This is a genomic window from Pseudarthrobacter defluvii (genome assembly GCF_030816725.1).
Lineage (GTDB): Bacteria > Actinomycetota > Actinomycetes > Actinomycetales > Micrococcaceae > Arthrobacter > Arthrobacter defluvii_A.
This window is the reverse complement of sequence record NZ_JAUSYG010000001.1, coordinates 3255329-3368261: the sequence shown is the minus strand read 5'-3', so window position 1 is coordinate 3368261 and position 112933 is coordinate 3255329. Positions and strand designations below refer to the sequence as shown.

General features: G+C 65.5%; 106 protein-coding genes, 3 rRNA genes and 1 pseudogene (2 of these 110 cut by a window edge). 59 read left to right on the top strand and 51 right to left on the bottom strand.

Going from position 1 to position 112933, the window contains the following annotated elements; all coding sequences use genetic code 11:
• The 6 genes in view from QF031_RS15725 to QF031_RS15700 are tightly spaced (at most 38 nt apart) and all read right to left on the bottom strand, a layout consistent with a single transcriptional unit that may run on beyond the window.
• On the bottom strand, window positions 1–215 hold the 5' portion of the coding sequence (locus QF031_RS15725) for an SDR family NAD(P)-dependent oxidoreductase (RefSeq protein WP_307430139.1). Its footprint begins 544 nt before the window's first position; 215 of the gene's 759 nt are visible here — the first part of the coding sequence; its start codon is at window positions 213–215; the stop codon falls past the left edge of the window.
• Window positions 216–232: 17 nt separating this feature from the next.
• Window positions 233–1078, bottom strand: a complete 846-nt coding sequence (locus QF031_RS15720; RefSeq protein ID WP_307430136.1) for a fumarylacetoacetate hydrolase family protein — start codon at window positions 1076–1078, stop codon at window positions 233–235.
• A 38-nt stretch (window positions 1079–1116) separates the two neighbouring features.
• Entirely contained in the window at window positions 1117–2088 is a 972-nt protein-coding gene (locus QF031_RS15715) for an aldo/keto reductase (protein ID WP_307430132.1), read from the bottom strand.
• A 1-nt stretch (window position 2089) separates the two neighbouring features.
• Window positions 2090–2983: an amidohydrolase family protein gene (locus QF031_RS15710; RefSeq protein ID WP_307430129.1), complete on the bottom strand. Its 894-nt coding sequence runs from the start codon at window positions 2981–2983 to the stop codon at window positions 2090–2092.
• Window positions 2983–3411 (bottom strand): RbsD/FucU family protein, encoded by a 429-nt coding sequence (locus QF031_RS15705; protein ID WP_307430126.1) that lies wholly within the window; start codon window positions 3409–3411, stop codon window positions 2983–2985. Before QF031_RS15705 ends, QF031_RS15710 begins: the two co-directional genes overlap by 1 nt.
• The gene (locus QF031_RS15700; protein ID WP_307430123.1) at window positions 3408–4793 is read right to left on the bottom strand and encodes an L-fuconate dehydratase; all 1386 of its coding nucleotides are present in this window, start codon (window positions 4791–4793) and stop codon (window positions 3408–3410) included. The genes QF031_RS15705 and QF031_RS15700 overlap by 4 nt, the downstream gene beginning before the upstream one ends.
• A 184-nt stretch (window positions 4794–4977) precedes the next feature.
• Here QF031_RS15700 and QF031_RS15695 point away from each other — a divergent pair, with 184 nt between their 5' ends.
• The 5 genes from QF031_RS15695 to QF031_RS15675 all read left to right on the top strand — a co-directional run bounded on the left by QF031_RS15695 (window position 4978) and on the right by QF031_RS15675 (window position 10496).
• Window positions 4978–5757 (top strand): FadR/GntR family transcriptional regulator, encoded by a 780-nt coding sequence (locus QF031_RS15695; RefSeq protein ID WP_307430120.1) that lies wholly within the window; start codon window positions 4978–4980, stop codon window positions 5755–5757.
• Window positions 5758–6100: 343 nt separating this feature from the next.
• Entirely contained in the window at window positions 6101–7225 is a 1125-nt protein-coding gene (locus QF031_RS15690) for an ABC transporter substrate-binding protein (RefSeq protein WP_307430117.1), read from the top strand.
• Window positions 7226–7282: 57 nt separating this feature from the next.
• Window positions 7283–8203 (top strand): carbohydrate ABC transporter permease, encoded by a 921-nt coding sequence (locus tag QF031_RS15685; protein ID WP_307430110.1) that lies wholly within the window; start codon window positions 7283–7285, stop codon window positions 8201–8203.
• Entirely contained in the window at window positions 8193–9092 is a 900-nt protein-coding gene (locus QF031_RS15680; protein ID WP_307430106.1) for a carbohydrate ABC transporter permease, read from the top strand. Before QF031_RS15685 ends, QF031_RS15680 begins: the two co-directional genes overlap by 11 nt.
• Before the next feature lie 57 nt (window positions 9093–9149).
• A complete protein-coding gene (locus QF031_RS15675) occupies window positions 9150–10496 on the top strand; it encodes an alpha-L-fucosidase (protein ID WP_307430103.1) in 1347 nt (448 codons plus the stop codon).
• 77 nt (window positions 10497–10573) lie between these two features.
• Here the strand turns inward: QF031_RS15675 and QF031_RS15670 are convergent, their stop codons facing one another.
• From QF031_RS15670 to QF031_RS15660, 3 genes are all read right to left on the bottom strand, one after another.
• Window positions 10574–11326: an ArsR/SmtB family transcription factor gene (locus QF031_RS15670; RefSeq protein ID WP_307430100.1), complete on the bottom strand. Its 753-nt coding sequence runs from the start codon at window positions 11324–11326 to the stop codon at window positions 10574–10576.
• Between the two features lie 51 nt (window positions 11327–11377).
• Window positions 11378–12589, bottom strand: coding sequence for a mechanosensitive ion channel family protein (locus QF031_RS15665; RefSeq protein ID WP_370874570.1), 1212 nt, complete (start codon window positions 12587–12589; stop codon window positions 11378–11380).
• A 93-nt stretch (window positions 12590–12682) separates the two neighbouring features.
• Window positions 12683–13090, bottom strand: a complete 408-nt coding sequence (locus QF031_RS15660; protein WP_307430093.1) for a DUF1304 family protein — start codon at window positions 13088–13090, stop codon at window positions 12683–12685.
• A gap of 112 nt (window positions 13091–13202) precedes the next feature.
• Between QF031_RS15660 and QF031_RS15655 the strand changes: the two genes are divergently transcribed.
• Entirely contained in the window at window positions 13203–13538 is a 336-nt protein-coding gene (locus tag QF031_RS15655; protein WP_307430089.1) for a cupin domain-containing protein, read from the top strand.
• A gap of 94 nt (window positions 13539–13632) precedes the next feature.
• On the opposite strand, the gene QF031_RS15650 is transcribed toward QF031_RS15655, so the two are convergent.
• The 12 genes from QF031_RS15650 to QF031_RS15595 all read right to left on the bottom strand — a co-directional run bounded on the left by QF031_RS15650 (window position 13633) and on the right by QF031_RS15595 (window position 25302).
• Window positions 13633–14112 carry a hypothetical protein gene (locus QF031_RS15650; protein ID WP_307430086.1) on the bottom strand — a complete coding sequence of 160 codons (480 nt, stop codon included), beginning with the start codon at window positions 14110–14112 and terminating at the stop codon, window positions 13633–13635.
• Complete coding sequence (locus QF031_RS15645; RefSeq protein WP_307430084.1) at window positions 14109–14258, bottom strand: hypothetical protein; 150 nt, start codon at window positions 14256–14258, stop codon at window positions 14109–14111. Before QF031_RS15645 ends, QF031_RS15650 begins: the two co-directional genes overlap by 4 nt.
• Window positions 14259–14429: 171 nt before the next feature.
• Window positions 14430–15056, bottom strand: coding sequence for a hypothetical protein (locus QF031_RS15640; protein ID WP_307430081.1), 627 nt, complete (start codon window positions 15054–15056; stop codon window positions 14430–14432).
• 233 nt (window positions 15057–15289) lie between these two features.
• Entirely contained in the window at window positions 15290–16531 is a 1242-nt protein-coding gene (locus QF031_RS15635) for an MFS transporter (protein WP_307430078.1), read from the bottom strand.
• A 234-nt stretch (window positions 16532–16765) separates the two neighbouring features.
• Window positions 16766–18040, bottom strand: a complete 1275-nt coding sequence (locus QF031_RS15630; RefSeq protein ID WP_307430075.1) for an AGE family epimerase/isomerase — start codon at window positions 18038–18040, stop codon at window positions 16766–16768.
• Between the two features lie 42 nt (window positions 18041–18082).
• A complete protein-coding gene (locus tag QF031_RS15625; protein WP_307430072.1) occupies window positions 18083–18826 on the bottom strand; it encodes a sulfite exporter TauE/SafE family protein in 744 nt (247 codons plus the stop codon).
• Window positions 18827–20266, bottom strand: a complete 1440-nt coding sequence (locus tag QF031_RS15620) for an NAD-dependent succinate-semialdehyde dehydrogenase (protein WP_307430069.1) — start codon at window positions 20264–20266, stop codon at window positions 18827–18829. It lies immediately after the preceding gene.
• Window positions 20267–20328: 62 nt separating this feature from the next.
• Window positions 20329–21144, bottom strand: a complete 816-nt coding sequence (locus QF031_RS15615) for a carbohydrate ABC transporter permease (protein WP_307430066.1) — start codon at window positions 21142–21144, stop codon at window positions 20329–20331.
• A 4-nt stretch (window positions 21145–21148) separates the two neighbouring features.
• On the bottom strand, window positions 21149–22105 hold the full coding sequence (locus tag QF031_RS15610) for a carbohydrate ABC transporter permease (RefSeq protein ID WP_142120217.1): 957 nt from the start codon (window positions 22103–22105) through the stop codon (window positions 21149–21151).
• Window positions 22102–23391: an ABC transporter substrate-binding protein gene (locus QF031_RS15605; RefSeq protein WP_307430062.1), complete on the bottom strand. Its 1290-nt coding sequence runs from the start codon at window positions 23389–23391 to the stop codon at window positions 22102–22104. The genes QF031_RS15610 and QF031_RS15605 overlap by 4 nt, the downstream gene beginning before the upstream one ends.
• A gap of 102 nt (window positions 23392–23493) precedes the next feature.
• A complete protein-coding gene (locus QF031_RS15600) occupies window positions 23494–24378 on the bottom strand; it encodes an aldolase (RefSeq protein ID WP_307430059.1) in 885 nt (294 codons plus the stop codon).
• Between the two features lie 21 nt (window positions 24379–24399).
• Complete coding sequence (locus tag QF031_RS15595; protein WP_307430056.1) at window positions 24400–25302, bottom strand: PfkB family carbohydrate kinase; 903 nt, start codon at window positions 25300–25302, stop codon at window positions 24400–24402.
• A gap of 140 nt (window positions 25303–25442) precedes the next feature.
• Between QF031_RS15595 and QF031_RS15590 the strand changes: the two genes are divergently transcribed.
• The 8 genes from QF031_RS15590 (at window position 25443) to QF031_RS15555 (ending at window position 30726) form a co-directional block, all read left to right on the top strand.
• Window positions 25443–26585: a Gfo/Idh/MocA family protein gene (locus QF031_RS15590; RefSeq protein WP_307430053.1), complete on the top strand. Its 1143-nt coding sequence runs from the start codon at window positions 25443–25445 to the stop codon at window positions 26583–26585.
• Window positions 26586–26655: 70 nt separating this feature from the next.
• Entirely contained in the window at window positions 26656–27438 is a 783-nt protein-coding gene (locus QF031_RS15585) for a DeoR/GlpR family DNA-binding transcription regulator (RefSeq protein WP_307430050.1), read from the top strand.
• Window positions 27435–28352 (top strand): 2-hydroxyacid dehydrogenase, encoded by a 918-nt coding sequence (locus QF031_RS15580; RefSeq protein ID WP_307430046.1) that lies wholly within the window; start codon window positions 27435–27437, stop codon window positions 28350–28352. Before QF031_RS15585 ends, QF031_RS15580 begins: the two co-directional genes overlap by 4 nt.
• 46 nt (window positions 28353–28398) lie before the next feature.
• On the top strand, window positions 28399–28866 hold the full coding sequence (locus QF031_RS15575) for an SRPBCC family protein (protein WP_307430043.1): 468 nt from the start codon (window positions 28399–28401) through the stop codon (window positions 28864–28866).
• 8 nt (window positions 28867–28874) lie between these two features.
• The gene (locus QF031_RS15570) at window positions 28875–29219 is read left to right on the top strand and encodes an iron chaperone (RefSeq protein ID WP_307430040.1); all 345 of its coding nucleotides are present in this window, start codon (window positions 28875–28877) and stop codon (window positions 29217–29219) included.
• A gap of 68 nt (window positions 29220–29287) precedes the next feature.
• On the top strand, window positions 29288–29611 hold the full coding sequence (locus QF031_RS15565; protein WP_307430038.1) for a hypothetical protein: 324 nt from the start codon (window positions 29288–29290) through the stop codon (window positions 29609–29611).
• Window positions 29612–29848: 237 nt separating this feature from the next.
• Window positions 29849–30235, top strand: coding sequence for a VOC family protein (locus QF031_RS15560; RefSeq protein WP_307430035.1), 387 nt, complete (start codon window positions 29849–29851; stop codon window positions 30233–30235).
• Window positions 30236–30372: 137 nt separating this feature from the next.
• On the top strand, window positions 30373–30726 hold the full coding sequence (locus QF031_RS15555) for a cupin domain-containing protein (RefSeq protein ID WP_307430030.1): 354 nt from the start codon (window positions 30373–30375) through the stop codon (window positions 30724–30726).
• Between the two features lie 52 nt (window positions 30727–30778).
• On the opposite strand, the gene QF031_RS15550 is transcribed toward QF031_RS15555, so the two are convergent.
• The gene (locus QF031_RS15550; RefSeq protein ID WP_307430027.1) at window positions 30779–32035 is read right to left on the bottom strand and encodes an MFS transporter; all 1257 of its coding nucleotides are present in this window, start codon (window positions 32033–32035) and stop codon (window positions 30779–30781) included.
• The gene (locus QF031_RS15545) at window positions 32032–32481 is read right to left on the bottom strand and encodes a MarR family winged helix-turn-helix transcriptional regulator (protein WP_307430022.1); all 450 of its coding nucleotides are present in this window, start codon (window positions 32479–32481) and stop codon (window positions 32032–32034) included. The genes QF031_RS15550 and QF031_RS15545 overlap by 4 nt, the downstream gene beginning before the upstream one ends.
• A 241-nt stretch (window positions 32482–32722) precedes the next feature.
• Here QF031_RS15545 and QF031_RS15540 point away from each other — a divergent pair, with 241 nt between their 5' ends.
• The 6 genes from QF031_RS15540 (at window position 32723) to QF031_RS15515 (ending at window position 40103) form a co-directional block, all read left to right on the top strand.
• Entirely contained in the window at window positions 32723–33325 is a 603-nt protein-coding gene (locus tag QF031_RS15540; RefSeq protein WP_307430019.1) for an SOUL family heme-binding protein, read from the top strand.
• A gap of 370 nt (window positions 33326–33695) precedes the next feature.
• A complete protein-coding gene (locus QF031_RS15535; RefSeq protein ID WP_307430016.1) occupies window positions 33696–35753 on the top strand; it encodes a beta-galactosidase in 2058 nt (685 codons plus the stop codon).
• A gap of 9 nt (window positions 35754–35762) precedes the next feature.
• Window positions 35763–36743, top strand: coding sequence for an ABC transporter permease (locus tag QF031_RS15530; RefSeq protein ID WP_307430012.1), 981 nt, complete (start codon window positions 35763–35765; stop codon window positions 36741–36743).
• Window positions 36744–36856: 113 nt separating this feature from the next.
• Window positions 36857–37726, top strand: a complete 870-nt coding sequence (locus QF031_RS15525; RefSeq protein WP_307433403.1) for a carbohydrate ABC transporter permease — start codon at window positions 36857–36859, stop codon at window positions 37724–37726.
• Window positions 37727–37729: 3 nt separating this feature from the next.
• The gene (locus QF031_RS15520) at window positions 37730–39364 is read left to right on the top strand and encodes an ABC transporter substrate-binding protein (protein WP_307430009.1); all 1635 of its coding nucleotides are present in this window, start codon (window positions 37730–37732) and stop codon (window positions 39362–39364) included.
• Between the two features lie 31 nt (window positions 39365–39395).
• A complete protein-coding gene (locus QF031_RS15515; protein ID WP_307430006.1) occupies window positions 39396–40103 on the top strand; it encodes a DUF624 domain-containing protein in 708 nt (235 codons plus the stop codon).
• Between the two features lie 18 nt (window positions 40104–40121).
• On the opposite strand, the pseudogene QF031_RS15505 reads toward QF031_RS15515, so the two are convergent.
• Window positions 40122–42498: pseudogene (locus QF031_RS15505) on the bottom strand (glycoside hydrolase family 3 N-terminal domain-containing protein).
• Window positions 42499–42778: 280 nt separating this feature from the next.
• On the opposite strand from QF031_RS15505, the gene QF031_RS15500 reads away from it, so the two are divergent.
• Genes QF031_RS15500 through QF031_RS15485 form a run of 4 tightly spaced genes read left to right on the top strand, consistent with a single transcriptional unit; the run spans window position 42779 to window position 46702 of the window.
• Entirely contained in the window at window positions 42779–43909 is a 1131-nt protein-coding gene (locus QF031_RS15500) for a Gfo/Idh/MocA family protein (RefSeq protein WP_307430003.1), read from the top strand.
• Between the two features lie 21 nt (window positions 43910–43930).
• On the top strand, window positions 43931–44908 hold the full coding sequence (locus tag QF031_RS15495) for a PmoA family protein (RefSeq protein WP_370874569.1): 978 nt from the start codon (window positions 43931–43933) through the stop codon (window positions 44906–44908).
• Between the two features lie 2 nt (window positions 44909–44910).
• Complete coding sequence (locus QF031_RS15490) at window positions 44911–45642, top strand: cupin domain-containing protein (protein ID WP_307429997.1); 732 nt, start codon at window positions 44911–44913, stop codon at window positions 45640–45642.
• A 34-nt stretch (window positions 45643–45676) separates the two neighbouring features.
• Entirely contained in the window at window positions 45677–46702 is a 1026-nt protein-coding gene (locus QF031_RS15485) for a LacI family DNA-binding transcriptional regulator (protein ID WP_307429994.1), read from the top strand.
• A gap of 71 nt (window positions 46703–46773) precedes the next feature.
• Here QF031_RS15485 and QF031_RS15480 read toward each other — a convergent pair whose 3' ends face one another.
• Window positions 46774–47166, bottom strand: a complete 393-nt coding sequence (locus QF031_RS15480; RefSeq protein ID WP_307429992.1) for a VOC family protein — start codon at window positions 47164–47166, stop codon at window positions 46774–46776.
• A 353-nt stretch (window positions 47167–47519) separates the two neighbouring features.
• Here QF031_RS15480 and QF031_RS15475 point away from each other — a divergent pair, with 353 nt between their 5' ends.
• Both QF031_RS15475 and QF031_RS15470 read left to right on the top strand, forming a co-directional pair.
• Complete coding sequence (locus tag QF031_RS15475) at window positions 47520–48788, top strand: GmrSD restriction endonuclease domain-containing protein (protein ID WP_307433399.1); 1269 nt, start codon at window positions 47520–47522, stop codon at window positions 48786–48788.
• A 66-nt stretch (window positions 48789–48854) separates the two neighbouring features.
• Entirely contained in the window at window positions 48855–49565 is a 711-nt protein-coding gene (locus tag QF031_RS15470; RefSeq protein ID WP_307429989.1) for a PASTA domain-containing protein, read from the top strand.
• A 240-nt stretch (window positions 49566–49805) separates the two neighbouring features.
• Here the strand turns inward: QF031_RS15470 and QF031_RS15465 are convergent, their stop codons facing one another.
• Entirely contained in the window at window positions 49806–50279 is a 474-nt protein-coding gene (locus QF031_RS15465) for a hypothetical protein (RefSeq protein ID WP_307429986.1), read from the bottom strand.
• Between the two features lie 1292 nt (window positions 50280–51571).
• Here QF031_RS15465 and QF031_RS15460 point away from each other — a divergent pair.
• The 11 genes from QF031_RS15460 (at window position 51572) to QF031_RS15410 (ending at window position 65734) form a co-directional block, all read left to right on the top strand.
• Window positions 51572–53095 (top strand): 16S ribosomal RNA (locus tag QF031_RS15460).
• A 511-nt stretch (window positions 53096–53606) separates the two neighbouring features.
• Window positions 53607–56736, top strand: a 23S ribosomal RNA gene (locus QF031_RS15455).
• Window positions 56737–56905: 169 nt separating this feature from the next.
• A 5S ribosomal RNA gene (rrf, locus tag QF031_RS15450) occupies window positions 56906–57022 on the top strand.
• The 16S, 23S and 5S rRNA genes sit together here, the layout of an rRNA operon.
• A gap of 323 nt (window positions 57023–57345) precedes the next feature.
• Complete coding sequence (locus QF031_RS15445) at window positions 57346–58104, top strand: LamB/YcsF family protein (protein WP_307429982.1); 759 nt, start codon at window positions 57346–57348, stop codon at window positions 58102–58104.
• Window positions 58105–58106: 2 nt separating this feature from the next.
• The gene (locus tag QF031_RS15440) at window positions 58107–59816 is read left to right on the top strand and encodes a 5-oxoprolinase/urea amidolyase family protein (protein WP_307429977.1); all 1710 of its coding nucleotides are present in this window, start codon (window positions 58107–58109) and stop codon (window positions 59814–59816) included.
• Window positions 59809–61572, top strand: coding sequence for an acetyl/propionyl/methylcrotonyl-CoA carboxylase subunit alpha (locus QF031_RS15435; protein WP_307429974.1), 1764 nt, complete (start codon window positions 59809–59811; stop codon window positions 61570–61572). The genes QF031_RS15440 and QF031_RS15435 overlap by 8 nt, the downstream gene beginning before the upstream one ends.
• An 84-nt stretch (window positions 61573–61656) precedes the next feature.
• The gene (locus QF031_RS15430) at window positions 61657–62334 is read left to right on the top strand and encodes a GntR family transcriptional regulator (protein ID WP_307429972.1); all 678 of its coding nucleotides are present in this window, start codon (window positions 61657–61659) and stop codon (window positions 62332–62334) included.
• Between the two features lie 212 nt (window positions 62335–62546).
• Window positions 62547–63260, top strand: a complete 714-nt coding sequence (locus QF031_RS15425) for a DUF969 domain-containing protein (RefSeq protein ID WP_307429970.1) — start codon at window positions 62547–62549, stop codon at window positions 63258–63260.
• Window positions 63257–64228, top strand: a complete 972-nt coding sequence (locus QF031_RS15420) for a DUF979 domain-containing protein (RefSeq protein WP_307429967.1) — start codon at window positions 63257–63259, stop codon at window positions 64226–64228. The genes QF031_RS15425 and QF031_RS15420 overlap by 4 nt, the downstream gene beginning before the upstream one ends.
• 22 nt (window positions 64229–64250) lie before the next feature.
• Window positions 64251–65348: a DUF2891 family protein gene (locus QF031_RS15415; protein WP_307429964.1), complete on the top strand. Its 1098-nt coding sequence runs from the start codon at window positions 64251–64253 to the stop codon at window positions 65346–65348.
• A 122-nt stretch (window positions 65349–65470) separates the two neighbouring features.
• Window positions 65471–65734: a hypothetical protein gene (locus QF031_RS15410; protein ID WP_255174645.1), complete on the top strand. Its 264-nt coding sequence runs from the start codon at window positions 65471–65473 to the stop codon at window positions 65732–65734.
• Here QF031_RS15410 and QF031_RS15405 read toward each other — a convergent pair.
• The 5 genes from QF031_RS15405 to QF031_RS15385 all read right to left on the bottom strand — a co-directional run bounded on the left by QF031_RS15405 (window position 65731) and on the right by QF031_RS15385 (window position 72020).
• Window positions 65731–65877, bottom strand: coding sequence for a hypothetical protein (locus tag QF031_RS15405; RefSeq protein ID WP_307429961.1), 147 nt, complete (start codon window positions 65875–65877; stop codon window positions 65731–65733). The two genes, QF031_RS15410 and QF031_RS15405, sit on opposite strands and share 4 nt — an antisense overlap.
• Window positions 65870–66511 carry a hypothetical protein gene (locus QF031_RS15400; protein ID WP_307429959.1) on the bottom strand — a complete coding sequence of 214 codons (642 nt, stop codon included), beginning with the start codon at window positions 66509–66511 and terminating at the stop codon, window positions 65870–65872. Before QF031_RS15400 ends, QF031_RS15405 begins: the two co-directional genes overlap by 8 nt.
• Window positions 66512–66616: 105 nt before the next feature.
• Complete coding sequence (locus QF031_RS15395) at window positions 66617–69442, bottom strand: FAD-binding and (Fe-S)-binding domain-containing protein (RefSeq protein ID WP_307429956.1); 2826 nt, start codon at window positions 69440–69442, stop codon at window positions 66617–66619.
• 16 nt (window positions 69443–69458) lie between these two features.
• Window positions 69459–70205 carry a FadR/GntR family transcriptional regulator gene (locus QF031_RS15390; protein ID WP_307429953.1) on the bottom strand — a complete coding sequence of 249 codons (747 nt, stop codon included), beginning with the start codon at window positions 70203–70205 and terminating at the stop codon, window positions 69459–69461.
• Window positions 70206–70274: 69 nt separating this feature from the next.
• On the bottom strand, window positions 70275–72020 hold the full coding sequence (locus tag QF031_RS15385; protein ID WP_141157911.1) for an L-lactate permease: 1746 nt from the start codon (window positions 72018–72020) through the stop codon (window positions 70275–70277).
• Window positions 72021–72206: 186 nt separating this feature from the next.
• Between QF031_RS15385 and QF031_RS15380 the strand changes: the two genes are divergently transcribed.
• The 5 genes from QF031_RS15380 to ppsA all read left to right on the top strand — a co-directional run bounded on the left by QF031_RS15380 (window position 72207) and on the right by ppsA (window position 78602).
• A complete protein-coding gene (locus tag QF031_RS15380; protein ID WP_307429950.1) occupies window positions 72207–73010 on the top strand; it encodes a (Fe-S)-binding protein in 804 nt (267 codons plus the stop codon).
• Complete coding sequence (locus tag QF031_RS15375) at window positions 73007–74566, top strand: LutB/LldF family L-lactate oxidation iron-sulfur protein (protein ID WP_307429947.1); 1560 nt, start codon at window positions 73007–73009, stop codon at window positions 74564–74566. Before QF031_RS15380 ends, QF031_RS15375 begins: the two co-directional genes overlap by 4 nt.
• Window positions 74563–75195 (top strand): LutC/YkgG family protein, encoded by a 633-nt coding sequence (locus QF031_RS15370; RefSeq protein ID WP_307429944.1) that lies wholly within the window; start codon window positions 74563–74565, stop codon window positions 75193–75195. The genes QF031_RS15375 and QF031_RS15370 overlap by 4 nt, the downstream gene beginning before the upstream one ends.
• A 9-nt stretch (window positions 75196–75204) precedes the next feature.
• Window positions 75205–76023 carry a pyruvate, water dikinase regulatory protein gene (locus QF031_RS15365; protein WP_255174654.1) on the top strand — a complete coding sequence of 273 codons (819 nt, stop codon included), beginning with the start codon at window positions 75205–75207 and terminating at the stop codon, window positions 76021–76023.
• Between the two features lie 146 nt (window positions 76024–76169).
• Window positions 76170–78602, top strand: coding sequence for a phosphoenolpyruvate synthase (gene ppsA / locus QF031_RS15360; protein ID WP_307429937.1), 2433 nt, complete (start codon window positions 76170–76172; stop codon window positions 78600–78602).
• Window positions 78603–78666: 64 nt separating this feature from the next.
• Here the strand turns inward: ppsA and QF031_RS15355 are convergent, their stop codons facing one another.
• A complete protein-coding gene (locus QF031_RS15355) occupies window positions 78667–79101 on the bottom strand; it encodes a nuclear transport factor 2 family protein (RefSeq protein ID WP_307429934.1) in 435 nt (144 codons plus the stop codon).
• Window positions 79102–79459: 358 nt separating this feature from the next.
• Here QF031_RS15355 and QF031_RS15350 point away from each other — a divergent pair, with 358 nt between their 5' ends.
• On the top strand, window positions 79460–80314 hold the full coding sequence (locus QF031_RS15350; RefSeq protein WP_307429931.1) for a helix-turn-helix transcriptional regulator: 855 nt from the start codon (window positions 79460–79462) through the stop codon (window positions 80312–80314).
• Here the strand turns inward: QF031_RS15350 and QF031_RS15345 are convergent.
• From QF031_RS15345 to QF031_RS15325, 5 genes are all read right to left on the bottom strand, one after another.
• Entirely contained in the window at window positions 80303–80827 is a 525-nt protein-coding gene (locus QF031_RS15345; RefSeq protein WP_307429928.1) for a DinB family protein, read from the bottom strand. The two genes, QF031_RS15350 and QF031_RS15345, sit on opposite strands and share 12 nt — an antisense overlap.
• Window positions 80828–80896: 69 nt before the next feature.
• Window positions 80897–81634, bottom strand: coding sequence for a hypothetical protein (locus QF031_RS15340; protein WP_307429925.1), 738 nt, complete (start codon window positions 81632–81634; stop codon window positions 80897–80899).
• Window positions 81635–81747: 113 nt separating this feature from the next.
• Window positions 81748–82608 (bottom strand): carbohydrate ABC transporter permease, encoded by an 861-nt coding sequence (locus QF031_RS15335; protein WP_307429922.1) that lies wholly within the window; start codon window positions 82606–82608, stop codon window positions 81748–81750.
• A gap of 26 nt (window positions 82609–82634) precedes the next feature.
• On the bottom strand, window positions 82635–83594 hold the full coding sequence (locus QF031_RS15330) for a carbohydrate ABC transporter permease (RefSeq protein ID WP_307429919.1): 960 nt from the start codon (window positions 83592–83594) through the stop codon (window positions 82635–82637).
• A gap of 61 nt (window positions 83595–83655) precedes the next feature.
• Window positions 83656–84945 carry an ABC transporter substrate-binding protein gene (locus QF031_RS15325; RefSeq protein WP_307429916.1) on the bottom strand — a complete coding sequence of 430 codons (1290 nt, stop codon included), beginning with the start codon at window positions 84943–84945 and terminating at the stop codon, window positions 83656–83658.
• Between the two features lie 88 nt (window positions 84946–85033).
• On the opposite strand from QF031_RS15325, the gene QF031_RS15320 reads away from it, so the two are divergent.
• Window positions 85034–85931, top strand: a protein-coding gene (locus QF031_RS15320) for an IS5 family transposase (RefSeq protein WP_307429913.1) whose coding sequence is annotated in 2 segments (ribosomal slippage) — window positions 85034–85384 and window positions 85386–85931 — 897 coding nt in all. Because the reading frame shifts where the segments join, the coding sequence is not laid out codon by codon here.
• On the opposite strand, the gene QF031_RS15315 is transcribed toward QF031_RS15320, so the two are convergent.
• Window positions 85928–87898, bottom strand: a complete 1971-nt coding sequence (locus QF031_RS15315) for a glycoside hydrolase family 127 protein (RefSeq protein ID WP_307429909.1) — start codon at window positions 87896–87898, stop codon at window positions 85928–85930. The genes QF031_RS15320 and QF031_RS15315 overlap by 4 nt on opposite strands.
• A 206-nt stretch (window positions 87899–88104) precedes the next feature.
• Between QF031_RS15315 and QF031_RS15310 the strand changes: the two genes are divergently transcribed.
• Window positions 88105–89121, top strand: coding sequence for a LacI family DNA-binding transcriptional regulator (locus QF031_RS15310; protein WP_307429906.1), 1017 nt, complete (start codon window positions 88105–88107; stop codon window positions 89119–89121).
• A gap of 2 nt (window positions 89122–89123) precedes the next feature.
• Here the strand turns inward: QF031_RS15310 and QF031_RS15305 are convergent, their stop codons facing one another.
• Window positions 89124–90014 (bottom strand): potassium channel family protein, encoded by an 891-nt coding sequence (locus QF031_RS15305; protein WP_307429902.1) that lies wholly within the window; start codon window positions 90012–90014, stop codon window positions 89124–89126.
• Between the two features lie 59 nt (window positions 90015–90073).
• Between QF031_RS15305 and QF031_RS15300 the strand changes: the two genes are divergently transcribed.
• On the top strand, window positions 90074–90574 hold the full coding sequence (locus tag QF031_RS15300; RefSeq protein WP_307429899.1) for a GNAT family N-acetyltransferase: 501 nt from the start codon (window positions 90074–90076) through the stop codon (window positions 90572–90574).
• A 74-nt stretch (window positions 90575–90648) separates the two neighbouring features.
• Here the strand turns inward: QF031_RS15300 and QF031_RS15295 are convergent, their stop codons facing one another.
• A complete protein-coding gene (locus QF031_RS15295) occupies window positions 90649–92325 on the bottom strand; it encodes an FAD-binding dehydrogenase (RefSeq protein ID WP_307429896.1) in 1677 nt (558 codons plus the stop codon).
• Window positions 92326–92434: 109 nt separating this feature from the next.
• Here QF031_RS15295 and QF031_RS15290 point away from each other — a divergent pair, with 109 nt between their 5' ends.
• From QF031_RS15290 to QF031_RS15280, 3 genes are all read left to right on the top strand, one after another.
• A complete protein-coding gene (locus QF031_RS15290) occupies window positions 92435–93646 on the top strand; it encodes a glycosyltransferase (protein ID WP_307429893.1) in 1212 nt (403 codons plus the stop codon).
• A gap of 168 nt (window positions 93647–93814) precedes the next feature.
• Window positions 93815–95206 carry an OFA family MFS transporter gene (locus tag QF031_RS15285; protein WP_307429890.1) on the top strand — a complete coding sequence of 464 codons (1392 nt, stop codon included), beginning with the start codon at window positions 93815–93817 and terminating at the stop codon, window positions 95204–95206.
• 3 nt (window positions 95207–95209) lie between these two features.
• Window positions 95210–95356 carry an MFS transporter small subunit gene (locus tag QF031_RS15280; protein ID WP_307429887.1) on the top strand — a complete coding sequence of 49 codons (147 nt, stop codon included), beginning with the start codon at window positions 95210–95212 and terminating at the stop codon, window positions 95354–95356.
• 226 nt (window positions 95357–95582) lie between these two features.
• Here the strand turns inward: QF031_RS15280 and QF031_RS15275 are convergent, their stop codons facing one another.
• Entirely contained in the window at window positions 95583–96014 is a 432-nt protein-coding gene (locus QF031_RS15275; protein WP_307429884.1) for a DUF2177 family protein, read from the bottom strand.
• Window positions 96015–96276: 262 nt separating this feature from the next.
• Between QF031_RS15275 and QF031_RS15270 the strand changes: the two genes are divergently transcribed.
• Window positions 96277–97146, top strand: a complete 870-nt coding sequence (locus tag QF031_RS15270; protein WP_307429882.1) for a DUF1295 domain-containing protein — start codon at window positions 96277–96279, stop codon at window positions 97144–97146.
• Window positions 97147–97365: 219 nt separating this feature from the next.
• Complete coding sequence (locus QF031_RS15265; RefSeq protein ID WP_307429879.1) at window positions 97366–98430, top strand: TerC family protein; 1065 nt, start codon at window positions 97366–97368, stop codon at window positions 98428–98430.
• 60 nt (window positions 98431–98490) lie between these two features.
• Here QF031_RS15265 and QF031_RS15260 read toward each other — a convergent pair whose 3' ends face one another.
• A complete protein-coding gene (locus QF031_RS15260; protein ID WP_307429876.1) occupies window positions 98491–98865 on the bottom strand; it encodes a hypothetical protein in 375 nt (124 codons plus the stop codon).
• Between the two features lie 252 nt (window positions 98866–99117).
• Here QF031_RS15260 and QF031_RS15255 point away from each other — a divergent pair, with 252 nt between their 5' ends.
• The 3 genes from QF031_RS15255 to QF031_RS15245 all read left to right on the top strand — a co-directional run bounded on the left by QF031_RS15255 (window position 99118) and on the right by QF031_RS15245 (window position 101672).
• Window positions 99118–99984: a GmrSD restriction endonuclease domain-containing protein gene (locus tag QF031_RS15255; RefSeq protein ID WP_307429874.1), complete on the top strand. Its 867-nt coding sequence runs from the start codon at window positions 99118–99120 to the stop codon at window positions 99982–99984.
• A 102-nt stretch (window positions 99985–100086) separates the two neighbouring features.
• On the top strand, window positions 100087–101076 hold the full coding sequence (locus QF031_RS15250) for a prenyltransferase/squalene oxidase repeat-containing protein (protein WP_307429872.1): 990 nt from the start codon (window positions 100087–100089) through the stop codon (window positions 101074–101076).
• Window positions 101077–101405: 329 nt separating this feature from the next.
• Window positions 101406–101672: a hypothetical protein gene (locus tag QF031_RS15245; protein WP_307429869.1), complete on the top strand. Its 267-nt coding sequence runs from the start codon at window positions 101406–101408 to the stop codon at window positions 101670–101672.
• 35 nt (window positions 101673–101707) lie between these two features.
• On the opposite strand, the gene QF031_RS15240 is transcribed toward QF031_RS15245, so the two are convergent.
• Window positions 101708–102106, bottom strand: a complete 399-nt coding sequence (locus QF031_RS15240; protein WP_307429866.1) for a nuclear transport factor 2 family protein — start codon at window positions 102104–102106, stop codon at window positions 101708–101710.
• A 211-nt stretch (window positions 102107–102317) separates the two neighbouring features.
• Between QF031_RS15240 and QF031_RS15235 the strand changes: the two genes are divergently transcribed.
• Window positions 102318–102710 carry a nuclear transport factor 2 family protein gene (locus QF031_RS15235; RefSeq protein ID WP_307429864.1) on the top strand — a complete coding sequence of 131 codons (393 nt, stop codon included), beginning with the start codon at window positions 102318–102320 and terminating at the stop codon, window positions 102708–102710.
• A gap of 120 nt (window positions 102711–102830) precedes the next feature.
• A complete protein-coding gene (locus QF031_RS15230) occupies window positions 102831–103127 on the top strand; it encodes a hypothetical protein (RefSeq protein WP_307429862.1) in 297 nt (98 codons plus the stop codon).
• Window positions 103128–103204: 77 nt separating this feature from the next.
• Here QF031_RS15230 and QF031_RS15225 read toward each other — a convergent pair whose 3' ends face one another.
• The 5 genes from QF031_RS15225 to QF031_RS15205 form a co-directional block, all read right to left on the bottom strand.
• The gene (locus QF031_RS15225) at window positions 103205–103801 is read right to left on the bottom strand and encodes a TMEM175 family protein (protein WP_307429859.1); all 597 of its coding nucleotides are present in this window, start codon (window positions 103799–103801) and stop codon (window positions 103205–103207) included.
• Window positions 103802–104228: 427 nt separating this feature from the next.
• A complete protein-coding gene (locus tag QF031_RS15220; RefSeq protein WP_307429856.1) occupies window positions 104229–106889 on the bottom strand; it encodes a PEP/pyruvate-binding domain-containing protein in 2661 nt (886 codons plus the stop codon).
• Window positions 106886–107590 (bottom strand): DUF998 domain-containing protein, encoded by a 705-nt coding sequence (locus tag QF031_RS15215; RefSeq protein ID WP_307429853.1) that lies wholly within the window; start codon window positions 107588–107590, stop codon window positions 106886–106888. Before QF031_RS15215 ends, QF031_RS15220 begins: the two co-directional genes overlap by 4 nt.
• A gap of 201 nt (window positions 107591–107791) precedes the next feature.
• Window positions 107792–107923, bottom strand: coding sequence for a hypothetical protein (locus QF031_RS15210; RefSeq protein ID WP_307429851.1), 132 nt, complete (start codon window positions 107921–107923; stop codon window positions 107792–107794).
• A gap of 25 nt (window positions 107924–107948) precedes the next feature.
• Window positions 107949–108266, bottom strand: a complete 318-nt coding sequence (locus QF031_RS15205) for a hypothetical protein (protein WP_307429849.1) — start codon at window positions 108264–108266, stop codon at window positions 107949–107951.
• A gap of 299 nt (window positions 108267–108565) precedes the next feature.
• Between QF031_RS15205 and QF031_RS15200 the strand changes: the two genes are divergently transcribed.
• A complete protein-coding gene (locus QF031_RS15200; protein ID WP_307429847.1) occupies window positions 108566–108886 on the top strand; it encodes a GYD domain-containing protein in 321 nt (106 codons plus the stop codon).
• 74 nt (window positions 108887–108960) lie between these two features.
• Window positions 108961–109641, top strand: coding sequence for a DNA alkylation repair protein (locus tag QF031_RS15195; RefSeq protein WP_307429844.1), 681 nt, complete (start codon window positions 108961–108963; stop codon window positions 109639–109641).
• Here QF031_RS15195 and QF031_RS15190 read toward each other — a convergent pair.
• A complete protein-coding gene (locus tag QF031_RS15190; RefSeq protein ID WP_307429841.1) occupies window positions 109610–109912 on the bottom strand; it encodes a DUF2306 domain-containing protein in 303 nt (100 codons plus the stop codon). The two genes, QF031_RS15195 and QF031_RS15190, sit on opposite strands and share 32 nt — an antisense overlap.
• A gap of 429 nt (window positions 109913–110341) precedes the next feature.
• Here QF031_RS15190 and QF031_RS15185 point away from each other — a divergent pair, with 429 nt between their 5' ends.
• Window positions 110342–111976, top strand: a complete 1635-nt coding sequence (locus QF031_RS15185) for a serine hydrolase (RefSeq protein WP_307429839.1) — start codon at window positions 110342–110344, stop codon at window positions 111974–111976.
• Here QF031_RS15185 and QF031_RS15180 read toward each other — a convergent pair.
• Both QF031_RS15180 and QF031_RS15175 read right to left on the bottom strand, forming a co-directional pair.
• On the bottom strand, window positions 111957–112754 hold the full coding sequence (locus QF031_RS15180; protein WP_307429836.1) for an SDR family oxidoreductase: 798 nt from the start codon (window positions 112752–112754) through the stop codon (window positions 111957–111959). The genes QF031_RS15185 and QF031_RS15180 overlap by 20 nt on opposite strands.
• Before the next feature lie 118 nt (window positions 112755–112872).
• A protein-coding gene (locus QF031_RS15175) for an HPr family phosphocarrier protein (RefSeq protein WP_307429833.1) crosses the window boundary here: on the bottom strand, window positions 112873–112933 show its 3' portion. Its footprint extends 227 nt past the window's final position; the window shows 61 of its 288 coding nt (coding positions 228–288); the start codon falls outside the window, past its right edge — the gene reads right to left on this strand; its stop codon occupies window positions 112873–112875.

Below are 112933 nucleotides of genomic sequence, written 5' to 3'. Positions count from 1 at the left end.
CCGCCGAGCTGCTCCGCAGCCTCTTCGATGGCCCGGCGGACGGAGGCATCGTCGGAGACGTCGCATTGGATGGCTTTCACTCCCGCCGGCGCCTGGTCAGGGTTGAGGTCAAGGATGGCGACGTCAGCTCCGCGCTCCTGGAGCAGTTTCGCAGTGGCTGCCCCAATCCCGGAGGCTCCGCCGGTAACGATGGCCTTGATTCCTGCAAACTCCATTGTTGGTCCTTTCGTGGTTAGCCCTGGAAGAATTCCTGGCGCTGGCGGCCGAGTCCCGCTACTTCAAGTTCGACGACGTCCCCGGCCTGAAGGTAGGGAAAACGCCCGGACAGGGCTACTCCCTCCGGGGTGCCGGTGCAGATCAGGTCTCCGGGCTCAAGGACCAGGAACTGGCTGAGGTCATAGATAACCTGCTCCACGCCGAAGATCAGGTCACGGGTGGAGGAGTCCTGGCGGATTTCGCCGTTCACCCAACTGCGCAGCCGCAAGCCGCCGGCATCCACCTCGTCCGGGGTCGCGAGGTAAGGGCCCGTGGGGCAAAAGCCCGCACAGCTCTTTCCCTTGGACCACTGGCCGCCGGATACCTCCAGCTGGAATGTCCGCTCCGACAGGTCGTTGACGGTGACGAAGCCTGCGATGCAGTCACGGGCCTGCGCCGGGGAGTCCAGGTAGGAGGTGCGCCGGCTGATGACCACGCCCAGTTCCACTTCCCAGTCGGTCTTGGTGGAACCACGCGGGATGGCCACGGGATCGAACGGCCCGGCGACAGTGTTCGGGGCTTTGTGGAAAATGATGGGCACGGAAGGGGGAGCCGAGCCTGATTCGGCGGCGTGGGCTGCGTAGTTCATACCGACGCAGATGACGGAGGACGGCCTGGCGATCGGAGCCCCGATCCGTGCTCCGTCGACGGGGAGCTCCGCCAGTTCTCCGGCGGCGAGTGCTGCTGCCGCCCGTCCTGGCCCGTCGGATTCCCAGAAGTCGGCGTCGATGTCTTTCGCCACCTGTTCCAGGGAGTAGTACTTCTTTTCGTGCAGCAGGGCGGGGACTTCCTTGCCCGGGGCACCTATGCGAGCAAACTGCATTCGTGTCTTCTTTTCGTGGTTGGAGGTGGTTGTTGCTGTCAGCTGATCAGTCCGCGGTCCCGGAGGTCGGCCCACAGCTGGTCAGGGACGGACTGCGAGGCCAGGTCCAGGTTTTGCTTCACCTGCGCCGGCGTCCGCATGCCCAGGACAACGCTGGTCACGGCCTGGTGCTGGTATGGGTAGTGGAGGGCTGCGGCGGGAAGCGTGGTGCCGTGCGATTCGCAGATGTCCGCCAGCAGGTTGGCCCTGTCCAGAAGTTCCTGGGGCGCGGATGCGTAGTTGTAGGTGGCATTTGCGGCGGGCCGTTCCTTGGACAGCAGGCCTGAATTGAAGACGCCCACATTGACAACGCCGACTCCGCGTTCCAGGCAGGCGGGGAGCAGGGCCTGGGCCGCACCTTGCTCCAGCAGCGTGTACCGGCCTGCGAGCATGACCACGTCGATGTCCGTCTCGGTAACGAACCGGTGGAGCATCTCCGCCTGGTTCATGCCGGCACCCCAGGCTCCGATCACGCCTTCGTCGCGCAACGCGGACAGTGTGGGGGCAGCGCCTTCCACCGCCTCGGTCCAGTAGTCGTCAGGGTCGTGGATGTAGACGACGTCGATCCGGTCAGTGCCCAGCCGCTGCAGGCTTTCCTCGATGGAGCGCAGCACGCCGTCGCGTGAGTAGTCCCGGACGCGGTGGAGGTCGTCAGGGACGTCGAAGCCCTCCGTGTCCTCGCCCTGCGGTGAAGGGTTGGGGCGGAGGAGCCGCCCGATCTTGGTGCTGAGGACGTAACTGCCCCGGTCCTGGCCGGCCAGCGCGGCGCCCAGCCGGCGTTCGGACAGACCCAGCCCGTAGTGCGGCGCGGTGTCGAAGTACCGGACGCCGCCCTCCCAGGCCGCGGTGACGGCGTCGAGCGCTTCCTGCTCCGGCACCTGCCGGTAAAGGTTCCCGATGGGGGCGCCGCCGAAGCCGAGCACCGGCAGTTGAACGGTGGTGCCGGGGATGGTGCGGGTTTCTGCTTGCATGTCAGTCCTTTTCCTGGTTGGTGGCTGTCTGCCCTGCGTCGTCCCTGAGCTGGTAAACCCGCGCGGCCGTTCGGTGACTGACGCTGCCGCGCTCGCTGTCGGAAGCGCCCGCCATCGCCTTGTCCACGATGGTGATCCAGTCCTGGTACGCGGCCGGGCTTGTCAGTGAGACGGGACAGTCGCTGCCGATCATGCAACGCTCCGCACCGAAAAGGTGCAGCGTCTCCTGGATGAACGGCAGCGCCTGGGGCGCCAGGGCACGGTGCGGGTCCGCTTCGGCGCCGACCCCCGAAATTTTGACGACGACGTTTTCCTGCCGGGCCAGCTCCTGCATGCCGCTGCGCCACGCCGTGAGCTCGCCGCTGGCGACAGGTGGCTTGCCCATGTGGTCCAGCACAATCAGCAGGTCAGGGACGCAGCGGGCAAACTCCGCCAAGGCAGCGAGCTGCCTTGCGCGGATACACGCGTCAAAAACCAGTCCCGATGCTGCCACCTGCCGTGCGCCGGCCAGCGTGGCCGGGTGCAGCATGAACGATTCGTCCCGGTCCTGGAACAGCTGGCGCACCCCGCGGACCAGCGGCCGTTCCAGCAGTTGGTCCAGGTCCTGCCCAACGGCGTCACCACGGCTGATGGGGGCGAAAGCCACAATCCCCGCCAGCTGCGGCCAGCCTGCGCGGAGGCCGCTCACCCAGTCCACTTCCTTCAGGGCCTGGTCATCACGGCAGTCGGCCTGGACAAAAATGGCCGCCCGGATGTTGGCCGCCATGTGCGGGAGGTGTTCGGGCAGGAACGGCCTGTTCAGGTGGGGTGCTTCCGAAAGCCAGGCGTAGTTGAGCACGGCCGGATCCCACACGTGGACATGCGAATCAATGACCGGGGCTGAAGTCGCCTCCATCACGCCGTGCCGTCGGGCCGGACACCGATGGTCAGTAAGAGGTTCGCATAGTGCCGCGTGTCACCGCTGGCAATGACGACGGCGACATCAGGTGAGCGGGCCGCGTCATAGAACTCGAAGCGCTGATGGGACTCGATGGGGACGTTTCCGCCAAGGGTGCTTTCATAGCCCTTGACGGCTTCCGTCCAGTTGCCGTCCGGTGGCGTCATCACTGCTGCTGCTTCCAGGGGCACCGCATCGACCAACACTTCAAGGATCTGGTCGATGGACAGCAGGCCGGGCCGAAGGTTCAGCGCGATCCGCCGTGCGGAGGCTGGCGCCCCGGTGTTGTGCGGGTAGTTGGCATCAGCGATGAGGATCTTCGAGCCGTGCCCGGACTCGGCGAGCGCAGCCAGCAGTCCCGGATGGATGAGGGTGTAGTTGATCATGCCTGCGCCTCCCAGCGTGCGCTGGCGAAGGCAACCCGGCCGGGTGGGTTGGCGGCCCGCCAGGACTGTTCTGCCTGGCCAGTGTCAGTTCCTGCCCAGTAGCTGCCATAGGGGAAGGCGAATTCCTGCAACGTCTGTTCCTTCAGTTCGGCCGAGTATCCCGCGTTTGCCGGCATGACATACGCGCCATCGCTGATGATGCACGGATCCACGAAATGCTCGTGAAGGTGGTCCACGAACTCCGTCACCCTCCCTGTGAGATCGCCTGACACGGCAATGAAATCGAAGATGGACAAATGCTGGACCAGCTCGCACAGGCCCACGCCGCCCGCATGCGGGCACACCGGGATGCCGAACTTTGCCGCCATCAACTGCACCGCGAGGACCTCGTTCACACTGGCGAGACGGCAGGCATCCAGCTGGCAGTAATCGATGGCGCCGGCCTGGAAAAGTTGCTTGAAGAGCACACGGTTCATGCCGTGTTCCCCGGTGGCCACCCCGATCGGCTGGACCGCGCGCCGGATTTCGGCGTGCCCTAGGACATCGTCCGGACTGGTGGGCTCCTCGATCCACATTGGGCTGAATTCGGCGAGCTGCTTGACCCAGTCGATGGCCTGCGGAACATCCCACACCTGGTTTGCGTCGATCATCAGGTTTCCCTCAGGTCCGATGACCTCGCGGGCGATGCCGAGGCGGCGGATATCGTCCTCCAGGGACGCGCCTACCTTGAGCTTGATGTGACGGTACCCCTGGTCCACCGCCTCCTGGCACAGCCGCCGGAGCTTCTCGTCCGAGTAGCCCAGCCAGCCCGCAGACGTGGTGTAGCACGGGTAGCCGTTTTCAGTCAGCTGCCGGATGCGCTCGTCCCTGGTCGGGGCAAGGCGGGCCAAGAGGCCGAGCGCTTCCTCGCGGGTCAGGGCGTCGGAAAGATAGCTCAGGTCGGCGGCATCAACGATCTGCTCAGGGGTCATGTCCGAGAGCAACCGCCACAACGGCTTCCCTGCCCGCCGCGCCGCGAGGTCCCAGACCGCGTTCATGACAGCTCCAAGGGCGAGGTGTTCCACGCCCTTGTCCGGCCCCAGCCAGCGGAGTTGGGAATCGCGCTTCAGGCCACGGTACGTTTCCCCGGGGTTGCCGCAGATACCGTCTAGATCCTGTCCCAAAAGAGGCCGGGCGCGCAGTTCCATGGCGGCGGCGCAGATTTCGTTGCCGCGGCCGATGGTGAAGGTGAACCCGCAGCCGTACAGCGCAGGGTCGTCTGTTTTCAGCACAATGTAGGCGGCGGAATAGTCGGCGTCGTGGTTCATGGCGTCCGAGCCGTCCGCCGACAGCGACGTGGGAAACCGCACGTCGAACACGTCATATCCGGTGATGTGTGGCAAGGTGAGCCCTCCAGGTCGAGGCGATGGAGACGACGCTCCAGCAACGTTGCGAGCGTCATCTGATGTATTTGGAAGTATTTGATGAGAATATAGGAGCAACCTGCTTTTTCCAAGCAATACATCTGATGAAAGTGATTTTTTGAGTGAGAGTTCAGCTAAGGAAGTGCCAAGAAAGGCGGTTACCATGACCAGCAGCCCCGCCAACGGCTCAATGTCCCAGACCGACGTCGTGATCTCGGGCGTCAAGCGGATGCTGTCCTCTCGCCGGCTCCGGCCCGGGGACCGCTTGCCCATCGAGAAGGACCTTGCCGCGGAACTGCAGGTCTCCAGGGGCTCGCTGCGCGAAGGCGTCCGCGCCCTGTCGACTATGGGGATCCTGGAAACCCGGCAGGGAGCAGGAACTTTCGTCACCAGGCTGGAGCCCTCGGCCCTCCTGTCCGCCATGGAGTTCTGGGTGGGCCTGCAGGACGGCGAACGGGCGAACCAAGTCCATACCGTTCGCCGCGCGTTGGAGACCGAGGCGGCAGCCGCTGCGGCGATCTGCATCGGCAAGGAGCGGCTTGACGAAGCTGGGCGCATCCTTGAGCGGGCCCACGCGGCCATCCATTCGGACCCCGTTCAGCATGAAGCTGCCATGCAGTGCGACGTGGAGTTTCACCGGCTGATCGCAGAGGCGTCCGCCAATCACGTACTGTCCGCGCTGATCGAGACGGTTTCCACCAACACGATCAGGGGGCGGATGTGGCGGTCCATTCACGACAACGAGGGGCTGCTGGCCACGCATCGCGAACACCTCGGCATCCTGGAAGCGCTCCGCAGGCATGACGTAGACCGCGCCAGGACCCGGATGGCCAACCATCTTTACGCAGTAGAGGACTACGTGACGGCCATTCCCGAGCCGGATCTTGGGGATCAGCCAGCGGATGCCGCGGCGGTTCTTGGTGAGGGGAAAAGTGGCAGTTAGCGCTTATTCGTCTGATGTTGTTGGCGGAAAATTGCGAAAACAGGCGGACCTTGCCACCGTCGGGGCTTATTTTCGAACAAAGATCAGATGATTCCTTGACTTCCTGAGGGACCGGGGGTCATTCTGTTGGAACAGGGGTTGCGGAAATCCATCAGGCAGGCCACGAGGACGTCGCCTGGCAACCTTTGTCCCCAGCTATGAAAGGACATTCATCGTGTCGAACAACCGCGTTACCAGTCGTCTGCTGACAGCGGCAGCGGTGGCAGCCCTCGCGGCGGGATCATTGAGCGCTTGCGGTTCAAGCGCAGGTTCGTCATCAGATGGGGGCAAGGAAGCCTCCTCGATGTACACCTGGATCACCAACGAAAGCGACCGGGCGCAGTGGCAGGCTTTTGTGGATGCCGCCAAGAAGAAGGACCCGGAGTTCAACCTGACGCTCGAGGGCCCAAGCTTCAACGACTACTGGACAAAAGTTAAGACGCGGTTGTCCAGTTCCGGTGCACCCTGCATCATTACTACACAGGCCGCCCGTGCCCAGGAACTCAAGGACCTGACAGTGCCGCTCGACGACATGGTGAAGAGCAACAACGTTGACGTCTCCATGTACAACAAGGCGATGATCGATGGCTTGACGGTTGACGGAAGCCTCCGTGGTATTCCCTACGACGCCGAACCCGTGGTCCTGTACTACAACAAGGACCTTCTGGCAGCTGCCGGCGTCAAAGAACCTGGCTTGGACTACACCACCACCCAGTTCACCCAAGACCTCAAAGCGCTGACCAAGGACGGCGTGTCCGGCCTGGCGGTTCCGCCGGGCTTTGGCTCCGGACCCGGCCTGCCTCTCGCTTTCGCCAACGGCAACGGGCCGGTGAAGGACGGAAAGCTTGACCTCACGAACGAGGGTCTGGTGAAGGACCAGCAGTTTGCGTTCGACCTGGTCGCGAAGGACAAGGTGGGCAACCCGCCGCAGGCCTCCGACGGTACGGACGTTCCCGAGCAGCAGTTCATGAGCGGTAAAGCGGCCATGATCATCGACGGCCCGTGGATGTACGAGACGCTGACGACGAAGACCCAGGGCAAGGTGGGAATCGCCGTGGTTCCGTCCACCTCGGGAAAGAGTGTCGGCATGATCCAAGGATCCGCCTTCGCCATTGCCGCGTCCTGCAAGGACAAGGAGGCGGCCTTCAAGAACATCATGAAGATCACGACGCCTGAAGTGGTTGGAGCTGTGGGAGCCGCCCGCGGGACGGTGCCGTCCGTGGAGTCCGCCGTCAAGGACTGGGCCGGCAACAAGCCGGCGGCCGACGTCTCCGTGGTCGAATCGCTGCTCAAGTCTGGCCGCCCCTTGGTGACTACGCCCAACTGGAACCAGGTGGAAACGAACTTCAGCCAGTACTCGGGTGAAGGCTTCCGGGGCAGCAAGTCCGCCCGGGAAATCTTCTCCACCATCGCGAACTCCGCCAAGTAATCCTCCCGGGGCAGGTTCCCCGCCCGGAGCCTGCCCCGCTCATGGAATAGGTCAACGATGACTGCTCTACCGACGCTCGCCGTAAAGAATGCAAAGAAGCCTGCCAGGGTGACTGGCCACGGAAAGCTCGCCGCGGTGTACCTCGCTCCCGGCATGCTCGGGTTCCTGATCTTCATCGTGGTGCCGCTCGTCGCCTCCCTAGTTATCAGCCTGTTCGACTGGCCGCTGTTCGGCGCGCCAAAATTCGTGGGGCTGGACAATTACGTCCGGATGCTCAGCGGGGACCCCGTGTTTTGGACCGTGCTGGGCAACACGCTGTTCTTTGCTGTCTGCTACACCGTGTTGAACCTGGTTCTGGCGCTGGCGTTGTCCACTTGGCTGCATAGCCTCGGCGGCTGGGGGCCGTTCTTTCGGGTGCTGTTCTTCATTCCGGTAGTCACGCCAATGGTCGCCAACGCGCTGGTGTGGCGGCTGATGCTCACCGATGACGGTGTTGTGAACAGCTTCCTCGCCAACTTCGGCATCCATGGCCCGTCCTGGCTCAGTGACAGCCAGCTGGCCATGGGTTCGCTGATTGTCATGTCGGTATGGCAGGGAATCGGTTACAACATCATTGTCCTGGGTGCCGGCCTGAACGGCATCTCGCCCAACCTGCTGGAAGCAGCCCGCATTGACGGCGCAGGGGCATTGCAGCGGTTCTTTCGTGTGGTGCTGCCGATGCTGTCGCCGTCGCTCTTCTTTTGCACGGTCATGACCATCATTGGTTCCTTCAAGGTCTTTACCCAGCCCTACCTGCTCACATTGGGTGGTCCCGGTGAATCCACGAACACCATCGTTCTCTACCTGTACCGCAACGGTTTTTCCTTCGACAAGCTCGGCTATGCATCAGCGCTGGCCTGGGCGCTGTTTGTGATCGTCATGCTTATCACCGCACTGCAGTTCTCCCAGCAGAAGAGGTTGGTCAACTATGACAACTGAAACCATGGCCAAGAGCGCCGCCGCGAACTCCAGCGACCCGAACCGCAAAGCGCCCGCGAACCGGAAGAAGAAGCGGCCTGGCACCTATGTCAGCAGGGTGGCCATCATTCTTGCCGGTCTCATCTTCTTCTTTCCTTTCATCTGGATGGTGGCCACTTCCCTGAAGCCAACGTCCGAGGTTTTCTCCACGGGTTCAAGCTTCCTGGCTTCCCGCGTGGAGTGGTCAAACTATGTCACCGCCTGGACCGCCATTCCGTTCGCGCAGGTCGTCGCCAACAGCTTCCTGGTGTCCATTGCCGGAGCGGCCCTGACCACCTTGGTATCGCTGCTGTCCGCATATGCCTTCGCACGGCTGCAGTTCAAGCACCGCGACAAGCTGTTCCTTGTCTTCCTCGGCACCCTGGTGCTGCCGCAGGAGGTCTTGGTAATCCCGCTCTACATCATGATGAACAAGCTGGATCTGGTGAATTCCCTACCCGCGCTCATCGTGCCATTCGCTTTCGGGGCATTTGGGGCGTTCCTCATCCGGCAGTTCCTGCTCTCCCTCCCGGTCGAATTCGAAGAAGCCGCCCGGATAGACGGCGCCGGGTCCGTCCGGATCCTGTGGAGCGTCATACTGCCCCTGGTCCGCGCACCGCTCGCGGTGGTGGCCGTGTTCAGCTTCATCGATTACTGGAGCAGCTTCCTTTGGCCTCTGATCGTCATCAACGACGTCTCGCGGGCCACCATTCCACTCGGCCTCTCAATGTTCTCCGGCGAGCGCGGTACGGACTGGGGGCCGTTGATGGCGGCGGCCACCACAGCGGTGATCCCGAGCCTGCTCATAGTGATCCTCCTGCAGCGCCAGTTGGTCAAAGGCGTCAGCATGGGTGGTTTCGGCGGCCGCTAAGCAACACCCATCCAACGATTTTCCCAAGAAACAAATCCCAACGAACTGGAGTTCAGCATGACTGAGAGTACGGCCACGCCTGAAGAATGGAACACGTTGTCCCGGCCGGTCCCCGAGTGGTTCCAGAACGCCCCGTTCGGCATCTTCATCCACTGGGGCGCCTACTCCGTTCCCGCCTGGGCTGAACCAATCGGCGCCCTCGGCACCATCGAGGACCGCGAGTGGTTTACCCACAACCCCTATGCGGAGTGGTACTACAACACCATCCGCATTGCCGGCAGCCCTGCTCAGCGGCACCACCGCGACGTATTCGGCGGTGAGGACTACGACGCGTTCCTGGACCAATGGAAAGCTGAACAGTTCGATTCGGCGGATTGGGTGGAACTGTTCAAATCCGCGGGCGCCGATTACGTGGTTCCCACGACGAAACACCATGACGGCATCGCCCTTTGGGATGCCCCGGGGACGGGGGAGCGGAACACGGTCCACCGCGGACCGCGGAGGGACCTGATCGGCGAAATCGCCCGGGCCGTGGAGGACAAGGGGCTGAAGCTGGGCCTGTACTATTCCGGCGGACTGGACTGGCACGTGCGCCCCTTCCCGCCGCACACCACCAGCGAAAGCGTCCACGACACGTCCCGCCCCAAGGACACAGGCTACGCCGAATACGCCTACAACCACGTGGTGGACCTGGTGGACAAGTACCGCCCCCACATCCTGTGGAATGACATCAATTGGCCCGACGCCGGCAAGCACTTTGGCGAGGATGGGCTGGGAACGCTGTTCCAGCACTTCTACTCCGCAGTCCCGGACGGTGTGGTCAACGACCGCTGGGGCGCCACCCACCAGGACTATGGCACCAGCGAGTACGAAGCCGCCAGGGAGAACGAGTCTGAATCCGAGTGGGAGAACTGCCGGGGCATCGGCTTCTCCTTCGGCTACAACCAGGTGGAGGGCCCGGAGCAGTCGCTGACCGGACAACAGCTGGCCCGCCACCTGACCGACGTGGTATCCCGCGGCGGCCACTTCCTGCTCAACGTGGGGCCCCGGGCCGACGGGACCATCCCCGAGATCCAGCGCCAGGCCCTGACCGACCTCGGCCACTGGATGGCTGCCGCCAAGCAGTACCTCGTGGGTGCCCGCCCGCTGGAAGACGCTCCCGTCGCAGACCAGGGGGACGCATGGGTCCGGTGGGTGGACCACGGCACGGAAGTCGTAGCCTTCGTTGACTCCCAAGGCGAAGCGGGCCACGTGTTGCTTTCGCTGGGCGGACGCCAGTTCGATCCTGCGAACGCAACAATGGAGGGGACCGGCGGCACCATTGAAGTCAAGGACGAAAACGTCGAAGTGACGCTGTCACCTGGCCGCTTTGGCCCCGTGATCGTCCGCATTCCCCGCGCCTAGCCTGCCTGACGAAGCACCTCCGCGGCGGCGGCCATCCCACCAACGGGACGGCCGCCGCCGTCGTGCTTTACAAGGTCTTACGTGTACATCAGTGATCCGGGCGTGGTGAGCTTTTCGCCGGTTTCCAGCCAGGTCTTCAGGCCGGAGAGGATCATTGGCCAGCCGCCGTAGAGCTGTTCGTTGGCGCCCTCGCGCAGGTCGCTGTGGGTGACGGTGAGGTGGCAGGAGTCGCCCACGGGCTCGATCTCCCAGGTGATCCTGGACGTGCCCTCGGCCTTGACGTCCTCGCCCCACAACGCGCGCATGGTCTGGACCAGTCGGCGGGGCGGGTCCACCTCCAGGTTCTCGCCTTCACCTAGGGCGGCGCCCGCCTTGGGATTGCCCATCACGAACCGGCCGCCCCGCGACCAGTCCGCCTCGAGGGTGTTCCCGAACTGGTACTTGCTGCGGATGTCGCTGTCCGTGATGGCTTCCCAGAGCCGTTCGGGCGTGGTCTTGATGTAAATCTCGAAGATCTTTTCCATGGGACTTTCCAATCTGGATTTGAGGTCGCTGAGGGCAGCGGCCCATGGTTCTGCGTATTTGCTGACCCACCGGTCGTGGACCAGGCGGATGGGGACCGGATTCAGGAAGTGCAGCTTTTCCCGTCCGCGACGACGGGTCACCACCAGGCCGGCGTCCTCCAAAATGCGGAGGTGCTTGGCGATCCCGAACCGGGTCATGTCGAACCGTGCCTCAAGTGCGCTCAGGGTCTGGCCGTCCTCGCGGAACAGCTCATCGAGCAGGTCCCGCCGGGTGGGGTCGGAGAGTGCCTTGAACACGTCGTCCATGACAGCAATAATAGGTGACCAAATGGTCACCTTTCAAGGGCTTTGCACCCATCAGTTCCGGGAGGCCAGATTCCTGTCGCGTTCCTCGAACACCTCATCACCCGGTCCCGAGAAGGCGCGAGACCGCTCAACCGCCTCGGTGGAGCCGGTGAACAGCTGCGATTCGTGCGGATCGGCCGGGGCGCGCGGGCCGGCGGCAGCGGGCGAACCCGGCCCGCGCAGCGGTGCCCTGTGCCGGGTGGCGGTGCCGGCGTCGTCCGCTGCCTGCTCCCAGCGCTGGTGCGGCAGTGCCTCCGGGTGGCTCTGCTGGAGGAACGTGACCATGGTTTCGCGGACCAGGCACCGTAGGTCGAAAAGCGCGGCGCTGTCCGCGGCGCTGACCAGGATCCGCGCGCGGACAAAGCCGCCGGTCGCGTCGGTAATCTGCAGCACCCCCACGCGTTCGTCCCACAGCTCGGTACCGGCCAGGACACGGCGCAGTTCGGTGCGCATGTCCTCCACGGGGGCGCGCCAGTCGAGGTCCAACTCCACGGTGCCCATCACCTCGGACTGGCGGCGCGTCCAGTTCTCGAAGGGCGTGGTGGTGAAATAGGTGGACGGCAGGATCAGACGGCGGTCATCCCACAGATGGACCACCACGTAGGTGAGGGTGATTTCCTCGATCCGGCCCCACTCCTTCTGCACCACCACCACGTCGTCCACGCGGATGGCATCTGTGAACGCCAGCTGCATGCCGGCAAAAACGTTCACCAGGGACGTCTGCGCGGCCAAGCCGGCCACGATGGAGATCACGCCCGCGGACGCCAGCAGCCCGGCACCGAACGCCTGGATGGCCGGGAAGGTCAGCATCGCGGTACCGGCGGCGAGCACCACCACCAGCGCCACGGCTATCCGGCGTGCCAGGATCAGCTGGGTCCGCAGCCGCCGCGCCCGCCGGTTGTCCGCCACGTTCACGCTGTGCCGGTTCAGCACCACCGCCTCCACGATCAGGAGGACCGCGATGACGAGCCACGCCACCGCAGCGATGAGGGCAATCAGGAGGAGGTGGTCGACGCCGGCGTGCCAGCTTTCGCTTCCCGCCGTCAGTCCCAGCGCGGTGCGGACGCTTACCAGGCACAGTGCCAGGCGCAGCGGTTGACGGGCCACCCGGGAGGTGGCCTGCAGTTCGGGGCGTTTCCGGTTGAGTTTCAGGACGATCTTGCGGAGGAGCCAGCTCAGCGTGAGTCCGGCAACCACCGCCAGGGCCATGGCGATAAAGGGCAGGGCGGGATTCAGGACGTCAAGCACCTTTTAAGGTCTATCAAGTCTTTGCCGGGCGTTCGAAATCGGGGGATTGCCAATGGCACGTCCGGGCGGCTATGGCCCGAGGGGCAGCAGGAGCAGGGCAATCAAGGCAGGGACCGTGGCCGCGAGAGTCCCCGGCAGGCTCTCCCACTTCCTGGGGTAGTGCCCCTGCAGGTCTGCCAACAGCATGGTAGGGGCGGTGAGGACCATGTTGGCGCAGCAGTAGACCACCAGCGTGTAGCCCACCACGAGCTGTTCGGAGTTGGCTGCGACCACCCCGGCGATGACGCCAAGCGCAATCACCAGGTTCTTGTACCCGGTGGGGATGGCCCACATCATCACTGCGCGGACATTCTCGGGCGGCGTGCTCAGGAATTTCTGCGCCCACCGGCTGCGGCGAAGGAGGAAACTCTCCACCGGAAACACGAAGATGTAGATGGCTGCGGCCAGTACCGCGAAGATCTGCGCCATGGCGTTCATGCTTCGAAGATTAGGACCCACCACAGCGTTGCTCCATCCCCGCCGCAGGGGATTCCTGCATCAATGAAATAACGGGGCCCGTGGCGGGAAGAACGCGGGTAGCCTTGGGCGCATGCAGAAGATATCGATCGACGCGCTGGCCCGGCAGCAGCTCGAGGCTGCCGTCACCTCCACCAATGGCCGGGCTGCTGACACCGTCTACGGCGGACACGAGAAGATCCTCCGGCAGACCGTCATGGCCATGAAGGCCGGAACGCAGCTGAGTGAGCACCAGAACCCCGGCGACGCCACGGTCTTCGTGGTCCAGGGCTGCGTGAGCCTCAAGGCCGGCGGGGAGTCGTGGCAGGGCAAGACCGGCGACCTGCTGATCGTCCCGCCCGGCCTGCACAGCCTGCACGCTGAAGAGGACTCCACGTTCCTGTTCACGGTGGCCAAGTACCGCGACTGACCTCGGCTGCTCGCGACTGACCTCGGTTGCTCGTCCGCTGGACTGTCAGCGCGCGGGAGCCCCTTTGTCTCCCGGGCCAGCTGGCAGATCCGGCTTATCCCTTGTTGTTGCCTGCAAGCCATTCACCATGCACCGGTACGACGGCGGGAGCCGGGTTGGGTGCCTCCGCCTCGGGTGGCGGGGCGGGCAAAGGAGCGGCGGGAGCCTGGGGAGCGAACCACTCCATCACGGCGCTGATGCTTCCCTCCGCGGCCCGGCGTATACCCTCGTTCCCAGCTGAGCCGCCGGCGACACGGAACAAGGCGGCCACCGCCAGCACGGTGAACACCGCGCGCGTCTTCTTCAGAGGTTTGCCCGCCTCGAGACGAATGCCCCGTGCCGTGTCCGGGTCAGCCAACAAGGCGGCCAGCTTGGACGACGGCACCGGGACAGCGGAAACCCTGAGCTCCCGGACCTGCAGCAGCACATGCCGGAGGACTGGATCCCCGGCAAGGCCTGCCTCCTCCAGCAGTTCCCCGACGGCGCGTTCGTCATCCAGCCTGCGTTCCTGCCGGGGGTTGTCGTCACCTGTCATGACCGGTCCTCCCGTAATGCGGTGCGGAGCTTGCGCAGCCGGCACAGCGCCAGGCGCTGCAGTTGTTTGATGGCCCCCGGGGTCTTGCCCATGATCTCCGCGGTCGTCCCCACCGAAAGGTCAGCGACGATCCACAGCGCAATCACGTGTTGCCGGTCCTGCTGCAAACTGCTGTCGTCCGTGTGGCCGGACCGCCCTGCCTCGTGCTCTGTCCTTCGCGTCCGCCCCCTGCGGCAGGGTTGCTTCGCAGTGGTCTCCCGATGGCCGGTTGCGCCGGAACCGTGGGCGTTCCGGCGCAACCGTACGCCGGCATCAGGCTAACGCTGTCCGCCGCCCTGCTTGGCACCGTTGCCGGCTGCTGCATGGTGCCCACCGCTGTTGGCTGCGGATGCGCCCTGGCGCTGCTCCTGTACCTGCTGCCGTTGCACCTGGGCCTGCCCGGAGGCGGCCGGGGCATCGCTGCCGTCCTCATCGCGGCCTTGGGGAGCAGCAACAGTGGAGCAGTACGCGCCAACAGCGTCCTCCCCGCCGGCTGCCTGGACCAGCGCTTTGTAGGCCGTGGACGTGGTGCCCAGGCCGCCGTTGGTGAACGCGTTGCACAGGCCAAAGGCGGCAGGGCCGAATGCGTCAGGTCCCACAGGAGCGGCTGTTTGCGTTGGTTCAGGTTCCGCCGTTTCTGCGGGAACGGGTTCCGGAGCCTCCGTTTCCGTCTCCGTTGGTGCCGGCTCCGGTGCCTCCGTCTCGGTTTCGGTGGGGCTGGCCTCGGGGGATTCGGTTTCGGGTGCCGTGGGGCTGGGCTCCGGGGACTCGGTCCCGGCGAGGACCGATGGCGTGTCCGGCGACGACTCTGCCATCGCGGCTACGCCTGTGCCGCCGACCGCCAGGGCGCCTGCTGCGAGCACGGCCATGGCGAGCTTGTTACCTGAGAACGTGAAGAAAGACATGAGACCCTCCGTTGACGAATTTCCTGGATTACGTTCAACTCCGCGGGTTGCCCCGCACTTAGTGAATCGAAATCCGCGTCATGGAGGTTACGGGTTTCCAAGAATCTTGTGACTAATTTGTCATAGGACGGCGGTCCGCAGGCCCGCAGCGCACGGAGAACCACCCATCGATTGCTCCGTAAGTGCCGTTTTGAGAGCTGTAAACGACCGGTACGGAGCAATCGATGCGGGGCCTAGGCGGGATCCTGGACTTTGTCGGCGACGGGGAGGGGCTCCAACCACGTCCGCTCGCGGGGGCCGGGCGGGTAGGCGTACCTCTTTCCGGCAAGGGTGATGATGAACGCGGCCACCACAGGGATCGCCGCGGCGGCCGGAACCAGCATCGGGCCGCCAACCACCAGCGCGGCGGAACCGTACAGCGCGCCAATGGTGATGCCCACCTGAATGGTGAGGACCGTAAGCCCGTTGGCGGCCTCGCTGTCCTCACCGCCTGCACGGAGGATCGCTGACTGGTTGTAAATGCCGATGGCGCCCAGGCCTGCTCCCCAAACGGTCATCAGGACCAGGGCTACGGGAAGGTTTCCCACCGCGAGGGGCAGGAGGAACATCGAGGCAGCGATGGCAACCGTCGTAATCAGCAGCGAACGCCGGGGACGCGAATCCACGGTGAGCCCTGCGATCCAAATGCCCAGCAGGCCGGAGCCGCCGAGCACGGTGAGGGAGACGCTGGTGGCATAGTCCGGCAGGTTCGCCTCGCGGATGAACGGCGCGATGTACGTGAACAGGGCGAAGTGGGCCAGCACCAGCAGCGGCCAGGCGGTGGCCACCGATTTCACGCCCGGCTGGCCGATTGCCTTGCGGAGGGACGGGCGGGCTGTGTCGGTGCTGCGCTGTACACGGGGGAGCAGCCAGAACGCGAGGACGGTCAGGAGCACCCCGAATCCGGCGAGCACCATGAACGCGGCGCGCCAGCCCAGGAACCCGCCCAGGGCGGTTCCCACCGGGGCGCCGATGGCCAGGCCCAGACTGTTGCCGCTGAACACGATGGCCAGGGCCTTGCCCACCTTGTCCGCCGGAACCACCCGGGACACGAACGGCGCCATGGTGGTCCAGAGCAGCCCGTGCGCCAGGCCACCCACCAGCCTGGCGATCATCGCAGCGGTGAAATCAGGTGCCAGTCCCACCATCGCGTTGCTGAGCGCGAAGGTCAGGACCAGCCCCACCAGCAGGGCATGCCGCGGGATCTTGCCGAGTAGCCGCGCTGCCGGAACCACCGTGACCACAATGACGGCGGCATAGGCCGCCGCCAGGTAGCCGGCCACCGGTTCAGACACGTCCAGGCCGCTGCTGATCTGCGGCAGCAGCCCGGACGGGAGGAGCTCGGTGGTAATGGCGGTAAATGCGATGGTGGCCAGGACCAACATCGCGGCATAGGGAAATCGGGCAGGTTCCGGCGCAGGGATCGCGGAAGACATGGGGGTGGTCCATTCAAGGGGAGGGGGTGGAACGCGGCTCTGCTCGCCTGCAATTCCTCCATTAAATTTACCAAAACAAAGCGGCTGTCACAGACGTGACACGATCACCCGTTCCTGCCCACCGCGCCCTTTCCTCCGGCTCCACCACCGGCCGGAACTGGGCTACCTGGCAGACATGGTGCGTCCTTTCGAAAGAGGTAGTTCAGGGGAAAGATGCCAGGAGCGGAACACGCGTCAGCGGTGGCCGGGTTCGTTGGCCTGGAGGGATCCGGTGATGCGTGAGTCCAGCAGGCCTGCAGCGAGTGCCGGCGCCAGCCCGGGTGCCAGCGGAAGGCGTGGAACTACCAGGCAGTGCCACAGGTGGTAAATGTCAGCTTTCCCGGACCAGACGGTGGAGGTGACGTTGCCGTTCTCGTCGAGTTCCTGCTTCCAGGATCCGTGCTCGTAGTCGATGAACCAGTCGCGGGCGTGGTCCCAGATCCGCTCATACCAGTCGGCGTACTTCTGCTCGCCGGTGGCGATGTAGAGGGCTGCGGCGCCCCCGATTGCCTCTGCGGGTACCCACCGGATGCGGGTGGTGACCACGGGCTTGCCGTCCCAGTCCACGGTGTAGACAAAGCCGGGATGGCCGTCCGGTTCCCAGGCATCGCGGATTGCGGCATCGAACAGGCCCCGTGCGTCCTCGAGCAGCCAGCCCGGGACGTCCATGCCCCGGGATTCGAGCCCGGCGCGGAGGTGGAGGAGCAGGCGCGCCCACTCAACCCAGTGGCCGGGGGTTCCACCGTAGGCACGGAACTGGCTGGCCCGGTCATCGCTGTTGTACTCCGGCATAGGGTTCCACTCCGGGTCGAAGTGCTCAAACACCCGGTAATTGTTGTTCCGGGCAAAGTCGTGGATGAGCACCTCGGCGATGTGCAGTGCCCTTTCCAGCCAGCGTTTCTCGCCCGTGACGTCGGCGACGATGAGGTAGGCCTCCACCGAGTGCATGCTGGCGTTGCCGCCGCGGTAGGCCTCGGTTTCGGTGAAGTCCCGGTTCCACGAGTCGAAGCACATGTTGGCCTGGTGGTCCCAGAATTTCGTGTCCGCGATCCGCAGCGCCTCATCGAGCAGCTCCCGGGCCCCGGGACGTCCCGCGGCAACCGCGCTGGCAGCGGCGAGCAGCACGAACGAGTGCTGGTAGCCGGACTTCGTGTCGTTCACGGGGCCGTTCTCATCGACCTCCGAGTACCAGCCTCCGAATTCGTCGTCGTGGAGGGGCCCGTTGAGTGCCGTGATGCCATGGTCCACGAGGGTCGCCGCACCCGGCCGCCCCATGAGCGCGGCAACGGCGAAGCTGTGGGTCATCCGCGCGGTGATCCACAGGTGGGTAGGCTTGTCGGCAAATACCTTGCCGTAGTTGTCCAGCCAGCCGAAGCCTGTGGCTACCTTGGATGCCTCGGCGAAACGGATGAGCCGGTCGGTCTCCGCCTCCAGCCATCGTGCGTGGGCGGCGCTGTTCAGCCACGTCATGTCAGTTCCTCTCTTTGTACAGGTCCAAGTGAAATTGTTGGGTCAGCCGGCGGCGTCAAGCATGCCGCGGATGATGGTGGCGGCCGCTCCCGCATAGGCCAGGACGATCAGCAGGATCTGCGCGGCACGGGCTGGGACGAATTTGGAGGCGAGGTCTCCGATCACCAGGCCGGCCAGGCAGGCCACGGCCACAGCCACCCACATGGCCAACGGCATCACAGGGAAGGTCTCGGGAGCCGTGATGGCCTTCGAGATCAGCGAGAACGAGCCGATGGTGAAGAAGTACGGCTGCATGGTGGCCGCGAAGGACTTGTGCTGCCACCGGGTGGCAATGGAGTACATGCTGACAGCCGGGCCGCCCACGCCCGCTGCCGTGTTCATGAACCCGCTGATGCCGCCCGCAGTGAAGAGGTAGCGGCGGCGCTCCGGGAGGGTGGCGGACTTCAGGACGAGCAGGACCGTTAGCCCGGCCGCGAGGAGCACCCCGATGGAGATCTCCAGGACCGCCGGTGGGATGAGGCGGATCAGGAATGCGGCCGGGATGATGCCCAGCAGGGCGGAGGCTGCGAGCAGCAGATACCGTTTCCAGTCGATGTCCCTGACCACGCGGAGGATGATGGCGCCTGCCGTTACGGCGCCGCAGACGTTCACCAGCACCACGCCTTCCACCGGCCCCAGGAGCAGGACCAGGAAGGGGGCCGCCACAAGGGCGAAGCCCATCCCGGTGATCCTCTGCATGCCGGCACCCATGACGACGGCGCCCAGCACCAGCCCGGTGGTCAGCACCTAGGGCCTCCAGGCCACGTACTGGACCTCCTCGAACTCCTCGAGGCCCAGGCTTGATCCTTCCCGGCCCAGGCCGGACTGCTTGGCCCCGCCCATGGGGGCGAAGGCGACAGAGGGCAGGGGGTCATTCACGCCCACAATGCCGGCTTCGAGCTGCTCCGGGATGTCCCAGCCGCGCTTCGGGCTGCCGCTCCAGACGTAGGCGGCGAGGCCCATCTCCGTGGCATTCGCCTTCCGGATTGCCTCGTCCTCCGAAGAGAAGGTGACGACGCCGGCTGCCGGACCAAAGACTTCCTCCGTCACCAGGAGTGCGTCGTCCGGGACGTCGGTGAGCAGCGTGGGTGCCAGATAGGAACCTTCTGCGGGGGCAGACGTGCGTTCGGTGACGCGGCGGGCACCGCGCTCCAAGGCGTCATCCACCAGCGCCTGCACCGCGGACACCCTTTCGGCGTCGATCACGGGACCGAGGTCCGGAACCGGTGCGCCGTCGTCGGGAACTCCATGCCCAACGGTCATCGCATCAAAGCGGGCGCCCAGCTTCCGGGCAAACTCCTCGGCGATGCTGTCCTGGACCAGGAACCGGTTGGCGGCCACACAGGACTGGCCGGTGTTGCGGAGCCGCCCCAGCACGGCACCCTCGACCGCGGCGTCCAGGTCGGCGTCCTCGAACACGATGAAAGGTGCGTTGCCACCCAGTTCCAGCAGCGGCCGGACCACGCGCTCGGAAGCCGAAACCATGATCTGCCGCCCCACCCCGGTGGAACCGGTGAAACTGACCGCCCTGACCGCCGGGTGGGACATCAGGGCCCCGGTGATTTCGCGGGAGGGCCCATGGACCAGGTTGACCACCCCGGCGGGGAAGCCGGCGTCATGCAGGACCTCGAAGAGTCCGGTGGCAGCCAACGGGGCCTTTTCGGAGACCCTGCCCACCACCGTGCAGCCGGCCGCGAGCATCGCAGCCAGCTTCCGGGCCTGGATGGACACCGGGAAGTTCCAGGGCGTGAGGCTCAGGGCCACGCCGATGGGCCTGCGGCTGCTGAGATGGCGGCGGCCCTGGAGCTCGGGCGGGCTGACGGTGCCGGTGGCACGGCGCGCTTCCTCGGCAAACCAGCGGAAGTACTCCACCGAGAAGTCCACCTCGCCCTGTGCTTCGGGCAGCCGCTTGCCCGCCTCGAGCGCCAGGGTGTGTGCGAGTTCGTCTCGGCGTTCGGCCAGGAGGTCGGCGGCGTTGCGCAGCAGGTCTGCCCGGTGCCGGACCGTGGTGCGGGACCAGGAACCAAAAGCCTCGGCGGCGGCGTCCGCGGCTATGGTGGCGTCTTCGGCCCCGCCCCAGGCCACCTCGCCTACGGTGCTGCCGTTGCCCGGGTCAATCACGTCCTTGGTGGTTCCGGCGGCGTGCCATGTGCCGTTCACGAGGTGCCGGGCTGATTTGAGGTTCACTGGGTGCCTTTCGTTGGCTGGAAGTTGTTCGCCGGCTGCAAAGCCACGCGCCGCCGTCGTGCTCATCCCTTGCTTGCCCCTGCCGTGATGCCGGCCACGAAGTAGCGCTGCAGGAAGACGTAGGCCACCACCACGGGCAAGGACGCCAGGGTCACGCCCGCAAACAGCAGCGGGTAGTTGGTCTGGAACTCGCCCTGGAAGCTCAGCAGAGCCAGCGGCAAGGTCCGGTTCCCCGGGGACTGGATGAACAGCAGCGGGTACAGCAGCTCGTTCCAGTGGATGACGAACAGGAAGATGGCGGCCGCTGCGATGGAAGGCGCGGACAGCGGCAGTGCGATGGAGGAGTAGGTTTTCCACGGGCCGCTGCCGTCAATGGAGGAGGCTTCGTAGAGTTCCTTGGGCAGGGTCCGCATGAAACCGCCCAGGATGAACACTGCGATGGGCAGGGTGGACACCACGTTGGCCAGGATGAGGCCGGCGAGGCTGTCCAGCAGGCCAAGCCTGCCGAAGAGAACGTAGAGCGGCACCATGTTCGCCTGCGCCGGGATGGCCATGCCCAGCACCAAAAAGCCGAAGATGGCCCAGGACATGAAGCCCTTCAGCCGTGAGACGGCGTAGCCGGCCAGGCTGGCAAGGAACAGGGTGAGAGGTACGGAGATGCCCGTGACAATCGCGCTGTTGATGAAGGAATTACCCAGGTTTTGGCCGCCCACCACCTCGGCGAAGTTGTCAGGGGATAGGGAGTGCGGGAGGCTGAACGGCCCGGCGAAAAGTTCCTGCGTGGACTTGAAACTGCCGAAGGCCACTACTGTCAGGGGAATGATGATGATGACCGCATAGATGGCCAGGATGGCGCGGCGGCTTAGCGAGGCGAGCATGCTGCTATTCCCCCTTCGGGGTCAGCCGGAGCAGGCGGCGCTGCAGCCACGTGACCAGGGCGATCATCGCCATGAAGATGATCGACTGGGCGGCGGCGTAGCCGAACTCCGAGTTGGCAAAGGTGCTGTAAATACGGGTGGACAGGATGTCCAGGGAGCTCTTGGGCGGGTTGCCCGCGATGCCCAGGATCAGGTCGAACGCCTTGAACGACTGCACGGTGGTGTAGGCCACCACAATGGAGGTGGCGGGGGCCACGAACGGCCAAGTAATGGACTTGAACTGCTGCCACTTGTTGGCCCCGTCCATTTCCGCTGCTTCATAGAGTTCCCGCGGGATGGCCTGCAGGCCGGCGATGTAAACCACCATCATCTGGCCCGAGTGGAACCACACCTGGGTGACAGCCACCCAATAGAGGGCCTGCGCGTCGTTGCCGAGGTAGGCGCCGCCGTCCACCCCAACGGTTCGAAGGACAGAATTGGCCAGCCCGAAGTTGGGGTCGTAGATGAACTTCCAGATGAAGGCCACCGATACGGAGGACAGGATGGTGGGGAAGAAGAACAGGGCGCGGAGCAGGATGCTGCCGCGCGAATTCTTCGTCAGGAGCAGGGCGAGGATCAGCGAGAAGAACGTCTGCGCGATCACCACCAGCAGCACGAACTTCAGGTTGTTGGTCAGGGCGTTGGTGAACAGCGAGTCGTTGGTGAACGCGCGGATGAAGTTGTCCAGGCCCACGTAGTTGAATGCCGCGGAGAAGCCGTTCCAGTCGGTGATGGCGTATTGGAAGGCCTGCAGTGTGGGCATCACCAGGAAGAACGCAATGACGGCGACGGCGGGGAGCGGGAACAGGTACAGTGCCGGATTCACCCGGGTGGGGGAGCGGCGGCGCACTTTGGGAGCGTTCGCGGCGGCCTGACTGTCCGGTGCCTTGTGCTTGGCGGCGGTTCCGGGATGGATGCTCATAGCCGTTCGTCAACAATCTTCTGGGCGGCAGCGGCTGCCTGCTCAGGGCTGGTGCCCGAGATGACAGCGGTGGCGCTGGCTTCCACCGCGTTGCGGACATCGAGGTTGTTGAACTGGAAGCGGGCTGCGAGCGCCGTCTTCTTCTGCAGCCAGGGGCTCAGCCGCTTCAGGTCCGGGTTGGTGTACTCCACCTTGTCCACGGACACGTGCTGGGCTGTCTGGTTGGCGTAGTAGCCGGCGTTCTCCGGCTCGGAGAGGAAATCGATCCAGGCTGCCGCGGCGGCCTGGTTCTTGCTGGCCGAGTTGACGCCCAGAATGAAGGTGGCGTTGTAGGCGCCCTCATACTTGCCGTTGCCGTCCGAGGTGGTGTTGGGAAACACCAGGTCGATGGGGAACTTGGCGCCGAGTCCGCGGACCGCGGCGAGGTGGTACGAGCCCGTGGCCAGCATGGCTGCTTTGCCTTGGGAGAACAGGTTTTGTGCCGGTTCCACCGCGGTGCCGGTGGCGTTGGGCTGCACGAACGGCCGCAGGTCCTTGTACTGGTTGAGCATCTTGATGAACCAGTCGTCGGTGCACTTGAGCTTGCCCTGTTCGATCTGGGCGCACATGTCGTCCACGGGGGCGTTGTTGGCGATCATGCAGTTGAATAGCTGGCCGCCGTTTCCAACGTCGCCACCCGGCCAGGAGATGGGGATGACACCGGCGGAGGCGAGCTTTTCGCACATGCCCAGGAACGCGTCCCAGTTCTTGGGGGCGATCTCCGCGCCTGCCTTATCGAACAGGTCGAGGTTGGCCATCGGCATGGGGAACACCACCTGGTAGGGCAGGCCGAGCTGGCTGTCACCGTTCTGGCCCGCGGACAGCAGCCCCTTCTGGTAGTTCTTCACCGCCTGGCTGTCCTTGAGTTCGGTATAGATTCCAGCTTCGGTGAAGTTCTTGAACTGTGCGCCGCGGAAGGTGGCAAACGCGTCGCCGATGGAGCCGCCGCGGAGCTTCTGCAGGGCCTGGGCGTTGTAGTCGTTGGACGTGGAGATGTCCTGGGCCACCTCCACCCCGTCGTGCTTGGCCGCGAAACGCTTGATGAGTTCGTCGAACACGGCCTTGTCCTCACCGCGCCAGTGGGCGAACGACACCTTGCCGGTGACGGCACCGGTGGAGGGGGCCGCCGGTCCGGAGGCACCTGCCGGTTTGGGGGAACCCCCGGGGCCGGCGCACGCTGCCGCAGCAGCGCCGAAGCCAAGGGCGCCCAGAAGGGCGACTGCCTGCCTGCGTGAAATCTGACTCACAATAATCTCCTCGTTGAGTGTTTGCTGTGCCTGGGTTGCTTACTGCGTTTGCTTGCTGCGGAAGGGGTGGCCCCGTTGGCACGCCGCGGCGTGCCAGGGGTGCTAGGCGTGGCTCCTTTGGGCGGAGACGATCTCGTCCACCACGGCGCAGAGGCGCTGCAGCCTGCGGACGGCATCGGTTGACAGGGATTCGACGACGTCGGGGGCGCCGATGCAGGACGCCCATACGGCGCGTCCGGAGAGGAAGCCGCTGGCGCCTTCCAGGCAGGCCCAGCGGACGGCGTCCGGGAAGACGTCTTCGGGAACACCGGACGACAGGACCACCCAGGGGCCGTCGATGGTTTTGGTCAGTTCGGCGCAGGCCGCACGGACCTGCTCCTCGGACGCCTGTCCCTTGAAGGGGACCTCGGCCTTGTAGAGGTCGGCGCCAAGGCTGCCGAGTTCCTTGGCTGCGGCCAGGATTCCGGCGTTCCAGTCGAAGTCACCGCCGGCAAGGGGCTTGCGGGAGACGGGTTCGATGATGCTGATCAGCCCGCCGGACCGGCAGCTTTCAACGAACTCCTTGACCATCGCCACCCGGCCTTCCGCGGGCTCATCGGGCCGGTAGAGCACCAGCAGCTTGAGGGCCTTGACGCCCAGGGCCTTGTACTTGTGCGGGTCCACCAGCTTGTCGATGGTCACCTCGCCCACCAGTTCGCCGTGCGCGGACTCGAAGTGGTCGGCGGAGGCAATCAGACCGCAGCCGGGATCCACCACGCCCGCTTCGATGGCCTGGTCCAGGGCGAACTGGCGGTCGATCAGGATGCCTGAGGCGTAAGGGGTAAGGATCCGGGCGGCTTCGAGCTTGAAGTCGCGCAGGTCCTCGTCGGTGACGGGCTGGTCTGTGTGCTCGGCGAACATGTTCCGCATGGCTTCACGCTGGTCCACGGCGAGCATCGCGAAGGCGCCTGACGGGCGCTGGAGGGGGGAGAGGTCTGTGGGGCTCATGGGCTGCTTCTTTCAGCTGGTTCAGATGGATGCTGGGACGGGATTGATGGTCTGGTGAGGGATGGCGGAGCGGCCGTCCAGCCCGCCGCAGGAGGCGGAGGCTGTGCGGCCGGCGAAGACTGCCGCATCCACGAGCGGAAGTCCGGCGGCGACGGCCGCCAGAAGGGCGCCGTGGTAGACGTCACCGGCACCGAGGGTGGAGACGATGGTCGCGGGGGTGGCGGGGACGTGCACGGGTTCGCCGCCGCGTTCCACAACCCACGCGCCGTCGGAGCCGGCGGTGGCGACGACGGCGGAGGCGCCGTCGTCGAGCGCTTTGCCCAGGAGGGCCTCGGGGGAGAGGTCCGCGCCGTATCCTGCGCGGAGCCTTTCGATGGTGGGTACATACAGTGCGATCCCGCGGGGGCTGAACTCCGGGATCGGGTTGCCGGCGTCGACGCTGATCATGAGCCCGGCGGGACGGCCGGCGGCGTTGGCTACGGCGTTCCAGCCCAGGTGGTCGGTGTGCACCCAGGCGGCGGACTGCAGCAGCTCCGAGAAGCGGCCGCCGGCGGGGAAGCTGACCGGCGGGACAGGGCGGGTGACGATGGCCCGGCTTTCGGTGGCTTTGCTGACCACGATCACGCTGGCGCCGGTCCTGACGTCCTCATCCCGGACGACGGCGGAGGTATCCACCCCCTCGGCCTGCAGGCCGTGGATGATGCGGTCGCCTTCCTCATCGGTGCCGAGGACTCCGGCAAAGGCAGCATTTGCGCCGGCCCGGGCCGCCGCAACGGCTGCTGTGGCAGCGGGGCCGCCGCCCGCCGTCGCAAAGTCCGCAGCCACCGTGCGGCTGTCTGCCGCCGGGTAATCCTGGACCAAAGCGATGGAGTCAAGGGTGGCGCAACCTACGAAGAGCAGGGTTCCAGTTGACGGTTGGGGCACGTTCCACCTCGTTGTAGTTCCGGCTGGTACTGAAGAAATATACACACGCTATGTTGGAAAAACAACACTTTCTGTATAGTTATGTTTGGGATGCAACGCCACCGTCCCGCCCACTCAACGTAGAGAAAACGGAGCAGCTCATGTCATTGCCTAGTGCGGAATCAGTCCGGACCATCCGGTATGGCCTCATTGGAGCCGGCCACATGGCCAGGGAACACGTCCGGAACCTTGCCCTGATCCCGGGAAGCCGCATCACCGCAGTCTCGGACCCCACGCCGTCGTCCCTGGAAGAGACGGCCAGGGAGATTGGCTATGAGGTGCAGACCTTCCCCACCCACCAGGAACTCCTGGCCTCCGGCCTGGTGGACGCGCTGGTCATCGCCAGCCCCAACGACACGCACCTGGGCATCCTGAAGGACATCTTCGCCAGCGGCACCAACCTGCCCGTGCTCGTGGAGAAGCCGGTCTGCACCAGCGCGGAGCAGGCAGACGAACTCGAGGTACTCGCCAGGAACTACCCCGCGCCCGTGTGGGTGGCCATGGAGTACCGGTACATGCCGCCGGTGCAGGAGATCATCCAGGCGGCCCATAGCGGCAAGCTCGGCAACATCCACATGCTCTCCATCGTGGAGCACCGCTTCCCGTTCCTGCACAAGGTGGACGCGTGGAACCGCTTCGCCGAGCGGACTGGCGGCACGCTGGTGGAAAAGTGCTGCCACTTCTTTGACCTGATGCGGCTGATCCTGCAGGACGAACCTGTCCGGGTTTATGCCAGTGGCGGGCACGACGTGAACCACATGGATGAGGTCTACGGCGGCCGGGTATCGGACATGGTGGACAACGCTTACGTGATTGTCGACTTCAAGGGCGGCCGCCGCGCCATGCTGGAACTGTCCATGTTCGCCGAAGGGTCCAAGTTCCAGGAACGGATCTCGATCGTGGGTGACGCCGCAAAGATCGAAACCCTGATCCCGGTGGCCGCCAACCACTGGATCCCCGGCGATGAAGCCGAAGCGACCGTAGAGTTCAGCCCCAGGTCACCGCTGGGCCCGGAAAAGCACGAGGTTGCTGTGGACGAGGCCGTCCTCGCGGCCGGCGCGCATCACGGTTCCACGTACTACGAGCACCTGGGCTACCGGAAGGCCATCCTTGGCGAAGGCCCTGTTGAAGTAACTGTCGCTGACGGACTGCAGTCGGTGAGGATGGGGCTTGCAGCGGAACGGTCTATTACGGAAGGACGCCCCGTGGAGCTTGCAAAGGCAGTTTCCGGGGTACGTTCATAGAAGAGTTTTGTTGGAAGTCCAACATCCCGCCAGGCTCCTGCCCGGCACATTGGGGAGGGAAGAGCGCCATATGAGCACCGCACACGAAGAGGCACCGCTGACGCCCCGTCAGCGCACCATCCTGGACGAGCTTGGCCGGAGGGGGTTCATTTCCACCAACGACCTGGCGGAGACCTTTGCGGTCTCCGACATGACCGTGCGACGGGACACCCGGGTGCTGTCCAAACGCGGGCTGGCCCGGGTGGTCCACGGCGGTGTCAGCGCAGTGGACGGGCATGGCCAAAACGCCGACTTCGCCGCCAGGGTCAGGGAGGATGCGGACGCCAAGCTGCGGGTGGCCAGGGCCTGCCTGTCGCTGATCGGGGAGCGGGACGCCGTCATTCTCGACGCCGGCACCACCACGTACCAGATAGCGCAGCAGCTCCCCACTTCCTTCACGGGCACCGTCATCACGCCCTCCGCGCCAACCATCCAGCGCTGCCTCCAGCTGACGGCTGCCCGCACCATCTGCCTGGGCGGGGAGTTGCTGCTGGACAGCCAGGCCTTCAGCGGGCCCATGACCATCAGCGCCGCAGCCGGGCTGCGTGCCAAGACAGCATTCATCGGGGTGAGCGGCATCCACGATGAGGCGTTTTACATTGAACGCGACGTGGAGCGTGCCACTAAGATCGCCCTTATGAATGCGGCGGAACAGGTGGTGGTGGTGGCAACCCACCAGAAGATGCTGCGTTATGCGTTGGCGCGGCTGGCGGCTTTTGATGCGGTGGACATCCTGGTGACGGATGCACCGCCGCCCCAGGAAATCGAGAGTGCGCTGAGTGCCGCGAACGTGAAGCTGATGGTCGCCGCATGAGCGCCCGGCTGCGCGTATGCCTGCCCGACGAGCGGCTCATTGACGCGCTCGCGCCGATGGAGGGCGTCGAGTTCGTCCGCTGGGACCTCACCGGGCCCGCCCCGGAAGGCCGGCTGGACCTGCTGGTTCCCGGCTACATGGGCAAATCGGCCGGTCTCGCCGCCTTGGAAGGCGTCGATGTCGGCCTGGTCCAGAGCCAGTCCATCGGGTACGACGGCGTGGCCGAGGTTTTGCCCGCGGGCGTCACCTTCGCCAACGCGGCCGGAGTCCATGAAACGTCGACGGCGGAGCTCGCCGTGGGCATGATGGTGGCGTCCCAGCGCGGGATTCCGGACTTTGTGCAGAACCAGGGCACAGGAACCTGGGACAACAGCCCACGGCCCAGCCTCGCCGACCGCCGCGTGCTGCTGGTGGGCTACGGGGGAGTGGGCAAAGCCATCGAGGCCAGGCTTTTGCCGTTCGAAACCGAGGTCACCCGGATGGCCAGCCGGGCCCGGGAGGACGAACGCGGCACCATCTACGGGATCGATGCGCTCTACGAGCAGCTGCCGCTGCACGAGATCGTGGTGGTCAGTGTTCCGCTGAGTGAGCAGACCCAGCAGCTGGTGGACGCAAAGTTCCTGGCGGCCATGCCGGACGGTGCCCTGCTGCTAAATGTGGCCCGCGGTCCCGTGGCGGATACCGATGCGCTGCTCGCCGAGACCTCCAGCGGCCGGCTGCGGGCTGCCCTGGACGTGACCGATCCGGAACCGCTGCCGGCGGACCATCCGCTGTGGACCGCCCCCGGTGTGCTCATCACCCCGCACGTTGGTGGTGCCAGCTCGGCCATGTTCCCCCGGATGGTCCGGCTCCTCAGGAAGCAGATCGGGCTGCTGCTCGAGGGCAAGGACCCGGTAAACGTGGTCCTTCCTTAACTGCAGGCCCTTAACCTCGGCCTGCAGCGGCCCCTATGCTGGGGCCATGTCCACTTTTGAGGTCCGGCGCAGTGCTGTCATCCCTGCCCAGCCGGAGGAGATCTTCCCGCTGGTCAACAACTTCCACGAGTGGGCCGACTGGTCGCCGTGGGAAACGATCGATCCGGGCATGAACCGCCGCCACTTCGGCAGCGAATCCGGTGCCGGGGCCGGTTATGCGTGGAGCGGCAACCGAAAGGCCGGCAGCGGCACCATGGAGATTGTGGAATCGGTACCGGCGAACCTGATCCGGATCCGGCTCGAATTCACCAAGCCGTTTAAGGCGCTGAACCCCACCACGTTCAGCTTCACGCCGGTGGACACCGGCACAGAGGTGACCTGGCGGATGACGGGTGAGAACAAGGGGCTGGGCAGGGTGTTCGCACTGTTCATGAACATGGACAAGATGGTGGGCGCCGACTTTGAACGGGGACTGTCGGCGCTTGCGTCCACTGTAGCTGCCAGGAAGAGCTGAGGCTCCCGGTGGGCGCCGTGGACGAAGCCCTGGCCGCGCTGGACGAACCTGACCGCCGCTGCCTGCAGCGCGTGGTGGAGATCGCCCGGTCCCTGGCTCCGGAGGCGACGGACGGCATGAGCTACGGCATGCCCGCCCTGAAGCTGGACGGCAAACCGCTGGTCGCCGCCGTGGCCGCGGCCCGGCACCTCTCGGTCTTCCCGTTCTCCTCTGCGGTAGTGGAAGCGGTAGCCGGCCGCCTGGAGGGGTACTCGTTGTCAAAGGGAACCATCCGCTTCACCGCCGACCACCCTGTTCCCGAGGACGTGCTGAAGGACATAGTCCGGCTGCGGATGGCGGAAATCCGGAAGTAGGCGGACCGCCGCGGGAGCGGGACTTATGGTCCTTTCGGGTCCGGAGCCCGCCAGCCTAGCCTTTTTCCATGGCTGACACTCTCGCATCGCTTGCAGATTCGTTTAAGAACATGGGCGTCGCCCGTGCCTACGGCACCGCCGTGAACCTGGGCGGGGAGGAGATCGTGCCCGTGGCGCTGGTGTCCTTCGGCTTCGGCGGCGGCACGGAGTCTGAGGACGGGGCCTCCGGCGGAGGCGGCGGCGGCTTCGTGGTGCCACTGGGCATCTACCGGACTGTTAATGGCCGCCCGGCCTTCCGCCCCAACACCATCGTCGCGCTGGTATGCCTGGTACCCCTCGTGTCCGTAGCGGGCGCTGCCCTGCGAAAAGCAATCTGGGTGGCACGTAAGTAGCAGGGGGAGGCCGCTTCAGGGCCGTTTAAATCCCCTATTCCGCCGTGGGATTTTCGGTCCCATAATGGCCTCGTAGACTTCGGGAACCTCCCGCTGCTGTTTTGCGCCGCGTCGGGCCCAGGGGTTCCAGGCGGCCGCCCCGGCAATCGGCGGGAAGGACGGCCACGACGCCCGGCAGGGGACGGCCGGACCATTTCAGGGGGAGAGCAACGCCATCAGAGCACAAGGAGATTCGTCATGCTCAAAGATATGGAAGTCATGGCTGTGCTGCCGGCCAAAGACATCGACCGGGCGCGCGATTTTTATCGGGACAAGTTGGGGTTTGAGCCAGAGCGGACAATGGCGGACGGCGGCCTTGTCTATCGGTGCGGAAAGGGGACCTCGTTCCTGATCTACCAGACGGACAACGCCGGTTCGGCCAAAAACACGCAAATTGGCTGGGGAAGCGATGATGTTCAGCGGGACGTGGACGAACTCCGGGCCCGCGGCGTCGTTTTCGAGGATTACGACATGCCAGGGCTGAAGACCGAGAACGGCATCGCAACGATGGAGGGGTACGGCCAGGGAGCGTGGTTCCTGGACAGCGAGGGCAACATCCTCAACATCTCCTCCCTGCCGGTCTGACCGGACGCCGCCTGCCCGGCAGGCCAGTCATTCAAAGTACGACGCCGGCACCTGCCGCTGCCACGCACCCGCATCCGGGTGCGTGGCAGCGGCAGGCCGGCGCCGCCGTCGTAAGTGGTCATGAGGAAGGAAGGGCGATGGGCGGGGAAGAAGCGGTGCCGGAGTCGAAGGGCGTCTCGGTGGAGTTGCTGGCAACGGTTGATCTTGCCGGCGAAATCGAGGGAATGGAAGGCCGGCAGCTGCGGATGAGGATGGTCACCATCGAACCCGGCGGAGTTTTCGGGCCACTGCATGACCACAAAGGACGGCCGGGCACCGTTTACGTCCTGCAGGGGACCATCACCGACCACCGCGACGGGGTGGCCACGGAGTACGGGCCCGGGGCCGGGTGGCCGGAGGACCGGAATACCACCCACTGGCTGGAGAACCGCGGGCCGGTCCCGGCAGTGGAAGTCTCCGTGGACATTGTGAGCCAGGTGCCGCAGCCGTGAAGCCTGCGGCACCTGCTTTGGCGCCGCCGTCGGCTGTTTCCTGTCAGCCGTCTTAGACGGCAGGTTCCCGCCTGCCCAAGGCAATCCGGAGCGCGCCGCGGAGGGTGAGCCGGTTCCGCCTGGTCACCGCGACCACGGCGGCCACACCCGCGATCAGCACCACGATCCCGCCCACCGCCACGGACCAGCGGGCGCCGAACTGGCTGCCGATCCAGCCGACCAGCGGCGAACCGATGGCCGTGCCGCCCTGGAGGATGGCCAGGTACAGGGCCAGTACACGGCCGCGGAACTGCGGCTCCACCGAGAGCTGGATGCTGGTGTTGCAGCTGTTCAGGAAGGTGATGGACGCCAGGCCCACGGGAACCAGGACGGCGGCGTAGACCCAGAATGTGGGTGCGATGCTGCCCAGGATGGTGGAGATTCCCAGCCCCACGGCCCCGCCCAGGAGGAACCGCAGCCGGGGTCCGGAGCGGCGCGCTGCCAGGAGAGCCCCGGCGAGTGTCCCCACGGCCATGATCGAGCCGAGGAGCCCGAATTCGCTTGGCCCCATGCTGAATTCGGTGGTGGCCATCAGCGAGTTGATCACGGGAAAGTTCATGCCGAACGCGCCCAGGACGCCCACCAGGACCATGATCAGCATCAGGTCCGGCCTGCGGCGCACGTACCTTATGCCTTCGGCCACCTGGTGTTTGTTCCTTTCCCCCTTTGCGGCGGGGGCGGTCTGGGTGGCGCGGATCCTGAACAGTGAGACCAGGACTGCGGCGAAGCTGGCGGCATTGAGCAGGAACACCGGGCCGGTGCCCACCCACGCGATGAGCACGCCGGCGATGGCCGGGCCGGTGAGCCGGGCGGTGTTGAAGGATGCCGAATTCAGCGCCACCGCATTGGAGATGTTCTCCTGGCCCACCAGTTCGGAAACAAAGGCCTGGCGGGCGGGCGCATCCACGGCGCTCGCCAGGCCCAGGCAGAACGCTGCCACGTATGCGTGCCATAGCTGGGCGGTTCCGGTGACTACCAGGAGTCCGATGGCAAGGCCGGTGAACCCCATGGCCAGCTGTGTCCACATGAGGATGATGCGCTTGCGGTATCGGTCCGCCAGCACCCCGCCGTAGGGGCCGAACAGCAGCATGGGCAGGAACTGCAGGCCCGTGGTGAGTCCCACGGCGGCACCTGAGTGGCCCGTGAGGACGGTCAACACCAGCCAGTCCTGTGCCACCCGCTGCATCCAAGTGCCGATGTTGGAAACGATCGCTCCGCTGGCCCAGATGCGGTAGTTGGGGTTTTCGAGGGCCCGGAACATCGCGCTCATTTGCCGCTCATTTCCTGCATGAGGCGGGCTGCGCGGCTGAGCGTGAGTCGGTCTTCTTCGCTGAGCCTTGCCACGCGTTGGGCCAGCCAGGCGGTCCGTTGGCCCCTCGCCTCTGCCAGGACTGTCCTGCCGGCGTCGGTGATGTCCACGCGGACCTGCCTGCCGTCGTCGGGATCTGCGCTCCTGGTGACAAAGCCCTGGCCGGCCAGTGCGTTCACGATCCTGGTCATGGACGGCGCCTGGACATGCTCGCTCCTGGCCAGGTCCCGCAGTGTGCTGGGGCCGCTGCCGTTCAGGAGGGCCAGGACCGTGTATTGGCCGGGGGTGATGACGTCGCCGGTTGCCTCGACGCGGAGCCGGCGCGAGGTGCGCATCACGGCGGTGCGGAGCTCGATGGCGAGGGTGTCGGGGGCGGTTGCCTTGTTCTTGGTTTGGGTGGGTGACATGTAAGTGGATGCGCCTCCTGCTGACGTTCCTTAGCAGCGCTAATTAGTTCTGCTAACTATTATGCTTCGCTTGCTTATCGTGGGGCAATATCAGGCGGCGTGGTCTTGGCAACATCTACGGGCGGACTGGAGTGCATGCCTGGGGCAGAACGGGCGCCGGGCTGCTCCCGGGTGGGCCGGTGCCGGCAGTGCACGCAGGTCTGGTCTCGCCGGTGCCGATGAGCGTAGGCTCTGGTTCACCATGACCGAGCAGCAGCCCTATGAATTGGTCCGGCGCTATCCGCATTTCGAACTGCGGAGGTATCCGGACTTCGCCGTGGCCGAAGTGACCGTGACAGCGGACTTCGACCGCGCAGGAAACGCCGCCTTCCGCCATCTCTTCAACTACATCAGCGGCAACAACGCTGCCCGGGAGAAGCTGGCCATGACAGCCCCCGTGCTCCAGGAGCAGGCGCCGCAGAAGCTGGCCATGACCGCCCCGGTGCTCCAAAGCGGTCCGCTGCCCGGCACCGGAGGACCTGCCGAATTCACGGTGGCCTTCGTGCTTCCGGCAGGCGTCACCGCTGAAACCGCACCGGTGCCCACAGATCCCAAGGTCAGGGTGCGCGCCGTGCCGGGCTCCCTTGCCGCAGTGCTGGGTTTTTCCGGCCGCGGCTCCGCCCACGCATTTGAAAAGCGCAACAACGGACTGCAGGCTGCACTCACGCTGGCTGGCCTGACACCGGTGGGCCCGCCCCGGTTCGCCCGCTTCGATCCTCCGTTCAAACCGTGGTTCCTCCGGCACAACGAACTCGTCCAGGACGTGCGGGAACCTGCGCCGGGGGACGCTGCTCGGGGCGCCTGAGTCCAGCCAACTACCAAACACCGCCTCACCCTTAGCGGGTTCCCTGCGGACGCCCGCTCACCTTTGGCGGGTTTCCTGCGGACGCCGGCTCACCCTTGGTGGTTCTTTCCCTGACGCGCTCCCGGTCCGATACTTTCCTTGGCCCGCCGAAAAGTCGCAGCCCAGCAGCGTCCACCACGGCAGCCCGTCTACCCGAATGAAGCGCGGGGACGCCTGGTGGCTCCCCTCATGGCCAGAACAGCACGAAAAATAGTCTCCTCCCACTTCCCTTACCCCTGTTGTTATTGCTGAAACTTTACGATAGTTTCTCTGTGTGATGCAGGTCGCATTAACGGGGAGCCCGCGGCCATATGCCTAGCAAAGGACAATGATGACCAGCGAGCACAGCTCCAGCACTTCCGAGCACCGATTAAGGCGCTTGCATGATCGGCTCGGCGGAATCGCATACGGCGGTGACTACAACCCCGAGCAGTGGCCCCGCGAGGTGTGGGACGAGGACGTGCGTCTCATGCAGGAAGCCGGGGTCAACCTGGTCACGCTGGCCGTCTTCTCCTGGAGCAGGCTTGAGACAGCTGACGGGGACTATGACTTTGGCTGGCTGGACGAGATCATGGACCTGCTGCACGCGAACGGCATCGGCGTGGACCTGGCCACTCCGGACGCCGTCCCGCCGGCCTGGCTGATCGCCCAGCACCCGGACATCCTTCCGGTTCTGGCCGACGGCAGTACTTTCGGATTCGGATCCCGCCAGCACTTCGACGTTTCGCATCCCGCCTACCCGGAAAAGTCCCTGGCCATGGCTGAAAAGATGGGGGAGCGCTACGCGGCGCATCCGGCCCTGTGCATGTGGCACGTTAACAACGAATACGGCCCGGTCTCCTATGGCCCGCACGCCGACCGGGCCTTCCGGGCCTGGCTGCAGGAGAAATACGGCGACCTGGAAAACCTGAACCAGGCCTGGAGCACCGACGTCTGGGGCCAGCGCTACTCCGACTGGTCCCAGGTGAACGCCCCCGCCCAGCCCCGCACCTGGTCAAACCCCTCCCGCCGCCTGGACTACCACCGCTTCACCTCCGACAGCATGCTTGCCCACTTCAAGGCTGAGCGGGACATCCTGCGCCGGCACACCCCGGACCTGCCCATCGTCACCAATTTCATGCGCTTCTACAAGAACAATGACTACTGGGCATGGGCAGCGGAAGAGGATGCGGCGGCCCTGGACATCTATCCGGATCCCCGGGAAGAAGACGCGCATGTGGCCGCGGCCCTGAACTTCGACCTGATGCGCTCGCTGCGCCGGGGCCGGCCGTGGCTCGTAATGGAACAGGCCACGGGCGCCGTGAGCCAGTGGTCCGTCAACGTCTCCAAGCTCCCCGGCAAGATGCGGCTGGGTTCCTACCAGGCCATCGCCCAGGGCGCGGACTCCATCCTGTTCTTCCAATGGCGCCAGGCCAAGGGCGGCACCGAACGCTTCCATTCCGGCATGGTCAACCACGCTGGACCCAACACCCGCGTATTCAGGGAGGTCTCCGAGCTGGGCCGGGAGCTGAAGGGCCTGGCCGGCATCACCGGCACCCGTGCCAGCGCCAGGGTGGCCATGGTCTTCGACTGGGACTGCTGGTGGTCCCTGGAACTGGGAAACTCGCCGCGGTCTGACCTGAACTACCCGCAGGAGGTCCTTCGCCTGTACAGGCCCTTCTTCGACGCAAACATCCCCCTGGACTTCGTGGACACCAAGGCCGATCTCAGCAAGTACAGCCTGGTGGTCCTGCCCGCCACCTATCTCCTGACCGACCAGGCAGCGCAGAACATCGAAGACTATGTAGCTGGCGGCGGCCGCCTGGTGGCCAGCTACCTGTCGGGCATCGTGGACCAGGACAACACCATCCGGCTGGGCGGCTACCCCGGCGCCCTGCGCAACGTGTTGGGCGCGTGGAGTGAGGAAATGCACCCAATCGCCGGAGAGGACGAAGCGGTGAAGCTGACAACGGCCGACGGCGGCACAGCTTCCGCGGATTACTGGACCGAGCACCTGCACACCACCACGGCAGAAGTGCTGGCGAGCTACTCGTCCGGACGGCTGGCGGGCGGCCCGGCCGTAACCCGCAACACCTTCGGCAGCGGGACCGCCACTTACTTGTCCGCCCGGGTGGACGGCACCTACCTGGCGGAACTGCTTGCCGCTGAACGGACTGCTGCGGGGATCCACCCGGAACTGGACGCCCCGCTGGGGGTGCAGGTCCGCCGTCGTACGGGCAACGGACGCAGCTACCTGCTGGTCCTGAACCACAACGATGCCCCCGCCAGGGTGGACGTAGGAGCGGGCGGAAGGGACAGCATCACGGGGCTGGCCGTCGCTGGCGACGCAGAGCTGACCGCCAACGGCGTCCTGGTCATCGAAGAATCACCCGCAGAGACCGGCCGGTAGGAGGCAGTCATGGCCATGAGATTGGAAGTACCCCCGGAGTCGGTCCCCAGGGACACGGAGGCGGGAGCCCAAAAACCCCGGAACAAACCAGGCGGCTGGAAGCTGGCCATCAAACGGGACTGGCGGCTGTACACGCTGGTGCTGCTTCCGCTGGCCTACTTCGGGGTGTTCCGGTACCTCCCAATGGCCGGCAACGTGATCGCGTTCCGGCAGTTCCAGCCCGGCGGCAACATATTCGGCGAGAAATGGGTGGGCCTGAAGTACGTCACCCTGTTCATCAACGATCCCAGCTTCTGGCAGGCCTTCCAGAACACCGTCATCCTGGGCGTCCTGACATTGCTGTTCTGCTTCCCGATGCCCATCATCTTTGCTTTGCTGCTGAACGAACTGCGTTCGGAGAAGTTCAAGAAGCTCATTCAGACGGTGACGTACCTGCCGCACTTCATGTCCGTGGTGATCATCGCGGGCATGATCCTGCAGAACTTCTCCATGACGGGCACCGTGAACCAGATCGCCAACACGGTGTTCGGCACCACGGTGAACTTCACCCAGGACGCTGCCTGGTTCAGGCCCATGTACATCAGCTCCGAGGTGTGGCAGACCATGGGCTGGGGCGCCATCCTCTACCTGGCGGCACTAACCCGCGTGGACGAGTCGCTGTATGAGGCGGCCCGGATCGACGGGGCCAACCGCTGGCAACAGACCTGGCACGTCACGCTGCCGGCCATCCGACCCACCATCATTACGCTGCTGATCCTGAATATCGGCACCTTCATGGCGGTGGGGTTCGAGAAGATCCTCCTTATCTACAACCCGCTCAACTACGCCACCTCCGACGTCATCTCCACCTACCTCTACCGGGTGGGTCTGGAATCCAGCAACTTCAGCTACGCGGCCGCAATCGGGATGTTCGAATCCGTCATCGGGCTCACGCTGATCCTCTCCGCGAACGGCATATCCAAGCGCCTCGCAGGAACGAGCCTGTGGTGAAAGGGACGATCGTGAAAGGGACAGCGGTGAAAGAAGCAGCCATGAAGGACCGGGTCCTCAGCCGGCCGGGCAGGAAGAACGGCGTGAAGGAGACGGGGGTCCTGCTCAAGGACATGAGGGTCTCACGCGGGATGCGGGTGTTCCGGGTGGCCAACCTGGTGTTCCTGCTGGTTGTGGTGTTCCTGACCCTGTACCCGTTCCTGAACATCCTGGCCCAAAGCTTTTCGAGCGAAGGCTTCATCAACGCGGGGCAGGTCAACCTGTTCCCGATGGGTTTCAATATCGAAACCTACAAGTTGATCCTCGCGGATTCGACGTTCTGGCGTAACTACGGCAATACGGTCCTCTATACCGTAGTGGCCACGGCCATCTCCATGGTGCTCACTACGTCATTCGCCTACGCCATCGCCAAGAAGGACCTGAAGGGCCGCAGCGTCTTCATCGGCATCGCCGTGTTCACCATGTTCTTCAACGGCGGCCTGATCCCCAACTACGTGCTCATCAGCTCGCTGGGCCTCCGGAACACCCTCTGGGCCGTGGTACTGCCGAACGCCATCAGCGTGTTCAACCTGCTGATCATGAAGTCATTCTTCGAGAACATGCCGCGGGAACTTGAGGAGGCGGCCGCCATCGACGGCCTCAGCCAATACGGGGTGCTGTTCAAGGTGGTCCTGCCGCTAAGCAAGGCCATTGTGGCCACCATGGTGCTCTTCTACGCGGTGGCCAACTGGAACTCCTGGTTCCAGGCGTTCCTCTACCTGGACAAGCCGGAACTGTTCCCGGTGACCATCTACCTGCGCAACATGATCGCCGGCGTCACCACCGCGGGCTCGGCCGGCGGCACAGCCGAAAACATGGGCCAGATCGCCGCGAACATCCAATCCGTGACCATCGTCCTCACCGTCATTCCCATCCTGTGCGTCTACCCGTTCGTCCAGAAGTACTTCTTTTCGGGCGTCATGCTCGGCTCCGTCAAGGAATAACCCATGAAAGGAACACCCATGATCCGCAGACGAGACTTCCTCGGCCTGTCAGCGCTCGCAGCCTTCGGCCTGGTGATGGCCGGATGTGACTCCGATTCCGAAAGCAAGGTGGACACCGCCAAGGCCCGCAACGGCGCCATGGACAGCTTTGGGGTGGGGGACACCTTCAAGGCGACGACGCCGCTGAGCTTCACCTTCCTTTTCAGCGACCAGCCCACCTATCCCATCAAGAAGGACTGGCTGCTGTTCACCAAGATGGCCAGCGACAACAACGTCACCCTGGAAACAACCGTGGTGCCGTTCAGCGATTACGAGCAGAAGCGCAGCCTGCTCATCAGCTCCGGCAAGGCGCCGGAGATCATCGCCAAAACTTACCCCGGCCAGGAGAGCGCCTACGTGTCCTCCGGCGCCGTCCTGCCCGTCAGTGACTACGTGGACCTGATGCCGCACTACCAGGACAAGGTCAAGAAGTGGAAGCTGGAACCCGAAATCGCCGGCCTCACCCAGGCGGATGGCAAGTACTACGTCCTCCCCGGTCTGCACGAGGAACTGTGGCCTGACTACACCCTGGCGTTCCGCACCGATGTGCTGGAGAAGGACGGCATCGCCGAACCCAAGACCTGGGACGAGTTCCGCGAGGTGCTGCGCAAGCTCAAGAAAAACCACCCGGACGTGGTCCCTTTCTCCGACCGCTTCAACGGCAACAGTGTGCTCAACATTGCCGGCACCGCCTTCGGCACGGTTGCCGGCTGGGGCCTGGTGGACGGGCTGACCTTTGACGAAAACAAGAAGGAGTTCACCTTCGGCTCCGCCTCCAGCCAGTTCAAGGACCTGGTGACCTACTTCAACTCCCTGGTCTCCGAGGGCCTGATGGACCCGGAAAGCTTCACGCAGACCGACGATGCGGCCATTCAGAAGTTCACCTCCGGGAAGTCGTTCGTAATCAGCGCCAACTCGCAGAACATCATCACCTACCGCACGTCCATGGAGCAGTCGCTGGGCAAGGGCAACTTCGCGGTCCGCAAGATCACGGTCCCCGGCGGCCCCGCCGGTGACATCATCGGCGGTTCCCGGCTGGAGAACGGCATCATGCTCAACTCGTCCGTCAAGGACAAGGACAGCTTCGTGGCACTGATGCAGTACATCGACTGGCTGTTCTACAGCGACCAGGGCCAGGAGTTCGCCAAGTGGGGCGTTCAGGGCACCACGTACAACAAGGAGGGCGGCAAGCGGGTCCTGGCCAAGGACATCAACTTCCAGGGCCTGAACCCGGCCGGCACCAAGGACCTGCGCGTGGACTACGGATTCTCCGGCGGCAACTTCGCCTATGGCGGCACCACGGACCTGTTGCAGTCCACCTTCAACGAGGAGGAGCTGGCGTTCCAGAAGGCCATGAAGAGCAAGAAGCCGCGCCCGGTGTCACCGCCGGTGCCGTTCAGCGACACCGACCGTGAACAGGCCACGCTGACGCTCACCCCGCTCAAGGACCACGTCAAGCAGAACACGCTCAAGTTCATCACCGGCCAGCGGCCCCTCTCCGAGTTCGACGCCTACGTCAAGGAGCTGGACAGCAAGGGCATGGGCAAATACGTAGAGTTGGCCAACAAGGCGTACAAGGCGTACGCGGACAAGAAGTAGAACGTACGACGGCGGCAGCGGGCCTTCCGCCGTGACCGAAAGGCAGTTGGTGGTTCAGAAGAAGGCGGAGTACGGTGCCGGCCCCCTGTTCAGGGCGGCCGGCACCATCGCCGGCGTGATGACAGGCTCTGCACTCCTGGTCCTGGCCAACATCCTGCTGCTGCCGGCCCTGCTTGCAGGGCCGGCAGCCGGTATCTGGCTGGTTCCGGTAGCGCTGGTTCCCGCCGGCCCGGCACTGGTGGCGTGCATGTATGCGTTCAACCGCCTGCTGGCCGGCCACGACAGCGGCGTGTACAAGGACTTCGTCCGGAGCTACCGGCTGAACTTCGTTCCTGCGCTGAAGGTCTGGACGCCCTGCCTGCTCGTCCTGGCCGTGATCGCGGTCAATCTGGCCGGGCTGCCAGCCGCCCTGAACCCTTCGAGTCCGGCAGCACCGGCCGTCCGCTTGGCGCTGCTGGTCCTGGCCCTGCTGGTGCTCACCACGGCCGTGCACGCCTTGCTGCTGCTATCCCGTTTCTCGTTCCGGACGCGCGACCTGTACCGGCTGTCCCTCTACAGCTTCAGTGCCCGGAAGCGGGTTTCATTGGGCAACGTGGGCATCCTGTTCGTGACCGCCACCCTGCTGCTGGCAACCACCGCGTACCTGCTGCCGGTCATCGCAGGCGCCGTGGTGTTCCTGGTGTGCCTGAACTCCCGGCCGCTGCTGCGCCTGGTGGAGGAGAAGTTCACCACCGCATAGGCGTGGATTCGCCCCAACCTACGGGGTCACGGTCACGGGCGTCAGCATCTCCCGGTCGAACCCCACCACCCGCCGATCACCATGCAGCATGACCTCGTGGGTGTGGACGTCGGCAGTGCTGGAGGTGGCCACATGCAGTTTCACCAGCCCCGGCGTGACAACCCGCTTCAGGTCCAGGCCCGTAAATGAGGTCCGGTCCGCGTGCACCGTGAACTCCACCTGAGCCGAGGCTCCGGCAGCGAGTTCCACCCGTGCGTAGCCAATCAGCTCGCGGACGGGGCGCACCACCTCTCCTACCGGGTCCTCCAGGTACAGCTGCACCACTTCGGCGCCTTCGACTGCACCAGTGTTGGTGACGGTGCAGGCCACGGTGACAGAGTCCGACGTGGACATGGCCGACCGGCTCGCCGCGTGGCCGGAGAAGCCGAACGACGTGTAGGACAGGCCATGGCCAAAGCTGAAAAGCGGCGAGGGGTCCAGGGCGCTGACACCGGTGGGACCCGCAAGGCGGCTGTGCAGGTAGGTTCCCGGCTGGCCGCCGGACGTGCGCGGAACGGAGACCGGCAGCTTTCCGGACGGATTCGCCGCCCCCGACAACACATCCCAGAGTGCTTCCGCGCCCTCCTCGCCCGGGAAGAATCCCTGCACGATCGCTGCGGCCCCGCTCAGCGAAGTCGCCCAGTGCGTAGGGCCGGCCGCTGAGGACCACCACGACGGCGCAGGTCCCGGCGTCCTTTGCGGCGGCCAGCACCCGGTCCAGCATGCGGTGCTGGTCACCCGGCAGCTGAAGATCGGCTGCGTCGTTGCCCTCGCCGGATGTGCCGCGGCCAAACAGCCCGGCGTTGTCGCCGACCACAATGACGCAGGTCTCAACGGATGCGGCGATGGCGCAAGCATCCGCGATTTCTTCCTCGGTGATGGCCTCGCAGGTTCCGGTGGCTGCGCTGCGCACGGATCCGTAACGCCGGGCAGCCGCGGCGGACACCGTGGGAACACTGATGCCCATGGGAACGTCCGGGTGGGAGGCACCCACGTGCGCGTCGAAGGAGTAGCAGCCCAGCATGGCGAACGGATCCTCCGCCAGCGGCCCCACCACGCCCAGTGACGCCCGGGCCGCAGCAGGCAGCGGCAGGCCGGGCCCGCCGTCGTGCTTCCTGTTCGTCAGCAACACCAGGGACTGCGCGGCGATTTCCCGGGCCAGCGCCCTGTTGGCCGCAGGGTCCAGATCGACGGTGCCGGCGGCCAGGACCGGGGGAGCGGGGTCGAAACCTGGCGAAAGCAGCCCCGCTTCCTGCTTTTGCCGCAGCACCCGGCGCAGGGCGGTGTCCACCAGGGATTCGGACACTGCGCCGGAGCGGACGCGTTCCAGCAGCGGCTGGCCGTAGCAGTTGACGGTGGGCAGTTCCACGTCCACTCCTGCAGCCAGTGCCAGTGCAGCGGCCTCGCCGGAATCGGCAGCGACGCCATGGGTCACGTCGAGGAAGGCGACACCGAAGTAGTCCGCCACCACGGTGCCTGCGAAGCCCCACTGGTCGCGCAGCAGCGAGGTGAGCAGGGCACGGTTGGCGGCCGCGGGAACGCCATCGGTGTCCGTATAGGCGTGCATGACCGACCGGGCGCCGCCGTGCTTCAGCGCCAGCTCGAACGGGGGCAGCATGACATCGGCCAACTCGCGCGGACCCATGGACACCGGGGCGTGGTTCCGCCCGGCGCGTGAGGCCGAATAGCCTACGAAGTGCTTGAGGGTGGCAACGATCCCGGAAGCCTCCAGTCCCGAGACGTAGGCGCCGGCTACCGTTCCCACCAGGTACGGGTCCTCGCCAATGGTTTCTTCCACGCGGCCCCAGCGGAGGTCGCGCACCACGTCGAGGACCGGGGCCAGGCCCTGATGGACCCCCAGCGCACGCATCTGGTCACCGATGAGGCCTGCCATCCGGCGCACCAACGTGGGGTTGAACGTGGCGCCCCAGGCAAGCGGCACGGGAAAGGCGGTGGCCTTCCAGGCGGCCAGCCCGGCGAGGCATTCCTCATGAACCTGGGCCGGAATGCTGAAGCGGGAAGCTGCCATGATCTGCTTCTGGGCAGCGGCAAGCCGGCGGGCTCCCTCAAGCGGTTCCAGCGGAACGGTGCCATACATGCGCGTGATCTGGCCAAGGCCGGAGGCAATGACATCCTCCCAGGACCGCCCGTCACCGGCCATCTCGTTCTGCAGAGGCGCCACAGAGTCCCCGTCGGTGGAGGCGTTGACCCAGACGCCCACCAGCTGTGCCAGCTTCTCCTCCAGCGTCATCTGCTGCACCAGCTCATCAACGGACGGGCGCCCGACGGCGGGATCCGGCTGGCCATTTCCAGCAGAGGAGGCATGGACTTGGTTTTCGGCGGCACCGCTGGTCACGGGCGTCTCCTAGGATCGAAAGAAGTTTCTAAGAAACTATCAGAAACTTATGTTTTGTTTCTAGGGTAAAAGCATTGACTCAGCATGAACTCGATTCCTAGGGTTGAAGCGGAGGCGAGACGTTTGCACGGGCAGTGGGACGCGAAATCTTCGGGTGGAGTCTGGAAAGTTTCCAAGCACGGTACTGACCGGGGCATCCAACAGGCCGCGGCGAAGGCAGCACGGTGCTCCTGTCTGCCGGCCTCACTGCTACTTATTTCACTGCAACGACGGAGAGAACATGCGGACGTACAGAGTGGCCATCGTGGGAACCGGCGGTATTGCGGCGGTCCATGCGGAAAGCCTGGCCAGGACCGGAGGCAGGGCCCAGCTCGTGGCGGCCTGCGACGTGGACCAGGGCAGGCTGGATGCCTTCGCCGGGAAGCATGACATCCCCGGCACCTACCTCACTCTGGCGGAGCTCCTGGCCGAGGCAAAACCTGACATCGTGCATCTCTGCACGCCGCCCATGTTCCACATCGACCAGGCCATCGAATGTCTGGAGGCAGGGGTCCATGTGCTCTCCGAGAAGCCCCCGGCACTCAGCCTGGCGGACTTCGACCGGCTTGAAGCGGCGCAGGCCAAGGCCGGCGCCCAGTTCTCCTGCGTGTTCCAGCACCGCTTCGGAGACGCGTCCGCCGCGGCAAAGCAGCTGATCGGCGGGTCCGACTTCGGCCGGCCGCTGGTGGCACGGTGCGACACCCTCTGGTACCGGCCGGACAGTTACTGGGACCTGCCCTGGCGCGGCACCTGGAACGCCGAGGGCGGTGGTCCCACCATGGGCCACGGCATCCACCAGTTCGATCTGCTCCTGTACCTGATGGGCCCCTGGGAGGAAGTGACCGCCGTTGCCGGGCGGCAGGCGCGGGCCACGTCGACTGAGGACCTGTCGGCCGCGCTGGTCCGGTTCCGCAACGGTGCCGTGGCAACCATGATCAATTCGCTGCTTTCGCCACGGGAAACCTCGGATATCCGCATCGACTGCGAGTTCGCCTCCGTTGAATTGAGCCACCTTTACGGCTACAGCACGGACAACTGGACCGTCACGGGGGCTCCCGGCCACGAAGGTGCGGTGGCTGCAGCGTGGAATGGCCAGCCCCTGGAGCGCGGCAGCGGCCATGCGGCCCAGTTCCTGGCCATGTATGACGCGCTCGACGCCGGCGGGCCGCTTCCGGCCGACGCAGACTCCGCGCGGCAAACCCTTGAACTCGCTGCCGCCATTTACGCCTCAGCCTTTACCGGGCAGCCGGTACGCCGAGGCCAGATCGTTCCAGGCCACCCGTTCTACGGCGGCATGGACGGCGACGGCCTGGGCACGCGCGTCCTGGACGCCACGGCCCTGGACCGGACCGCCGTCGACACCGCCGTTTGATTCCCACCTTCCAAAGGACCCATCGTGACCACCTCTTCACCCACCGCCCCTTCTGCCACTGCCACCGCCCGGCTCAGCTTCGAGGACGACGGCAGGGCCCTCACCTTCACCGCCGACGGGTGCCCCATCGCCACCTACACCTACAAACCAACGGACGAGCAGTACGAAAGCCCGCGCCCGTTCTTCCACCCGCTCACCACCCTGGGTGGCGAGGAGGTAACCATTTCCCGCCCCTGCGACCATGTTTGGCACAAGGGGCTCTCCTGGGCGCTCCCCAACGTGGGGCCGCACAACTTCTGGGGCGGGGCCACCTACACGCGCGCCACGGAGTACGCCAACCTGGACAACAACGGTGCCATGACCCACGAATCCTTCACGGGAATCGACCAGTACGGCGCCGGCATCACCGCGTCGGAGTCCCTCACCTGGACATCCGAGGAAGGCGGGCCGGTCATCGCGGAGAACCGCCGGTTCAGCATCCAGCTCCTGGAGGAAGGGACCGGCAGCGACACTGCCGGGGCCTACGCCATCCTTTTCGAAACCCGGATGAGCAACATCTCCGGTGCGGACATCCGCATCGGGAGCCCCACCACCGAAGGGCGGGACAATGCCGGCTACGGCGGCCTCTTCTGGCGCGGGCCCCGGTCCTTCACGGGCGGTGAGTTCCGCAGCCAGGACGCCACCGGAACGGACGAGTTCATGGGCACCCGTTCGCCGTGGATCGCTTTTACCGGAAAGCACGACGGTACCTGCCGATCCTCCACCATCGCGTTCGTTGAGGACCCTTCAAACCCGGGCGCGCCCAACCAGTGGTTCGCACGCTCCTCCATGTTCGCCTGCCTGGGCTCGGCACCGTTTTTCAGTGCGGAGGTGCCCCTGCGGGAAGGCTCGCCGCTCACCTACCGCTATGCAGTGGTGATTGCCGACGGCGGCGTGGACGCCGCGCGTGCCGCGGCACTGGCCGCTGCCGCCGACGCCGCACTGCGCAGCTGGCGGTGAGCGTGGCCTCCTCCTTTCCAGGTGCCACCGGCCTGTCCGAGATCAGCGTCTACGACTGGCCCGGAGCCGACGGAGCAGCCGGCGGGTCACCGCACCTCCACACGGCGTCCACCGAAGCGTACGTGGTGCTCGAAGGACACGGCCGTCTGGAGACACTGGACTCACGTGGTTACACATCCAGCCCGTTAAACCCGGGGACGGTGTTGTGGTTTACGCCCGGCACGGTGCACCGCGCCATCAACGACTCGGGGGACCTGAGGATCCTGGTGGTGATGCAGAACGCCGGACTTCCCGAGCACGGCGACGCCGTGATGACGTTTCCGCCCGAGCACCTGGCGGATGCGGACACCTACCAGCGTGCAGCGGCACTGGAGCACAAGGACGCCGACGCCGGACTGGCAGCCGGAGAGCAAGCCGCCCGCCGCCGTCGTGATCTGGCTTTGGAAGGTTACTTCGCGCTGAAGGAGACCGTGCTTGCCTCCGGGCCGCCAGCGCTGGCAGGGTTCCACGCGTCCGCGGCCCGCCTGGTGTCCGGCAGGACCACGGCGTGGGCGGACCTGCTGGCAGGGGGAGCGGCCCGGCAGGCCGAACTCACGCGGCAACAGCTTGCGTCCCTGGACACGGCAGAAAGTATCTATCTGGGGAACGCGCGAACTACGATGGGAAAACGGGAAAACTTCAGGATCTATGGCATGTGTGGCCGGATTCAGGCGTGGGAACTTTCCGATAATTAACACCGGGCATGGCCCGGGTGAAAGGGCGGTCCCCGTGGTGAGCAAGCAGGACACCAGGCGCGCGACGATCAGCGAGATAGCCCGAGAGGCAGGAGTTTCTGTCCCCACCGTCTCCAAGGTCTTGAACGGGCACGCCCACGTGGCGGCCGAGACCCGGGCGCGGGTGGAGGAAATCATCGCCAAACGCGACTACGCCCGGCGCCCGGCCAAGCGCAGGCAGAAGGCCGGGCTGGTGGACCTGGTGTTCCCGGGCCTGGGCTCTGAATGGGCGCTGGAAATCATCGAAGGCGTTGAGCGCGTGGCGCAGGATGCCGGGTACGGAACCGTAGTCAGCAGCCTGAACCTGGATGGCTCGCGCATCCGGCCCTGGCTGGCCAACCTGGCCGAGCGGAAGTCGGACGGCCTGCTGATGGCCGTCTACCAGTTGGACGCCAAGCAGATCCAACGCGTGAAGTCCCTGGGAATACCCGTCGTGCTGATCGATCCCGTGGGCCAACCCGGGCCCGACCTGACCACTGTGGGGGCAGCCAACTGGGAGGGCGGCCATTCGGCAACGCAGCACCTGCTGCAGCTGGGGCACAAGCGGATCGCGATGATCGGGGGCCGCGAGGACCTGCAGTGCAGCAGTGCCCGGGAGGACGGCTACGTCTCTGCACTGCGCCGCGCAGGCATCACCCTGGACCCGGCCTTAATGGTTCCTGGCGACTTCTCCATCGAAGCGGGTGAAGCTGCCACGCGGAAGTTGCTGGAGCTGCCGGACCGGCCTACGGCGATATTCACCGGCAACGACGGCCAGGCCCTTGGGGCATACCGGGCTGCGCGCGCTGCCGGGCTCCGCATACCGCAGGACCTGTCCATCATCGGCTTCGACGACATTCCGGCGGCCGAGTGGGTCGAGCCGGGCCTGACCACCATCCGCCAGCCCGTGGTGCAGATGGCGGAGACTGCGATGAGGGCCCTACTTCGCCATCTCGACGGTGACGAGGAACTCCCTCAGCGGATCGAACTCGGCACGGAGCTGGTGGTCCGGGGGTCCACGGCGCCGCCGCCCAAGAAGTAGCGCCCTCCCTGACGCCCGCTCACCTTTGGTGGGTTTCTTGGCGACGCCCGCTCACCTTTGGTGGTTCTTCCTTAGGGCTTGTGCGCCTCCTGGATGTGCTGCTGGGTCTCGCCCTGCATCACCCAGCGATTGCCGTCGGGGTCACTGAAGTAGGCGAACAGGACGCCGCCAAGGTCCTGGATCTCGCTGATGTCAGCGCCGCGGCGGACCAGCTCGCTGCGGGTCTCGGCAATGTCGGGAACCACCAGCTGCAGCCCCTCGAGGGTGCCCGGTGTCATGGTGGTCATTCCCGTACCGATGACCACCGATGTGGCGGAACCTGGGGGAGTCAGTTGGACCACTCGCATGCCGGGGATGTGCTCCACGTCGTGGTCCGGGACGAAGCCCAGCTTTTCGGTGTAAAACGCTTTGGACCTGTCGACGTCGGATACCGGGACCTGTACAACTTCAAGGCGCATCTGCATGCCGGTCACTCTATCTGCGCCCGTTGCTCCTGGGAATGGCGGTTCCATAACCAAGTGAAAGCGGTGTCCCCCTGCTAATTGTTAAGCCCCGGAACCGTATTGCGACACCCTTTACTCAAGGTCGCATCAAGACTGTCTGAATGTTGGCCGAGGATCGTGAGAGGCGCGTTATAACGCAGGAAATGAAGCATAGGCTCGTCGGCGACGAGTTTATTGGGTTTAGCAGCAGGCCCGGCATACCTGGAGGCACCCTTCCTGGGCCTCCTGTAAATGGGGAAAGAATGTCCGACTACGAAACGCCGCGGAAACCCCGCGCTTCAACCTTCATAGTTGGCGCAATTACCGCAGTGTTTATGCTCCTCGCAGCGCGGAGCGGCGGATTCGGCGGCGCCTTGGTTGTCCTGGGAATTTCATTTGCCCTCACCGGGCTGTATGTCCTGCTCACTGGACGGCGTTCCTGGGCCTGGCTGCCTGCGAAACGGAAGGCCGGCGCCGTCGCGATCGTCGCTTCACTGGCGCTCTTCATTGGCGGCGCTTTCACGCTGCCGCACGTTGCCAAGGCAGACCTGGCGGCGGCATCTTCGGACACCACCGCCAAGGCAGCGCCTGCGAAGGTGAGCGCGGCTCCAACGGCCAAGGCGTCGCCGTCGTCCACCCCAACTCCCACCGCGCAGGACACCGGGGAACCGCTGGACCCCGAAAGCCCCTACGATCTTGCCGCCGGCGTCACTGCCACCGCGCCGAACGCGCAGCCTGCGTATGCCACCAAAGCGATGGACCTGCTGGCAACCCTTCCCATCAAGGGCCGGGCGCCGAAGACGGGGTATGACCGGGCGCGGTTCGGCCAGGCGTGGGCGGATGTGGACCGGAACGGCTGCGATACCCGCAACGACATCCTCAAGCGCGACCTCACCGGCATCACGTACACGAACAGTGTGCCGTGCAAGGTGCAGTCGGGCACCCTGGCGGATCCGTACACGGGCACCACCATCAGCTTTGTGCGGGGATCGGGCACCAGCAGCGCTGTGCAGATCGACCATGTGGTGGCGCTCAGCGATGCCTGGCAGAAGGGTGCCCAACAGCTGACCCAGGAACAGCGGACGGCGTTTGCCAATGACCCGCTGAACCTGCAGGCAACCGATGGGCCCACCAACATCAAGAAGGGCGACGGCGACGCGGCCACCTGGTTGCCGCCGAACAAGAGCTTCCGGTGTGAGTACATTGCACGCCAGATTTCCGTGAAGGCCACCTACGGGCTGTGGGTCACCCAGGCCGAACACGACGCCATGGCCCGGATCCTTGGCGACTGCAACGGGCAGTTGGCGCCGACAAACCAGCAGGCTCCGGCTCCTGCGCCAGTTGCGGCGGAACCCGCACCTGCAGCAGTTGCGCCGGCTCCTGCACCGGTTGCCCCGGCTCCCGCGCCGGCGGCCGTTGCTCCTGCTCCGGCCGCCCAGGTACCGGTCGCCCCGGCACCTGCCGCACCCGTTCCGGCCCCTGCCGCTGCCTACTACGCGAACTGCACCGCGGCGAAGGCTGCCGGAGCCGCACCGCTGTACGCGGGCCAGGCCGGCTACCGCCCTGCACTGGACCGGGATTCCGACGGCGTCGCCTGCGAATAAGTGAGCCCATGTCCGGTATTTCCGGACGCAGTTTTCATCACCATCACATGTATTCCAAGGGGAAAAATGAAAGTAGTAACAGTTCCTGCCGTCGGCAGGTTGAAGAAGACGCTTGCTTTGACTGTCTTGGCAGGCCTCATGCTGACGGGCTGCGGCGGCAAGCAGGCAGTGACGCAGCCAACGGCAACCGCAACAGCAACGGCTGTTTCCCAAACAACAGAGACCGTGGTTGTTCCGGCCGTGGTGACCTTGACCCTGGACAAGGCCACGGACCAGCTGGAAAAGCTCGGCTTCAAGGTTGAGTCCGTGGACACCGTCAAGGGCAAGTCGATCATGGTCAAGAAGAACTGGCAGGTGATCTCCCAGGACCCCGCCGACGGTGCGCAAGCGGCCAGGGGCTCCACGGTGCATCTGGGCGTCAAGAACCTCGACGACGTCGCCACGGAAAAGGCTGCCGCTGAAAAGGCAGCGGCCGATAAGGCTGCCGCCGAGCAAGCCGCTGCTGCGAAGGCTGCCGCAGATAAAGCCGCAGCTGACAAAGCCGCCGCAGACCAGGCTGCCGCTGCAAAGGCTGCAGCAGACCAGGCGGCCCGGGACACCGCTGCCAAGGCCGCAGCCGAGCAAGCCGCCGCAGCGCAGGCAGCTCAGAAGGCTGCGCAAGCACCCGCTCCCGCACCGGCCGCCGTCGGGGGTGCAATCATTTGCAGTGACGGCTATGTTTGGCCGGGCACAACGCGTCAGGGCGCCTGCAGCAGGCACGGGGGCATCGCGAAGTAGAGTGCCCGTCAGACAGAGGCTCTGGCTCTAACGTCCGAACGACGTTTTCAGGACTTCACAGTGAACAATGAACCAATAGGACGAGCCGCGGTCTCCAACTCGAGGAGATCCGCGGCTCGTCTGGTTTGAAAGTCACCTCCGGAAATGAACGTCTGGGTGACCGTCACCAGGAAGATTTCCGTGCAGACCGCTTTGTGGTCCCCGCGGACGCTCCTATGGTGGCCTCCGCAGCGCAGGCTCCTACATGCGTCCGGAGGTTAGGTCAGCATCGACATTCGGATCCGTGCGGCCGGGCGCCGGCTCGCCCGCTGAAGGCGCTGGTTCTTTTTTGGACGGCTGCCTGGAGCGCCACACTGCGGCACCGGCGGCGAGGGCCCCGAGCCCCAGAACCCACAACCACATCCTGGGTTCGGGCCGACGAGCCTGGACAGGGACCGGGGGAGACGCTTTCGGGCCGACCCGCTTGAGTTGTTCCTGGACCCGGGGAGTGAGTACCTCCACGCCGCCGGCGAGCTCATCCGCCAACCGTCGGAGCAACGCCTGGAGTCGCGGGGAAGCGGTCTCGATGCCTGTATCAAGTCCGGCCACCGCCCGTTGGAGCGCAGCCTGGACGCCCGGCGTGGCCCATTCCCTGCCCCTCGACACCTGGCTCAGCAGGTTCTCGGAGAGACGATGGATCCGCTCTGTTTCAGTCATTGGTTCTGCTGTGCGCATGGATGCCTCCTTGATGTGGTGGATGACGACAGACTAGGGCGGGCGAAAGTACGGAAACAGGGTCTTTGGAACCGGGACACCACGGACCTGGGGTGCAGTGGCTTTATCCACCTTCCCGGCGAAGGAGCCACAGGTGCCCCGGGAACCGCGCCACGGCATGCTCTTTTACTGGGCTTCGGGGCGGTGGGATGCTGCAAGAGTGGCGAGGTCGCGGATCAGACGCTGTACCTCATGTTCCCGCCGCACGGAAGCCCGAGTCTGCTGGACCGCGCGTGGTCTTGCCAAGCGCGTCCTCGGCGGGGCGGGAACAGGAACACCCGCGTTAGGTGGCGCGCTGGATGCTCCCATGCCAGCGAGCGGAATAGCTGCGCCCATATATATCCCCCTTGGCTTGATCTGCTGGGGGAAGGTCCCCCGGCCATTGCCATAGGGGACACTCTAGGAACCCCAGGGATGACGGGGAAGGCGCTTTGTCCGTTATTGGGACTTATTGCTGCAATCTTGAGGTTCGTCCTGGGGAGTCACGGTCCGTGGTCCCGGCCGGGTGCGGAGCTGGCGGCGGCTGGGGGAAGCGTTCGTGGTCTCAGCCGAACACTTTCGCCGCCAGCTCCAGTCATGACTTTAAGGGCCCCGGGCACACAGGGGCTCGAGTGGTCAATACCCGTTTTTTCACAGGTGGGTTACTTGCCTCTGATTGCAGTTCCCATGGCAGGGACCCAGCACTCTATACCGAACTGCCGGGCCTGTGCCGGAGACCACACGAGGCAATAACGACGGCGGCAGCCGGCCTGGGTGCGCCGATGCCCCGTTCTGCCGCTAGATTCCGCGGTTCTTTGGGACAGAAGAGTCGATTTGCGGTGGGGGGTGTGGACGGGTATTGTTTTCTAAGTCGCCGCGGGGGAGACAGTGAAGAACTGATCACCGCGCGGCCAAAAACCCCGAAATCAAAGCCAAAATCTGGTTGCTCTTTAGGGCGCTGGAAATGGGTGGGGCCGGTCTTCCACTGATGAGCATCCTGAGACATGGATTTGCGTCGCAGGGTGTGATCGGGTAGGTTTGGAAAGTTGCTCCGGAGCGATCCTGAACGTTGGTTTGGGTGGTGCCGGGTGTGTCTGTTGTTTGAGAACTCAATAGTGTGCCAAGTTTGTTGATACCGATTATGTATGTAATTGGTTGAATTTGCCGAATCGTGCCGCCCCTGTGGTATCGGTTTGGTGTTTTTGGCTGGTTTCAAATTTTGTGCAGCCTGGTTCCGCGTTATTTCCGTGGTTCCTGGTTGTGTCTGTTTTACTTCAACGGAGAGTTTGATCCTGGCTCAGGATGAACGCTGGCGGCGTGCTTAACACATGCAAGTCGAACGATGAAACCAGCTTGCTGGTGGATTAGTGGCGAACGGGTGAGTAACACGTGAGTAACCTGCCCTTGACTCTGGGATAAGCCTGGGAAACTGGGTCTAATACCGGATATGACCTTCCATCGCATGGTGGTTGGTGGAAAGCTTTTGTGGTTTTGGATGGACTCGCGGCCTATCAGCTTGTTGGTGGGGTAATGGCCTACCAAGGCGACGACGGGTAGCCGGCCTGAGAGGGTGACCGGCCACACTGGGACTGAGACACGGCCCAGACTCCTACGGGAGGCAGCAGTGGGGAATATTGCACAATGGGCGCAAGCCTGATGCAGCGACGCCGCGTGAGGGATGACGGCCTTCGGGTTGTAAACCTCTTTCAGTAGGGAAGAAGCCGCAAGGTGACGGTACCTGCAGAAGAAGCGCCGGCTAACTACGTGCCAGCAGCCGCGGTAATACGTAGGGCGCAAGCGTTATCCGGAATTATTGGGCGTAAAGAGCTCGTAGGCGGTTTGTCGCGTCTGCCGTGAAAGTCCGGGGCTCAACTCCGGATCTGCGGTGGGTACGGGCAGACTAGAGTGATGTAGGGGAGACTGGAATTCCTGGTGTAGCGGTGAAATGCGCAGATATCAGGAGGAACACCGATGGCGAAGGCAGGTCTCTGGGCATTAACTGACGCTGAGGAGCGAAAGCATGGGGAGCGAACAGGATTAGATACCCTGGTAGTCCATGCCGTAAACGTTGGGCACTAGGTGTGGGGGACATTCCACGTTTTCCGCGCCGTAGCTAACGCATTAAGTGCCCCGCCTGGGGAGTACGGCCGCAAGGCTAAAACTCAAAGGAATTGACGGGGGCCCGCACAAGCGGCGGAGCATGCGGATTAATTCGATGCAACGCGAAGAACCTTACCAAGGCTTGACATGAACCGGTAATACCTGGAAACAGGTGCCCCGCTTGCGGTCGGTTTACAGGTGGTGCATGGTTGTCGTCAGCTCGTGTCGTGAGATGTTGGGTTAAGTCCCGCAACGAGCGCAACCCTCGTTCTATGTTGCCAGCACGTGATGGTGGGGACTCATAGGAGACTGCCGGGGTCAACTCGGAGGAAGGTGGGGACGACGTCAAATCATCATGCCCCTTATGTCTTGGGCTTCACGCATGCTACAATGGCCGGTACAAAGGGTTGCGATACTGTGAGGTGGAGCTAATCCCAAAAAGCCGGTCTCAGTTCGGATTGGGGTCTGCAACTCGACCCCATGAAGTCGGAGTCGCTAGTAATCGCAGATCAGCAACGCTGCGGTGAATACGTTCCCGGGCCTTGTACACACCGCCCGTCAAGTCACGAAAGTTGGTAACACCCGAAGCCGGTGGCCTAACCCCTTGTGGGAGGGAGCTGTCGAAGGTGGGACTGGCGATTGGGACTAAGTCGTAACAAGGTAGCCGTACCGGAAGGTGCGGCTGGATCACCTCCTTTCTAAGGAGCACCTACAACCATCCGGCCTGGATGTATGTCCGGGTGTGGGGGTTGTCAGGAAGCAAGCCCGTTGCGCAGGCGATTGTCCTGCGGCGGGTGCTCATGGGTGGAATATCAACAAATAGCGGCTGTTTCTTTCTGCGCTCTTCTCTAGTACGAACCCTGGTGGTTCTGGAACGGTGGGGTGCGGGTGGGGATGGTTTAGTGTTTGGCACACTGTTGGGTCCTGAGGCAACAGGGCCGGGGGTTTCCCCGGGTTTGTTTGTTTCTGGTTTCCCTGCCATGACGGTCCACGCGTGTTGATCCCTTTGGGGGTTTGTGTGTGGGGTGTGTGGTGTGGGGTTGTTGTTTGAGAACTACATAGTGGACGCGAGCATCTTGTATAAGAAGCAATTTCCAAGATATATGAACCTGGATCTGGCTGCGCGTGGTGGTGCTGCTCCTTTGTGGGTGGTGTTGATTGTGCGTGGTTGGTTTCTGTGGTTCTCTCGAAAATGTTTTTGATCTTTGTGGTCAAGTTTTTAAGAGCACACGGTGGATGCCTTGGCATTAGGAGCCGAAGAAGGACGTAGGAATCTGCGATAAGCCTGGGGGAGTCGATAACCGGACTGTGATCCCAGGGTGTCCGAATGGGGAAACCCCGCCAAGCGCGCGAGTGACTTGGTGACCCGTACCTGAACACATAGGGTGCGTGGGGGGAACGCGGGGAAGTGAAACATCTCAGTACCCGCAGGAAGAGAAAACAATAGTGATTCCGTTAGTAGTGGCGAGCGAACGCGGATCAGGCTAAACCGTTCCATGTGTGATAGCCGGCGGGCGTTGCATGGTCGGGGTTGTGGGACTTTCCATACCAGTTCTGCCGGGCTGGTGGGGTGTGATGTGCGCGCATAGGTGAACGGTTTTGAAAGGCCGGCCAGAGAGGGTGTTAGTCCCGTAACCGTAATGTGTTTGTACCGCCTGTGTGAGTATCCCAAGTAGTACGGGGCCCGAGAAATCCCGTGCGAATCTGTCAGGACCACCTGATAAGCCTAAATACTCCCTAATGACCGATAGCGGACCAGTACCGTGAGGGAAAGGTGAAAAGTACCCCGGGAGGGGAGTGAAACAGTACCTGAAACCGTGTGCTTACAATCCGTCGGAGCCAGTCTGATTCTGGTGACGGCGTGCCTTTTGAAGAATGAGCCTGCGAGTTAGTGTTACGTCGCGAGGTTAACCCGTGTGGGGCAGCCGTAGCGAAAGCGAGTCTGAATAGGGCGTGTGAGTGGCGTGATCTAGACCCGAAGCGAAGTGATCTACCCATGGCCAGGTTGAAGCGACGGTAAGACGTCGTGGAGGACCGAACCCACTTCAGTTGAAAATGGAGGGGATGAGCTGTGGGTAGGGGTGAAAGGCCAATCAAACTTCGTGATAGCTGGTTCTCCCCGAAATGCATTTAGGTGCAGCGTTGCGTGTTTCTTGCTGGAGGTAGAGCTACTGGATGGCTAATGGGCCCTACAAGGTTACTGACGTCAGCCAAACTCCGAATGCCGGTAAGTGAGAGCGCAGCAGTGAGACTGTGGGGGATAAGCTTCATAGTCGAGAGGGAAACAGCCCAGACCACCAACTAAGGCCCCTAAGCGTGTGCTAAGTGGGAAAGGATGTGGAGTTGCGAAGACAACCAGGAGGTTGGCTTAGAAGCAGCCACCCTTAAAAGAGTGCGTAATAGCTCACTGGTCAAGTGATTCCGCGCCGACAATGTAGCGGGGCTCAAGTACACCGCCGAAGTTGTGGCATTCACATATTCTCCAAGCCTTCGTGGTTCAGGAGTGTGGATGGGTAGGGGAGCGTCGTGTGGGCGGTGAAGTCGCGGTGTAAACCAGCGGTGGAGCCTACACGAGTGAGAATGCAGGCATGAGTAGCGAAAGACGGGTGAGAAACCCGTCCGCCGAATGATCAAGGGTTCCAGGGTCAAGCTAATCTGCCCTGGGTAAGTCGGGACCTAAGGCGAGGCCGACAGGCGTAGTCGATGGACAACGGGTTGATATTCCCGTACCGGCGAAAAACCGCCCATGCTGAGCGGGGGATACTAACTGCCCGAAACCTGCCCGACACCCCTTGTGGGTGAAGGGTTTTGGTGGAGCGCAGGACCTGATCCCGGGAGGCAAGCGTATTAACAGGTGTGACGCAGGAAGGTAGCCGAGCCGGGCGATGGTTGTCCCGGTCTAAGGATGTAGGGCGAGTGGTAGGCAAATCCGCCACTCACATAGCCTGAGATCTGATGGGACCCCCGTTTGGGGGGATTTGGTGATCCTATGCTGCCGAGAAAAGCATCGACGCGAGGTTTTAGCCGCCCGTACCCCAAACCGACACAGGTGATCAGGTAGAGAATACCAAGGCGATCGAGAGAATTATGGTTAAGGAACTCGGCAAAATGCCCCCGTAACTTCGGGAGAAGGGGGGCCCCAACCTTGAACACCACATCGCTGGTGGGAGGGGATCGGGGCCGCAGAGACCAGGGGGAAGCGACTGTTTACTAAAAACACAGGTCCGTGCGAAGTCGCAAGACGATGTATACGGACTGACTCCTGCCCGGTGCTGGAAGGTTAAGAGGACCGGTTAGCCGCAAGGCGAAGCTGAGAATTTAAGCCCCAGTAAACGGCGGTGGTAACTATAACCATCCTAAGGTAGCGAAATTCCTTGTCGGGTAAGTTCCGACCTGCACGAATGGAGTAACGACTTCCCCGCTGTCTCAACCATAAACTCGGCGAAATTGCAGTACGAGTAAAGATGCTCGTTACGCGCAGCAGGACGGAAAGACCCCGAGACCTTTACTATAGTTTGGTATTGGTGTTCGGAGTGGCTTGTGTAGGATAGGTGGGAGACGTTGAAGCCCGGACGCCAGTTCGGGTGGAGTCATCGTTGAAATACCACTCTGGTCACTTTGGACATCTAACTTCGGCCCGTAATCCGGGTCAGGGACAGTGCCTGATGGGTAGTTTAACTGGGGCGGTTGCCTCCTAAAAAGTAACGGAGGCGCCCAAAGGTTCCCTCAGCCTGGTTGGCAATCAGGTGTCGAGTGTAAGTGCACAAGGGAGCTTGACTGTGAGAGAGACATCTCGAGCAGGGACGAAAGTCGGGACTAGTGATCCGGCGGTACATTGTGGAATGGCCGTCGCTCAACGGATAAAAGGTACCTCGGGGATAACAGGCTGATCTTGCCCAAGAGTCCATATCGACGGCATGGTTTGGCACCTCGATGTCGGCTCGTCGCATCCTGGGGCTGGAGTAGGTCCCAAGGGTTGGGCTGTTCGCCCATTAAAGCGGTACGCGAGCTGGGTTTAGAACGTCGTGAGACAGTTCGGTCCCTATCCGCTGCGCGCGCAGGAAATTTGAGAAGGGCTGTCCTTAGTACGAGAGGACCGGGACGGACGAACCTCTGGTGTGTCAGTTGTACTGCCAAGTGCACCGCTGATTAGCTACGTTCGGATGGGATAACCGCTGAAAGCATCTAAGCGGGAAGCTCGCTTCAAGATGAGATTTCCATACACATTTATGTGTGAGAGGCCCCCAGCCAGACCACTGGGTTGATAGGCCGGATGTGGAAGCGAGGACTAACGACTCGTGAAGCTGACCGGTACTAATAGGCCAACAACTTACACCACACAGAAACATACAAATTCTGCTTGCGTCCACTATGTGGTTCCCAACCAACAACCCCGCAACACACGGGTTGCACAGGGAACCAACACAACTGAATACAACACCACATGTTGTAACCACAGTCTTCCCACCCCCAAAGCAACACCAACGCGGGGGAGCGGGTGAAAGGGTTACGGCGGTCATAGCGTGGGGGAAACGCCCGGTCCCATTCCGAACCCGGAAGCTAAGACCCACAGCGCCGATGGTACTGCACCCGGGAGGGTGTGGGAGAGTAGGTCACCGCCGGAACAATCATTGAGGTCGAGGCCCCAACCACACGGTTGGGGCCTCCCACATTTAACGACACACCACCCAAAACGAACCCAATACCGGGACCAGCCCCAGGACCCCCGCTCACCCCTGACAGGTAAACCATCGACGCCCTCTCATAGCTATCGAAGCCATGAGAGCGGGCGTTCAAGATGATGCCGCCAGACGTGAGCGGGCGTTCAAGATGAACCTGCCAGACATGAGCCGGCGTTGGAGGGGTGGTAATCAAGGACTGTGGATTGTTGAACAATCCGAATTTTTAGGGCATTCTTGAAGGACACCAATCCGAGACGGAGATCACAATGCCCAGCATCGACCTGAACAGCGACGTCGGCGAGTCCTTTGGGAACTGGTCCTTCGGCGACGACGCCGCCATTTTCGAAAGCGTGTCCAGTGCCAACGTGGCCTGCGGCTTCCACGCGGGCGACCCCGTGGGAATCATGGCCACCTGCCAGGCGGCCGTGAAGGCCGGTGTCGCCGTAGGCGCCCACCCCGGCTACCGGGACCTTGCAGGATTCGGCCGCAGGTTCGTGGACATGACCCCGGCCGAGTTGACCGCCGACGTCGTCTACCAGATCGGCGCCGTCCAGGCCGTGGCCCTCGCCGCCGGAACCGCCGTCCGCTACGTCAAGCCCCACGGCGCCCTCTACAACACCATCGTCAACCACCCGCAGCAGGCCGGCGCCGTGGTGGCCGCCATCCTCGCCGTTGACCCCACCCTGCCCCTTATGGTGCTGCCGAACTCCGAAATCCAGCGCCAGGCCGAGGCCGCCGGGCTGCGGACCGTTGCCGAGGCCTTCGCTGACCGCGCCTATAACCCGGACGGCACCCTGGTCTCCCGGCGCGAACCGGGCGCCGTGCTCCATCAGGTGGAGGACGTCGTCGAGCATGTCCTTCGCCTGGCCGGCGATGGCATAGTCCGCGCCATCGACGGATCCCTGGTCGCCGTCAAGGCCGAGAGCATCTGCCTGCACGGTGACACCCCCGGCGCCGTGGCCATGGCCGCCGCGGTCCGTTCCGCCCTGGAGAACGCCGGCATCCAGATCCAGAGCTTCGCCTAGCCATGACCGCCACCCAGCAGCAGCCGCCGGCCAGTCAAGCCGCCCATGCGGCAGTGACCGGCATCCGCCCCGCCGGGGACCGGGCCATCCTGGTTGAGCTCTCCTCCCTCGATGCCGTGCTCAGCCTCCAGGCCCAGCTCACCGCGCACCCGCAGCCGGGGCAGATCGACGTCATTGCCGCAGCGGCAACCGTCCTGGCCACCGCGGACTCGCCCCAGTCAGTGCAGGCACTGTCCGCGCACATCGTCAGCCTGGACCTGGAGTCGCGCGCGGAGACCGAGAGCGCGCTGGTCACCATCGATGTGGTGTACGACGGCGAGGACCTGGACGAAGTTGCGGCGCTCACCGGCCTGGGACCCGAGGCAGTGGTGGCCGCCCACACGGGCCAGCTTTGGACTGCAGCCTTTGCCGGCTTCGCGCCGGGCTTCGCATACCTCACAGGCGAAAATTCCAGTCTTGAGGTGCCCCGCCGCCGCTCACCGCGGACGGCTGTGCCCGCCGGCGCCGTGGCCCTGGGCGGCTCGTACTCGGCGGTCTACCCGCGGCAGTCGCCGGGCGGCTGGCAACTGATCGGCCGCACCGATGCCGTGCTGTGGGACCTCGGCCGGGAGAATCCGGCCCTGATCCGCCCCGGCGACACCGTCAGGTTCAACGCCGTCCGGGCCCAAGCCACCGTGACCAAAGCGCCTGGGATGGCAGCCAAAGCGCCTGAGGCGACAGAACCTGAGACGGCAGAACATCAGGCTGAAGGCCAGCCGGCGGCAGGATCACGCACAGGCCTCCTTGTCCGCAAGCCCGGGCTGCAGGCCACCATCCAGGACCTGGGCCGCCGCGGCTTCGCGTCCCTGGGCGTCAGCAGCGCCGGCGCCATGGACCGGGGCGCCCTGCGCCGCGCCAACCGCCTGGTGGGAAACGCGGAAGCAGCCGCGGGGATCGAACTCCTCTTCGGCGGACTGGAGCTTGTTGCCCTCACCGACCAGGTCCTCGCCGTCACCGGCGCAGACGTCCCGCTGGAGATCACACCGTCGAACAAGGAACAACAGCGCATGACGGCGGTACGGCACCCCGCGAGCGACGCCCCCTTCGCGCTGCTGGCAGGAGAGACGCTGGCGGTGGGCAACGCCACGGCAGGGCTGCGCTCCTACATCGGGGTCCGCGGCGGGATTGGCGGCCCCGAAGCCCTCGGCAGCAGGTCCACGGACACGATGTCCGGGGTTGGACCCGACCCACTCCAGGCCGGCGCCGTTCTGCCCGTGGAAGCCGTCAAGCCGGGCAGCATTGTGGGGTACCCGGAGGTGTCACCTCTCCCGGACCAGAACCAGGCGACCGTGCTGCGCGTGGTACCCGGTCCCCGGCAGGACTGGTTCAGCGACGGGATGCTGCAGGACTTCCTCAGACAGGAATGGACCGTCACGCCGCAGTCCAACCGCATCGGCCTGCGCCTGAAGGGGCAGGCACTCACCCGCAGCCGGGACGGCGAACTCTCCAGCGAAGGAACCGTCCGCGGCGCCGTGCAGGTGCCGCCCGAAGGCCAGCCCGTCCTTTTCCTCTCCGATCACCCGGTGACCGGCGGGTATCCGGTGATTGCCGTCGTCGTCCACGCAGACCTGGACAAGGCCGCCCAACTTCCCCCAGGCGCCACCGTGCGGTTCGCCGCTGCAGCGCCGCCGGCAGAACTGCCCCACACACCTAAGGAAAGCCCCCATGCGTAAAGTCCTCATTGCCAACCGCGGAGAAATCGCCGTAAGGATCGCCCGGGCCTGCGACGACGCAGGACTGGAAAGCGTGGCCGTCTACGCCGATCCCGATGCCGACGCCCTGCACGTCTCCGCCGCCACAGAGGCCTACTCGCTAGCGGGCTCCAGGCCCCAGGACACCTACCTGGACATCGAAAAGATCCTTGCCATCGCAGGGAAATGCGGCGCCGACGCCGTCCACCCCGGCTACGGTTTCCTGTCCGAAAACGCCGCCTTCGCCCAGTCCGTCATGGACGCCGGCCTGACGTGGATCGGGCCCTCCCCGGAGACCATCCGGTTGCTCGGCGACAAGGTCAGCGCCCGCGAAGTGGCCGTCCGCGCCGGCGCCCCGCTGGCACCGGGCAGCGACGGCCCCGTGGGCAGCGCCGCCGAGGTCCGCGCCTTCGCCGAGCAGGTGGGCCTGCCGGTTGCCATCAAAGCCGCGTTCGGCGGCGGCGGCCGCGGCCTCAAGGTGGTCCGGAATCTCGCCGACATCGAGGAAAGCTTCGATTCTGCGGTCCGTGAATCGTTGGCTGCCTTTGGCCGCAGCGAGTGCTACGTGGAGAAGTTCCTGGACCGGCCGCGCCATGTGGAGGCCCAGGTGATCGCGGACAGCCACGGCAACGTGGTGGTCGTCGGCACCCGCGACTGCTCATTGCAGCGCCGCCACCAGAAACTCGTGGAGGAGGCCCCCGCGCCCTTCCTCACCCCCGAACAGCGCGCGGAAATCCATGCCTCCGCCAAGGCAATCTGTCGCGAGGCCGGATATGTCGGCGCCGGCACGGTCGAGTATCTGCTGGACGGAAGCGGCTTCATCAGCTTCCTGGAGGTGAACACCCGGCTGCAGGTGGAGCACCCCATCACTGAGGAGACCTCGGGGGTGGACCTGGTGGCCGCCCAGTTGGCCATCGCGGCGGGCGAGAAGCTCCCCGTCCTGGAGGACCCGGAACCTCGTGGGCACGCCTTTGAGTTCCGGATCAATGCCGAGGATCCGGGCAGGGGCTTCCTGCCGTCCCCCGGCTCCGTCACCGGGTTCGAGGTGCCCACCGGGCCCGGGATCCGCCTGGACACGGGCGTCCGGGCAGGATCGGTGGTCCCCGGACAGTTCGATTCGCTGCTGGCCAAGCTGGTGGTCACCGGCGCGGACCGGCAGCAGGCCCTCCGCCGCGCCCGCCGCGCACTGCGCGAGTTCCGCATCGACGGGCTGGCCACGGTGCTGCCGTTCCACCGGGCCGTTGTGGAGGCGCCGGACTTCACCGCCACGGACGCCCTGGGCGTCTACACCACCTGGATCGAGAACGAGTTCACCGCTGCCCTGGACGCGGATCCGGCCTTCAGCCCGGCCGCTCCCGAGGAGCCGCGCCGCACCATCGGCATCGAGGTGGACGGCAAGCGGATGGAGCTGGGGCTTCCCAAGGCGCTGCTGGATTCACTGCTCGACGGCGGCGGCCGTCGCGCTGGCGACGCTTCCGGCGCCGGGGTCCCGGACGGCAGCGGGAAGGCCGAGGCGGGGAAGAACGACGGCGACCTGCTGGCAACCATGGCCGGCACCGTGGTCAAGTGGCTGGCTTCGCCGGGGGCCAGTGTCGAGGAGGGGGAGACGGTGCTGGTGCTGGAAGCCATGAAGATGGAGACGGCCGTCGCCGCCCACCGTGCCGGCACCCTGGGGGAGCAGTTCGCTGCCGCGGGTGAGGCCGTGGCGCCCGGACAGGTGCTCGCCACCATCGGCTGAGCCCCGGGGTTTGCAGCGGAAGGGCGCCAGTGGTGGCACTGAGTCTGGCACTTGGGCGGAGGCCCGGGCCGATATCGTGGTGCCATGACGTTTGACGAGGTGCTGGCCGATCTCCAGGCCCAGGCCAGGACCACGAAGCACGCCGAAACAGGCCTCTGGGTTGCCGCCCAGCTGCGGAGCCGCATTGAGGCCGGCCTGCTCAAGCCGGGTTCCAAGCTCGCGGAGGAAGCCCTCCGCGAGGCCCTGGGCGTGTCCCGCAACACCCTGCGGGAGGCGTTCACGGCGCTGCATGCCGAGCACATCGTCACCCGCATCCCCAACCGCGGCGTGTTCGTAGCCCACCCCACGGCCGGCGACATCCGCGAGATCTACCGGGTGCGCCGCTTCCTGGAACCGGCCGCGGTGCTCTGGTCCGGTGAAGCGTCCCTGGAGCCGTTGCCGGCCATCATCAAAGCCGCCCGGGCCGCGGCCGCGGAAGGGGACATCCCGGGCATGGCCGGCGCCAACCAGCACTTCCACCGCGCCATCGTGGACCGCGCCGGGAGCGAACGGCTCAACAGCCTCATGGACCAGGTCCTGGCCGAGATGCGCCTGGTGTTCCATTCCATGGCGGCCAACCCGGCCTTCCATGAGCCTTACGTGGAGGACAACGCCCACATCGTCGCACTCCTGGAGGCAGGGGACCGGGCCGCGGCAGCGGACTTCCTTGCCACCTACCTGGACCGCGCCGAAGCCCAGCTGCTGGACGCCGTCGGCCGTTAGGAACCGCCGCCCTCCCAGAAGGGGGTTGCGGGATTGTTGAACAAAACGCTATGCTGTGGATCACACCGTTGTTCTGCAGCTCACTGATTCCTGCAGTCCCAACGCAACCGGGGCTCCCGCCCCTCGGCGCCGCCCCACCAACCCATCGAGGCATCTGCGCGCCGGCCCCCACTTTGAAAGACCCGTCACGGGTCCCCTGGGAAGGGATAGTCATGCTTGTACTCATTGGGGTGCTGCTGGTGATCGTTGGTTTCGCCATCCGCCTGAACCCCCTGATTGTCGTCACCGTCGCCGGCATCGTCACCGCGCTGCTGGGCGGCATGAACCCCGCGCAGATCCTCGACTCGTTCGGCACCGGCTTTGCCAGCAGCCGCTCGGTCACCATCTTCGTGGCGGTGCTGCCGGTGGTGGGCATCATCGAGTTCTTCGGGCTGCAGGAGCAGGCCAAGGTCCTCATCGGCCGGCTCGCCAAACTCACGGCAGGCCGCGTCCTGATCGGTTACCTGGCCGTCCGCCAGATCACCGCAGCCGTGGGCCTGAACAGCATCGGCGGCCACGCCCAGACCGTCCGCCCGCTGGTCTTCCCCATGGCAGAGGGCGCTGCGCTGCGCCGCTACGGGCATGTGCCGGAAAAGATCAGCGAGAAGATCAAGGGCCATTCCGCGGGAGCTGACAACGTTGGCGTGTTCTTCGGTGAGGACGTATTCGTGGCCGTCGGCTCCATCCTGCTGATCACCACGTTCGTGGACACCACCTACCACCTGCACCTGGAACCGCTGCAGCTGGCCCTGTGGGCCATCCCCACCGCCATCGCCGCCTTCCTCATCCACGGCTTCCGGCTCCTGCGCCTGGACAAGCAGCTGGACAAGGAATACCGCGAATACGAGCTCACCGCCCCGAAGGAAACCGCAGGAGAAGCCAAATGATCAACGTTGAAGCCGTGTACTGGCTGATCGGCATTCTGTTCGTCGCCTGGGCATCGCTGATTGCCGCCGACACCAACCACCCCCGCCGCTGGGGCAGCTCCGCCTTCTGGGGCCTGCTGGGCCTGTGCTTCTTCTACAGCACCTGGGTCCAGGCCGGCACCGCACCGGGCTGGATCCTGGGCGTCGCCGTCCTGGTCCTGGTGGTGCTGGCCTCCACCGGCCTGCTGGGCCACGGCAAGCACCGCACCTCCACCGGCCCCGAGCGGGAATCGTACGCCAAGCGCTTCGGCAACAAGCTCTTCATCCCGGCCCTGACGCTGCCGCTGGTCACCGTGATCCTGGTGCTGGCCGCGCCGGTGCTGAACATCGGCGGCGCCCCGCTGCTCGATCCTAAGAACACCACGCTGGTAGCCCTGGCCATCGGCGCCGTGGCCGCCGTCGTCGTCGCCCTTCTGATCCTCAAGCCCAAGAACCCGGCGACGCCCATCTTCGAAAGCCGCCGCATCCTCGAGTCCATTGGTTGGGCTGCGCTGCTGCCGCAGATGCTTACCACGCTGGGCATCCTCTTCACAAAGGCCGGCGTGGGCACCGCCGTCGGCACGCTGGCCTCCGGACTGCTGCCCAAGGGCTCGCTGATCGCCGGCGTCCTGGTGTACTGCATCGGCATGTTCCTGTTCACCGTGCTGATGGGCAACGGCTTCGCAGCGTTCCCGATCATGACGGCGGCCATCGGCTGGCCCGTGCTGGTCCAGACGTTCCATGGCGACCCGGCGATTATCTTCGCCATCGGCATGCTGGCCGGCTTCTGCGGCACGCTCTGCACCCCGATGGCGGCAAACTTCAACCTGGTGCCGTCCGCGCTGCTGGAGATGAAGAACAAGTACGGCGTGATCACCGCGCAGGTTGGCACCGCCATCCCGCTGCTGGCGGTCAACATCGCGCTGATGTACTTCCTGGCCTTCCACTAACCCTTCCTCTCAAAGGAGCATGATGGACAACGACCTCCGCGTACAGGTGGCCCCGGACTACGCAGCCGTGGTGCTGGGCAACCTTTCGGAGCCCTTCCCGCACTCGGCCCACCACACCCAGGTGTCCGCCGATGACCGGCCCACCCCCGAACAGATCCACCCCGCCTTCTACACCTCCTTCGACTGGCACTCCTGCGTGCACATGCACTGGCTGGGGGCCAGCCTGTTGGGCGGCACCCACGGGTCGCCTTCTGCAGGGGCTGCCCCGGCGGGAGCGTCCGACGGCGGCACGGCAGCCTGGGTGGACAGCTCCACCGGGGCGTCGCTCCGGGAAGCACTGGGCGCCAACCTGACGCCGGCCAAGCTGGCAGTGGAACGGGACTACCTGGTAGCCAACCCCTCCTGGGAGCGGCCCTACGGGTGGGCGTGGCTGATGCGGCTGGCCGCCACGTGTGCTGGCTCCTCCAATGCACAGCTCCGTGAATGGGGCACCGCGCTGGATCCGCTGGTGGACGCCGTGGCGGAGCTCAGCGTGGCGTGGATGGCCAAGGCCCAATACCCGGTGCGGCACGGGCTGCACACGAATGCTGCATTCGGCGTGGGCTACATGCTGGATGCCTTCCGCTCGCTCGGCCGTACTGATGCGGCGAAGGCCTGCGAGGAAGCGGCCCGCACCTGGTTCGCGAATGACCGCGGCTGGCCGGGCGACTGGGAGCTCAGCGGCCAGGACTTCCTCTCCGCCGGCCTGAGCGAGGCGGACCTGATGCGCCGCGTCCTGACCGCTGATGAGTTCGCCGCCTGGTTCGCAGCGTTCCTCCCGGAGCTTTCCGTGGAGTCGCGGATCCTGCAGCCGGTGAGCGTTACGGATGAGACCGACGGCTACCTGGTGCATCTGCACGGGCTAAACCTGACCCGCGCCGGACAGGTGGCACGCATCATCGCCACGCTCCGCGAATCCACCAGGCCCGAGGCCTCCGCCGCGGCGGCTGTGCTCAACGAGGCCTTGGATCCGTTGCTGAAGGCCGGGCTCCACGGGCTGGAGAGCGGCGACTTCATGTCCACGCACTGGCTGGCCAGCTTCGCCTGGGATGCGCTGGGATCCGTGGCGGCGCTGGACTGACCATCCAGCAGGTGACGGGATCAACCAGTCACATTCGGTTTGAAAGGACGCGGCCGTGACCTGGGAGCAGCGGGCAGGGTCGTAATGAGCTGACCGTCCGCCCGCGAGCCCAGAGGAATCCCATGCGCCAGCACGTCAGCACCTGCACGTCAGACCCTGCGACGGCAGGGCAAACCGCCCTCAAGCCCAGGAGGAAGCGGACCAGGCATCCCCGGATCGCCGCGGGGGACAGAGTCCGCTTCGCCGAGGGAACCGTCTCCGGCACCGGGGTGGTGGACGCCGTGACATCGGATTACTCCGTTATCTGGGTGTGGACCGACGAAGGCCAGGGCCGGCGGATGTTCCTGCAGGGGTACGGAAGCATCGTCACCGCGGTGGAGGCCTAATTCAGCTGTTCGGAGCGCCTCGCGCGCCGCTCGTCGGCCTGCAGGATTCCATCGCGGACCGCGGCGCGGATCACGCCGTACAGGATGTAGAAGAAGACGGCCCCGACGAGGACAAACAGGACAAGCCCGGTAAAGTCACCCATCAGTGCGCTCCCCCTCCGGCCAGTACGGCTGAACGGACGCCGCGGCACTCCGCAGCGTCCCGCCGTCGAGCATTAATGACGTTTCCGCCAGGCCGAAATCCGTCCACTGGCAAACCAGCCGGAGGTCCCCGTCCGGCGGGAGCGGCCACAGCCAGAGCGTGCCGCTGCCGGAGAACTCCTCATCGCCACCGCCACCACCACCGCCGTTCAGGGCGAGGACCGGGGGTTCCGGGTTGGTGCCCGGTTCCATCAACCCGTAGGGTACCTGGCTGCCGGTGCTGGCCTTTGAACCATCGGGGAATTCGACGCCGAACATCAGCCCGGTCTGCCGTTCGCTGCGCCCACGAAAGCCCCTGCCAGGCTGGAAAAACAGCGGCTGCAAATCGTCCCAGTCCCCATCGGATTGATCGGTCCGGCGGAAGAGCCAGGACAGACTGAACAGGCACCCGGTAGAGAAGACTTCGCCGCCTTTGACCGCCAGCACCATTCCCGGCGTCCGGCTCACGAACCTGCCGAGGTGGACAACAGCCGGCACTTCGTAAGCGGGAGCGGCCACCCACGGCGGCAGGACGTGCCTGGTTGCCCGCGGCCGGGGCGGCAGGGGAGGGACGGGAAAGTCCTGGAAGAAGGTCATGATGGTCCTTGGGTCCGCTGGCTGCGACCGACCAGCGGAACAAGCGGCTGTGCCGCCCTGGATCCCCCAATCCGTCCTTGCCCGGCCAAGTCTAGCGGGGATGCCTCAGGGCCTGGTGGCCTCCTCGAGGATTTCCAGCAGGTGGCGGTAGGAGTGGCCAGTCGCCTTGGACATTCCCAGCTCGCAGGTGCGGTTTGTGGAGGCGTAGGCGTCGAATTCCCGTTCGTTGATCTCGCCGGCCTGCCGGTTGGTCGCGGAGTCGGTGAGTTCAGGATGGAGCAGGCCCCGGTCGCCGGCGAACGCGCAGCAGCCCCAGTTGAGCGGCACGAAGACATCATCCGTGACGGCCCCGGCAATTTCGAGCAGCGCGGGGTTGGTTCCCAGCTGGGTGGATGAGCACGTGGGGTGCAGAGCCATGGAACCCAGCGGAGCAGTCACCGTGAGCCGGCCCAGGACGTGCTGGTGGACGAACTCCACCGAGTCAACAAAACGCAGTCCGGCATACCGTTCTCCGTCCGCGCCGGCAAGACGCTTCATGGTGTCCAGGCCTTCCGTGCAGGAAGCGGCATCGCACACCACGGGCAGCCTGCCGCGGCCGCTGGCCTCGTACAGCTGGTCCAGGACCTTGGCTGTCATGGCGTCATAGCCCTGGGAGAAGCCCTTGGATTTCCACGGGGTGCCGCAGCACAGGCTCTCGATGCCTTCCGGGACGGTTATGCCCACTCCGGCACGTTCGCAGAGGTCCAGGAATGCCTGGGCCGAGCCCTTTCCCTTGCCTTCCGGGCCATCCGCAGGGCCGAACATGGTGCCGATGCAGGCCGGGAAGAACACCGCCATGCTGCCTGGGTCCCGGCGTTCCCGGCGCCTGGAACCGCCGCCTGGCAGCACGTCGGCGTAGGCGGGCACCGTCTCCGGTCCCAGCAGCGCACGGCCGACGGCGGTGGCGGCCTTTGGCAGCGACGCCGGCATGGCCTTGGCTACAGTCAGGGCCAGGCCGCCGCCGGCGGTCACGGCGCCCCAGTTCTCGGCGGCCTTGTTCCAGCCGGCCGCGGCGACGGTGTTGGCATTTTCCTTGCGGAGCCGCCGCACCAGGTCTCCGGTGTTGATCAACACCGGGCAGGCAGTGACGCACATGCCGTCGGCGGCGCAGGTCTGCACGCCGTCGTAGTCATAGTCCTTGCGCAGGCCGGCGGCGAGGGCGTGGTCGCCGCGCTGCTCAGCGGCAGCAATGTCGCGCCGAAGCACGATGCGTTGGCGCGGAGTAAGCGTGATGTCCTTGCTGGGGCAAACCGGTTCGCAGTACCCGCACTCGACACAGCGGTCCACTTCCTCCTCGACGGTGGGAGCCACCTTCAGGTTCTCGATGTAGGAGAGTGGTTCGTCGGCGAGCAGCACACCCGGGTTCAGGAGGTTGGGCGGGTCGATCAGCCGCTTGATCTCCTGCATGACTCTGTAGAGCTCGTCGCCGTACTGGCGGCGGACGAACGGGGCCATGATGCGGCCGGTCCCGTGCTCGGCTTTGAGTGAACCGCCCGCGCCGAGGACCAGGTCCACCATCTCGTCGGTGAAGGCCTGGTAGCGCAGCAGTTGGTCCGGATCGTCGAAGCGCTCGTTGAGCATGAAGTGGACGTTTCCGTCCTTGGCGTGCCCGAAGATCACCGATTCCTTGTAATGGTGCTCGTGGAAGAGCCGCGTCAGTTCGCCGCAGGTGCCGGCAAGGGCGGGAACCGGAACAACGATGTCCTCCAGCAGTGCGTTGGTTCCCGAGGGACGGGCGCCGGCCACGGCCGTGTACAGGCCCTTGCGGACGTGCCACAGGGCAGCCCGGTCTTTCGGGTCCGAGGTCAGCGCGAAGGGTGTTGCAAGGTCCAGCGAGTCGAACAGCTGCTGCGAGCCTGCCCGCTTGCCGGACAGGTCGGCGGCGTCCGCGCCCTGGTGTTCCACCAGCAGCGCGGCGTGTCCTTGGACCGGCAGGGAACGGATCGCGGCGGGGGCATCGGCGGCGGCCTGGGCCACCTTCAACGCTGCCGCGTCCATGAGTTCGACGGTGGCAAGGCCGGTGGACACCAGGTCCGGCAGGGCTCCCATTGCCGCCTCGAGGGTATTGAAGACCAGCAGCCCGGTGGCGACGGCGGGTTTGACCTCGACGGTCCGGAAGACAGCCTCCGCCACAAAGCCGAGGGTCCCCTCGCTGCCGATCATCAGGTGCATCAGGATGTCCACGGGACGTTCGTAATCCAGAAAGGAGTTCACGCCGTAGCCCATGGTGTTCTTCATCGAGAACAGTGAATTGATGATGCGGACGGACTCGTCGTTTCCCACGACCCGCCGGCGCAGCTTCAGGAGCCCCTCGTGGAGTTCCGGTTCCAGCTCGCGCAGCCGCCGGTCGGCGTCGGCGTCGGCGGTGTCGATGACCGTGCCCGAGGGCAGCACCAGCACCATTGATTCCAGCGTCCGGTAGGTGTTGAGCTCAGTGCCGCACGCCATTCCTGAGGAGTTGTTGGCGATGACACCGCCCACGGTGCAGGCGATTTCGCTGGCGGGATCGGGGCCGAGCTTGCGCCCAAAGGGGGCAAGCCTGGCGTTGACGCTGCGCACCGTGGCCCCGGGCTGGACACGGACCCGGGCGCCGCCGTCGAGCACCTCAACACCGCGGAAATGCTGGCGGGTGTTGATCAGCAGGCTGTCACTCAGGGCCTGCCCGGACAGGCTCGTGCCACCGGAACGAAAGGTGGCGGGAAGCCCAAGCTCCCGGCTGCGCCGGAGCAGGGCGCCCACGTCGGCGGCATTGCGTGGGGTGGCTACCCCTTGCGGGACCAGGAGGTAGTGCGAGGCGTCGTGTGCCATGGCATGGCGGTCCAGGTCCCGCGTGCTGACGGTATCCAGATCCAGCTGCTGGACGGGGGATTCGGCTCCTGCGGTGGTTCTCATGCGTGGCTCCAAGAAATCAGGTAATGGGGTGGGGCAGGGTGGCGTCCCCGGCCCGCTGGTAGAACCATTCGATGTGTTCGCGCAGCAGGCGTGCGGCGAGTTCGCCGTCACGGGACTGGACGGCATCAAAGATTCCGTGGTGTTGGGTGCGCAGTGCTGCCAGGACCGCCGGCCAGTCCTCCATCGCGTCCATGGCTCCCTTGACGTAGCCCACAATCGAGCCGCTGAGGGACTCCATGATGGTGGCCATGACCTCGTTGCCTGCAAGCGAACTCAGCGCCACATGGAACCGGGCGTCCAGCTCGTGGAAGGTTGCCCGGTCCAGCTCGGGCTGGTCCATGGCCTCCAGCAGTTGGGCCGCCTGTTTCCGCTCCGCGTCGCCGCCTTCGCGCGCGGCACCGGCGCGGGCAGTCCACGTCTCCAGGAGGATACGGGTTTGGACGATGTCCTGAACTGGCAGCCGGTTGCTGGCAACATGCAGCCGGAGGGCGGAGGAGAGCCCTGCGGACGGATCGGAGACCACAATGGCACCGGAGGTGGGACCGGAGCCCACCGAGCTGCGGACCACGCCCATGGCGTCGAGGATACGGATGGCCTCGCGTACGGACGCCCTGGATATTCCATAGTTTTCCGCCAGGGTCCGTTCGCCCGGGAGCCGGTCTCCGACCTTGATTTTGCCGGCCCGCAGGTCCGCTTCAATGTCTTTCAGGAGCGCATCGTGGGTTCGACGTCGGGGGGCTGCTCCGGCTGCGGCGGGTGTCACGGGCGATCCTCTGGAGTGGGGGAGTGCGGGCCGGGAGGGCCCGCACCCCGGTTGGGCGCGGGTGGAGGGCTACGGGAGCATCCAGCCCAGGACTGGGGTGGATTGCAGGTAGACGATGGTGCACAGCACCAGAAGCAACCCCACGCTCCATCCGACTACCTTACGCAGAAGGACAGACTCCTGGCCGTCAAGGTTCACGGCGGTGGCGGCAATGGCGAGGTTCTGCGGGCTGATGAGCTTGCCCACTACACCGCCGGCCGTATTGCCGGCCACGAGCAGGTTCGGGTCGATGCCTGCATTCAGGCCGGCAGTCTGCTGCAGTTTGGCAAACAGTGCGTTCGCGGAGGTGTCCGAACCGGTCACGGCCGTGCCCAGCCAGCCGAGCACCGGGGAGAGGAACGCGAAGAAGCTTCCGGTGCCGGCCAGCCAGACGCCGATCGAGACCGTCTGGCCCGAGTTGTTCATGACGTAGGCCAGGGCGAGCACCGTGATGATGGTCAGGCCGGCCCAGCGCATCTTGAAGATGGTCCGTCCGATTTCGGCCACGGCGTTGCCTACTGTCATGTGGAAGCGGCCGCCGTCATCGAAGCGGGCGTAGACGGCCGCGACGATCAAGCCCGTGATCAGCAGGAGCGTGCCCGGGCTGGACAGCCACTGGAAGACGTAGACGGTGGAGGACAGCGGCTTGCCGTCGGCGCCCACCAGGGCGTCGTGCAGGACAGGCCATGGAACCTTGACATCGGTGGCGGCGAGGGCGGCCGGAAGGTCGACGCCGAGCTTCCACAGTTTGGCGATGCCGAACACCACAATGACCAGGAAGTAGGGAAACAGTGCCAGCCACGTGCGTGCCGGGGTGAGGCTTTCGCCGTCGGCCGCCTCTACGGTGGCCACGCTGCCGGACCGGGCGCTTCGCGGACCCTGGCCTGCCGGCGTGGTGCCGGCCGCAGCAGCCTCCGCGGCGACGCCCAGCCGGTCACGCGCTGCTGTGGTGCCCCGGGGCTTCCAGAAGCGGAAGAACAGCACAGCCGCGCCCAGGCCCACCAGCGAAGCCATGATGTCGGTGAGTTCGTAGGAGAAGAAGTTCGAGCAGAGGAACTGCGCTGCGGCGAAGGAGAATCCGATGACCAGCGCGGCAGGCCAGCAGTCCTTCAAACCCTTGCGTCCGTCCAGGATGAAGAGCAGGATCAGCGGGACGAAGGTTGCCAGCAACGGCGCCTGGCGGCCCACCATGGCACCAATGTCCGTGGCGTGCAGGCCGGTGAGTCCCGCAGCGGTGGTGATCGGGATGGCCATGGCACCAAAGGCGACCGGGGCGGTGTTTGCCACCAGCACGGCAGCAGCGGCCCGGAGCGGGGGCAGGCCCAGGGCCAGCAGCATGGTGGCGGTGATGGCCACCGGCGCACCAAAGCCGGCAAGGGCCTCGAGCAGGCCGCCGAAGCAGAACGCGATCAGGACGCCCTGCAGGCGGACGTCGCCGCCGCCAATGACATCGAACACCCGGCGGAGGTCTTCAAAACGGCCGCTCAGCACCGTGACCTGGTAGAGCCAGACGGCCATGACCACGATCCACAGCACGGGGAAGGCGCCGAAGACCCCGCCCTGGGTGGCGGACAGAAGCGCCAGGCCTGCGGGCATCTTGAAAGCCAGGATGCCCACGGCCAGGGCCACCAGCAGGGCGAAGGCCCCGGCCACGTGGGCTTTGGTCCTGACGACGGCGAGAAGGACAAAGAAGGTCAGCAGCGGCAGCAGGCCGACGATGGCCGACCAGGCAACGCTGTTCAGCACCGGGTCTGTGCTGGGGGTGAAGTGGTCCACGAAGTTCCTCCACGATGAGGGCGATGGGGATGGCTTTGGTCAGACCACAATGGTCCGACCACGGAAGTGTAGCCCACTTTTGGATGGAATGTGAGCCGGTTCACCATCCAAACGCGGGCTTGTCAGTGGCGGCCATCACGTGGTCTACTGTGGTCAGACCATACGCTCACCCTCCGGAAGGCCGTCATGAGAATTGCCTTGTTCGCCACCTGCATCGTGGACGCGATGTACCCGGCCACGGCGAAGGCCACCGTCAGGATCCTGGAGCGGCTGGGGCACGAAGTAGTGTTCCCCTCCGGCCAGGCCTGCTGCGGCCAGATGCACGTCAACACCGGCTACCTAAAAGAAGCCGTCCCGGTGGTCGCCAACCACGTGGCCGCATTCGACACCGCGGACTACGACGTCGCGGTCGCCCCGTCCGGTTCCTGCGTGGCCTCGGTCAAGCACCAGCACCCCATGGTGGCGCGCGCCTGCGGCGACGCTGCCCTGGAAGCCCGCGCCACCGCCGTCGGCACCAAAACCTACGAGCTGTCCGAACTGCTGGTGGACGTGCTGGGCGTGACCGACGCCGGAGCCCAACTGGGTTCCTACTTCCCGCACCGGGTGACCTACCATCCCAGCTGCCACGGGATGCGGCTGCTGCGGCTCGGGGACAGGCAGTCCCGACTGCTGCGGACCGTGCAGGGAATCGACCTTGCCGAGCTGCCCGAACAGGACCAGTGCTGCGGATTCGGCGGCACGTTTTCCATGAAGAACGCCGATGTCTCGTCGGCCATGCTCCAGGACAAGGCGGCCAACATCGAGTCCACCGGGGCCGAGCTCTGCACCGGCGGGGACGCCTCCTGCCTGATGCACATCGGCGGCGGACTGTCCCGCCAGGGCAGCTCCACCACCACCCTCCACCTGGCCGAAATCCTCGCCAGCACCATGGAAGAACCGGCGTCCGTCATCGGCGAAGTCCGCGTCTCCACCGGAAAGGCCCTGCGATGACCACCTTCCTGGGAATGCCCGCCCTGCCCGCCTTCGGCTCGGGCAACCTGTTCGCCGGGGAGTCCTTCCCCACGGCGGCGCACCGTGAACTGGGCAACGCGCAGTTGCGCGCCAACCTCGGCCATGCCACCCACACCATCCGCGACAAGCGCCAGGCCGTGGTCGCCGAACTGCCCGACTGGGAACAGCTCCGCGACGCGGGGTCCGCCATCAAGCAGGCGGTGATGGCCAGGCTGCCCGAGCTCCTGGAGGAGTTCGAAACGAACTTCACCGCACGCGGCGGCGTGATCCACTGGGCCCGCGACGCCCGGGAAGCCAACGAAATCGTGGCCGGACTGGTCCGGGACACCGGCGAAACCGAAGTGGTCAAGATCAAGTCCATGGCCACCCAGGAAATCGGGCTCAATGAGTACCTCGAGGAGCAGGGCATCGGGGCCTTCGAAACCGATCTCGCCGAGCTCATCGTCCAGCTGGACCACGACAAGCCCAGCCACATCCTGGTACCCGCCATCCACAAGAACCGCACCGAAATCCGGGACATCTTCCTCCGCGAAATGCCCGGTGCCGATCCTGCGCTGACCGACGATCCCTCCGTCCTGGCCATGGCTGCCCGCGAGCACCTGCGCCGGAAGTTCCTCACGGCGAAGGTGGCCGTGTCCGGGGCCAACTTCGCCCTTGCCGACTCCGGCACCCTGGCAGTCGTGGAATCCGAAGGCAACGGCCGCATGTGCCTCACGCTTCCGGAAACGCTGATCACGGTGATGGGCATCGAGAAGCTGCTGCCCACCTGGCAGGACCTGGAAGTGTTCATGCAGCTGCTCCCGCGTTCTTCCACCGGGGAGCGGATGAACCCGTACACCTCCCTGTGGACCGGAGTAACGGAGGGCGACGGGCCGCAGAACGTGCACCTGGTGCTCCTGGACAACGGCCGCAGCGCCGCGCTCGCCGATGAAATGGGCCGCTCCGCCCTGCACTGCATCCGCTGCAGCGCCTGCATGAACGTCTGCCCGGTATACGAGCGCACGGGCGGCCACGCCTACGGCTCCACCTACCCGGGCCCCATCGGCGCGATCCTTTCCCCGCTGCTCACCGGCATCGAGGCGGAGGAAAACAACTCGCTGCCGTACGCCTCCTCCCTCTGCGGTGCCTGCTACGATGCCTGCCCCGTCAAAATCAACATCCCGGACATCCTGGTGCACCTGCGCAGCGTGGATGTGGACAGCAAGCGCGGAAAGAAGAAGGTCCCCAGCCAGATGGATGTGGGCATGAAAGCCGCATCCTGGGCTTTGTCCTCCGGCAAACGCCTGGGCCTGGTGGAGAAGGGGCTGCCGCTGGGCCGACTGGCCGCAGGGCCGGACAGGAAGATCACCAAGCTGCCCGGCATCGCCGCCGGCTGGACCCAAAGCCGTGACATCCCGGCGCCCCCGGCGCAGTCGTTCCGGGACTGGTGGGCCAAGGAACACCGGAACGCCGGCGGCGCACCCGGCACGCCCGGCACACCGGAGGCCGGTCCGTCCCGCACGCTGTCCCCAGACACGAAGGAAACCCCGCAATGACCGCACGCGAAGACATCCTCTCCCGGATCAGGGCAGCATTGCAAGACAGCCCGCAGGCGCCGCAGATTCCGCGGGAATACCGGGCAGCATCGGAACTGGACATGGACGCACTGATCGAGCTCCTGGTGGACCGGCTGGTGGACTACAAAGCGCAGGTGGCGGTGGTTCCGGAAACAGAGGTGCCCGCACGGATTGCGTCGCTCCTTGACGGGGCGCGCAGTTTCGTCGTGCCCGAAGGGTTCGACGCCGGGTGGCTGGCAGGAACCGGCGACGACGGCGGGTCCCGCCGCCGCGTCGACTCTCCGGCGGCACCGCTCAGCGTCGCCGAGCTCGATGGTATCGATGCCGTGGTGACCGGCAGCGCCGTGGCGGTCGCCGAGACGGGAACCATCATCCTGGACGGCAGCGCCAACCAGGGCCGCCGCGCCATCAGCCTGGTCCCGGACCACCATATCTGCGTGGTGAAGGCCGCCGATATCACCGGGATCCTGCCCGAGGCGCTGGGCCGGATCGACGGGACCCGGCCCATCACGATGATCAGCGGGCCGAGTGCCACCAGCGACATCGAGCTCGAACGCGTGGAGGGCGTCCATGGACCGCGCAGGCTTGACGTCATCATTGCCCGCTAGAGTCATCCCATGACCACTGCTGCTCTACGGCCTGTCTACTTCCTGTCGGACAGCACCGGCATCACCGCGGAAACCCTGGGGAATACGCTGCTGACGCAGTTCCCCGTGGACAACTTCGACCGCGTCACCATCCCCTTCATCACCACGGCTGAACAGGCCCGGTCCGTGGTGCGTACCATCGACGGCCTTGCTGCCACCGGGCCGCAGCCGCTGGTCTTTTCCACCGCCGTCAGCAGCGAAATACGCCAGATCCTGGGCGGCTGCAAGGGCGTCATCGTGGACCTGATCGGTACGCACGTGGGAGTCCTGGAACAGGCGCTGGGGGCACCGGCCAGCGGCGAACCGGGCCGCGCGCACGGGCTAGGGAACGCCGCGCGCTACCAGTCCCGGATGGCGGCGGTGGAGTACGCGATGGAGCACGACGACGGGCAGAGCCTGCGTGCGCTGGAGAAGGCCCAGGTGATCCTGGTGGCCCCGTCCCGGTGCGGCAAGACGCCCACCACCATGTATCTGGCGCTCCAGCACGGGATCTTCGCCGCAAACTTTCCACTGGTGGACGAAGACTTCCAGCACGACGGGCTGCCCAAGCCGCTGCGGCCTTTCGTATCGAAGTGTTTCGGCCTGTCCTCCAACCCGCTGCGCCTCAGCCAGATCCGGACCGAACGGCGGCCCAGCTCCCCGTATGCGTCGCTGCGGCAGTGCGGTTTTGAGCTGCGCAGCGCCGAGCAGCTGTACGTCTCGCACCGCATTCCGTACCTGAACTCGGCCACCGTCTCCGTGGAGGAGATGGCGGCCACCATCCTGCAGCGGATGAACCTCAAGCACTAGCCCGGAATTTCACAAACGTGGCGTAGCGCACATCATGTGGAAAGTCCGCTGAAGACCTGAAACTGTTAGCTGGATCTTTCTTCCGGCCGGCACTACCGTGCGCGGCCGGCGATGCCTACGCCACCCTCTGCAAAGGAGCAGTAAACATGACGACTGACGTTCTGTGGTTCTCTGAACTTGGACTCAAGGACCTGGACAAGGTGGGCGGCAAGAACGCCTCCCTGGGCGAGATGGTGCAGAACCTGACCTCGGCCGGCGTCCAGGTTCCGGACGGGTTCGCCACCACGGCGGACGCGTACCGCAGGTTCCTGTCCGATTCCGGCCTGGACCAGAAGATTGCCGACCGGCTGGTGGGACTGGACACGGATGACGTGACGGCCCTGGCCGCCGCCGGCCAGGAAATCCGCTCCCTGGTCCGCGATACCCCCTTCCTGCCGGACTTCGAGGCGCAGGTCCGCGAGGCGTACCAGCAGCTGGTGGACAAGCACGCCGGCTCCGCCGACCTGTCCTGGGCGGTACGGTCCAGCGCCACCGCGGAGGACCTTCCCGATGCCTCCTTCGCCGGGCAGCAGGAAACCTTCCTGAACGTCCGCGGGATCGAGAACATCCTGCAGGCCATCAAGGACGTCTTCGCCTCCCTCTACAACGACCGCGCCATCGCCTACCGCGTGCACCACAAGTTCGAGCACGCCGAGGTGGCACTGTCCGCCGGCATCCAGCGCATGGTGCGTTCCGACGTCGGTGCGTCCGGTGTCATGTTCACCATGGACACCGAGTCCGGCTTCCAGGACGCCGTGTTCGTCACCTCCTCCTACGGCCTGGGCGAAGCCGTCGTGCAGGGTGCCGTGAACCCGGACGAGTTCTACGTCTACAAGCCCGCCCTGGAGGCCGGCCGCCCGGCGATCCTCAAGCGCGGCCTGGGCGAGAAGGCCTTGCAGATGACGTACACCAACAGCAGCGAAATCGGCCGCACCATCGATTTCGTCCCGGTGGAGGACTCCCTGCGCTCGCGCTTCAGCCTGACGGACGACGACGTGGAGCAGCTTGCACGCCACGCCGTCGCCATCGAGAAGCACTACGGCCGTCCCATGGACATTGAGTGGGGCAAGGACGGGATCGACGGCGGCCTGTACATCCTGCAGGCACGTCCGGAAACCGTGCAGTCCCGCCGGGCCCCCGGCAGCATGAGCCGGTTCCGCCTGAACGAAAGCGGGCCCGTGCTGGTGGAAGGCCGTGCCATCGGCCAGCGGATCGGCGCCGGCAAGGTCCGGATCCTCACCGCCATCGACCAGATGGCCTCCTTCCAGACCGGCGACGTCCTGGTGGCCGACATGACGGACCCCGACTGGGAACCCATCATGAAGCGGGCCTCCGCCATCGTCACCAACCGCGGCGGCCGTACCTGCCACGCCGCCATCATCGCCCGCGAACTGGGGATTCCCGCCGTCGTGGGCACCGGCAACGCCACTGACTCGTTGTCCGATGGCCAGGAGGTCACTGTCTCCTGCGCCGACGGCGAGACCGGCACCATCTACCAGGGCCTGCTGGACTTCAGTGTTGAGGAAACCGGCATCACGCAGATGCCTGAGGCGCCGGTGAAGGTCATGATGAACGTCGGCACCCCGGAGCAGGCCTTCACCTTCGCCCAGCTGCCCAACCACGGCGTGGGGCTGGCGCGGCTGGAGTTCATCATCAACCGGCAGATCGGCATCCACCCCAAGGCCCTGCTGAACCTGGACAGCCAGCCCGAAGACGTGGCCGCCGAGATCCGGGAGCGGATCAGCGCCTACGACAGCCCCCGCGACTACTACATCAAGCGGCTGGCCGAAGGCGTGGCCACCATCGCCGCAGCGTTCGCGCCGGAACCGGTGATCGTGCGCATGTCCGATTTCAAGTCCAACGAGTACGCCAACCTGATCGGTGGCCCGGCGTACGAGCCGCACGAAGAGAACCCGATGATCGGGTTCCGCGGCGCGTCCCGCTACCTGGAGCCGTCCTTCCGTGACTGCTTCGACCTTGAGTGTGAAGCCCTGTCCTTCGTGCGCAACGAGATGGGCCTGACCAACGTCAAGCTGATGATCCCGTTTGTGCGGACGCTGGACGAGGCGCAGGGCGTCATTGAACTGCTCGCCGAGAACGGGCTGCGCCGCGGCGAGAACGGCCTCGAGGTGATCATGATGTGCGAGCTGCCATCCAACGCGCTGCTCGCCGACGAGTTCCTGGAGTACTTCGACGGTTTCTCCATCGGCTCCAACGACATGACCCAGCTGACCCTGGGCCTGGACCGGGACTCTGCCATCGTGGCCAACAGCTTCGACGAGCGGGATGCGGCTGTGAAGAAGCTGCTCAGCATGGCCATCAAGGCCTGCCGGGCCCGGGAAAAGTACGTGGGCATCTGCGGCCAGGGCCCCAGCGACCACCCCGACTTCGCCGAATGGCTGGTGCAGGAAGGCGTCAACTCCGTTTCCCTCAACCCAGACACTGTGGTGGACACCTGGATCCGGCTGGCCGGGGCGTCCGACGACGCCGCCAACGAGGTCTCCGGCGGTGTGGCTGTTGCCGCCGCCGGTGCAGCCTGACCAGTAACCAGTAGGTGACAAGGGGCGGTTCCGTCACAGCCGGAAGGCCGTGCCGGGGCCGCCCTTACTGTTTGGACAGTTCAGGGAGCAGCCCCAGCTGTCCCAGGAGCTCCATCTGGTCGAAATAGGCGTGGTACCCGGTGATCACGCCCGCTTCCACTGTGGCCACGTCGCAACTCCGGATCCGGACCTGTTTCCTCGTGGGCGGCAGAGTCCCGCCGCCGGGCAGGCTCAGCTGCCCCGTGTTCGAACCGGCCACAAAGCCCTCGACGATGGCCACGTCACCGGCCTCGTGCCTGGCCGACTGCTCGTACCTGACGTCCGGCATGGCCTCCCAGAAGTGGAAGAAGTAATCCGCGATCGCCTCCCGGCCGCTGATGCCGCCCTGGTCAGCAGTCGCCATCACCGCGTCAACGGCAAAGCAGCCGGCCAGGGCCTCCCTGTCCTTTGCCTCCATGCCCGCCATCAGCCGGTCCATCACATCGCTTGCCTGTCCCATTGCTGCCTCCCGTGATCCCGGGGACGCCGCGCCTTGTGCGCGGTGTCCCTGAAGGAAAAGTACGACGGCGGCACGCAGCGCCGCGATCCCCCCACCAGGGGTTTCAGCGGGGCGGGAAAACCCCCGAAATGGGGGATTGCCGCACCGGCCGCCGGGACGATACTGGAGGTATGTGGGAGGAGCGCGCGGAGCGTGCCCGGCGGGAGATTGCGGCCATGGCCGCCGCCGGGATGGACCTGGCCGACCTCTACACCTCCGCGCTCGCCGTCGTACAGCGGGAGGTGCCGTTCGCGCAGGGGTGCTGGGCCGGCGTCGACCCCGACTCGATGGCGATGACCTCCATTACCAACTGGCAGCGGTGGCAGAGCACCAGTTCGAGGAGTACTTCCTGCGGTTTGCCCAGTCGGAGTACACGGGCCAGGAACCCAACACCTTCGTGGAGCTGCTGCGGCGCCCACGCCCCGTTGCCAGGATTTCGGATGCGCCGCACCGGGAGGTTATGCGCAGCGTCCGGATCAACGATCTGCTCAAGCCGCTGGGCCTGGACCATGAGCTGCGTGCCGCGTTCCGGGTGGACGAGGCGTGCTGGGGAGTGGGCAGCATCTTCCGGGAGGGCGGCCCCGACTTCACGGACCGGGAAGTGGAGTTCCTCGCCGCGGTGACCGCAACCCTGGCCGCGGCGACCAGGGCGCTTGTCCGCGTGGCGCACCCAACGGGCCCGGCCGCCGTCGGGCCCGTCATTGTCCTGGCCGGGCTGCACGGAGACCTGCGCGCGGCCACGCCCGCCGCCGCCTCCTGGCTCCCCACTGTGGAGGATGCCGCGCCCGGCCGCTTCAACCAGACGCTCTACGCGGTGGTGGCACAGGCGCATGCGGCGGCATCCGGGACGGCGAGGGCCAGGATGCGGGACGCCGGCAACAACTGGGTCATCCTGCAGGCCAGCCGGCTGATCACCGGCGATGACCCGGAGCAGATGGTGGTCACCGTGGAACCGGCCACCACCCATGAGCTGGCCGGCCTGCTGCTGATGGCGTTTGGCGTCACTGCCCGGGAGCGTGAGGTCTGCCTGGAGGTGCTGACCGGAAGTTCCACCGCGGAGATCGCCCGGCACCTGTTCATCTCCCCGCATACCGTGCACGACCACCTGAAGTCGGTATTTGAAAAGGTGGGGGTCGGAAGCCGCGGGGAGCTGGTGGCCCGGCTAGTGGCGTGAGGGGCGTGCGTCCGCGCGTTCCACCGCCAGGATCTGCTCGCGAAGGATGTCCGCGTGCCCGCAGTGCTGCGCCAGCTCACAAAGCATGTGCAGGTAGACCCAGCGCAGCGGGACAGGTCCCCGCCGGTTGCCGGTCACCGCATCGTCCAGGCTTATAGGGGCAGCCGCGGCACGGGATGCTGCGCAGGCTGCAAGGTGGGCCGCCCGGACCGAGGCGACGGTGTCGCCGTCGTCGAGGATGAACGATTCATCCGGGGTGGCCGGGATGCCGATCTCACTGCGGGGACGGCCGGTGAAGGCCTCATCGAACCACACCTTTTCCACGAATGCGGCATGCTTCACCAGGCCCAGCAGCGTGGTGCGGGAGGGTACCAGCCGGCGTCTGGCCTGCTCTTCGGTCAGCCCATCCAGGCACTGGTTGAGCGCGGCGCGGTGCTCGTCCAGGAAGAACTCGAACTGGACGCGCTCAGGTTCATTGATCACGTCGTCCATGGAGTGGGAATGGGATGCCATACGCAGACCCTAGCAAGCAGAGGGTGCCCGCCGTGGACATCGCGCATCCACTGAAGGGGCGGAGGTAGCCTACGGGGTACGGCGGGCGGTGGCAGGCAGGTGCTCCGCGGGATCAAAGCGGTCAAAGGACGAGGCGCCGATCACGAAGATGCCGCGCTGGGGTATCCAGAAGTCACCCAGCCGTGACTGGACCGGGAGTGGCTGCGGGCGGCCCAGGTCCTCGCCGCCGAGGGTTACGGTGCTGCGGGAGATAAACCATATGCGCCGGGGTTTGGCCCGGAAGCCCTGTTTGTTGGGTACGCTGCCCGTCAGTCCGAGGCGGCCCGCGCTGAGCATGGGCCCGGCGGCGGAACCCATGGTTTTCAGGAGTGCCTTGTTCGACAGGATCTTGTTGGGAAGCGCCGTCATGACCGCGCTCATGGCCGCGGTGACAGGAGTTGACTCGAGCTCCACGGTCCAGGTCAGGTCCACGTCCCGGCCGATGCTGACGGTGAACGAGGTGTCGCCGGTCCAGTCCACGCGGACGTCGCACTGGACGGCCTCGTTGAGGGCGGCACTGAAGTAGCGGGCACAGGAAACCTCCGGTGCTGCGTCCGCATAGATGGTCCAGGAACCGCTGGGCCGGCGCAGCCAGACCGAGGTGTACCCCGGACCGACGCTGGTGACGGGGAAGCGCCGCATGGCCAGGACGTACCCGGAACTGAACGGCAGCCCCATCACGCCGTATCCGGAGAACCGCTCGTCCTCGCCGGGAGTGAGAGTGGCGTGGTGTTCCGCTTCGAGGGCCTGCGTCCGGATGGTCTTCATGGCTTTTCGCCTCCGCATGGATGGTGGGCTGAGTTTACGCCCGGCCCTTCAGAGCTACAACGGACCCTGCGGGGCGACGTGGCAGTACCGGCGCCTCTGCCCTTGCCGGGGCCCTACTTCATCGCGCCCGTGAGCATGCCTCCCACGTAGTACTTCTGGAGCAGGACGTAGATGACGATGCAGGGGACGATGGTCACCGCGACGCCGGCCTGCAGCGCTCCCCAGTCCAATGTTCCAAAGGTGCCGCTGGAAAGGACGTTCAAGGCAACGGGAAGGGTGTACTTGGACTGGTCCGTCATCAGGATCAGTGCTGCGAAAAACTCGTTCCACGAGGCGAAGAAGGTGAACAGTGCTGTGCTGATTACCCCGGGGATGGCCACCGGAAGCAGCACCCGGACCATCGCCCGCAGCACCCCGCACCCGTCCACCAGGGCCGCTTCCTCGATGCTCGACGGGAGGGCGGCAAAGGAGTTCCGCATCAGGAAGATGCCGAAGGGCAGGTTGAAGGTGGTGTAGACGAGCATCAGGCCCAGGAGGTTGTTGGTCAGGCCGATCTGGTGCAGCACCAGGTACAGCGGAGTGATGACCGCTTGGAAGGGAATCATGAAGGTGGCCAGCGTGGCGAAGAACAGCAGGTTGCTGCCCCGGAACCGGAGCCTGGCGAAGCCGTAGCCGGCGAGCGTGCTCAACACGATGGTCAGGAGGGTGGCACCGATGGAGACCAGGACGCTGTTGCCCAGTTGCTGGATGAAGCCGGCGCCGCCGTTTTCGTTGGTGAAGAGCTTGGCGAAGTTCCCCCATGAGAAGGAACCGGGGAACAGCGTCGGCGGCGCGGCGGCGGCCTCGGCGGGGGATTTGATGGATTGGGAGATCACCACCCAGAACGGATAGAGGAACAATGCTGCGAGGCTGACGTTGATGATCCACCAGGCTGCGCGGGGCACCGGGCGGAGACTGGACTGCAGTGAAGTCATGGAGGGGCCATTTCCGATGTGGTGGACTAGTTGTGATCCGAGTTGCGAAGAATGAGCATCTGGATGGCGCTGACGACGGCGAGCACGATCATCAGCAGGGCCGAGAGCGCGGCGCCGTAGCCGAGCTGGAAACCCTGGAAGGAAACGCGGTAAATGTGGTACACCGCGGTGATGGTCTGGTTTGCCGGACCGCCGCTGGTCATGATGTAGAACTGGTCGAAGGCCAGCAGGGAGCCGGCCACCGAGAAGACCAGCACCAGGGCAAGGGTGGGCCGCAGCAGCGGCAGGATGACGTAGCGGAACACCTGTGTCCGGCTGGCACCGTCGATCCTGGCCGCTTCCTCGAGCTCCACGGGAATGGACTGCAGCCCCGAGTTCAGCAGCAGCATCTGCATGCCTGCAACCTTCCAGACCACCATCGCGCATACGATGCCTAAAGCGGTGGTGAAGGTGCCGAACCAGTTGTCCGAGTGCGAGGCCAGCCCCCCGCGGGTGAGCAGGTCCAGCATGGGCCCGATGTTGGGCTGGGCCATGAAGAGCCACAGGTAGCCGGCGGCGGCGAACCCGACGACGACCGGCAGGAAGTAGATGGACTGGAAGACCCTGGCTGCTTTTCCGGAGCGGCGGATGAGGAGTGCCAGCGCGATGCCGATCACCAGCAGCACGGGAGTCATGATCAGCGTGTAAAGCAGGGTGAATCCGGCGGCCCGCAGGAAGTCCTGGTCCTGGAACGCGGCCGTGTAGTTTCCCAGGCCGATGAAGCTGATCTTCCCCAGCAGCGGCCAGCGGTGCAGGGACATCCACAGCATCAGGACCACGGGCAGGAAGAAGAATACGGTGAGGAGGATCAGTGCGGGGGCGACGACTGCGGCGCCGAGCCTGCTGCGGGAGCTGGATAGGGTCCGCCTCCTCCGCTGGGTGCGCGGCGGCGCCGACGGGCGTCCGGACCTGCCGGGCCGCGCCGTCACGATGGTGTTGTGTGCCAAGGTAGTTCTCCTTTAGGACAAGACGGGTGCCGCCGCGGTCTGCGGCGGCACCCATGGGACGTCAGGGCCCGGTCTGGATGATCTGCTGGGCGGCCTGCTGCGCCTTCTGCTGGGCGGCCTGGACGTCACCGCCGAAAACGGCCTCGTTGATCATGGTGGCCCACGGCCCGTTGTTGTCGTTGAACAACTTGTTTTCAACGACGCTGTACGGTGTCTTCCCGGTCTCCAGTGCCTTGCTGAAAATCTCGTTACGGGGGTCCGCCGAGGCATAGACGCTCTTCACGAGGTCAGTCCTGACCGGAACGATGGAGTTCTTGGCCAGCAGGGTCTGGGCCTCGTCGCCGGTGGCCCACTTCACGAAATCCCATGCGGCAGGCTTGTTCTTCGAGCCCGTGGTGACCGCGATGTTGTCGCCGCCTGCAAAGGAGGCCGACCCTCCGTTCTCACCGGGGATGGGGGCGATGCCGTAATCGATCTTCTTGTCTGTGTTCAGGGTCTGCGTGAAGAAGGCGCCGAGCACTACCATGCCCACTTTTCCGGCCTGGAACAGGGCTGGCTGTGCTGTGCCGGAGTCGGTCTTCGCCGCCTCAGGCATCACGCCGGCCTCGTGCATCTGCTTGTAGAACGTCAGCGCCTTGGTCACCTCCGGGGAGTCGAGCTTGGCAGTCTTGCCGTCGGCAGAGAGCACGTCGCCGCCACTGGCCCAGACGCTGGGCGTGAACTCGAAGATGTTGCAGCCGCCGCATTGTCCGGCCATCGTGAACCCGTAGGTGTCCGGGCCCAGGGCGCGGATCTTCTTGGCTGCGTTGAGGATTTCCTCGTAGTTGGCCGGGGGCTTGGCGGGATCCAGGCCTGCCTTTTGGAAGAGTTCCTTGTTGTAGAACAGCACGGACGCTTCCGCCGTAAAGGGCAGGGCATAGGTCTTGTCCTCCCAGGTGGAGAGGCGCGCGTGGGACGGGCTGAGCTTGTCCTTGTACGGCAGCTTCGATGCCTCGTCCGTGATGTCCTGCAGGACGCCGGTGGAGGCGAAGTAGGGCAGGTAGACCAGGTCGATCGATGCAACGTCGGGTCCCGACCCACCGGCGGTGGCGGTGCCGAATTTCTGTACGAAGTTCCCGCTGGGCACGATGGTCACCTGGACCTGCGCCTTGTGGGACTTGTTGTAAGCGTCCGCAAGGATGTCCATGAACCCTTTCTGCGAATCGCGTGCCCAGAGCGTGATGGTTCCGCTGGGTTCCTCGCCGGAGGAGGCCTGCAGCGAGTCGGAACCGGAGGGTCCGCCACAGCCGGTGGCCGTGAGGGCGAGGGATGCCGCCAGCGCCAGTGCTGCGGCGAGCTTTGTGCGTTTCATTTGCCGTTCCTCTTCATAGGGATGGGGTGGAGGTGCAACTAGGGCGTGTCTCCTAAATCCGGAACCTCTTACCCGGGATGCTTGATGTGTGTCTCGTACTTCTGTTTTGACTGACGGGCAGTGGGCCCGGATTCAGTCGTTGCTGCCGTCTTCTGTTGGCCGCCGGGGTCGTCCTTTCCGGGATGATCGCCGTGTAGTCGAGGGCATCATCTACCGGTATCGGTGCGGGATCGCCTGGCGGGATGTGCCGGCGGAGTTTGGTCCCTGGCAGACCATCTGGAAGCGTCACCGCCGCTATAGCGGTGACGGGACCTGGGACAGGATCCTGGCGGCCCTGCTGACGACCGCGGATGCCCGCGGTGAGGTGGATTGGTCGGTTTCAGTGGACTCGACGGTGAATCGTGCCCACCAGCACGGCACCAACCTTCCGCGCACCACAGGGGGCCTGCTCGAATTACATGAATCTGTTTGCTGAGCCCACCGATCACGCGATTGGGCGTTCCCGCGGCGGATTAAGCACCAAGATCCACGCCTTGGTCGATGGTAAAGGCAGACCCCTGGTGCTGCTCGTTGCCCCCGGCCAGGGCGGGGATGCGCCCATGTTCACTCATTTGATGAACCAGTTGAAGATCAACCGGACGGGTCCGGGCAGGCCGCGCACCCGCCCGGACCGTGTTCGCGGTGACAAGGCATACTCGTCCAGAGCGATCAGGACCCACCTTCGCGACCGCGGCATCGCCGCTGTTATCCCGCAACCATCCGACCAGATCGGCCACCGGAAACGACGCGGATCCACCGGCGGCCGACCCCCGGCCTTCGACAAGGAGGACTACAAAGGCCGCAACGTCGTCGAACGCAACTTCAACATCTTCAAGCAGTGGCGGGCCCTGGCGACCCGCTACGACAAACTGGCCTTCACCTACCGCGGCGGAGCAGTCCTCCGCGCGATCAGCATCTGGCTGACAGCTTTAGGAGACACGCCCTAGGCGACGGGGATCCAAACCCGCATGGCGGCTGGCCCACGGTTGGCCCAGCGGAAATATGGGATGGCGGTCAGCGGGACCGACCGCTGCTCCACGGCACCCGCTCCGCTGCTGCTGCCGTAGAGCGGTTGCTGCGCGGCGGGACGGGCCACACCTGCGGCCTTCAGTGCGGTTCGCACACCGGGGATGCCCTCCGCCGGGACGATCTCCACAGGAGCGGACGTATCGATGGCGAGGTCTTCAAGCACGACGCCGTCGGCCTGGTCATGCTGCTCGAGGCAGTAGACCACCGGCCCACGGACCAGGGCGACGGTTCCCCGCACGGCATCCACCCGTGGATGAGCGCTAACAACACGCGCCGGCATGGGCAACGTGAGAAGGACGGTGGTGCTGCCTTCCCAGTCACGGCGCAGCCGGAGGTAGCCTGACGCGTCGGGCTCCGCCTCCACCGCGGCGCCGTCGATGGCCACCTGCGGGTCTTCGCACCAGGATGGGATGCGTACGGAAAGAGTCCATTCGCCGGCAGGGGCCGTAACCTCGACGCTGGCCTTTTCGTCCCACGGGTATTCCGTCGTAGTGGCAACCGATACTTCACCGCCGAAGGGTTCGCCCGACACGCGCACCTCGCCGTCGTGCAGCAGCTGAAGCTGCAGCCCGGACTCATCCTGCGTGGCCACGTAGTGGTGCAGGGATGCCACCAAGCGTGCCAGGTTCGGTGGGCAGCAGGCGCATGCGTACCAGGACAGGCGTTCCGACGGCGCGTCCTCAGTGGATCCGTCATGGCCCGTGCGCAGCTGCAGAGGATTGGAGTAGAAGAAGCTGTTGCCCTCAATGGAGGTCGAAGCGGCGATGCCGTTGTAGAGGGCGCGCTCCATCTCATCGGCGTATTTGCCGTTGCCTGTGGCGAGCAGGAGCCGCCAGCTGAAGTGCAGGCTTGCAATGGACGCGCACGTCTCGGCGTAGGCGCGGTCCGGCGGCAGTTCGTAGGCGTCGCCGAACGCTTCGTCCCGGTGGCGCGATCCAAGCGCTCCCGTCAGATACGCCTTCTGGGAGAAGATGTTCTCCCAGAGGGTCTCCGCGGCCTCCAGCAGGGAGGGGTCGCCGTTTTCGAGGTAGGCATCCGCTACCCCAGTGGAGAGGTAGACCTGCCGCACCGCGTGCCCTGTTGCCTCATTGGCGGCCTTGCGGATGGGAAGGTGGTCCTGGAAGTACTGGCGTCCGAACCTGTCGTCGGGCAGGATGCCGTGCCCGCGCAGGTCCAGCTGCCGGACTGCGGTGTCGAGGTAGCGCTTGTCTCCGGTCAGGCGGTAGAGCTCAACAAGTGCCGTTTCCACTTCCGGGTGTCCGTCGATCTTTTCGACGCCGCCCGGGCCGAACGTCTCCACGATGCAGTCAGCCACCCGGCGGGCGACCTCCACAACGGATCCGTTTCCCGTGGTGCGGGCCACTGCCACGGCTGCCTGCAGCAGGTGGCCCGCGGTGTACAGCTCGTGGCTCCATTGCAGCTTGTCCCAGCGCTGGCCGGGCTCAACTCCTTGGACCCAGGTATTCAGGTAGCCGTCCGGCTCCTGCACTTTGGCCAGCAGTGCGCCCATGGTTTCCAGGTACTCTTCCCAGCGGGGGTCCGCCTGGCGGCCGGCCTCCCATCCCACCGCCTCCAGTGTCTTGTACAGGTCTGTGTCCTGGAACCAGAAGCCGCGGAACGCCGCGTCGCTCTCGCCGGCCAGCCGCCGGAAGTTGTCCAGGGCGCCGCTGGATTCCACATTCGCTATGCAGTGGGGGATGGTGGCCGTCCGGTTGAGCTCCTGCCAGCTGCCCAGATGCCCCTCCGGGCGCAGCCGCACCGAATTGAAGTCCAGGGGGCGCAGGGCGTAATGTCCGGACGCCGTTGCCCCGACGGGGCCCGCTGCGGTCCCGTTGCCGGCGCCCTGCCCTGCGGCCGGTGCCGGAATGTGGTGAACAGATGTCATCAATGACCTCTTCCATAGTCTGAATCGGAGGGTGATGCGACAAAATCCGGAAGACCGTAAACGGAAAATTAGGAAATCGTCTTCCGAGGCCTGACTCTAGGTGACGCGCGTCTCACGTGTCAACGGTTTCTGGTATCCTTCACAAGGATTACAAGCGCGATTTGTATAACCGGGGGAGCTTGTAGCCCTCATCACGAGAGGGAGGCATGTCGGAAAATAGTTTCCGTAATTCCGGCATAGCGGCAGTGGCCGCGCTCGCGGGAGTTTCGACCGGAACAGTCTCAAAGGCGCTGAACGGCACGGGCCAGCTGCGGGAATCGACGCGGCTGCGGGTCAGGGCTGCCGCGGAAGAGGTTGGCTGGCTGCCCAACGGCGCAGCGCGGAGTATCCGCAGTGGCAGGACCTACACCGTGGGAGTGATCACCACCGACAGTTACGGACGCTTCAGCATTCCAATCCTGCGCGGCGTAGAGGATGCGCTAGGCCTGGGGGAGATGCTCTGCTTTCTTTGCGACAGCAGGGACGACCCCATCCGGGAGCAGCACTACGTGCGCACACTCCTTGCCCGGCAGGTTGACGGAATCATCGCCGTCGGGCGCAAAGTGGATCCGCGGACGCCGCTCGCGGAGAACCTGCCCGTGCCGGTCATCTATGCCTTTGCGCCGTCCACTGATCCGCAGGACTGCTCTATTACGGCGGACGAGCGTGGCGGCGCACGCCGTGCCGTGGACCACTTGGTGAAGACCGGCAGGCGCCGGATCGCCCACATCACCGGCCTGGAAAACCATGCGTCGGCGGCGCTGCGGGCGGAAGGCTTCCTTGCCGCCATGGCCAGCCAGGGGCTGGAGCCAGTAGGGGATGTCTGGTACGGAAGCTGGAGCGAGGAATGGGGCCACAACGGGGTCCGCGCGCTGCTGGCGAACCACCCGGACGTGGACGCCATCTTCTGCGGCAGCGACCAGATTGCCCGGGGCGCCGCCTACGAACTAGAACGGCACGGCCGGTCCATCCCGGACGACGTGGCCCTGATAGGCGTGGACAACTGGTCCCCGTTCACCGATGGGTACCGGCCGCATCTCTCCAGCGTGGACCTGAACCTTTCCACCATCGGCCGGCGCGCGGGGGAGGCGCTGCTGTCAGCGCTGGACGGTATGCCCCGCCCGGGAATTCACATCGTGGACTGCGACCTCATCGTGCGGGAGTCCTCCGGTCCACGGGGATAGCGTCACCTTCGCGGTTCCGGCGGCCGCCGGTGCCTGTGGTGGAGCTCGTAGTGGTCGAAGACGTCCGATGACGTGTCTCCCACATGGCCGAACTTCCCGCGCAGCACTTGGGCCAGGTCATCCAGCGCTGCGTAGAGCATGCGCCCGGCGAACCGGAGTTCGGGGTTGTCGCTGCCCTGGGCGTCCAAGGCCAGCTGGTGGGCGTACGCAATGGTGGCCGGAAGGGATCCCCGCTGCTCCACTTCATGGAAGTAGTAGGTCTCGTGGAAGGACAGGAGATCGATGCTCACGGACGCCACGTTTTCAGCCATCGACTCCAGCAGTCCCGCCGCATGCCGGGCTTCCAGGGAAGCGATGCCGGATGGTCCCGCCGCTTCCCGGAACAGGTTGAGCTGGTGGGCAAGGGCGCGCCGGCGGCTCAGCGCCGGGTAGGTCTGCAGGATCCAGGACACCGTGGCGGTCAGCAGGCCAAAACCGGCCACAGCCTGGAAGGCCATCACCAGCCGAAGCAGCGGGTGCGTGGCAACGATCTCGCCAAATCCTGCGGTTGAGAGGGCCACCAGCGAGATGTAGAGCGCTTCCGGGAAGTCAGCCTGCCGGGGGATACCTGCCGAGTAGGTGAATCCGTCCGGCAAATGGGGGAGGTACAGCAGGGCCCAGCCCACGGCGGCAAGGGCGGCCCAGGCGGCGATGACCGCAGCCATGGCCAGCGGTGCGGCGATGGAGGAGGCCCCGCCCCTGAGTTTTCTGGACAGCAGCCAGAACCAGCGCATGATGGTCCGGCCCACCGGACCCGAGCCGTGCGGGTACAGCAACGTTTGGAAGACGTCGGCGACCATCAACAGGACCAGCGCTGCGCCTGCCGCCGTGAAAAGCACGCATTCGAAGTCCATGCCTCATCCTAAGTGCGGCGATGGCAGGGGGAGACAGGGCCGATGGCTAGGCTGGCGCCATGGACTTTCGACTACGCCAGGCCACACCGGAGGACGCCGAAGCGGTGGTGCTCATGCAGACGCAGGCGCACGAGGAGTGCTACCCGCACCTGCTCTCGGCGGATTTCTTCGAGCGGCGCAGGGCCAGCATCCCCGAACGGGTGGAGCGGCGGCGGGCGTTCCTTGGCACGGAGGACCCCCGGATCCTCGCCTTCGACGCGGGTGACGAGTTGGTGGGTTACGCGGACGCCGGGCCCGGCCGGGAGGACGACGCCCCCGAAGCGCTGGAACTCTACTCCATCTACACGCTCCGGCGCACCTATGGGACGGGGCTGGGGGCAGCATTGGTGAGTGCCGCCGTCGGCTCCGGCCCGGCCTACGTCTGGGTGCTGGAGAACAACCCGCGCGCCCTGGCCTTTTACCGGAAGCAGGGGTTCCGGTCGGACGGCAAGCGCAACACCCTGCCGCCCGAGTGGGAGGCGCTGCCCGAATTCCGGCTGGTGCGGCGGGTTCAGCAATAGCAGGCACCTCTAGGAGCAGCGTACGACGGCGGCACACGGCTTGGGTGCCAAGCGAGCCGAGGCGCGGGGCCAGGCTACAGCGCGGCCGCCAGGCTCCGGCCCACGGTGAGGCCGGTGAAAATGCAGCCTCCCAGGAAGGTCCCTTCGAGTGCGTTGTACCCGTGGGCGCCGCCGCCGCCGAACCCCGCTGCCTCGCCGGCGGCGTAGAGGCCGGGAATGGGAAGGGCCCCGTGCCCCAGAGCCTGGCCGGACAGGTTGGTCTGGATGCCGCCCAGCGTTTTACGCGTGACAACATGCAGCCGCACCGCAATCAGCGGACCGGCCTTCGGGTCCAGGACCCGGTGCGGCTTCACCGTGCGGAAGAGCCGGTCGCCCAGGTAGCGCCGGCTGTTCCGGATGCCTGCCACCTGGATGTCCTTTGAATAAGGGTTGCGGATCTCGGCGTCGCGCTCCTCGACCTGCCGCCGGAGCTGCCCGTGGTCCAGCAGCGGCTGGTCCGTCAGAGCGTTCATCCCGCGGACCAGGTCCGCCAGGTTGTCCGCCACCACAAAGTCAGCGCCGTGCTCCTTGAACGCCTCGATGGGACCGGACGCGCCAGGGCCCAGCCGGGTCTTCAGCAGCAGCTTCAGGTCCCGGTTGGTGATGTCCGGATTCTGCTCCGAGCCGGAGAGGGCGAATTCCTTTTCGATGATGCGCTGGTTGAGGACGAACCAGGAATGGTCGTACTGCTGGAGCTCCGGTGTGGTCCGCAGCAGGCGGAGGGTGCCCAGGGTGTCGTAGCCGGGCAGGCCGGGGGAGGGGAGCCGGCGGCCAAGGGCATCGAACCAGAGCGACGACGGGCCGGGCAGGATCCGGATGGCATGGCCCGGCCAGACGGGGTTCCAGTTCTGGATGCCCTCGGTGTAGTGCCACATGCGGTCACGGTTCACCAGCCGGACCCCGGACTCGTCAGCGATGTCCAGCATCCGCCCGTCCACATGCTGCGGTACGCCGGTGACCATTTTGCCCGGCGGCGTCCCCAGCCGGTCGGGCCACCACCGGCGCACCTGCTCGTGGTTTCCGCCGATCCCGCCGGACGCGACCACCACCGCCTGCGCCCGCAGTTCGAAGTCGCCGACAACGTCCCGGTTGGAGGAGACCCCGCGCGGCGACGCGTCGGGCGCCAGCACGGCGCCTCGCACCCCGGTGACCGCGCCGCCGTCGTACGTTAGACCGTCCACCCGGTGACGGAAGAAAAACCTGACGCTGCCCGCAGCAGCAGCTGCGCGGGCCTTGTCCGCGAACGGCTCCGACACGCCGGTGCCGGTACCCCAGGGGACGTGGAAGCGGGGGACCGAGTTGCCGTGGCCGCCGGCCCTGCCGTCACCGCGCTCCGCCCAACCCACCAGCGGAGTGAACCGGATGCCCTGCTGCTGCAGCCAGGCCCGCTTCTCACCCGCGGCGAACTCGACGTAGGCGCGCCCCCATCGCTGCGCCCACTCGTCCTCGGGATGCGGGCCGGAAAACCGGTCCCACTGCGCCGACCCCTGCCAGTCCTGCCACGCCAGCTCGAAGGAGTCCTTCACGCCAAGCCGGCGCTGCATGGGGGTGTCCACCAGGAAGAGCCCGCCCAGCGACCAGAACGCCTGGCCGCCCAGGTTGGCCGCGTTCTCCTGGTCCACGATGGCGACGCACTTTCCGGCACGGACCAGTTCATTGCCGGCCACGAGCCCGGCCAGCCCGCCGCCGATGATGATGACGTCCGCGTCCATGCGATCCCTGCTTCCGGTTAGCTACTGACGGGTACGGCACCAACGTACCGCAGGGGCCGCAGGCGCTTGTATGCTGTGGACGGGGCTGCCCGGAATGGAGCGCTATGCAATGAAAATCATGCTGCTGACCGCGGGATCCCGTGGCGACGTGGAACCCTTTCTCGCCCTCGCCCGGGCTGCCTGTCTGGCCGGGCACCAGGTCCGCACGGCCGTTCCGGACAACTCGGGAGCGGACGGTGCAGGACTGGACATTGTCAGTCTTCACATCGATTTCGCCCAGCTGGTCAGCGAGCAGGGTGTTTCACCCAGGGCAGCTGCCTCGGCGTTCCGGAGCGTGATCCGGCCGGCCATGGCCACGCTTTTTTCTGCTGCCGTGGAGCACATCACTGCCTTCGCCCCGGACATTGTCGTCTACCACCCGAAGGTCCTTACTGCTCCCGCCGCCGCGTACAGCCTCGGCATCCCGTCCGTTCTGGTGGAGACCGTTCCATCCCTCACCCCTACAAGGGAGTTTCCCGCGCCCTTCCTCACCACACGCAACCTGGGCCCGTTCAACCGGTCCACTTACCGGGCAGCGCACCTGGCCGCGCTGATGTTCAGGCGTGAGTTGGCCCGGGCACTGCAGGCGCTCCCGCCGGGACCTGTGCCGAAGGCAGCCGCGCTGAAGATGCGCCACCAGGCCACGCTGATCCCCGCCAGCCCCCGCCTTCTGCCGCGCCCCGCCGACTGGCCATCTTCCGTCCACCTAACCGGCCACTGGCCAGCTACACCGATTGCCGGGCAGCCGGATGCCGAACTGGAGGATTTCACGCGTGGCGGCGACTTCGTCTACGCGGGGTTTGGTTCGATGAAGGCAGGCGATGCAGCGTCCCGGGGTGAAGCGATCATTACCGCGGCCCGCCGCAACGGCCTGAAGACACTGGTTTCCGAAGGCTGGGGCGGCATTTCCGTCCCTCCCGCATCCAGGGGCGCCGACGTCCTGGTCCGAAGATCTGTGGAACACCACCTCGTCATGCCGCGTGCCGCCGCAGCGATCCATCATGGCGGCGCAGGTACTGTTCACGCCGCAGCGCGGGCAGGGATCCCCTCCGTGGTGGTGCCCTTCATCGCCGACCAGCCGTTCTGGGGCCACCTGCTGAACAGGGCAGGCCTTGCGCCGGAGCCGGTCCCTTACCGGAAGATCACAGCGGACAGGCTGAGCCACGCTATTGCCCAAACCCAGGAATTGCGCGGCCGCGCGGCCGAAACCGGTGCCCAAATCCGCCAGGAAGACGGCACTGCTGCTGCGCTTGGTGTACTTGAAACGCTGGCAGTGTCCTAGGCCCATGAGTCGCTCGCCGTAAAATCCCCTACCGCTCGGCGCGCCAATAGTACGTTTGCTGATGATTTGCCTCATGATTGCCGGAGGCAACAGGCCCGGGTTCGATCAAGGCCTTTAGCCTCTGGATCGATCAGACATCGACGTCTCGACAAGCAAAGGGAATCAACCATGGGCTTCCTGGACCGTGACCACTCCATCGCCCCGCCGGGCTTCAACCGCTGGCTGGTGCCGCCCGCCGCACTCGCCGTCCACCTGTGCATCGGGCAGGCGTACGCCACCAGCGTGTACAAGACCGCGCTGGTCAAGCACTTCGGAGCCAGCCTCACTGAAATCGGCGTGATCTTCTCCATCGCCATCGTGATGCTGGGCCTCTCCGCTGCGATTATGGGCACTTGGGTAGACCGGAACGGACCGCGGAAGGCCATGTTCACCTCTGCCATGTTCTGGGTGGGCGGCTTCCTGATCGGTTCGCTGGGCATCTTCTCCCATCAGCTCTGGCTGGTGTACCTGGGCTACGGCGTGGTGGGCGGAATCGGCCTGGGCATCGGCTACATCTCGCCGGTGTCCACGCTGATCAAGTGGTTTCCGGACCGGCCGGGTCTGGCCACCGGCATGGCGATCATGGGCTTCGGCGGCGGCGCGCTGATCGCCAGCCCGGTGTCACAGGCACTGCTCAAGGCGTACGATCCCAACTCCGGTGCCCAGGGCTGGGTTGCCAGCGGTGACGCCGTGGGCAAGCTCTTCCTGACCCTCGCCGTCATCTACCTCGTGTACATGCTCTTCGGTGCCTTCACCATCAAGGTGCCCGCTGACGGCTGGCGCCCCAACGGGTTCGATCCGGCCAAGGTCAAGGCTGCCAAACTGGTCACCACCGAAAATGTCTCGGCCAAGAACGCGGTCAAGACCCGGCAGTTCTGGCTGGTATGGGTGGCGCTGTTCTGCAACGTCACCGCAGGCATCGGCATCCTGGAACAGGCAGCACCCATGATCCAGGACTTCTTCCGGCAGTCCGACGGCAAATCCCTGGTGAGCGCCGGCGTGGCTGCCGGCTTCGTGGGCCTGCTGTCCATCGGCAACATGGCCGGCCGCTTCGCCTGGTCGGCCACCTCCGACGTCACCGGCCGCAAGCGGATCTACATGATGTATCTGGGCGTGGGAGCCGTGCTGTACATCATCCTGGCGCTGGCCGGATCCTCCACGACCGTCCTTTACGTGGCGCTCGCCTTCGTCATCATCTCGTTCTACGGCGGCGGATTCTCCACGGCCCCCGCCTACCTGCGGGACCTCTTCGGGACCTACCAGGTGGGTGCCATCCACGGCCGGCTGTTGACCGCGTGGTCGGCTGCGGGTGTGGCCGGGCCGCTGATCGTGAACGCATTCCTGGACGCGCAGGGCAAACCGGGCCAGCTGAACGCCGCGTCCTACCAGCCGGCGCTGTTGACCATGGTGGCCCTGCTGGTCATCGGTTTCGTGGCCAACCTGCTGGTCAAGCCCGTCGATGCTCGATTCCACGAACCCCGGCCCGATCGAGGCCGCACCGAACCAGCCATGGAGGCCTGAAAAATGAGCACAGTATCTGACCACGGCGGCCGCCAGGCGCCCGTCAACACCTCTACCGGGAAGCTCGTCGTGGGCTGGGCGCTGGTGGGAGTACCCCTGGCCTACGGCGTGTACGAGACCCTGACCCGGGTGGCGGCGCTGTTCGGATAGCCTCCGGCCCGGCTTGCGCGTCAGACTGGCCCAGTTTTCAGGACGGAACGTCCGCGGGACCCATGAGTTTTCGCGGTTCTCCCCTGAAAACTGGGCCAGTTTGTGCGCCGGGCGTCACGCGGAGCACGCTTTGGGCGGCACTTTAGGACGCCGGGCCCGGGCTTTCGCGGTTTCGTGTCCGCAGGCGCCCCGAAAGCATGCTCCGCGTGACGCAGTTGACGAAAGTTCAGGCCCCCGCATGGTTCGTGAGCCGGCGGCGCAGGACTGTGGCGCTGACCCACGTGACCAGGCTGCAAGCCACGGTACCCCAGAGGATGTCCGTCACGGCCACCAGAGCGGTGAAGTCCTTGAGCACGGCAAATCCGGTCAGTGCCCAGGTGGCGTAAGTGAAGAACCCGAACAGCGCCGCGCCCGTGACCCGCTGCCGCACGGAGGCTTTCGGGTGATGCGGCCGGACGCCGAAATGCACCATGCCCGCCACGAAGATGACGTAGAACAGCACCGCCCCCATCAGGTTCGCCTTGGGCGCCAGCAGCCCGCCGATCTGGCTCTGGTACAGCGGGCTGGCCACCAGCAGGATCCACGCCACGTCCAGCACGGCGAAGATCAGGGCAGTGACTCCGTAGGCGGTCAGCCAGTTCCTGATGCGGGGGTTCATGCTGGGCTCCTTTGTTTCCAGGTGCGGGGGTACACCAGCAGTTCGGTGCCATCGCTGTGTCCGGACTGCCCTCACCAGCAATAAGTGCACAGGAACAGGCAACCTCCGCCAACCCCACCCATACGCCCCAGCCCCCGCTCCGAAGACTAAGTGGACGGGCCCAGCCAAGCCGGGTTGTTGCGATGCAACTCTGCCAGGTGGGGCTCGGGCAGGGACTGGCCGTGCAGCAGCGCGCGGCCGGCCATGGGGAAGGGATGCGTCCGTGAACGAAAAGAGCCGCAAAGCGCTCATCAGTACTGTTATTGCCGTGGTGGTGGCGGTGCTCATCGCCCTCGCCGGAAGCCAGGGCGGATCCAGGATTGGCAGTGTGCCGGTGTTCGCGTTGGGTGTTGCCGTCGCCTTCGTGATCCAGTGGCTGGTGTTCATTCCCTCCTACAAGGCGCAGACGGAGAAGTTCTACGACCTCACCGGCGCCCTCACCTACATCTCCATCACGGTGTTCCTGGTGCTGGCGTCGCCGGGGGTGGATGCCCGTGGCCTGCTGTTGGCGGCCATGGTGGTGCTGTGGGCCGCGCGGCTGGGCAGCTTCCTGTTTTTGCGGATCAGCAAGCACGGCAAGGACGACAGGTTTGATGAGCTCAAGCCGGACTTCTTCCGCTTCCTGAACACCTGGACCCTCCAGGGCCTGTGGGTGGTGCTCACCGCGGCGCTCGCATGGGTGGCCATCACTTCGGACACGAAAGTGGGCCTGGACTGGTTCTTCTGGGTGGGCCTGCTGGTGTGGGCCGGGGGCATCACCATCGAGACGGTCGCGGACCTGCAGAAGACGCGCTTCAAGGACGACCCCGCCAACAAGGGCCGTTTCATCAGCACCGGCCTCTGGTCCAGGTCCCGCCATCCCAACTACTTCGGCGAGATCACCCTGTGGGTGGGCGTGGCCGTCATCGCCCTTCCCGTGCTGCAGGGCTGGCAGTGGGCGGCGCTGGTCTCTCCGGTGTTCGTGGCCCTGCTGCTCATCAGGGGCAGCGGCGTGCCGCCCCTGGAGGAAAAGGCGGACAGGAAGTGGGGCGGCCGGGCCGACTATGAGGCGTACAAGAAGAACACCCCGGTGCTGGTACCCAAACTGAAGTAGGGCTTTACCAAGCAGGGATTTACGACGGCGGCCTCCGGAACCGGGTGCCGCCGTCGCCCGTTCATCAGGTACGATTTAACCCATCAAGGGGAGTACTCCCGTCTGTGAGTGGCCCGTCAATACGGATGCAGCGATGCATCCCGGGCCACCGGCTCCGGTTCAACCGGGCGGAGGAGACCTTGGCGTCAATGTCAACGCCTACCCTTTGGAGTACCCGCCATGCAGGTAACACCCCTCGTCTGGATCATCACCATTGCCGTGACAATCCTGTTCTTCGTGTACGAGTTCTTCGCCCACGTCCGCAAGCCCCACGAACCGTCCATCGGTGAGTCGGCCCGCTGGTCGGCGTTCTACATCGGACTCGCGCTCGTGTTCGGCGTCGGGATCGGCGTGGGCTCGGGATGGACGTTCGGCGGTGAGTACTTCGCCGGCTACCTCACCGAAAAAGCCCTGTCCGTAGATAACCTGTTCGTCTTCCTCATCGTGATGACAGGCTTCGCCGTTCCTAAGAAATACCAGCAGAAAGTGCTGATGGTGGGCATCATCATCGCCCTCATCCTCCGCGGCGGGTTCATCGCCATCGGCGCCACCCTGATCGAAAACTTCTCCTGGGTGTTCTACATCTTCGGCGCCCTGCTGCTCTTCCTCGCCTACCGGCAGGCGTTCGGCGGCCACGACGCCAACCCGGCGGACGGCAAGTTCATGCAGCTCGTCCGCCGCGTCCTGCCGGTCACCCCGGAGTACCACGGGGACCGGCTCACCGTGAAGCAGGACGGCAAGCGCTTCGTGACGCCGATGCTGCTCACCATCATCGCCATCGGCTTCGTGGACCTGATCTTCGCCGTCGACTCCATTCCCGCGATCTACGGCCTGACCAGCGAGGCGTACATCGTCTTCACCGCCAACGCCTTCGCGCTGATGGGCCTGCGGCAGCTGTTCTTCCTCATCGGGGGACTGCTGGAACGCCTGGTGTACCTCGCCCAGGGCCTGGCCGTCATCCTCGCGTTCATCGGCGTGAAGCTGGTGTTCCACGCCCTGCACGTCAACGAGCTCCCCTTCATCAACAGTGGGCAGCCGCTCCTCTGGGTGCCCGAGATCCCCATCTGGCTCTCGCTGCTGTTCATCGGCGCCACCATCCTGGTGGCCACGGTGGCCAGCCTGGTCAAGACCCGCAGGCCTGCGGCCGCAGCCGTGGCCCGTGACCGGGACGCGGCAGCCCTGGCCCCCGATGCGGATGTACCCGCCGGCGAAGACACGGACTCCACGGCCGGGACCCGGCGGTAGAGCCAAGCAGGACGTACGACGGCGGCACTCGGGTTGGGTGCCGCCGCCGCCCTGTTCGGACTAGAGGGAGAACGCCCAGCGCTTCCATTTGCCCGGCAGGCCGCCCGGCCGGGGGCCGAGGGCGCGGATGCCCTTCTTGTACCAAACGTGCAGGAACCCCAGAAAAGCTGCATTAAGCACGAGCAGAATGGCGACGGCAACCAGGAGCACATCCTTCCCTTCCTGGTATTCCAGATAGCCCACCTCGCCGAACACCAGGTGGCCCGTAACCAGAGGCATGACGAGTTCCTTCAACCAGACGACGGCTCCGCCCAGGGCCAACTGCAGAGGAAAGCCGAGGACCGCAAAAAACCAACATCTGTAGGCCAGCTTCTTGCATTGCCTGTCCCAGGCCACCGTCTGTTCCCGCTGGTCAGCCGCAAGTTCCTGCGTCATTCTTCCCCCAAAAGTCTCAGTGCCCCGACAGGCAGCGGTCTGAGTCTAATGGCAACGCTTGGGGGTGCGGGAGGCCCTCCCCGCCCGGCTCGTAACTCTGCCGCAGGATTCACGCAGGAGTCCGGAAGGATTGCCCGAGTCCGGGGGAAACCGGCAATTTCGGGGATGCACCGCCGCTAGGCTTTTCCATGGCGTCAGCGGTAATGGGGGGCTGACGCCCTCAACTCTTCGTGCACAATCCTGGGGAACAGCATGTCCGGCCACACGTCCTTGCCCAACACGTTGCCTGCGTCCGGCACCCGCTGGACTGCCGCCGTCGTTCTTTCCGCCCTGTTTGCGATCTTCGGCGCGAACCTGCCTGCGGTCGCCGCGGGCAGCACCACCACGGCCGAGCAGGGAACAGTCCAGGCTGCGGACCTGCTGGAAACCCTCCCCGTGAAGGGACGCGCGCCCAAGACCGGATACGAGCGTTCACTGTTCGGGCCGACGTGGGCGGACGTGGACCAGAACGGCTGCGACACCCGCAACGACATCCTCAACCGGGACCTGACGGACATCACCTACGTCAACAGCGTCCCCTGCACGGTCAAGACCGGGGTGCTGGCAGATCCCTACACGGGCACTGTGATTGATTTCGTCCGCGGCACCACCACCAGCAGCGCCGTGCAGATCGACCACGTGGTGGCGCTCAGTGACGCCTGGCAGAAAGGTGCCCAGCAGCTGACCACGGAGCAGCGGACCGCATTCGCCAACGACCCGCTCAACCTGCAGGCCACGGACGGGCCCACCAACCAGCAAAAGGGCGACGGCGACGCCGCCACCTGGCTGCCGCCAGCCAAGGGCTTCCGCTGCGAGTACGTGGCACGGCAGGTGGCGGTCAAGGCGCGGTACAGCCTGTGGGTGACGCAGGCCGAGCACGACGCGATCGCCGGGATCCTCGCGGGCTGCCCCGGCCAGCCGGCACCCACTATCGTGCAGCCGGCTTCCACAACCACCACCGTCTACTACGCCAACTGTGCCGAGGCGGTGGCCGCGGGAGCTGCACCGCTCTACGCCGGCAACCCGGGGTACCGCGCGGGCCTGGACGGCGACGGCGACGGGGTGGCCTGCGAGGGCTGAGCGCCCGGCCGCGCAATTTCGCAGGGTATACGACGCCGGCACCCGGCTTGGGTGCCGTAGTCGTCATGTCCGAGGGAAGAGGCCGGTGGTAGGCTCCCCGCTATGGCCATGGACCAAGCGCTGCTGAACTGGCTGCTCGATTCCGACCCTGCCCTCAAGTGGCAGGTGGAACGGGACCTTGCGGCCGACCCGCCGGAGCAGTGGGAGGCCACCCGGAGCCGCCTCGGGACCGAAGGGTTCGGCGCGGAGCTCCTGTCCCATCAGGACCCGGACGGGCAGTGGGCCGGCGGCGCCTACTTTCCCGCAGACTTCGACTTCAATGGACCCGAAGCCGCGGAAGGCGCAGGCCAGCCCTACACCGCCACCACCTGGTCCCTGAACACGCTGCGGGAGTGGGGGCTGGACGCGGACGTGCTCGCCGGGACCGCGGACAAGCTCGCCGCCAGCAGCCGGTGGGAGTATGAGGACCTGCCGTACTGGGACGGCGAGGTGGACTGCTGCATCAACGCTTTCACCCTCTCCAACGGCGCGTGGCTCGGAGCGGATGTGGCCAGGATCGCGCAATGGCTCGTGGAGCACCAACAGCCCGACGGCGGCTGGAACTGCGAGTGGGTTGACGGGTCCACGCGGTCCTCGGTCCACTCAACGATCAACTCCCTCAAGGGCCTGCTGTACTACGAGTCTGCGACAGGAGGCCCTGGCGAGCTGCAGGCTGCCCGGCGCCGCGGCGAGGAGTACCTGCTGGAACGCCGCCTGCTGTACCGACAGTCAACGGGGGAACTTGTGGCGCCTTGGGTGACGCGGCTGGCCTACCCGTTCCGGTGGTTCTACAGCGGGCTGCACGCCCTGGACTACTTCCGGGCCGCGGCCCTGCACGACGGCGCCGCCCCGGACCCGCGCCTGGGGGATGCGATCGAACAAGTCCGCTCCGCCCGGCAGCCCGACGGGACCTGGCTCCAGGAGCGCCGCCTCCCCGGCCGAGTGTGGTTTGAGATGGATGTGCCGCCGGGTGAGCCGTCCAAGTGGCTGACCTTCCACGCCATCCGGGCGCTGGAGTGGTGGGACGGCGACGGCCGCCCGGAAGGAACCTAACGCGATGTGTCCGGTTGCGCCTGCGGAGGGAAGTCTTTCTGCAGCGCCAAACCTGCGATGATCGCGCCGGCCAGGAGGAGTACAAACGGTGTCTGGAGAATCGGGCCCAGAAGCGCGAACCCCGAGTCGGCGATGGGTTTCGACGCCGCGGAAAAGTACCACCGCGTGTACAGGCGGGATCCCGATCAGCAGGGCCGAAACCAGTGCGTACCGCAGCCAGTTTCCACGCCGTGTCATCGCCATCGCCAAGTATGGCCAGGTGTGCCGAGCGGTTTTCAGGGGCCTTGCGGCAAACTTGAGGCTGCACCTACGAACGAAAGCAGGATCCCGTGATCACTCTCCAGCAGGACGCCGAAGGCTTCATCCGCATGAACCGGCACTATCCGGCCAGCGTCCGCATCCGGATCGCCTTCAACGACGGCAGCACCGGCGAGTTCTCGGGCCGGACCCTCAACAACGCCTACGACGCTGCGCTCGCAGAGTTCCGCGCCAGGAACGGGCTTGATGCCAAGGGGTTCAACCGCGCCCCGGCGAGCCGGACCAACGCCGGCAACAAAATCGATTTCGTTCCGGTGCACCCCGGGATGGGGGAGTAGCCGGACAGACATCCCAGGGGCGGTTGCCGTGGTGGTCACCCTGCAACTACATCAGCATGCCGGTGGGCTACCTTCCACTGGCCATCCTCACGCCGGTATATCTGCGTCGCCCGGAGCGTGAGGTTGGTCGGATTGCCGTCCCTGCGGAAGGAGATGCGCTCGATGCCCGCGGTGTAGGCCATATCCCCAAGGACGTCGCACGACTGCACCTCCAACTCCCATGACGTGCAGTTGGAAAAGCTGTCTTCCAGAAACCGAAAAATCTCCTCGACTTCTTCGAGCCCGTACGCGTTGCGGAAGGCTCCCAGGATGCTCACCGGCTCAATGCGCGACCAGATGGCGCGCCGGGGATTGGCGTCGCCGTTGTGGAGAGCGACTTCCGCGTCATGCAGGCTCGTCCGGACCCACTGAAGGAAGTCTTCGCGCTCACTCATGGCGTCAAGGTACTCGCGTGGTGCGGGTCCGGAAAGGGCGGAAAGTCCCCATGACGTGGGCTTTCAGTGCCAGCAACCCGCCCCGCCTGCTAGGTAAGGCCCCGCCAAAAAGTGGGGGGCAATGTGGGGGGCTGCACCCCCTCGACTGGTCCCCAGCCTGGGCCTAATGTTTGCTCGCAAGCATCCGGCGAGGAGGATGGAGGTGCCCGAAATGGGAGCACAGGAAAACGGCGCACTGGTTCGGCGGGGCTATGAGGCGTTCAGCGCAGGCGACATGGACACGCTCAGGGACCTGTTTGCTGAAGACGCCGTATGGCATGTTGGCGGCACGGGTCCGTTGTCGGGAGATAAGAAGGGCCGGGACGCGATCCTGGCCTACTTCGGCGAACTCTTTACGCGGTCCAACGGGTCGATGAGGGTCACGGTGGAGGACGTGGCCCCAGGTGACAGGTATACGGTCGGCGTCCAGTTTTCGCACGCGGAGCGCGACGGCAAGACCATGGACCAGCGGCAGGTCATCGTGTTCAGCATTGCCGACGGCAAAGTCACGGAGGGCACAGAAATGCAGGAGAACACCGCCACGGTGTCTGATTTCTGGTCCTGACGTCCCATTGGCTGGGCTGACAAAGGGGGCAATGCAGGGTGCCATCCCCCTCGACCGCACCCGCGGGCGGACCTAACTTTTTTCGCGGGAATCTGACACCTATGAACAAGGGGAGCGATCATGGCGGTAGCAATAATCATGGAGTTCGATGGTTCAACGCTCGAACAATATGACGAGATCAACAAGAGAATGGGGCTGACCCCGGGAGGCCCTGGTCCTGAGGGATCAATATCCCATTGGGCCACAGCAACCGATAATGGCTTCCAGGTGACGGATGTGTGGGAAAGCCGCGAGCAGTTCGATGCATTCGCCCGGGACACCATGGGGCCGCTGAGCGTGGAACTGGGATTCGCCGCACCACCGAGGATGACCTTCCGCGACGTTCACAACTATTTCACCGCCAACGCCGGGATCTAAAACCTCTTGGTTCCACAGGGCCTCAAGACCACCGAAATCGCTGGCCAATTGCTCAAGACCTCCCGGCTGCTGTGACCCTAGCCGGCGGTGTCCTCGTGCGCCTTGACGACGAAGTGTTCCACGCGCCGGTCCGGAACGAGCCAGATCAGCGCGACGACGGTGAAGACGGCGACTCCCAGCAGCGGCTGGACCAGGGTGAGGGCGATCCCCAGGAGGTAGATCAGCGGAGAGGCTTTGCCCTTCCAGTCCTTCCCCACAGCCCGGGCCAGGGCCCCATCATTGCCCTGCACTGCGATCAGCCGCCGTTCCAGGATGAAGTAGGCGATTGCGGCGCTCAGCAGGTTGATGCCGTACAGCAGCACAGGCACCTGCAGGAAGCCCGACTCATCCATCCACCGCGTGGTGAATGGGAACAGGGACAGCCAGAACAGCAGGTGCAGGTTGGCCCAGAGGATGGCGCCGTTCACCCGGCTGGCGAGGTGGATCATGTGGTGGTGGTTGTTCCAGTAAATCCCCACGTACACGAAGCTCAGGAGGTAGGTGAAGAGGGTGGGCAGGATGGCCGCGACGCCTGCCCATGTTGGTTCCTCCGGCGTGTGCAGTTCCAGCACCATGATGGTGATGATGATCGCCAGTACGCCGTCGCTGAAGGCTTCAAGCCGGTTCTTGTTCACCCGAATATCATGCACTCAAAGTCAGTTGCCGGCGCGTCGCATAGAAGCGCAGTAGGTAGACCTGCCACTGCCCTCCTAGGACGGTTCGCCAAATTGGAGGCCGCGCTCTGCAAGCGCTGCCTCGAGGAGCCGAATTGCGCGGGGCCCACGCCATGCATGCCAAGCAGCTCCTTGCGCGAGTGGTTGGCGACCTCACTCAGCGTCGTGATGCCTGCGTTCAGCAGAGCGGTGTTGGCCGGCCGCCCGAGGGGAGGAAGGTCACCGATCTGGGCTGGGGTGTCTTGGGTGCTCATGCCACTTACGGTACCGGCGCGATCCGACATGGGGGAGTACGACGGCGTCACGCGGGTTGGGTGCCCGGTACCGGGTCAGCGACAGCACCTGAGGTAGGGCTGGAGACGCCCGGAAGGTAACGGCGCCTGACGGTTCAACCTCCGGCGGGTTGGGCGGTGCGCTCGATCGTGACCGTCCCGGCGTCGCCATCCACACGCACCTTCTGGCCGCCGGCCAGCCGCTGCGTCGCCACCCCGGTTCCCAGGACAGCAGGAATGCCGTACTCACGCGCCACGATGGAGCTGTGGCTCAGCGGGCCGCCGACGTCCGTCACCACGGCGGAGGCCATCGCGAACAGCGGGGTCCATGCCGGAGTGGTCATGCGCGCCACCAGCACCTCGCCGGGCTGCATCCGGCCGAAGTCCTCCGGACCCCGCACAACCCGTGCCGGTGCGGTCACCCGGCCGGAACTGGCGGCTGCGCCCTTGATCACGTCCCCGGCCTGGTGCTGCGGCCCCGCCGGCATCATCGAACCGAACGCCTTCTCCATCCACGCCTTCTGGGGCAGCATCTGCGGGGCGGACGCCTTCGACTGGCCCCGCCACAGCATCCTCCGCTCCTCGACGGCGGCAGCCCGGACTGGACGGGAGGCTCCGGCAAGCGAAACGCCCGCACCAACGTCCGCGAGCCCAAACTCCACCGCGCTATGAAGCTCCTGGAAGCGCAGCCAGAACACGTCATCAGCAGAGCCGATTACGCCCGAGGACACCAGCCGCCGGCCGAGTTCCAGCAGCATGCGCCGCAGCAGCGGCCAGGCGAGTCCGACGTCGGCGAGCGCGTCCTCGCGGAGCGGAGCCGTTTCCTGTGCCCACTTCAGCAGACGGAAGAACAGGGCCCGGCGCCGCGGACCCAGCCGTGAAGCCATCTCCCGCGTCAGCGACTCCCTGCGCTCGGTGAGCAGCCGCTGCCGCTCATGCGGGTCGGTGCCCTGCGCGCGCAGGTAGAACTTCACGGTCTCCAGCTGGGCCGTGGGGTCGTCGGCCGGGACCGGGGTGGCGAAGTCCAGGTTGTAGACCGCATGCCCGTAGAGGGCCAGATGCTCCTGGAAGGTGATGCGCCATTCCTGCCACAGCGCGTCATCCACCCCTGCCGGCGCGGAACCGGTCCGCAGGCACCTGGCGAGTTCCGCCGTCGGCTGTTCCACCAGTGCGGTAACCAGCGACGGATCGCTGCGCGCCCACCCGGCGAGGTCGTACAGTGACTTTTCGGCTCGGATGGGTTCGCTGTCGAAGCCGAGCAGGAAGTCTTGTGCGGGCGGATCGCCGTCGCGCCGGACGGTCCTGTAGAAGCCCCGGAAGGAGAGCTCGCTCATGTCGGCCATCGGAATGACGGACTGGACCGCGGTGTAGTAGACGGTGCCGGCGTCCAGGAGGGCCTGCACGCCCGCCAGCAGCTCCGCGCCGGGAAGCCCGGACGGCGGTTTCGCGGACCAGTCCTTGATGGTGCGTTCGTAGCGTGGATGGGAATAGTCCCGCCAGCCGGCCATGCCCATGTGCGCCGTGCCGCGGAACAGCGCCCGCATCGCAGGGACCGTCCTAGCCGTCATTCGCAGCATGGGCCAGGTGCGGTAGTAGTAATAGGCGTAGCCGTTGACGGTGGGGAACCGGACGTCTCCTTCACGGAGGGAATGTTGGCCAAGCGCGTCGTTCATCAGGGCCGATATCGAGCGGGACACGGAGCCGTCGATGAGGTCGGCGAAGAGCGGGGAGAGCGGTTCCGGCATCTGTTCCACGATGCTCGCCCGGAAGTAGAGGCCCTTGGGGTAGGGGACAGGCCATTCGGTGGGGACGTCGGCCGCGGGCTCGGGCAGCGCGGTGACGGGCCGCGACTGGAGCAGGAAGAACTGGCCGTCGGCGCGAGCCCATTCGATGTCCTGCGGTGCGCCGAAGTGGTCAGCGATCCGCCGTCCGAAGCCGGCAAGTTCCGCCGCCGCGGTATCGTCCAGGACGGGCGCACGACGGCGGGCTTCCGCCACCTTTTGCTCGGCCGTTCCCTCTGCCGTGGGGACGGTCATGAGTTCCTTGTCCGCTGTCTGCCGGGAGAGGACCTTGCCGGTTGCGGTGTCCACGGTCAGGTCGTCGGTGGTGACCGCCCCACTCACCACGGCCTCGCCCAGGCCCCACGCCGCGCTGATCGCCGTCTGGTCGCGCCGACCGTTGGCGGGGTTGGCGGTGAACATCACCCCGGCGGCCTCGGCCTCCACCATCTGCTGGACCACGACGGCGAGACGCACCTGGTCCGGCAGCACACCTTCGCGGGCGCGGTAGGACATGGCGCGCGCTGTCCAGAGCGAGGCCCAGCAGTCGATCACGGCCTTGGCGAGCGCCTGCATGCCGCGGACGTTCAGGTAGGTTTCCTGCTGGCCGGCGAAGCTGGCTGAGGCGAGGTCCTCGGCGGTGGCGGAGGAGCGGACGGACACCGCCGTGTTTCCACCGCCGAGGAGTTCGTAGGCGTCCTTCAGGCCGGCTTCGATGTCCGACGGCATGGCGCCTTTGCTGAACAGGGTCCGGATCAGTGCGGAGGCGTGCTCATAATCCTCCGTGGTTGCCTGGGACGGAAGTGCGGCCGCCAGCTCCTGGATGGCCTGCCCAAGGTTGTTGTCGGTGACGAACGCCGTGTACGCGTCTGTGGTGAGGACGAACCCGGGCGGGGCCGGAAGGCCGGCCTGGATCAGGCCGCCGAGGCCCACCGCCTTGCCGCCGGCTTCGGCAATGTCACCGGGGCGTACGTCTCCCAGGCCGTTGACGTACTTCATGACGCTGCCGCCTTGCTGCCCGCCGCCGTCGTCCGCTTCCAAAACGCTGGCCGCCTCCACAGCACTACCGCGAGCACCGCCACCCACAGGAGGAATGCGCCGATGCTGATGCGCTCGCTGATGCCCAGCATGAGGTTTGGTCCCGGTACTGCCATGAACGCGACCATACCCATGAGCGCTGACATTGCGAGCGAGACGATGGAGTAGATCCGCATCCAGCCGCGGAATCCGGCTGCGACGAAGCACATCGCGGCGACCATCAGGGCGAGCTGGATATTGGTGGCGACGATGTGCATGGGGATGGAACTGTCGTCGCCCAGCCGGAGCGGGAAGACGGCGCCCATGATGTTCCAGAGCCCATACGCGATGAGCAGTCCGGCGGCGATGCGCAGGGCGCGGTGGCCGCGGGTAGAGATCCAGGCGCCCACGCCGAAGGCTGTGAACAACACTGTGTAGACCCAGGTGAACGGGGCGGTGACTCCGTAGCCGGGGGAGCCGACCGCGAACAGCTCGCTCACCATCTGCTCGGCACGGCGGTAGCCTGCCCACTGGGAGGCGGCGATGCCGTCGGTGAAGACGACATAGAGCAGCGACGATAATGGCCCCGCGGCGAGAAGGCCGGTGCGCAGGGCGTCACTGCCTTGGCCCTCGAACGGCACAGCCCGCCGGCGTCGCGGAAGCCGCCCGCCTGCAACTGACATGGTGGATGTCCTCAGTGCCCGCGGACCTCATCGGCTCGGTTCAGGGCCCGCGGGCGTTGGCCCTGACGCCTACCTGTTCCAGCGTCGGCCTGCACCTGACAGCATGGCTAGGGCCGAACGGCCTTGGGGCTGCCGTCATGCCAGGCAGCGGCCAAAGAGACGTCGTCGTACCGGGCGCCGGGACGGTAGGGGAGTGAGACGTCAATGCCGACTGCCGTCGTCCTTGAAGTACGACGGGGCAGCTGGCCCTTGGACTGGAATATCCGACGCGGCTGCCAGGTCGCTGAGGCCAACCGCCAGGATCGTGCCGTCGACGTCCCGGTCCGGAAGCATGGGTCAAGGAATCCATGTCCTGCTGCTAGGCGTTGCCTGCACCTTGCCCCGTGTCCTCCCACATGACATCCAGGTTGTGGAAGACCACGGGACCGTCGCACAGTTCGGCCATCCGGGCGGCGAACTCGGACGTTTCCGGCCGGCCGGAATTTTCCATGGCGGAGTCGAAGGAATCGAAGTCCACGATGGTGAAATAGTGCCCCGGGCGGTCCCTGTCCGCGGTGGCGACGATGTGGCGGAACGTGGCCGGTGTGCTTCCCTCACTTTGTGAGGGGCGGCCCAGCTCCTCGATTTCCTTGATGCGGGAGGACGTGAATTCGATGATCTGCACAAACCCGGCCATGACGGCTCCTCGACGGCGGTGGACGCTGATGCGGATCACGGTAAACCCAGCAGCGGACCGCGGCACAGGGGAGAAATGCCCTACTCCGGCCGCCGTGAAGCATTAGGTATCCGTGCGTATTGACTGCCATTTGGCGGAGGAATAGCTTCTGCGGTAACGGGGCGGTTTTCCCCGCTGCTCACGGAACATGGTGCCCATCCGGGCTACTTCTGCGGGGCGCCGGCGCCAGGCAAGGAGGATTTGCGGGCGCCGTGCTCTGCGGCGGTATTTCCGGTGGACATGCAGGGAAGGGAAAGACCATGCCGAAGTATCTGTTTGAAGCGACGTACGTGGGCCAGGGCATCAAGGGGCTCATGCAGGAAGGCGGCACCGCACGGCGCGAGGCCCTGACGGAGGCCCTGAAATCCGTGGGCGGAACGCTGGAGAGCTTCTACTACGCCTTCGGCTACTACGACGTCCTGGGCGTTTTCGAGGTGCCGGACGATGCGAGCGCGGCAGCACTGTCGCTGCTCATCAACTCCAGCGGAAACGTCAACGTCCGTCTGAAGCCGCTTCTGACTGTGGAGGATATCGACGAGGCCGCCAAGAAGACGCCGTCGTACCGGGCGCCCGGCAAGTAGGGGAAAGGCGGGCGCGGTGGCCAGTGCCGCCGTCGTACGCTGGATGCCAACGGTGACCGACGGGGAAGGCGGACATGGCGGAAACGACGACGGGTGGGCAGCTTGGGGAGGTCATGGCCGAGCTGGCAGCCCTTGAGGATGCCAGGGTCCGCGAGGCGAACGAGAAACGCGGCGACCACCACGGCGTGAATCTGGGCCGCCTGCGCGCGGTTGCCAAGCGGCTGAAGACACAGCAGGACCTGGCTGTCCCGCTGTGGGGGTCCGGTGACACGGCGGCGCGGCTGTTGGCTCTTTTGGTTTGCCGGCCCAAGGCGTTTGGACGTGACGAGCTGGACGGGATGCTGCGGGAGGCTCGCGACCCGAAAGTCCACGACTGGCTGGTGAACTACGTGGTGAAAAAGAGCCCGCACGCGGAAGAGTTGCGCGTCGACTGGCTGGCTGACCCGGACCCGGTGGTGGCCAGCGCGGGCTGGGCCCTGACGTCCGAGCGTGTGGTCAAGAAGCCCCAGGGCCTGGAGCTGGTCGCCCTGCTGGACACCATCGAGGCAGAAATGAAGGACGCCCCGGACCGCCTCCAGTGGGCGATGAACACGTGCCTGGCGCAGATTGGGATCGAGCACGCGGAGCACAGGGCGCGTGCCCTCGGCATCGGGGAGCGGCTGGAGGTGCTGAGGGATTACCCCACGCCTCCGGGCTGCACGTCACCGTTCGCACCGGCGTGGATCAGCGAGATGGTGCGGCGCAAGGGGGAGTAGCGCAGTTTACGACGGCGGCGGGGCGGGTAGGATCGGAGCGTTGCCGAAGGGGATCGGCACCTTTTTGGGGGGAAGCTGACAGGGCGGCCAGCAGGCCCGCGGGAACCAGGATGCGGCCGGCGAGTTTGTGCCAACTCGCCCTGCCGCGGTTGCCCCGGCGCAGCGAGGGAACGAACTGAAATGCGCCCAGCACCAGGTAGAGGGTGACCGTGGGGATGTGGATCAGCACCGGGACGGGTGAATCGAAGAACCTGGCGTTGTCCGTCCGCACCTGCCTGCCGTCAGGTCGGTCAGGCGGACGGCTCCGGCGATGACGGGGACCAAGCTGAGAAGGATCAGGGCGGCGGGTACGAACCACCGGCTCCTGGGATGTGCGCGGGGGAGGGGAACAGCTGCGGTGTTCATGGGTTTGCTTCTTCGAACGGCTGGGCCTTGATGCTGGCACGAACCTCTTTGTCCAGGCGGGCCTCGCGGATGGTGTCCGGCCCTTGACGGCCGGAATGACGGTGCCCAGCAGCACCCTGACGGTACGGCGTACGCCCAAGGTACTGCACCTGGTTCCGGTTGGCGATAGGTAGGAAATGGGTACGGGATCCGCCAGTTCCCCCATTGCACGGTCCGGGCACCGGGGCCACTATTAAGGCTCGGGAAGGCTGGGGCCTTAGGAGAGTGCTTACCGCCTGAGAATCAAGGACTCGTCATGACTAATGGTTCCGTCTTCCCCACCCGGCGTACCATGCTGAAGAGCGCGGGGGTAGGCGTCGTCGGCATACCCCTTCTGACCGCAGGCAGCGTTCCGCCCCACCTCGCTGGTGCGGCTGCGGCGGCGCTTCTTCCCGCCCCGCCGGGGCAGGTTCCGCCCCTGCTGGACCGGGCCAAAGTGGACCGTGCCCTGGCACGGCTGGACGACTTCGCCGGGTACGCGATGGACCAGACCGGGCTTCCGGGGCTGGCGGTCGCCGTCGTCTATCAGGACGAGGTGCTGTACTCGAAAGGCTTTGGCGTCCGCGAAGTGGGCAAACCCGGAAAGATCACGCCGGACACGGTGTTTCAGGTGGCGTCAGTATCCAAGCCCCTGGCCTCCACCGTGACTGCCGGCGTCGTGGGGCAGCTGGTCATCGCCTGGACGGACCCTGTGATCAGGTACAACAGGGATTTCGCGCTCAACGATGGCTACGTCACCGAAAATGCCACCTTCGCGGATCTGTTGTCCCACCGCAGCGGACTGCAAACGGGGGCGGGTGACCTGCTGGAGGACCTCGGCTTCGACCGGGACTACATCCTGGCCCACTTGAATCAGCAGCCCCTGGATGCGTTCCGGTCCAGCTACCACTACAGCAATTTCGGCTTCACGGAAGGCGGCCAGGCGGCAGCCGATGCAATGCACATGGAATGGGAGGACCTGGCTGACCGGATCCTGTTCCGCAAACTGGGCATGTCCTCGTCAAGTTACCGCCTCGGGGACTATGAAAAGGCCGCCGACCGGGCCATTCTCCATGTTCCGCTTGGCAACACACAGTGGGCGGCAAAGTACCGGCGGGACCCCGACGCCGAAGCCCCGGCCGGCGGTGCCAGTTCGTCGGTGCGGGACCTGGCACAGTGGCTCCGGCTCCAGCTGGGCAACGGCACCTATGACGGAAACCCGGTGATCGACGCCGCTGCCGTGCATGCAACGGACGTTCCCCATTCAGTCTCCGGGCCGGCGTCGTCACCTCCCGCCCGGTCGCGCTTTTACGGGCTGGGTTGGAACGTCTCCTACGACGACGAAGGACGGGTCCAGCTGGGACACTCAGGGGCCTTCAACCTCGGGGCAGCCACTGCCGTCTCGATGCTTCCGGGTGAACAGTTGGCCATCGTGGCCCTGACCACCGGCCGCCCTCAGGGGATCCCGGAAGCCATCAACGCGGACTTCGTGGACACGGCCCAGCACGGATCGCCCACCGTTGACTGGCTGGCCTTCACCGCCGCCATCTTCAGGCAGCAGGATGAAGCGGACAAACCCGAGGTGGATTACACCAAGGTTCCGTCCAACCCAACTCCCGCCGGGCCGAACGCCAGCTACACGGGCACCTATGACAACTCCTACTACGGCCCGGTGGTGGTGGAGGAGGAGGATGGCCGGCTGGCCATGAGGATGGGGCCGGACACCAAGGGGACCACGTTCGCCCTCACCCACTTTGACGGCGACACCTTTAGCTTCGAGACCATCGGCGAGAACGCCAATGGCCTGGCCGGGGCGCTCTTCACGAAAGCAGGAATGGGCTCCTCGGAACAGGTCACCCTCGACTTCTACGACCGGACAGGGCTGGGAACCTTCACCAGGCGCCTGGGTTAGCTGCCCTGCCTTCGCCGGGCCGCTGTCGGCCGCCTTCCTCCATGGCTTCCAGCCACTCCAAGAACGTCTGGCGTCCGACGGCGGAACCCGGCGCCGGGATCAGCGCGCCCGTGCGCATTGCCTTGCCCATGGGGCCGGGAACGTGCAGCGGAACGATCCGTTTCTTCTGCCGCGTCTTGGCCAGATAGGCCGCGACCAGGCTTTTCAGCTGTTCGGTCCGCGGGCCGCCGAGGTCCGGGATGCGTCCCTGCGGGGCGTGCTCGGCCGCGTCCACCAGGGCCGCGGCCACCTCCTTTGCCGCCACGGGCTGGGTGACCATCGTGGGCACGAAGAGCAGCGGGCCCACTGAGGCGGCCTTGATGGACATCGGCACGAACTCGTGGAACTGGGTGGACCGGAGGAGGGTCCAGGGAATGCCGCCGTGCCTGACTTCGTCCTCCTGCACCAGCTTCCCTGCGTACAGTCCAGAGTTGGCTTGATCGATGCCCACAATGGACAGCGCCACATGGTGCTTTACGCCGGCTTTTTTCTCGGCCGCCATCAGGTTCTGGGTGGCGTGGGTGAAGAAGTCCACGGCCTTCTTGGTGGACATGGCCTGGATGCCGGAGACGTCGATGACTGTTTCGACATCCTGGAGTGCGTGGTCCAGGCCGCGCCCGGTGAGCAGGTCCACCCCCTCGGCGCGGCTGAGGCTGACCACGTCGTGCCCACGCTCCCTGGCGATCGCCACAACGTGGCGGCCAACTGTACCGGTTCCCCCTGCAACGGCAATCCTCATGGAAGAAATCCTAAGCCGGTTCCCCGACAAAAACCTTCGGGTCCGCTTCATGCGCGAAGGGCGCGTCCGGTCCGGCCGGGCGCGCCCTTCGGAGCGTAAGTGGGACTTCGTCCCGTGGCTAGTCTTGCGCTTCTGCGTCGAGGTCCGTCTCCAGGAGCTCCACCAGGTGGTTGAGGGCC

Excerpts from the sequence above, each read along its gene's own strand:
- QF031_RS15480 (WP_307429992.1), bottom strand. The coding sequence starts at position 47,166 with ATGCAGATGCGCCTTGAAGTTGTACAGGTCCCGGTATCCGACGTCGAC.
- QF031_RS15240 (WP_307429866.1), bottom strand. The coding sequence starts at position 102,106 with ATGAGTGAGCGCGAAGACTTCCTTCAGTGGGTCCGGACGAGCCTGCAT.
- QF031_RS15600 (WP_307430059.1), bottom strand. The coding sequence starts at position 24,378 with ATGAGCCCCACAGACCTCTCCCCCCTCCAGCGCCCGTCAGGCGCCTTC.
- QF031_RS15375 (WP_307429947.1), top strand. The coding sequence starts at position 73,007 with ATGACCACCTTCCTGGGAATGCCCGCCCTGCCCGCCTTCGGCTCGGGC.
- QF031_RS15210 (WP_307429851.1), bottom strand. The coding sequence starts at position 107,923 with ATGCTTCCGGACCGGGACGTCGACGGCACGATCCTGGCGGTTGGCCTC.
- QF031_RS15310 (WP_307429906.1), top strand. The coding sequence starts at position 88,105 with ATGTCGGAAAATAGTTTCCGTAATTCCGGCATAGCGGCAGTGGCCGCG.
- QF031_RS15660 (WP_307430093.1), bottom strand. The coding sequence starts at position 13,090 with ATGAACGCCATGGCGCAGATCTTCGCGGTACTGGCCGCAGCCATCTAC.
- QF031_RS15715 (WP_307430132.1), bottom strand. The coding sequence starts at position 2,088 with ATGCAAGCAGAAACCCGCACCATCCCCGGCACCACCGTTCAACTGCCG.
- QF031_RS15540 (WP_307430019.1), top strand. The coding sequence starts at position 32,723 with ATGACCGAGCAGCAGCCCTATGAATTGGTCCGGCGCTATCCGCATTTC.
- QF031_RS15680 (WP_307430106.1), top strand. The coding sequence starts at position 8,193 with ATGACAACTGAAACCATGGCCAAGAGCGCCGCCGCGAACTCCAGCGAC.
- QF031_RS15435 (WP_307429974.1), top strand. The coding sequence starts at position 59,809 with ATGCGTAAAGTCCTCATTGCCAACCGCGGAGAAATCGCCGTAAGGATC.
- QF031_RS15250 (WP_307429872.1), top strand. The coding sequence starts at position 100,087 with ATGGCCATGGACCAAGCGCTGCTGAACTGGCTGCTCGATTCCGACCCT.
- QF031_RS15340 (WP_307429925.1), bottom strand. The coding sequence starts at position 81,634 with ATGAAGACCATCCGGACGCAGGCCCTCGAAGCGGAACACCACGCCACT.
- QF031_RS15555 (WP_307430030.1), top strand. The coding sequence starts at position 30,373 with ATGGGCGGGGAAGAAGCGGTGCCGGAGTCGAAGGGCGTCTCGGTGGAG.
- QF031_RS15215 (WP_307429853.1), bottom strand. The coding sequence starts at position 107,590 with ATGTCAGTTGCAGGCGGGCGGCTTCCGCGACGCCGGCGGGCTGTGCCG.
- QF031_RS15590 (WP_307430053.1), top strand. The coding sequence starts at position 25,443 with ATGTCATTGCCTAGTGCGGAATCAGTCCGGACCATCCGGTATGGCCTC.
- QF031_RS15575 (WP_307430043.1), top strand. The coding sequence starts at position 28,399 with ATGTCCACTTTTGAGGTCCGGCGCAGTGCTGTCATCCCTGCCCAGCCG.
- ppsA (WP_307429937.1), top strand. The coding sequence starts at position 76,170 with ATGACGACTGACGTTCTGTGGTTCTCTGAACTTGGACTCAAGGACCTG.
- QF031_RS15205 (WP_307429849.1), bottom strand. The coding sequence starts at position 108,266 with ATGGCCGGGTTTGTGCAGATCATCGAATTCACGTCCTCCCGCATCAAG.
- QF031_RS15290 (WP_307429893.1), top strand. The coding sequence starts at position 92,435 with ATGAAAATCATGCTGCTGACCGCGGGATCCCGTGGCGACGTGGAACCC.
- QF031_RS15560 (WP_307430035.1), top strand. The coding sequence starts at position 29,849 with ATGCTCAAAGATATGGAAGTCATGGCTGTGCTGCCGGCCAAAGACATC.
- QF031_RS15180 (WP_307429836.1), bottom strand. The coding sequence starts at position 112,754 with ATGAGGATTGCCGTTGCAGGGGGAACCGGTACAGTTGGCCGCCACGTT.
- QF031_RS15615 (WP_307430066.1), bottom strand. The coding sequence starts at position 21,144 with ATGCTCGCCTCGCTAAGCCGCCGCGCCATCCTGGCCATCTATGCGGTC.
- QF031_RS15200 (WP_307429847.1), top strand. The coding sequence starts at position 108,566 with ATGCCGAAGTATCTGTTTGAAGCGACGTACGTGGGCCAGGGCATCAAG.
- QF031_RS15305 (WP_307429902.1), bottom strand. The coding sequence starts at position 90,014 with ATGGACTTCGAATGCGTGCTTTTCACGGCGGCAGGCGCAGCGCTGGTC.
- QF031_RS15465 (WP_307429986.1), bottom strand. The coding sequence starts at position 50,279 with ATGCGCACAGCAGAACCAATGACTGAAACAGAGCGGATCCATCGTCTC.
- QF031_RS15720 (WP_307430136.1), bottom strand. The coding sequence starts at position 1,078 with ATGCAGTTTGCTCGCATAGGTGCCCCGGGCAAGGAAGTCCCCGCCCTG.
- QF031_RS15545 (WP_307430022.1), bottom strand. The coding sequence starts at position 32,481 with ATGTCACCCACCCAAACCAAGAACAAGGCAACCGCCCCCGACACCCTC.
- QF031_RS15295 (WP_307429896.1), bottom strand. The coding sequence starts at position 92,325 with ATGGACGCGGACGTCATCATCATCGGCGGCGGGCTGGCCGGGCTCGTG.
- QF031_RS15195 (WP_307429844.1), top strand. The coding sequence starts at position 108,961 with ATGGCGGAAACGACGACGGGTGGGCAGCTTGGGGAGGTCATGGCCGAG.
- QF031_RS15685 (WP_307430110.1), top strand. The coding sequence starts at position 7,283 with ATGACTGCTCTACCGACGCTCGCCGTAAAGAATGCAAAGAAGCCTGCC.
- QF031_RS15445 (WP_307429982.1), top strand. The coding sequence starts at position 57,346 with ATGCCCAGCATCGACCTGAACAGCGACGTCGGCGAGTCCTTTGGGAAC.
- QF031_RS15255 (WP_307429874.1), top strand. The coding sequence starts at position 99,118 with ATGTCCGGCCACACGTCCTTGCCCAACACGTTGCCTGCGTCCGGCACC.
- QF031_RS15315 (WP_307429909.1), bottom strand. The coding sequence starts at position 87,898 with ATGACATCTGTTCACCACATTCCGGCACCGGCCGCAGGGCAGGGCGCC.
- QF031_RS15525 (WP_307433403.1), top strand. The coding sequence starts at position 36,857 with ATGAGGGTCTCACGCGGGATGCGGGTGTTCCGGGTGGCCAACCTGGTG.
- QF031_RS15650 (WP_307430086.1), bottom strand. The coding sequence starts at position 14,112 with ATGACAGGTGACGACAACCCCCGGCAGGAACGCAGGCTGGATGACGAA.
- QF031_RS15335 (WP_307429922.1), bottom strand. The coding sequence starts at position 82,608 with ATGACTTCACTGCAGTCCAGTCTCCGCCCGGTGCCCCGCGCAGCCTGG.
- QF031_RS15400 (WP_307429959.1), bottom strand. The coding sequence starts at position 66,511 with ATGACCTTCTTCCAGGACTTTCCCGTCCCTCCCCTGCCGCCCCGGCCG.
- QF031_RS15185 (WP_307429839.1), top strand. The coding sequence starts at position 110,342 with ATGACTAATGGTTCCGTCTTCCCCACCCGGCGTACCATGCTGAAGAGC.
- QF031_RS15565 (WP_307430038.1), top strand. The coding sequence starts at position 29,288 with ATGGCTGACACTCTCGCATCGCTTGCAGATTCGTTTAAGAACATGGGC.
- QF031_RS15275 (WP_307429884.1), bottom strand. The coding sequence starts at position 96,014 with ATGAACCCCCGCATCAGGAACTGGCTGACCGCCTACGGAGTCACTGCC.
- QF031_RS15395 (WP_307429956.1), bottom strand. The coding sequence starts at position 69,442 with ATGAGAACCACCGCAGGAGCCGAATCCCCCGTCCAGCAGCTGGATCTG.
- QF031_RS15655 (WP_307430089.1), top strand. The coding sequence starts at position 13,203 with ATGCAGAAGATATCGATCGACGCGCTGGCCCGGCAGCAGCTCGAGGCT.
- QF031_RS15410 (WP_255174645.1), top strand. The coding sequence starts at position 65,471 with ATGCGCCAGCACGTCAGCACCTGCACGTCAGACCCTGCGACGGCAGGG.
- QF031_RS15550 (WP_307430027.1), bottom strand. The coding sequence starts at position 32,035 with ATGAGCGCGATGTTCCGGGCCCTCGAAAACCCCAACTACCGCATCTGG.
- QF031_RS15300 (WP_307429899.1), top strand. The coding sequence starts at position 90,074 with ATGGACTTTCGACTACGCCAGGCCACACCGGAGGACGCCGAAGCGGTG.
- QF031_RS15235 (WP_307429864.1), top strand. The coding sequence starts at position 102,318 with ATGGGAGCACAGGAAAACGGCGCACTGGTTCGGCGGGGCTATGAGGCG.
- QF031_RS15670 (WP_307430100.1), bottom strand. The coding sequence starts at position 11,326 with ATGGACGACGTGTTCAAGGCACTCTCCGACCCCACCCGGCGGGACCTG.
- QF031_RS15280 (WP_307429887.1), top strand. The coding sequence starts at position 95,210 with ATGAGCACAGTATCTGACCACGGCGGCCGCCAGGCGCCCGTCAACACC.
- QF031_RS15380 (WP_307429950.1), top strand. The coding sequence starts at position 72,207 with ATGAGAATTGCCTTGTTCGCCACCTGCATCGTGGACGCGATGTACCCG.
- QF031_RS15420 (WP_307429967.1), top strand. The coding sequence starts at position 63,257 with ATGATCAACGTTGAAGCCGTGTACTGGCTGATCGGCATTCTGTTCGTC.
- QF031_RS15710 (WP_307430129.1), bottom strand. The coding sequence starts at position 2,983 with ATGGAGGCGACTTCAGCCCCGGTCATTGATTCGCATGTCCACGTGTGG.
- QF031_RS15405 (WP_307429961.1), bottom strand. The coding sequence starts at position 65,877 with ATGGGTGACTTTACCGGGCTTGTCCTGTTTGTCCTCGTCGGGGCCGTC.
- QF031_RS15425 (WP_307429970.1), top strand. The coding sequence starts at position 62,547 with ATGCTTGTACTCATTGGGGTGCTGCTGGTGATCGTTGGTTTCGCCATC.
- QF031_RS15415 (WP_307429964.1), top strand. The coding sequence starts at position 64,251 with ATGGACAACGACCTCCGCGTACAGGTGGCCCCGGACTACGCAGCCGTG.
- QF031_RS15440 (WP_307429977.1), top strand. The coding sequence starts at position 58,107 with ATGACCGCCACCCAGCAGCAGCCGCCGGCCAGTCAAGCCGCCCATGCG.
- QF031_RS15230 (WP_307429862.1), top strand. The coding sequence starts at position 102,831 with ATGGCGGTAGCAATAATCATGGAGTTCGATGGTTCAACGCTCGAACAA.
- QF031_RS15530 (WP_307430012.1), top strand. The coding sequence starts at position 35,763 with ATGGCCATGAGATTGGAAGTACCCCCGGAGTCGGTCCCCAGGGACACG.
- QF031_RS15630 (WP_307430075.1), bottom strand. The coding sequence starts at position 18,040 with ATGACGTGGCTGAACAGCGCCGCCCACGCACGATGGCTGGAGGCGGAG.
- QF031_RS15265 (WP_307429879.1), top strand. The coding sequence starts at position 97,366 with ATGCAGGTAACACCCCTCGTCTGGATCATCACCATTGCCGTGACAATC.
- QF031_RS15705 (WP_307430126.1), bottom strand. The coding sequence starts at position 3,411 with ATGATCAACTACACCCTCATCCATCCGGGACTGCTGGCTGCGCTCGCC.
- QF031_RS15585 (WP_307430050.1), top strand. The coding sequence starts at position 26,656 with ATGAGCACCGCACACGAAGAGGCACCGCTGACGCCCCGTCAGCGCACC.
- QF031_RS15285 (WP_307429890.1), top strand. The coding sequence starts at position 93,815 with ATGGGCTTCCTGGACCGTGACCACTCCATCGCCCCGCCGGGCTTCAAC.
- QF031_RS15370 (WP_307429944.1), top strand. The coding sequence starts at position 74,563 with ATGACCGCACGCGAAGACATCCTCTCCCGGATCAGGGCAGCATTGCAA.
- QF031_RS15535 (WP_307430016.1), top strand. The coding sequence starts at position 33,696 with ATGACCAGCGAGCACAGCTCCAGCACTTCCGAGCACCGATTAAGGCGC.
- QF031_RS15470 (WP_307429989.1), top strand. The coding sequence starts at position 48,855 with ATGAAAGTAGTAACAGTTCCTGCCGTCGGCAGGTTGAAGAAGACGCTT.
- QF031_RS15520 (WP_307430009.1), top strand. The coding sequence starts at position 37,730 with ATGAAAGGAACACCCATGATCCGCAGACGAGACTTCCTCGGCCTGTCA.
- QF031_RS15220 (WP_307429856.1), bottom strand. The coding sequence starts at position 106,889 with ATGAAGTACGTCAACGGCCTGGGAGACGTACGCCCCGGTGACATTGCC.
- QF031_RS15640 (WP_307430081.1), bottom strand. The coding sequence starts at position 15,056 with ATGTCTTTCTTCACGTTCTCAGGTAACAAGCTCGCCATGGCCGTGCTC.
- QF031_RS15580 (WP_307430046.1), top strand. The coding sequence starts at position 27,435 with ATGAGCGCCCGGCTGCGCGTATGCCTGCCCGACGAGCGGCTCATTGAC.
- QF031_RS15695 (WP_307430120.1), top strand. The coding sequence starts at position 4,978 with ATGACCAGCAGCCCCGCCAACGGCTCAATGTCCCAGACCGACGTCGTG.
- QF031_RS15345 (WP_307429928.1), bottom strand. The coding sequence starts at position 80,827 with ATGGCATCCCATTCCCACTCCATGGACGACGTGATCAATGAACCTGAG.
- QF031_RS15635 (WP_307430078.1), bottom strand. The coding sequence starts at position 16,531 with ATGTCTTCCGCGATCCCTGCGCCGGAACCTGCCCGATTTCCCTATGCC.
- QF031_RS15355 (WP_307429934.1), bottom strand. The coding sequence starts at position 79,101 with ATGGGACAGGCAAGCGATGTGATGGACCGGCTGATGGCGGGCATGGAG.
- QF031_RS15675 (WP_307430103.1), top strand. The coding sequence starts at position 9,150 with ATGACTGAGAGTACGGCCACGCCTGAAGAATGGAACACGTTGTCCCGG.
- QF031_RS15430 (WP_307429972.1), top strand. The coding sequence starts at position 61,657 with ATGACGTTTGACGAGGTGCTGGCCGATCTCCAGGCCCAGGCCAGGACC.
- QF031_RS15500 (WP_307430003.1), top strand. The coding sequence starts at position 42,779 with ATGCGGACGTACAGAGTGGCCATCGTGGGAACCGGCGGTATTGCGGCG.
- QF031_RS15365 (WP_255174654.1), top strand. The coding sequence starts at position 75,205 with ATGACCACTGCTGCTCTACGGCCTGTCTACTTCCTGTCGGACAGCACC.
- QF031_RS15325 (WP_307429916.1), bottom strand. The coding sequence starts at position 84,945 with ATGAAACGCACAAAGCTCGCCGCAGCACTGGCGCTGGCGGCATCCCTC.
- QF031_RS15475 (WP_307433399.1), top strand. The coding sequence starts at position 47,520 with ATGCTCCTCGCAGCGCGGAGCGGCGGATTCGGCGGCGCCTTGGTTGTC.
- QF031_RS15610 (WP_142120217.1), bottom strand. The coding sequence starts at position 22,105 with ATGAGCATCCATCCCGGAACCGCCGCCAAGCACAAGGCACCGGACAGT.
- QF031_RS15260 (WP_307429876.1), bottom strand. The coding sequence starts at position 98,865 with ATGACGCAGGAACTTGCGGCTGACCAGCGGGAACAGACGGTGGCCTGG.
- QF031_RS15690 (WP_307430117.1), top strand. The coding sequence starts at position 6,101 with ATGTACACCTGGATCACCAACGAAAGCGACCGGGCGCAGTGGCAGGCT.